The sequence below is a fragment of the uncultured Pseudomonas sp. genome (assembly GCF_913774235.1).
In the GTDB taxonomy this organism is placed as follows: Bacteria; Pseudomonadota; Gammaproteobacteria; order Pseudomonadales; family Pseudomonadaceae; genus Chryseomonas.
Genome location: NZ_CAJYDW010000012.1, coordinates 113,259 through 227,297, shown reverse-complemented (window position 1 = coordinate 227,297; position 114,039 = coordinate 113,259). Strand labels below are relative to the sequence as shown.

Sequence of the window (114,039 nt, the reverse complement as noted above, 5' to 3'; positions counted from 1 at the left end):
ACCCCGGAGGCCTATCAGAAAGGCCTACAGGACAAGCTCATGGGCCAGGTCAACCTGGTGCTACTCGGCCAGAACCAGGCTGCCGAGGGAGCCTCCTTCACCCTGACCACCGGTATTCTCAGCGAGCACCCTATCGCGCAGGGCAGCTCGGCGGCCATGGTCAACGCGGCGCTGGAAGGCTTCGTCCGCGGTGCGGCCATCGAGTTGCCCCGTGGCCAGCGTCTCAATGCAGTCAGCCCGACGGTGCTGCAGGAGTCACTGGGCCACTACGGCGACTTCTTCCGCGGCTTCAAGGCGGTCAGCGGTGACGATGCCGCCCTGGCCTACGAACGCAGCGTCGAAGGCGCCGAAACCGGCAAGACCTATCGGGTCTGGTAAGTCCTTGAGCTCGCGGCGCTGTCTGAGTAACGTGTGCCCACCTCAGCCGGAGTCCTGCGATGTCAGCGCCGCGTTCCATCCTTCCCCTCGCCCTGCTCGGCCTACTTGGCGGCTGCAGCCTGTTCCAGAGCGACGACACGCCCCGCGCGCCGGGTGGCGAGCGGCTGCAGGGCGATCTGCGCTGGAGCGGCGATCAGCTGCTGTTCCGCCCCTGTCGCGAACAGCGCTTCTTCGACGTCACCGATGCCAACAACACCGCCATCCTGCGCGATGCCCACGAACTGGCGGCCGATAGCGGCGCCGCCTCGCTATTCGCCGACCTGCGCGGCCAGGTGAAGTCCGGGGGCCGCGACGGCGCCCAGGGCATCTTCGCCGTCACCGACGTCTACCGCGTGCAATACACCGGCCCCGGCTGCAGCGATCCCAACTTCAAGCGCACCGCGATGAGCGCTGGCGGCCATGGCCCGGACTGGAGCGTCCAGGTCAGCAACCAGGGCATGCTGGTCAGCACCGCCGGTCAGCAGCGCCGTGCCCTGCCCTTCGTCCAGGAAGAATTGCCGGGCGGCATGCGCGCGCTGTCCACCGAGGCCAATGGCGAAAAGGTCGAGCTATGGATCAATCCGCGCCGCTGCGTGGACGGTCGGACCGGGACCGTGCAGTCGCTGCAGGCCAAATTGCGCATCAACGGCGAGACCTGGCAGGGCTGCGCCTTCTATGGGGGCGCGGGCAACCCCGGCTAGCCGGCGGCCTTTCACGCCAATAGCGCGACCCCCTTGGCATCTCCCTCTTTACATTCAGCGGCGTGGGCGCCGACAGGCTAGTCTGGCCGCGCCGCGGCATCACTTGTTGTGTTTCCCCGTCAGTCGTGTCGATCCGCAAGGCGAAGGCACAGGAAGGCTCATCCAGCCAGGGTCCAGGCATGCATCCATCGTCATCGTCACGCAGCGCGCCGCCACGGCGCCGGGGGCTCACCCTCATCCTGCGGCTGTTCCCGGCCCTCTGCCTGTTGCTGCTGGGCCTCATCGGCCTGGGCTGCTACCTGCTGGTGGACAACGCCGTGCGCCAGGACGCCAGCGTCGCGGAGCATACCGAGCGCACCGTCGGCCGCACCTTCACCCGTCTCGACGAGGAAGTGGCACGCAACATCATCGACTACAGCAAGTGGGAAGAAGCCTTTCGGCGACTCCACCTGACCCTGGACCAGGACTGGGCCTTCGCGCAGAACAACCTCGGCCCGGCGCTGTTCAAGGTCTATGGCTACGAAGGGGTGCTGGTGTTCGACGGTCAGGACAGACCTCGCTATCGGCTGCTCGACGGCGAACTCGCCGAACCGACCACACCCTGGCTGGAGGGCAACGTCGCCGGCCTGCTGGCCGCGGCCCGCAGCGCCGATGGCCGTGCCGGCAGTGTCTCCGGCATCCTCAGCGTCGCCGGGGTACCGGCTCTGGTAGCCGCCGCCGCCATCACCCCCGGCGACCAGGCGACCGACCGTGCCGCGGACACGCCGCTGTCGGTGCTGGTCTTCGTCGACCTGCTTAGTCCGGCCAAGCTGGCCGAACTCAGCGCGGCCAACGGTCTGCCGCCCCTGAGCGTGACCACCACGCCTGCCGAAGGCCGCGCCAGCTGGCAGTTACCGGGCTCCGGCTTCCAGCTGACCTGGCGGCCACTACGCCCCGGCCTGTGGCTGATGCAGCAGACCCTGCCGCTGTTCGGCGGTGGTGTGCTGATCCTGGTGCTGGGCCTGGTCTGGCTGCTGCGCCAGGCGCTGGTGTCGGCACGGCAATTGGATGCCCAGTACGATGACCTGCTGGCCAGCCGCAGCGAATTGGCCATCGGCGAACGGCGTTTTCGCGACATTGCCGAGGCCACCTCGGACTGGCTCTGGGAGATCGACGCCGAGCTGCGTCTGGTCTATGTCTCGGAGCGCTTCGCCGAGGTCACCGGCGAAGCCGCCGAACGCTGGCTGGGCCGGCCGCTCGCCGAATTGCTCACCCCCCATGCCGACACCCTCGCCCACTGGCTGGCCGGCCATCACCATGAGCGCAAGCCGCAGCCGCCGCTGATCTGCCACTACCTGGACGGCGCCGGCCGCGAAAGGACCTGTCGCGTAGCCGCTCGCGCGATTCCCGAGGGCGGCTACCGGGGCACCGTCACCGACCTCACCGACGAGATCGAGGCCTTGGCCCAGGTCCAGCACCTGTCCTGGCACGATCCCCTGACCGGCCTGCCCAATCGCCATCGGCTGCACCAGTTCCTGGCGACCCACCTGGAAGGCCCGGAACCCCAACCCCTGGCCCTGCTCAGCCTGGACCTGGATCGCTTCAAGACGGTCAACGACGCCCTGGGCCATGCGGCCGGCGACCAGGTGCTGCAGGAGGCGGCACAGCGCCTGCGTCAGAACGTCACCGCTTGCGACCTGGTGGCGCGTCTGGGCGGCGACGAATTTTGCGTGGTGCTCAGCGGCGATCGTGAGCCTGGCGCCATCGCCGACCTCTGCCGCCGGCTGGTGGAACAGCTGCGCCAGCCGTTCCGGCTCGGCGAACAGCGCGTGTTCATCGGCAGCAGCATCGGTGTCGCCCTCGCCCCGCGCGACACCGGCATCCCCGCCGAGCTGTTGCGCCTGGCCGACATCGCCCTCTACCAGGCCAAGACCTCCGGCCGCGGCACCTGGCGTTTCCACGAGCCGGCCATGAACGAGGAGGTGCTGCTGCGCCGTCAGCTGGAACAGGATCTGCGCCAGGCGCTGCGTGACGATCAGCTCAGCCTCTACTACCAACCCCGGCGGCGACTGGCCGACGGTGCCCTCAGCGGCTTCGAGGCCCTGGTGCGCTGGGAACATCCGACCCAGGGCCTGCTGGAACCCCTGGACTTCCTCGCCCTGGCCGAGGATGCCGGCCTGGCGCAGCGGCTCGGCCAATGGGTGCTGGAAACCGCCTGCCACGACGCCCAGGGCTGGCCGGAACATCTCTCGGTGTCGGTGAACCTGTCGCCCCAGCAATTCCACGCCAACGAAGACCCGGTGCAGAGCGTGGCCGAGGTGCTCTATCGCAGCGGCCTGCTGCCCCGGCGTCTGGAGTTGGAGCTGACCGAACGCACCCTGCTCGATCCCGCGGCGGACATCTCCAACACCCTGGCCGCGCTCAAGGGCCTGGGCGTGCGCCTGTGCCTGGACGATTTCGGTTCCGGGATCTGCTCCCTGGCCTATCTGCGCCGCTACCCGCTGGATGGCATCCGCATCGACCGCAGCCTGATCAGCCGCCACGACCGGGCGCCAGAAGACGGTGCCCTGGTTCGGGCCATGATCGATCTGGGCCGCTCCCTGGGGCTGACGGTCACCCTCAAGGGGGTGGAAGACGCCGACCACCTGAGGCAGTTGCAGCGCCTGCCGGCGGACGAGATCCAGGGTTTCCATTGCGGCCAACCGCTGCCGGCCGACCGCCTGGGGGTCTGGCTGGAGGAATCCGCCCCGGCACCGCTCTAGCGTTCGGCCATCACGTTGCCTTCGCCGCTCGCCCCACGCCGCTGGTTGCGATCATCGCGCGGGGTGACGCCGAAGAAGTTGCGGTAGGCGCTGGAGAAGTGCGGACCCGAGGAAAAGCCGCAGGACAGCCCGATCTGGATGATCGACTTGCTGGTCTGGGTGAGCATCTTGCGCGCCCGGTTCAACCGCAATTCCAGGTAGTACTGGCTGGGCACTCGCGCCAGGTACTGCTTGAAGATCCGCTCCAGTTGCCGGCGCGACACGCAGACGTGCTGGGCGATCTCGTCGGTGGTGAGGGGCTCCTCGATGTTGGCTTCCATCAGCATCACCGCCTGGGTCAGCTTGGGATGGCTCGAGCCCAGGCGATTCTTCAGCGGAATGCGCTGCCGCTCGCTGCCCTCGCGCAGGCGCTCGACGATCAGCTCCTCGGCGATGGCACCGGCCTGCTCGGCGTCGCGGTCACGGCCGATCATGGCCAGCAGCAGATCGAGGATGGCCAGGCCGCCGCAGGCGGTCAGGCGGTCGCGATCCCACTCGTAGAGATGGTGGGTGGCGATGACCTTGGGATGCTGCTCGCTGAATTCCTCCAGCCAGCGCCAGTGCACGGCGGCGCGATGACCGTCGAGCAGACCCAGCTGGGCCAGCACCTGCACGCCTGCGGAAAATCCCCCCATGACCACCCCGGCCCGGGCGCTCTGGCGCAGCGCGGCGGCCAGGGGCGGCGGCAAGGCCCGCGGTGGCTCGTCGGCCAGCACGAACAGGCGGTCCAGCCGTTCCAGCTGGCCTTCCCAGTGGCCACCTGGCAGGCGCGGCTGCAAGTCACTGGCGACCTGCAGGAAACGCACCTCGTAGGGCGTATCGCCCGAATGGCGAGCGGCGAGCTCCAGCGCTTCCTCGACCAGGCCCACGGTCAGCGGACGGACGTCGGGCCAAAGCAGAAAGGCGATGCGGGTGGTCATCTAACGTCTGGCTTCCTGTCGAGAGCGGCGATGGCGGACCGATCCAGGGACCGCGCACCGGAAGACCCTTGTGGGGTGGAGGGCATGGTACGCCGGCGCGTTGCCCCTGTCCCGGCCTTTGCGCCGGTGGCGGATCGACGTGCCCGCCGACCCGCCGGCTGGCGCGATTCTAGACCCAGCCAGGCAGAGGCGGCTTTTACCCTGGCGACAACTCCTTACAGGAGCGGCACACCCAAAAAGAAACCGCCCGCTACCGGGAGGGTAGCGGGCGGCTCGGGGCGCAGCCGGATCAGGCGACGGCCTGGTTCATCTGCTTGTGGGTACCGACCAGGTGCTGGACCACGCCCGGATCGGCCAGGGTGGAGATGTCGCCGAGGGCGTCGTACTCACCCACGGCGATCTTGCGCAGGATCCGCCGCATGATCTTGCCGGAGCGGGTCTTCGGCAGGCCTGGCGCCCATTGGATGACATCGGGCGTGGCGATGGGGCCGATCTCCTTGCGCACCCACTGCTTGAGCTCCTGGCGCAGGGCCTCGCTGCCCTCCTCGCCCTGGTTGAGGGTAACGTAGACGTAGATGCCCTGGCCCTTGAGGTCGTGGGGCATGCCCACCACCGCGGCCTCGGCCACCTTGGGATGGGCCACCAGGGCGCTCTCGATCTCGGCGGTACCCATGCGGTGACCGGAGACGTTGAGCACGTCGTCGACCCGGCCGGTGATCCAGTAGTAGCCGTCCTCGTCGCGGCGGGCGCCGTCGCCGGTGAAGTACATGCCCTTGAAGGTCTTGAAGTAGGTGTCGACGAAGCGGTCGTGGTCGCCATAGATGGAGCGCGACTGGCCCGGCCAGGAATCGAGGATCACCAGGTTGCCTTCCACGGCGCCGTCGAGCAGGTTGCCTTCGTTGTCCACCAGTGCCGGTTGCACACCGAAGAACGGGCGGGTGGCCGAGCCGGGCTTCTGGCCGATGGCGCCGGGTAGCGGACTGATGAGGATGCCGCCGGTCTCGGTCTGCCACCAGGTATCGACGATGGGGCAGCGCTCCTGGCCCACGGTCTTGTAGTACCAGTGCCAGGCCTCGGGGTTGATGGGCTCGCCCACCGAACCGAGCAGGCGCAGGCTGCTGCCGTCGATGCCGCGCATGGCCGCATCGCCCTGGGCCATCATGGCGCGAATGGCGGTGGGCGCGGTGTAGAGGACGTTGACCTGATGCTTGTCCACCACCTGGCCCATGCGGGTGACGTCCGGGTAGTTGGGCACGCCCTCGAACAGCAGCGTGGTAGCGCCGTTGGCCAGGGGGCCGTAGACGATGTAGCTGTGGCCGGTGATCCAGCCAACGTCGGCGGTGCACCAGTAGACCTCGCCGGGACGATAGTCGAAGACCCGCTCGTGGGTCAGGGCGGCGTAGGTCAGGTAGCCACCGGTGGTGTGCAGGATGCCCTTGGGCTTGCCGGTGGAGCCGGAGGTATAGAGGATGAACAGCGGCGCCTCGGCGGACATCTCCTTGGGTTCGCAGTGCTCCGGGGCCACCGAGGTGATGTCCTCGTACCAGACGTCGCGATGGCGATGCCAGGCGATGTCGGCGCCGGTGCGCTTGCAGACGATCACCTTGTGCACGGAATGGGTGGCCGGATTGGTCAGGGCCTCATCGACGTTGGCCTTGAGCGGAATCTTGCGGCCGCCGCGCACGCCTTCGTCGGCGGTGATCACCAGCTTGGACTGGCAGTCGCTGATGCGACCGGCCAGGGATTCGGGGGAGAAGCCGCCGAACACCACCGAATGCACGGCGCCGATACGGGCGCAGGCCAGCATGGCCACTACCGCTTCGGGGATCATCGGCATGTAGATGGTCACCACGTCACCGCGATGGATGTCCTGGCCACGCAGGGCGTTGGCCAGCTGGCAGACCTCGCGATGCAGTTCGCGGTAGGTGATGTGACGGCTGTCGGCGGGATCGTCGCCTTCCCAGATGATGGCGGTCTGGTCGCCGCGGGTTTCCAGGTGACGATCCAGGCAATTGTAGGAGGCGTTCAGGGTGCCGTCGGCGAACCACTGGATATCGACGCGATGGTCGTCGAACGAGGTCTGCTTGACCCGACTGAACGGCTTGATCCAATCCAGGCGCTGGGCCTGCTCGCGCCAGAAGCCATCGGGATTGAGGATGGACTGCTGGTACAGGCGACGATAGGTGACCTCGTCGGTCAGGGTCCGGGAAGCGACTTCCGCGCGGACCGGGTAAAAGGCGGCACTCATGGGACGATCTCCTCGGCGGGAAACTGTTGTTCTTGTTGCTGTCCGTTGTACGGCGCGCACCCGCTTCGGGCCATTCGACCATGGTCGGACGGGACGCCAGGAGCTGACCGGTGGGTCTGCTACCCTGGGCGCCTCATCCTTTCTGCCCGCCGGAGTCTCCATGGCCGATCTCGCCCACTCCCATTGCGTCCCCTGCCGTTCCAACGAGCCCGCGCTGAGCGAGGCCGCCAGCGCCGAGCTGCTCAAGGCGGTCCCCGGCTGGACCCTGGTGGAACGTGAGGGCATTCCGCGCCTGGAGCGGCGCTATGCCTTCGGCAACTTTCTGGAAGCCTTGGACTTCACCAATCGGGTCGGCCGGGAAGCCCAGGACGAAGACCATCATCCGGCTCTGCTCACCGAGTGGGGCGGCGTGACGGTGAGCTGGTGGACCCACAACATCGGCGGGCTGCATCGCAACGATTTCATCATGGCGGCGCGCACCGATGCCGTCGCCCTGGCCGCCCAGGGCTAGTGCCTCAGGCACTGGCCTAGGCCAGTCCTTCGGCGTGCACGAAACACAGCTTGTTGCCTTCCGGATCGCGGCAATAGGCGGCATAGAAGTCCGCGCCGTAGCCAGGGCGCACCCCGGGTGCCCCTTCGTCGCTGCCGCCCAGTTGCAAGGCCCGGTGCCAGGCGGCCTCCACGGCCTGGCGCGACGGCGCGGCGAAGCTCACCTGCACGCCATTGCCCCAGGAAGCGGGCAGGCCGTTGAAGGGAATCTGCACATAGAATTGCGGCCAGGGGCGATCGGGCCGCTGCCAGCCGCAGCCGGGCGGACCGCCGTCGTCCTCGGCGGGCATTCGCACGAAACCGAACTCGCCCAATACCGCGTCGTAGAAATCGATCAGGCGCTCCAGATCGCGCGCGCCCACTTGGATATGGCTGAACATGCAGCGGCCCTCAAGGCTGGGACACCTCCGGACACGTTATCCCAGGGCGACCAGCCTGCCTACCGACTCGACAAGCCCGGTCGCTGGCGGTTAGCTTTGCCGGCTATCCACCCGACGACGAACCCATGAATCTGCGCACTCTTCCCCGCCTGACCAAGATCGGTCTGGTCTTCTTCATCCTCGGCCTGCTGGGCGTGGCCTTCGCCTTCTACGGCCTCTACCAGGGGCCGCGCCCCGCCGATCCCGGCGCGATCCGCAGCCTGCTGTTCGCGGCGGGGCTGCAGTTGACCGGCTACGTGCTGCTCAACCGCAATCGCTTCCGCTTCATGTTCGGCCGGCGCAAGGACTGAGCATGGCCATCGACTGGTCCTGCCGCGCCGCCCAGGCGCTGACCACCGCCGAACTCTATGCCGCCCTGGTGCTGCGCGCCCGGGTCTTCGTGGTGGAGCAGCAATGCATCTATCCGGATGCCGACGGTCTGGATCTGGCCGAAGACGTTTGGCACCTGTTCGGCTGGCAGGACGGCGCCTTGCACGCCTATCTGCGGCTGCTCGGTGCCGTGCGTGACGAGGTGGTGATCGGCCGGGTGATCGTCGCTCCGGAAGGTCGCGGGAGCGGCCTCGGCCATCGGTTGCTGGAGGAGGCCCTGCGCGCCTGTGCCGAGCGTTGGCCGGGGCGTCCGCTGTTTCTCTCAGCCCAGGCCCATCTGCAGGCCTACTATGGCCGTTACGGCTTCACGCACTGTTCGGCGGTGTACGACGAGGATGGCATTCCCCATATCGACATGCGTCGCGCGGCCAGTTAACGCCGCCGCAGGGGTTCGAGCAGCGGCTTGAGGCCGTTGTGGTCGATCTCCTGCATCAGCGCCAGCAGCCGGCCCAATTCGCCCTTGGGGAAACCGCTACGGGCGAACCAGTTGAGATAGTGACCTGGCAGGTCGGCTAGCAGCCGGCCGGCGTACTTGCCATAGGGCATGGTCCAGGTCACCAGGGCTTCCAGATCCGCGGGTTGCATCGTTTGTCTCCTCCGAACGGCGTGGCGATTATGCCATGTCGACTCGGGTTACCCGTCGCCTCGGGGGAGCGCCAGGCGTCCGCCGCGATCCCAGCAACATCAGACCAGCAGAGGATTCATGCATGAACACCGTATCCCGGCCGCTGGCCGCCGTCACCGGCGCCTCCAGCGGCATCGGCTTCGAATTGGCCAAGCAGCTGGCCCGCCATGGCCATGACCTGCTGCTGGTCTCCCGCGGTGATGGCCTCGACGCTGCCGAGCGCGAATTGCGCGCCCTGGGGGTCAAGGTGTGGAGCCATGCTGCCGATCTGCGCACCGCCGTGGGTGTGGAAGAGACCTTTCGCTTTCTGCGTCGCCAGGGCCGACCGCTGGACGTCGTGGTGCTCAATGCCGGCGTCGGCCTGGGCGGCGCCTTCGTTGGCCAGACGCGCCTGGAAGACGAGCTGGCGCTGATCCAGCTCAATGTGATGTCCACCGTGCACCTGGCCAAGCTGGTGCTGCCGGAGATGGTAGCGGCCGGTCGCGGGCGGGTGCTCTTCACCTCCTCCATCTCGGCCACGGCACCCATTCCCTTCGAAGCCGTCTACGGCGCTTCCAAGGCTTTTATCAACTCCTTCGCCTTCGCCGTGCGCAACGAACTCAAGGACAGCGGCGTGACCCTCACGGTGCTCATGCCCGGTCAGACCGATACCAACTTCTTCCAGCGCGCCGGTGAGGACGACACCAGCGTCGGCGCTGGGCCGAAGAACGATCCGGCGCAGGTGGCGGCCCAGGGCTACGCAGCGCTGATGCAGGGGCTGGATCACGTCTATGGGGGTGGCCCGGAGGTGCAGCACGAGGGCGAGGTGCTCAACCGGATCGAGAGCGAGGCCGAGCAGGCTGAACGGCACAGGGCCTGGTCGGAGCCGGGATCGGCGCAGCGCGATCAGTGAAATAATCCAGACGGCCAGGGTGTTCCGTTACTTCGGACATCCTGAGCCCAAAAGTTCTGTTTTTTCATTATTCTTCTTTGGAGCAACCGGTCCGAACAATAACTTCGGCAAAACCAAACCACCTCTCCACTATTGCGACTTTTAAGACGTCATACTTCATACCCAAGAAAATTTCTGCTTCCATCTCATCAAGACATTGAGCGAAGTGCACGGCAGCCTCCATCGGCACGCGATCCCTCTTCGTCACCGCGAATACGGCCATAGCCAAGGCGTTGCAACTTGGGCACAGCCTATGCCGACAGCCCTGGCATAGGGTTCTGGCAAGGAGCCATGGCTACTGCACCAAGCTACGTCTTGATGAACCGATTAACCTGGTTTGCGTCCATCTTAATTGACAAAATAATAACGCCATTGAATCGTCGATACTTGATTCAATAATAAAAACCATTCCAGAAAACCTACCGGCGGGCAGCCTATTCAGGCGCTCTCATCGGAAGAGACATTGCAGCCTCTCCTTTTTTTGAAACAGTACTTTCGAGCACTGCCGTCTTGATCAAGGAGCGAAAGATGTCGTTACGCAGTTTGAAAATAGGAAACCGAGCGTTACTGTGTTTCACCAGCTTCGCTGTACTGCTGATCTGTATCGGCAGCTTCAGCCTGGTGCAGATCGGCAAGCTGCGCGACAGCGAACAGCAGGTCGAGCAGAACATCCTGCCCAGCATCATGCAGGCGGCCTTGCTGGAAACCACCATCCTGCGCATCCGCCTGGAAACCTTGAGATTCATCAGTACCTCGGACCCCGAGCTGAGCCACAAGACCGCGGCGTTGCTCAAGCAGGAGCGCGAGACCTTCGTCCAGGGCGTCAGCGATTACCAGAAGCTGGCCAGCGCCGACAGCGAGCGCCAGGCCTATCAGGAGTTGCTCCAACTCGTCGGACCCTGGCGCAGCGCCCTGGACGAGGTGCTACGGCAATCGGAGAGCAATGGCATGCAGGCGGCCCAGGCGGTGGTGACGCAGAGCTTCCGGCCGCTCAGCGAGCCACTGCTGGCCAAGGTCCAGGCCCTGATCAAGGCCAATCACGAAGAGGCTTCCCAAGTCGGACATGAGGCGACCACGCTCTATCACGAGAGCCTGACCTACGTCATCGCCAGTATGGTCCTGGCCCTGGTGATGACTCTGCTGATCGCCTGGCGCTTCACCCTCAGTCTGGTGACACCGATCCGCCGCAGCATGGCGGTGGCCGAGAGCATCGCCGCGGGTGATCTGCTGGAGTCCTGGCAGGATGATGGACGCGACGAGATCCATCAACTGAGCCTGAGCTTCGAGCGGATGCGCCTGAATCTGGTGCAGACCCTACAACAGATCAGCGATTCCGCCATCCAGCTGTCTTCCGCCGCGACCGAGATGCACGCCGTGACCGAGGACGCCAACCGCGGGCTCAACCAGCAGAACCAGGAGATCGAACAGGCCGCGACCGCAGTCAATCAGATGACCGCCGCAGTGGAAGAAGTGGCGCGCAACGCCGAGAGCACCTCGCACGAGGCTCGCAGTTCGGATGTGGCCTCACGCCAGGGCAAGGCCAGCGTCGAGCAGACCGTGCAGGCCATCGAGGCACTCAACGGCAACGTGGTCGACAGCAGCGACCGCATCCAGCAACTGGCCAATGACGTCGGCAACATCACCAAGGTACTGGAAGTCATCCGCGGGGTGGCCGAACAGACCAACCTGCTGGCCCTCAACGCCGCCATCGAAGCCGCTCGCGCCGGCGATGCCGGCCGCGGTTTCGCCGTGGTAGCCGACGAGGTACGAGCCTTGGCGCAGCGCACCCAGCAGTCGACCCAGGAGATCGAGACCGTCATCGGCCAGGTCCAGCGCGGCAGCAGCGAAGCGGTCAACACCATGAACGCCACCGCCAGCCTGGCCCAGCGCACCCTGGCCCTCGCCCGGGACTCCGACCAGTCGCTGGCGGTCATCACTCGCGCGGTCACCGGCATCACCGAGCGCACCACCCTGATCGCCACCGCCGCCGAAGAACAGGCCCACGTCGCCCGGGAAGTCGACCGTGCCCTGGTGACCATCCGCGATCTCTCGGTGCAGAGCGCCGCCGGCGCCAGCCAGACCGCCACGGCCAGCAGCGAACTCTCGCAACTGGCGGTGCAGATGAATCGGCTGGTGGGCCGCTTCAAGGTCGCCTGACGCAGGCGACAGCGAGCGAAGGTCCTGGCTCCTTCCCGGACCTTCGCTCGGTCGCGCCGCTGAGGGCACTCAATTGATCGGCTTGGCCCCCGGCGCGTCGCACTTGGCGAACTTGCCCTTGGCATCCTTGCACTGCACGGCCTTGGTCTTGGTGGCCTCGCACTTCACGAACTTGCCATGGGCATCCCGACAGGGCGCCGCCTGGACGCTGGCGGAGGCGAAGAGGGTCAGGGTCAACGCGGCGAACAGGGCTTTCAGCATGGCGATCACCTCCAGGGCCGGGATTGGCCAATCGAAGCGTAGCTCGGGGGTGGCAGCTCTGCCATGGGAAGCGAGGCATCCGTGGAAGCGGCTCATGCGTATCGTTTGGGAAATCGCGGCCATGGCGGCCGGCCGATGCGGGCGCTTCTACAGGCAAGGCAAGACTCCATAGGAGCAACTTCCTGATCGCGGCCATGGGCCGCTCCTACAGACGTGCCTCATACCTGCAGGAGCGGCCCATGAAGGCGGTAAGACAGTGGTCCCTGCCCCCTACTCGACCTCATCCACGGTTTCTCGTGAGGAAGAATTACTCCCTGACAGCCGTTCGGTCCAGTTGAACTTCCGATTGTACCGCCCGATCCGCGCCTCACTGCCCCTCACTCGAGACGCCCAGATTCGCCAAAATGCCCATTCGCCAACTGTCGTGAGAAAACCCCATGCGCACCCTGGGCCTGTTGGGCGGTATGAGTTGGGAGAGTTCGGCGCAGTACTATCGCCTGATCAATGAAGAAGTTCGCCGCCGGCTGGGCGGCAGTCATTCGGCGGCCTGTCTGTTGCTGTCGGTGGATTTCGCCGAGATCGCCCGGCTGCAGCATGTAGGTGACTGGGCCACGCTAGGGCAGCAGTTGGGTGAGGCAGGACGGCAATTGGCGGCGGGTGGCGCCGAGGGCCTGGTGCTCTGTACCAACACCATGCACTGCCTGGCCGCGGAGATCGAGACGGCCAGTGGACTGCCGTTGCTGCACATCGCCGATCCCACGGGGGCGGCGATCCGCGCCCAGGGGCTGAAGACCATCGGCCTGTTGGGGACGGCTTTCACCATGGAACAGGCCTTCTACCGGGAGCGACTGGCGCGCCGCTTCGACCTGGAGGTGCTGACGCCCGCCCCCGCGCAGCGCCAGCAGGTGCATCGCATCATCTATGAGGAACTGGTACGCGGCGAGGTCCGGCCGGCCTCGCGAGACGCCTATCGCAAAGTCATCGCCGAGCTGGTCGCCCAGGGCGCCGAAGGCATCGTGCTCGGCTGTACCGAAATCATGCTGCTGGTGGACCAGAGCGACAGTGCGGTGCCGCTGTTCGACACCACCACCCTGCACGCCCTGGCCGCGGTGGACTGGGCGCTCAGCTAGCTCTGCAGCCGCCGCGCGACCTCGGCCAGCAGCGGGCGCGCGTCCAGGGTGCTCTGCTGGCACTCCTCGGCCAACGCCACCAGGTCCGCGCCAACCGGCTCGCTGCACCGGGCCAGCCACTCTTCCAGCAGGATGCCGAAGGCGCGACTCTCGAACCGCTGCAGGCGCGCGGCCTGGCGAGTGTCCTCGGGTAGCAGCGAAGCGCCGCCGAAGTCACCGAGCAGGCAGCGCGCCCCGCCGTCCCAGAGGATGTTGTGGGCATAGAAGTCGCCGTGCACCAGGCCGCGGGCGTGCAGATGCGCCAGAGCACTGGCCATGCCGCCAGCCATTCCCTGCACCGCAGCGGCGCTGAAGCGGGTGTCCTCCGGATAGACGTCGCGGCTGCAGGTGATGAAGCTGGGCGGACCGGCCAGGTTGCCGAAGGCCGGCTCCACCAGTTCCAGCACCAGACCGCTACGCTGTTCGGGATGCTCGGCCAGGTCGCCGAGAGCGCCGATCAGCCAGGGATGGGTGCCGGCGCTGAGGCTGGCGGCGCTTTCGCTTTCCGGGGTACCGTCGCTGGTCATGCTGCCCTTGAACAGCTTGACCGCCACCTCCCGCGGCCCGCTGGGCGATTGCCAGCGCGCCTGGTGGATGATGCCGGAGGCTCCTTCGCCCAGCCGTTCACCTAGAGCCAGATCGCTCCAGGCGATGCGCTGCTGGCGCCCCGCCTCGGCCCGCACCGCGCGCTCACGTGCGGCGCCCAGTGGGTTGTCGCCGTAAGCCAGCCAGGTCAGGCGCGGTAGGTCGAGGATGGCCGGCGGCAGCGCCGTGAAACGATTGGCCGACAGCCGCAGCAGCTCCAGTTGGTGCAGATCGGCCATGGACGCCGGCAGGGCTTGCAGCCGGTTGCCGGCCAGCATCAGCTTCTGCAGGGCGGGCCGCTCACCCAGGGCGGTGGGCACCTCGGCGATGCGATTGTCGGTGAGGATCAGCCAACGCAGTCGCGGCGGCAGGGCCGCGGCGCTCACCCGCTCCAACGCACAGGCCTTGAAGCCGATCATCTCCAGGTTGGGCAGCGTGCCCAGCACCTCGGGCAATTCGCTGAAGGGATTGTTCGAGCAGAACAGGATGCGCAGCCGATGGAGCCGACCGAGGTCGGCAGGCAGGCTGCGCAGCCGGTTGCCCGACAGGTCGAGGATCTCGAGGCTGTCGGCCAGGGCATAGATCTCCTCGGGAAACTCGGTCAGGTCGGCGCGCAGGGTCAGGCGCGTGGCCCCGGCCAGTTCGCCGGCGCGCAGCCGGGCTAGGGTATCCGTCATGGGAAAGCGACTCTCACTGTCTAGGAAGAACCGGGATCAGGCCGGCGATGGCGCGGACGTTAGCACGCCAGGGCGCTAGCCGTGGCCCTCGTGCGCCAGAATGCGCGCCACTGCCTCTTGCAGATCGCCGGCGGTCACCACGGGCGGCGCCAGGGGATTGGCCACCTGGTCGGGACGCCGCTGCAGCAGGGCACCCTTGAATCCGGCAGCCTGGGCGCCGGCGATGTCCCAGGCATGGACGGCGATCAGCCACAGGTCTTCGGCTGATTGACCCAGGCTGGCGGCGGCCTGGCGATAGGTCGCCGTAACCGGCTTGCTGACGCCGGCGTCCTCGGCCGAGAGGATGCCGGCGAAGGCGTCGCTCAAACCGGCGTATTCCAGCTGCGCCTGGGTCGCGGCACGCGCGTTGTTGGAAAAGGCGATGCAGCGCACGCCCTGCGCCCGGGCGAAGTCGAGGCCCGCGCGGACATCGGCATGGGCGGGCAGCCGTTTGAGGGCATCGGCGACGCGCTGCTTGTCGGCGGCGGTGAGCTGTCGCCCGCACCGCGCACCGATCATGTCCAGCGCCGCCTGGCCTTGGGCCTCGAAGGGTGCATGGCGGCCACAAAGCTCGGCGGTCATGGCGTTCTGCAAGGTCTGGGCGAACCATAGCGTGCGGCTCTGGGGGTCACCGAACAGCTCGGTGAACAGGCCATCCAGCGCGGACAGGTCCAGCACGGTCTCGTTGATGTCGAACAGGCAGGTCAGGGTCATGGTCGCTACTCGGCAGAGGATATCCCTTCGACCAGGGCTCGCGATTGACGTGCAGCCGCGCTAAGGTTCCAGACTGGCAAGCGAGACGAAACGGCTAAAGTCTTATGACTTCTCGCCGACACCTTCGTAGAGCCGCCTCTCGTTTGCTGCACTCGCCTGGCTCGGGTGGCAGCAGTTCTTCCAAGATGGGCTTGTTGCTCGCACAAGGCCCATCGATATTTCCGAGATAGCCTGATGGCCGATTCACTGAAGTACGAAGATGACCGCCTCAACGCCCTGCACGCCTTGGAGCTCCTCGACTCGGCGCCGGCGGAGGAATTCGATCGTCTCTGCGAGCTGGTCGCCAGCAGCTTCAACGTGCCGACCGCACTGATCAGCCTGGTGGATCGCGACCGCCAGTGGTTCAAGGCCCGGGTCGGCTTCGAGTTGGCGCAGATGCCGGTGGAAGATGCCTTTTGCGCCCATACCATCCAGAGCGCGACCGGCCGGATGGAGATCAACGATGCCCGCTGCGATGCGCGCTTCAGCCACAATCCGCTGGTGGTGCAGGCCCCGCACGTGCGCTTCTATGCCGGCTCTGCGCTGGTCACCGAGGGGGGCTATGCCATTGGCAGCCTCTGCATCCTCGATAACCAGCCACGCGAGCTGAGCCCGGTGGAACGCAAGCGACTGGACGACTTCGCCGCCCAGGTGATGCGCCTCATCGCTCTGCGCCAGCACGTGCGCCGCCGGGATGCGGTCAGCGGCCTGCCCAACCGCCAGCAGTTCCAGGCCGACATCGCCCGGCTGGCCGAGCTCCAGCCGGGCGAGGACCGCCTGCTGGTACTGGTGGACCCGCTGGATACCCCGTGGAAGGAACAACTCATCCTCGCCCAGGGCATGTGGCCGTTCGAGACCTTCCTGCGCTCCCTGGCACTGCGCCTGTGCGATGCCCTGGGCGAGCGTGGCAAGGTCTATCACGTGGACACCAAGAGATTCGCCTTCCTGCTGCCGGCGGACTGCGACTACCCGCCGCTGCTGGATAGCCTGATCGCCCAGTTGCGCGCCCCGGTGCAGGCCGATCAGATCCCCATCGATCCGCCGGTGAAGGTGGGCGTGGTGCCCTTCACCCTGAATTCCGACGAGGTTCGCGACCTGCTGCGCAAGGGGATGGTGGCCGTGGAGCAGGCAGCCCTGAGTCCGCGCCACTGGGGCGCCTACGAGCGACCACAGGACGAGGCCTTCCAGCGCATCTTCCAGCTGGTCCGGCAAATCCCCGAAGCCCTCGAACGTGGTGACTTCAGCCTGGCCTTCCAGCCGCGCCTGGCGCTGCCCGGGGGTACGCTGCGCAGTGCCGAGGCCCTGCTGCGCTGGACCCATCCGCAGCTCGGCCCCATCGCGCCCGGCGACTTCATCCCGGCGATCGAAAAGACCGCACTGATCCATACCGTCACCCGCTGGGTGATCCGCACCGCCATCACCCAGCTGGCGCGTTGGGGCAGTCGTTATACCGGCCGGCTGTCGCTCAACCTCTCGCCGCGGGACTTCGACGAAGGCGATCTGGTCGAGCTGCTGCGCGATACCTGCCGGCAACAGGGCGTCCTCCCGCAGCGACTGGAGGTGGAAATCACCGAAGACACCTGGTTGCGCCGCAATCCGAGCGCCATAGCCCAGTTGCACGAGTTAGGGGCCCTCGGCGTGGAGATCGCCATCGACGACTTCGGCAGCGGCTACAGTAACTTCGCCTACCTCTATGAACTGCCGATCACCAGCGTCAAGCTCGATCGCTCGTTGCTGCATGACTTGCCTACCGATCCGCGCAAACAGGAAGTGATCAGGGCGCTGCTGACGCTGATCGGCAAGCTGGGCTATCGCCGTGTCGCCGAGGGGATCGAGACCGAAGAGGTCCTGGCCTTCCTGCAGGACGCCGGTTGCGACGAGGTGCAGGGCTATCTGCTGGGCCGCCCCATGGCACTGACGGCCTTCGAAGCCTGGTACGACGCCCGGCGCTGCTCGACGTCATTTGACTGACAAATTCACTTCAGCCTCTACACTGGTTCAGGTCGTAGTATCCCCAGGAGTGAGGACATGAGGGCTTCGAGTACCGAGTTGTTGGATGTCGTCGGTCTGGACACGGGAGATCTGAGCAGCCAAGGCTGTATCGACAAGGTGCTGCATGCCCTGCGCACCCATCTGGACATGGACGTGGCCTTTCTCGCCGAATTCCGCCAGCAGGATCGCGTATTCCGTAACGTCGACGCAGAGCCAGGGGCACCGCTCAAGGCCGGTGACGCCCTGCCACTCAGCCAGGGCTATTGCCAGCAGGTGGTCAAGGGCCACCTGCCCGAATTCATCCCGGACACCCGCGCCCTGGGCGCCACCCGCCTGATTCCGGAGACCCGCAGCGTGCCCATCGGGGCGCACCTGAGCGTGCCCGTGCGCCTGAACGACGGCGAACTGTACGGTACCTTCTGCTGCTTCAAGTACCAGCCCGACCCCACCCTGAGTCCACGTGACCTGGAGCTGGTGCGTACCTTCGCCGAGCTGGTGGCCGATCGGCTCAGCCTGGACGTCTCCAGCCGACGCGGCCAGGTGGAGATGCGCCAGCGCATCCAGGGCGCCGTGGCCGCGCACCAGCCGAGCATCGTCTACCAGCCGATCTACTACCTGGCGGACCTGCGCATCGCCGGCTGGGAGTCGCTGTCGCGCTTCCACTGCCCGCCGCAGCGCAGCCCGGACCTGTGGTTCTCCGAGGCCAGTGCGGTGGGGCTTGGCGACGAACTCGAAGAGAGCGCCATGCGCTATGCCCTGCAAGGGCTGCAGGGCCTGCCGGGCGACAGCTACCTGACCATGAACTGCTCGCCGCAGACCATCCTCGGCGGTCGCCTGCCGGCGCTGCTGGCCGGTACCGCCCCCGAACGGCTGGTACTGGAGATCACCGAGCATGCCGAGGTGGACGACTACGACGCCCTCCACGAGCAGCTGCAGCCGCTGCGCGCCCAAGGCGTACGCCTGGCCATCGACGATGCCGGGGCCGGCTACGCGAGCCTGAGGCACATCCTCAGGCTGCGACCGGACATGATCAAGCTGGACATGAGCCTGGTGCGCGACATCGACCACGACGCCGAACGGCGGGCCCTGGCCTCGGCGATCATCGCCTTCGCCCGGGAGACCGGCAAGGAGGTCATTGCCGAGGGCGTGGAGACCCTGGCCGAGCTGCAGGCCTTGAAGGCCTTGAATGTGGACAAGGTACAGGGCAACCTGCTGAGCAGACCGCTACCCCGCGACGAAGCGCTGCGCCTGCCGCGTCATCGACAGCTCTAAGCGCCCTGAACAGCAGGTGGCGGCCGCACGGTCGGTGACCTTAAAGTTGCCGCTCGTGCGGTCGATATGCCTGGGGTGAGTCCAGCTCCAACCGCCCCGGCCCCGCGCTCGGTCGATCATTGCCTCATGCAGGAGTTACCGGTGCGTTCCATCCTGGTCATCGAAGACAGCCCCATGGTCCTCAAGATCCTGGCGCACCTCTTTCGTCAGCAGCGCGACTTCGAGCCGGTGTTCTGCGCCACCCTGGCCGAAGCCGAGGTGATGCTGGAGACCTCCGCCGGCCTGTTCTTCGCCGCCTTGGTGGACCTCAACCTGCCCGATGCGCCCAATGGCGAGAGCGTCGACCTGGTACTGCGTTACCGATTGCCCTGCATCGTGCTCAGCGGCTCCTATGACGAACGTCGGCGCGACGATCTGCTGACCAAGGGCGTGGTCGACTACGTGCTCAAGGAGAGCCAGTACTCCTACGAATTCGCCTTTCGCCTGCTACGCCGGCTGGAGAGCAATACCGGGGTGAAGATCCTCATCGCCGAGGATTCCGACGCCACCCGCAACTACATCCGCCATGTACTGACGCCCCACCGCTATCAGTTGCTGGACGCCCGCGACGGCAACGAAGCCCTGCGCCTGTTGCAGGAGCAGCCCGACATCGATCTGCTGGTGGTCGACCACAGCATGCCCGGTATCAGCGGCTTCGAACTGGTGCAGACGCTGCGCCAGAAACTGCGGCGCAACGACCTCTGCATCATCGGCCTCTCGGCCGATGAGAAGGGTTCGCTCAGCGCCAAGTTCATCAAGCAGGGCGCGGACGACTTCCTGCGCAAACCCTTCTGTCCCGAAGAGCTCAACTGTCGGGTGGTCTCCACGCTGGAGCGCCGCGATCTGCTGCGGGCCCTGACCCATGCCGCCCAGTACGATTCCCTGACCGGGCTGCGAAATCGCCGCTCCTTCCAGGAGCAGGCGCTGGAATGGTTTCGCCAGGCCGAGCGGGAGGGCCAGTCGCTCAGCGTGGCCATGCTCGATCTGGATCACTTCAAGCGCATCAACGACGAACACGGCCATGCCAGCGGCGACAGCGCCTTGGTGGTGTTCGCCCAGGCCCTGGCACGCACCCTGCCCCAGGATCTCACCGGGCGCCTGGGTGGCGAGGAATTCGCATTGGTCAGCCGCCTGCCACCGGAGCAGTTGGTACAGGCGCTGGACCTGCTGCGTCGCTACTGCCAGGCCCAGGTCTACGCGCCCGGCGCGCCTCCGCTGTCGTTCAGCGCCGGGGTCTTCGCCGGCGTGCCGGACGACCTGGAAGGCTTTCTCCACGAAGCCGACCGCCGTCTCTACCAGGCCAAGCACCAGGGCCGCGGGCGGACCTGCCTGACCCTCGACGCCGGCTGAGTGTCCTCAGAGGTTGGCGTCAAACGCCTACAGTCATATGATGTCATACGATTATCCTCCTGCAGTCGGCGGCCTGCCGTGGTGGACGATCCCAAGCTTGCCCACAATAACAATCAAGGATCCGCCCCATGTCCGACACCCTTCCGGCACGCGCCCGGACGCTGTCCCGTCGCCGTCTGCTGCAACACGGCCTCGTTTGCGGCACCGCACTCGCCCTGCCCGCTCTGGGCCGAGCCGCCGAACCCCTCAGCCAGCGCTACCCCGATCCCCTGATCGAGATCCTCGACGACCGCTTCCTCGACCTGCGCCTCTTCAATGCCAGCGTCGAACGCCTGGCCACCGGCCTGCGTTGGGCCGAGGGCCCGGTCTGGATCGGCGACGGTAACTACCTGCTGATGAGCGACATTCCCAACAATCGCATCGTGCGCTGGGACGAGATCACAGGCCGGCTGGACACCTATCGGGCCCAGGCCAACTTCGCCAATGGCCTGACCCGTGATCGCCAGGGCCGGCTGATCGCCTGCGAAGGCTCCACCACCCATGGCCTGGGACGGCGGATCACCCGCACCGAACACGACGGGCGTATCACGGTGCTGGCCGATGCCTTCGAAGGCAAGCCGTTCAATTCGCCCAACGACGTGGTGGTCAAGGGCGACGGCTCCATCTGGTTCAGCGATCCGCCGTTCCAGGCCAACAGCGACTACGAGGGCCACCGGGTCAAGACCGAGCAACCGGATGGGGTCTATCGCATCGATGGCGAAAGCCTGGCGGTGACGCGGGTGATCGGCGACCTCAACGGCCCCAACGGCCTAGCCTTCTCACCGGACGAGAAGCTGCTCTACGTGGTGGAGGGCCGGGCCAAGCCCAACCGCCTGGTGTGGGCCTATACCGTCAAGGACGATGGCAGCCTGGGCGAACGACGCCGGCATATCGAGGCACTGGAGTACGGTGCCCTGGATGGCATCAAGTGCGACGTGGCGGGCAACCTCTGGTGCGGCTGGGGCAGCAGTGGCGCGCCGGCGGCCAAGCCCGAGGCCCTCGACGGAGTGCGGGTCTTCGATCCGAGTGGCAAGGCCCTGGGCCATATCCATCTGCCGGAGCGCTGCCCGAATCTGTGCTTCGGCGGAGCGGAAGGCAACCGGCTGTTCATGGCCGGCTCCCACTCGCTGTACAGCCTCTACGTCAATATCCGTGGCGCCGGGCTCTAGGTTCGGCAGATGACTCGGGCGAGGCCCTCGTCGAAGGCTTCGCCCCGTCCAGCCGCCCAACCGTCAGTGGGATTCCGGCGGCGAGCGTTCGGCCAGCGCGGCCAGGGAGTCGAGCACGCTGTCCAGGGCATAGGCCGCCTCGAAGCGCGCCAGGTTTTGCGTGAGATCGGCCAAGCTGGTGGTGATTCCCAGCCAGTTGCCCAGGCCGATCTGGCGCGCCGCCTCCGGCAGCGAGCAGCCACCGCCGCGCCGCTCCAGCCAGGCCAGCACCAGCTCGGGCGGGGTCTCGGCTTCCAGGCCGAGGGTGCGCAGCAGGCGCAGCGCCTTGGCCTGCTCGCGCGGTGGAATGCGTAGACTAGGCACAGGGTTGGGCTGGTCGACGACGAGCGTCAACCCGGACCCGGAAGGGACATCGGCCATCTGGACCTCTAGGGACTACACCAGTAGGGACTACACCAGAACCGGGCGGCGCGAGGCCGCTGCATGCCGCCATGGTAGGCCAATAGTCTGGCTAAGTGCCATCCCCTCCTCCGATCCTCGTCCGCTCGGCGCCACCGTTCGGCGAACGCCTGCCAGCGTCAACCTTTGGCACGGCCCAGGCAGCGCTGCCAGCGCTCTTCGACCCGCTGGGCGAACCAGGCGGTGGTGAGGGTACGGGTGATCTTGGGACTCTCCAAGGTAATGCCCGGCAGCACGGCGCGCGGCAGCGTCCGCCCGGCCTTGCGCTCGGCCAGGGCATAGACCTTGGCGTAGAGATCGGTCTCGGCGAATTCCGCCGAGTCGCCCGCTTCCAGGTCATGACGAATGGCGATGTCACTCATACCCAGCGACGGCGCCAGGCGATTCACCGCCCGCTCGGTCTCGCCCATGGCCCGCGAGCCCGGCACCACCAGATCGCCATCCAGCGCCAGCTTGACGCCCGTGGCCCGACTCACCGCGCTCTGGAAGGCGGCATTGCGACTGGCGTACCAACCGGCATTGAAATCGGCGAAGCGGTATAGCGGCGAGGGATAGTCGACGAAATAGCCGAGCAGGTGCGCGGTGCCGAAGTAGAGACCGCCGCGACGGCTGAATACCTCATGGCGGATGGAGCCTTGGCGGTCATAGGGATAGTCGCGGGCGTGGGCCTCGGCGAACTCGATGCTGACCTGCATGGGCCCGCCGGTGCGCACCGGATTGAAGCGGCCGAACAACTGACCGCCCAGCGGCACCATGGCGATGAAGTCTTCGAAGATCAGACTCAGCTCGCGCTCGGTGCGCGCGCCGTCCAGGCGGTCGGCGTAGGTCTTGCCAGTGGGTGACTGGAGACTCAGCGCCGTACGCACCAACAGTTGCGGCACATAGGCCCGGGCGGCGCGGCGGTCGATTTCCTCCCGTGCGATGCGGCCAAGCCCAGGTACCGGCGGGTCGACCCTGAAGGTGGATTCCTGCTCCGCCACCGCCAGCACGGCGCAGAGATTCTCGGTCGAGGGATCGAGGCGCTGGGCGCTGAAGGCGGTCTGGATGTCGGCAGCCCACCCCTGGCGATCCGCCACGCTGGCCGGTAGCAAACGCAGCAGCTCGGCACGGACCTCGGCGGGCGAGCGCTGTGGGCCTGGCGCGGTGGGTGTCAGACTACAACCGGCCAGCAGCAACGCCGCCAGGAGTGCGGGCCAGCGCCAGGCTCGAAGCGACAGAGGATGCGAAAACGGCAAGCGGGCAATGGACGACACGGCGATTCCCAAGAGGACTTCTGGCCGCTTTGACCACGTTCCACAGCAAACGACCGCTCAGCCAAGGTTATAACCAAGAGCTATAAGCTTGTAAGGGATTCATTCAACCACCGGGATCTGACCGGTGGGCACCGGCTGCAAGCCCGACTAAAATAGTCGGACTTTAGTTCGAAGCTACTGGAAAGATGATGCAGCAGACCTCTACCCTCTCCACACCCCGCCTGCCCTGGCCGGCCCTCTGGGCGGCGCTCCTGCTCGCCCTGGGCATACTCTTCGTCGGCCAGACCGTGGGCAGCCGCCAGGCGCTCCTGCTGCTGGTCGGCGGTGCCCTGGGCTTGACGCTCTACCATGCGGCCTTCGGCTTCACCTCGGCCTGGCGGGTATTCATCCGCGATCGTCGCGGCGCTGGCCTGCGCGCCCAGATGGTGATGCTGGCCGTCGCGGTGCTGCTGTTCTTCCCCGCGCTGGGCGCCGGCAGCCTATTCGGTGAGGCGGTGCGGGGCAACGTCTCGCCGCTGTCCACCTCGGTGGTGATCGGCGCCTTCCTGTTCGGCATCGGCATGCAACTGGGCGGCGGCTGCGCCTCCGGCACGCTCTTCACCGTGGGTGGCGGCAACGCCCGAATGCTGGTGACCCTGCTGTTCTTCATCATCGGCTCGGTGGTCGCCACCCATCATCTCGGCTGGTGGTTCGCCCTGCCCAGCCTGCCGCCCACCTCCCTGGTGACCAGCCTGGGCGTGCTGCCCGGCATCCTGGTCAGCCTGGCGGCCTTCGCCCTGATCGCCGGGATCTCGGTGGTACTGGAATGGCGCCGCCATGGCCAGTTGGCAACCGCGGTCCCCACTGAGCACCAGGGCGCGGCGCGCCTGCTGCGCGGTCCCTGGCCGCTGGTGTGGGGCGCCGTGGCCCTGGCGCTGCTCAACTTCGTCACCCTGGCCCTGGCCGGTCGCCCCTGGGGCATCACCTCGGCCTTCGCCCTCTGGGGCGCCAAGGGTGCCGGCCTGCTGGGCCTGGATGTCTCCGGCTGGGCCTTCTGGCAGCAACCGGCCAATGCCAAGGCGCTGGCCGAGCCCTTCTGGTTCGACGTCACCAGCGTGATGAACCTCGGCATCGTACTCGGTGCCCTGGTCGCCGCGGGCCTGGCCGGGCGCTTCGCCCCCAGCCTGCGTATCCCCGCACGCTCGCTGGTGGCAGCGGTCATCGGCGGCCTGCTGCTGGGCTACGGCGCGCGCCTGGCCTACGGCTGCAACATCGGCGCCTACTTCAGCGGCATCGCCTCGGGCAGCCTGCACGGCTGGCTGTGGCTGGTGGCGGCCTTCGCCGGCAACAGCGTCGGCGTCCGGCTGCGCCCCTTCTTCTTTCCAGACGAGCGCCGGGTGGAACGCCTGACCGGCTGCTAGACCGGTAACGGCTGGCGCCCGGCTGGCAGCACTCCCGGACGCTCCTGCATGGTCACCACCCCGTACTGGGGTGCGCCGTGGTAGGTCTTGAGCGCCTGCATGACAAACAGCAAGGCGGCGGTGCCCTGGTATTCGAACAGGCCCTGCAGCGGCCAGATGACCATGAAGGCGAGGAACACCGCCAGGGTGAACTCCAGGTCCCGCGACAGCTTGCGGGCCACCAGGTAGTGGACGGCGAGGCCGATGGGAATGACCAGGATGGACAGGAAGCCGAAGCGGAACACGGTGCCGAAGATGCCGACGTCGGAGAGGAAAAAGTAGTCGCCGAAGATCGGCTTGAAGCCGTCGTTCCACATCAGGCTCAGGCTGCCACTGGGTAGGCCGTTGTACAGCTGCAGGTGATTGATGATCTGGGAGATGGTGTTCTCCCGGACGTTGTCGGTGGGCCCCTCCTGCACCGAGCGCGCATAGAAATCCAGGTTGAAGCCAAGGGTTTCCAGCAGATGCGGATAGAGGATCAGCGGCGAGATGACGATGGCGCCGAACAGCGCCGGCCCGATCAGCCGAGCGCGCAAGGCGAGGATTGTGAACACCATGCAGACCACGATCAGCTGGCGGGTTTGCAGCACCACCACGATGGTGGCAAGGAAGAACAGCGCCAGCACGCCATGCCGCAGCTTGGAGCGCAATTGGCCGTCGATGAAGGACCGGCCGCGGCCGGCGAAGTAGATGCAGATGAAATAGCCGAAGAAGATGGCCACCGCCCCGGTGGAGGCCCGGCCGGGACGGCTCAGGTCTTTCACCTCCTCGCGGAGGTCGGGCAGCATCTTGAAGTAGGACAGCCAGCACAGCAGCGCCGAGAGCAGGCCGACCAAGATGATCAGATTCTCGAATTGGGCGGCGGTCAGCCGCTTGGCCAGGTAAAGCACCAGGAAGGCGCTGAAGCAATAGAGCACCCGCCGCTCTTCGATGATGCCGTAGAACAGCGGTTGCCCCCAGAACAGCTGGGCGAACACCGCCGGCAGGCCGACAAACACCACCGTCGAGAACAGGCAGAAGGCCATCAGCAGGCGATAGTCGCGCTGGGGCCGATGCCAGGTGCTCAGGGTGAAGAGCGCGAAGAAACCCAGGCAGATCGCCAGGTACAGCTCGCCTACGTAGCGAATGCCCACCGGGTTGGTGGGACTCTGCTCGAACACGCCGAACTGCAGGACCATCAGGCCGCCCAGGGCCAGAAAACTCAGTCTATTGATCAGCGAACCCGGCATTCCCGGTCTCCTCGTTGCAACGTCATGGAAAGAAAACTCATAGCTGGCGCCAGTCGCCCCCCACCTTGGCGTAGGTCAGTTGGCGGCCGTCCGCCAGGCTCAGGCGGGCGCGGGTGTACTCCGGCAGATCGACGCGGAAGTCTCGCCCTTGCAGATAGAGGCCAGCGCAGGCGCCCTGCTCGCCGCGGTAGTCCAGCGGTTGGCGCTGCAGCTCATGGATGCTGCGGTGGAACAGCAGGCTGCCGTAGCCCCGTACCGTCATATCGGTGGAAATCAGCGTGCAGCTGACGTCCACCTGGCCACGCACCAGATTGGCCAGCGCTTGGTTCTGCCGGTCGACGGCGCCCCAGCCGGCGTAGGTGGCCAGGTCGTTGCGATAGGTCTGGGCATTCTGCACCGCGGCCACCACCAGCAGACCGGCGAGCAGGGCACGGCCACCGTTGTTGAGCGCGCGGAACGCCAGGACGAGCACCAGCGCGGCCGGGAAGATGAACTTGAGGCGGTCGAAGGAGAACTGGGTGGCGTGCTGCAGCAACAGCAGGTTTTCCAGTAGCGGCACACTGGCGGCGACCAGCAGCAGGACCGTGCTGCGCGGCCAGTTCAGGCGGCGCCGCTGCCACAGCAGTACGCCGCCGGCGATGGCCACGGCGGCGAGGAACAGGCCAAACGACAGGCCGTAGCCGGCGAAGAAATCGGCCAGATGGGCGTTGTTCGGGCTGCGGGCGAGAAAGCGGCGAGCGAAGGCCTTGAGGGTCGGCAGCAGGCCGGCGGCCAGGCTGTAGTGCAACAGGATCAGCACGCCGGCCAGCGCGGTGGCGAAAGCCAGCCGCCAGGCCAGGCGCTGGCCGTCCGGCAACTGCCGGCGCTGCAACCAGAACAGCGCGGCCAGACCACCGCCGAACACATAGCCGGTCCACTCGGTCAGGGCGCCGAAGCAGACCAGGGCGGCCAGCAGCCAGCCGAGGCGCGTCCGCTGGCGGCCTTCCGGCGCTTCGAGATAGTGGAAGAAGGTCAGCAGCCCAGCCAGCAGCAGCACCTGATAGAAACTCTGCACCCAGTACAGCAACCCCTGGGAAAGCAGCGCCTCACGACTGAATACGGCCAGCAGACAACCTAGCGTCGCCGCCGTGGCGGCCAAAGCACGACTGGCCGCGTTGCGCCGCAGAACCAGGTACAGCAGGCGAAACAGCAGCAGTGCCGTCAGGGCACCGAGGGCGGCGTTGAACAGCGCGAGACTGTGCAACGAAGGCGACAGACCCGCCGCCTTCAGCCCCAGGTAGGGCGCGAGAAAGCCGTAGCTGCTGAAGCTGGTATAGACGTAGTCACCCGTGCGGGTGGGGATGGTGGCGCCCCAGGACACCTGCTTGTCGTGGCTGCCACCCAGGGTCACGGTGGGCAGCCACCAGTGCTGGGCGACACCGGATTCGTCCAGCGCCTTGAGACTGAGCACCACGTGGTAACTGGCTTCCAGATTCTGGGCGCCGACGCCGTCGCGGAAATCCGGCAACCGCCAGAGCAGCGCGACCAGTAGCAGCAGGACGACCGCCAGGCCGCCCAGCCAGAAGGGCAACCGCCGGGCCTGGACGCCGGTATGGGTGACGCCGGATAACACGCTCATCGTTCCTGTCTCCTGACAGCCGTGTAGTCGAGAACGCCGTCCAGGGCAGTGAAGGACCAGGGCACCGCCATCCGCGGGCCTGGTACAACCGGTGCAAAACCGCAGGCGCCGGCCAAGGGCCATGCGAGCGGGTAACCGGGCTTCAACCACTGACTACATTCAAGAAGCCGTACAGAGACGTCATCGCCGGGATGACGGGGAACGCGCAGACCCTTGGCCGAGGAGTGCAATCGTCGGTCGTTGGGGACTACGTCATGTCGCGAAGAAGACTGCCTTAGCACCTTGACGCTGCCAAGACGGCAGGCGTCTCGTTCTGCACGGGCAGTCACACTTTTGGCCTTTGCTTTCGCTTAGAGTCGAAGTAGCACCCAGCCGACAAGGCGCAGATCGCCGATCCAGCGCCTGGCGTTTCCAGTCGTGCCCTGTCTGGTGTGCAGATTTCGACCCCGGTTTGCCGACCGCCAATGCCCTCGGGCAGGCGTCGGCCGCGACGGTTGTCCTCACCGTACCCGCCCAAGGCCCGACCCTGCATGGACATGTCGCACCAGGCTCTACCCGCCGCCCCTGCCGCCGCGGACATCGGCTTCGCCCGCTATTGCGCGGCCCTCTGGCGCCATCGCCGCAGCCTGCTCGCTTGGGTGGCGGTCTGCACCCTGGCCGGCATGGCCTACGCCCAGTTCGCCGCGCCGCGCTACCAGGCGGTGGCGACGGTACAGATCGAGTACCAGCGCGGCATCGTGCGGCTGGACGAGGCGGACAACGGCCGTCCCCTGCCACCGCCGGAAGCCATCACCGAGATGCAGTTGCTGACCTCGCGCCGCGTGGTAGGTGAGGTGGTGGATGCCCTGGGGCTGGATCTGAGCGTCACGCCGCGGCGCCTGCCGCTGCTCGGCGACTGGCTGGCTCGCCGTCACGAAGCGGGCAGCACCGACATCGCCACCGCCCGCTTCGGCCTCGGCCACTACGGCTGGGGCGGCGAGCGCCTCAAGATCGCCAGCCTGGCGGTGCCCGACGCCCTCTACGGCCAACGGCTGACCCTGCGGGCGGAGGCGCCGGATCGCTTCGTGCTCAGCGATGCCCAGGGGACGCAGTTGCTAGAGGGCCGCCTGGGCCAACCGGCCAGCGCCGGCGCCCTGCGCCTGGACATCGCCCAGTTGCGCGCCTATCCGGGTACCGAGTTCATCCTGGTCAAGCAACGCCGCGAGGTGGCCGTCCAGGCGCTGCAGGACCGCCTCAACGTCAGCGAGCGCGGCAAGCGCTCCGGTATCCTGTCGATCCAGTTGCAGGACAGCGATCCCGGCCGGGTGCAACGGATCCTGCAAGGCATCGTCGAGGCCTACGTCCGCCAGGACGTGGCCCGCAACGCCGATGAATCCACCCAGCAACTGGCCTTCCTGCGCCATGAGCTGCCGCAGGTGAGCCAGCGCCTGGCCGATGGGCGCCAGGCCCTGGATGCCTACCAGCGCCGCCAGGGCTCCATCGCCATCGGCGAAGAGGCGCGCAGCCTGTTGCGCCAGGCGGTGGACCTCGATGCCCAGCTCTCGGCCCTGGAAGTGGAACGCCTGGGTCTGGCCCTGCGCTTCACCCCCACCCACCCGCTCTATCAGACCCTGCTGGCCCGGCGTCAGGTGCTGAACCAGCAGCGCCAGGTGCTGCAACGCCGGCTCGGCAAGCTGCCGGAAACCCAGCAGGAACTGCTGCGGCGGCAACGCGAGGTAGAGGCGGCGGACAAGCTCTATGCGCTGATGAGCAAGCGCATCCAGGAACTGTCGGTGGTCCGCGCCGGCACGGTGAGCGACGTCCGCATCATCGACGATGCCTATGTGCAGACCGCCCCGGTCTATCCCAAGAAGCCGCTGCTCGTACTCAGCGCCCTGCTCTTCGGCTGCCTGGCCGGTGGCGCCTGGGTCTATCTGCGCGCCAGCCTGGAGCGCGGCATCGAGGACGCCGACGCTCTGGAGCGCCTGGGCCTGCCACTGCTGGCGTCACTGCCGCTGGCCACGCGCCGCGAGCTGGGTGGCTGGCAGACAGCATCCGACTCCAGCTACCAGGAGGCGCTGCGCACCCTGCGTACCAGTCTCGCCTTCACCCGCACCGAGGCCCGCAACGACCTGCTGCTGATCACCAGCGCCAGCCCGGCCGCGGGCAAGTCGACGGTGGCCCTGCAACTGGCCCGGGTGCTGGCGGACGGGGGAACGCGGGTCCTGCTGGTGGACGCCGACCTGCGCCGCGGACGGCTGCATCGGCGCCTGCAACTGCCCCGCCGACCGGGACTGGCCGATGTGCTGGCCGGCCTGGCGACCGCCGAAGAGGCGATCCAGCCGACCGGCCTGCCCGAGCTGGACTGCCTGGTGGGCGGCACCCGGCCGCCCAATCCGGCCGAATTGCTGATGAGCCCGCGCTGCACCGAACTGCTGCGCGAATTGCAGCACCACTACGATCTGATCATCCTCGACACCCCCCCGGTGCTGGCGGTGACCGATGCGGTGCTGCTGGCCGCCCAGGCCAGCACCGCGCTGCTGGTGACCCGTCATGGCTGCAACACCGCCAAGGAGATTGAGGCCACCCAGCGGCAGTTCGCCCACAGCGGCCTGGTACTGCAGGGTGCCGTGCTCAACGCCGTGCCCCCGACCCCCTTCGCCCGCGGCACGCTGGGCGTCCTGACCGGCTGAGCGCAGCGCTGGCCTGACGCCACAGGGGCTCTGCCCGTGATGGCGTCTTGCCACATTTTGTCATCAAAGCTCAACACAGAGTCTCTAGGCTGGCTTGACCTCCCGAACGGATTCGAACAGATGTCGTCCGCTCCCCTGCAAGCCTCCCGCGCTGCCTCGCGTCCCAGCCAGCGCTGCGCCATCGATCTGTGTACCTCCTGGCCGGCGGTCGAGGCCGAGCACACCAACGCCATGGTCATGGACCTGTTCAACGAGAGGCGCGAGATCACCAGCCTCGCGGTGATCGAGCACGACCGGCCGATCGGCCTCATCAATCGCGACATCTTCCTCTCGCAGATGAGCAAGCCGTATCACCGGGAAGTCTACGACCGCAAGAGCTGCATCGCCTTCATGGACAAGGAGCCGCTGGTGGTAGACGCCGGGCTGTCCATCGAGGAACTCACCCGGCGGACCGTCGAGGTGGGCGAGAAGGCCCTGGCCGATGGCTTCATCGTCACCCGCGAGGGACGCTTCGCCGGCCTCGGCCTGGGCGTGCAGCTGATGCGCATCGTCGCCGATCTGCAGGCCGAGAAGAATCGCCAGATCATGTACAGCATCGAGTACGCCAGCGTGATCCAGCGGGCCATGCTGCGTAGCTCCCGCGAGGCCCTGGCGATCATGGAACAGGACGCCACCCTGGTCTGGCAGCCGCGTGACGTGGTCGGTGGCGACTTCTATCACTTCGCCCAGTACCAGGACGGCTGGTTCGGCGCCATCGCCGACTGCACCGGTCACGGCGTGCCGGGTGCCTTCATGACCATGATCGCCTCCGCCTCCCTGACCCAGGCGCTGCAACAGTTGGGGCCGCGCGATCCGTCCGCCCTGCTGGCGGCGATCAATGTCAGCGTCAAGGCCATGCTCGGCCAGTCCGGCGACCTGTCGGAATCCAATGACGGCCTGGACATCGCCTGCTTCTGGGTAGATCGGCGCGACCATCTGCTGACCTATGCCGGCGCGCGCCTGGCACTGCATGTGCTGCCGCCCGACGACGCCACGGTGTTGACCCTGGCGCCGCTGCGCATCGGTCTCGGCTATGCCGACAGCCCTGCCGATCAGAGCTGGCAGGCCACCACCCTGCCCCTGCAACCGGGCAGCCTGCTGTTCGCCACCACCGACGGTCTGGTCGATCAGATCGGCGGCCCGCGCCGGACCTCCTTCGGCAAGCGGCGCGCCCTGACCCGGCTGGTCGACTCGCGCCACCTGCCCACCGCTACGCTCTGCCAGCAGCTGAGCGAGGACCTCGCCACCTGGCAAGGCGATGAGCTACGCCGGGACGACCTCACCTTCCTCTGCATTCGCGTGGCCTCGCTGACATGATGAAATCCTTCGCGCAGGACGGCGCCTTCCTCGAGATCGCCCAGCAGCAACACGTCATCTTCTATCACCTCGGCTACTTCTCCCACGGCATCGTCGCCGCCATGGCCGAGGTGGTGAAGCTGCAACTGGAATTCGAGGGGGTCAGCGGTACCACTAGACGCAAGCTGTTCTCCTCTTTCATCGAATTGTCACAGAACGTCCTGCACTATTCGGCGGATGCCTTGCCCACGGAGCCTCCCGAAGACGCCAAGCTGGGACAGGGCTCGGTCTGTATCACCCGCCAGGACGGCCATTACCAGATGCTCTGTGCCAATCCCATCGCCAGCGACAAGGTGGACGCCCTGCGCGACCGCCTGGAGCCGCTGCGCAGTATGTCGCTGGAGCAGATCAAGCAGGCCTATCGCGAATCCCTGCGCGCCGAGACCCCAGCCGACAGCAAGGGCGCCGGGCTCGGCTTCCTGACCATGGCCCGGGATGCCAGCGCGCCGCTGGAATTCGCCTTCCATCCTTCCACGCAGGACGCGGGCATCACCCTGTTCTGCCTGAAAGCCACCATCTGATCAGGGCCAACCTCGTATGGACACCGTGTTCATCGCTCCCACGCCCACGTCGCCGGAAGTGGATTTTCGCTTCGCCGAAGACGTGCTCTGGCTCAAGGGAGAATCCTTTCCCGAGAATGCCGCCGCCTTCTATCTGCCGGTGATCGAGCGCCTGCGCGCCTATCTGGAGCAACGACAAGGCGCCACCATCCTGGTGCATGTCGCCCTGGCCTATTTCAACAGCTCCAGCACCAAGATGCTGTTCACCCTGTTCGACGCCCTCGACCAGGCAGCCCAGGCCGGCAACGTCGTGGAGCTGCACTGGTATTACGACGCCGAGGACGAGACCATCCAGGAGTTCGGCGAAGAGCTACGGCTGGACTTCGAGGCCCTGGTGTTCGTCGAACACCCCGAGCTGCCGGCATGACCGCCAGCGCCCGACGCTACGACCCGGCTAGCGTCGGGCCCGACCTGTTCGAGCAGGAAGCCGCGGTCCTGCAGGCGGCCCGCGCCCTGTATGCGAACGGCGACAGCTCGGGCGAGAGCTACCGGGCGGCGCTGGGTGAGCTTAGCCTGCACTTCGAGCGGCTGATGCGCGAGACACGGCGGTTGATCGCCCGCAGCGACCGCGCCGAGCGCGAGATGAATGCCCTGAACCAGCAATTGCAGACCCTTACGCAGCAGTTGGAATACCGGGCCAGCCACGACGCCCTCACCGGGGTGTTCAACCGGGGCGCGGTGATCGAGCATGCCGGGCGCCTCCTGCGCCAGTCCGGCGGCGCCATGATCGTGCTGGACATCGATCACTTCAAACGCATCAACGACGAATTCGGCCATCCCGTGGGGGACACGGTCATCCAGGCCATCGCCCGCTGCCTGCAGGAGATCGTCCAGGAGCCGGCTATCGTCGGCCGGGTGGGCGGCGAGGAATTCACCGTGCTGCTGCCGGCCTGCCCTCGCGACGAGGCGCTGGTCGTGGCCGAACGCCTACGCCAGCGCATCGCCACGGACAATGCGGGACCGGCACCGGTGACCGCCAGCTTCGGCCTCAGCCTGAACACCCCGGGCACCGCCTTCGACATCGCCTATAGCCTGGCCGACGCCGCCCTCTACCAGGCCAAGCGCGGCGGCCGCAATCGCGTGATCCTGGCCGACTAGGGGCGCGCTGGACTTTCGGCCCAGCGCGTCTTCGCCGCCTTCCTCAAGCAAAACCGCCGCTGCCCCGGCGAGGGTGCAGCGGCGGCTGGGCAGCTGGCGGTCAGATCAGGACTGTTTCCAGTCCGGATAGCGACGCTTGTCCGCTGCCGGCGGGAAGTACTGGTAGAGCCAGGTCTCGCTCAGGGCGCGGTCCTGGGTGCGGATGAAGGCGCGCATCGCCACCGGCTCGGTGCTGTCGCTGGTGGGATACCAGTCGAAGATGACCCGGTAGCCGCCGATCTCGTCGATCTTCAGCACGTGGAAATCCTGCACCTTGCCGTCCGAAACGGTCACCACCGGCTCGATGCCGGTGCCCTCGGGCAGGAACGACAGACCGCCGCCGTTGAAGTCCAGGGCGAAGCGCCGTGCCCAGACCTTGGGCCAGTGCTCGCCCGGCGCCCAGCCCTCGGGGAAGCCGCCGATGCCGGAACGGGTGGCATAGACCCGTGCCAGCGGCGTGCTCACCGGCGGCAGCGCGCTCCAGTGCAGCTTGTAGCCGTAGTTCAGCGACTTGCCGGCGGTGATGGTCTCCGCCGGAGCCCAGAAGGCCACGATGTTATCCAGCGTCTCGCCGGTGGTGGGGATCTCCAGCAACTGGATGGCGCCCTCGCCCCAGGCGGTGGTGGGCTCGACCCACAGGCTCGGCCGCCGGTCGTAGCGCACCATGACGTCCTGGTAGCTCTCGAACTCGTGATCGGTCTGCACCAAGCCGAAGCCCTTGGGGCTGTCGTCCTTGAAGGCGTTGAACTGCAGCTTGGGCGGATTGTTCAACGGCCGGCAGATCCACTCGCCGTTGCCCTTCCACATGGACAGGCGATCCGAGTCATGGATCTGCGGGTGGTAGGTGGTGCAGGTCTGGCGCTCGTAGGTGCCGCAGCTGAACATGCTGGTCATGGGCGCGATGCCCAGCTGCTTGATGTCGCGGCGAGCGTTGACGTTGGCGTCCACTTCCATCACCACCCGGTCGTTCAGGCAGTCGATGTCGAAGCGATAGGCACCGGTGGCGCTGGGCGAATCCAGCAGCGCATAGACCACGAAGCGGGTGCTGTTCTTGCTCGGGGTGACGAACCAGAACTTGGTGAAGTCAGGGAATTCCTCAGGGCGATCGGCATAGGTGTCGATCGCCAGGCCGCGGGCCGACAGGCCGTACTGGCGGGTCTTGTCCACCGCGCGGAAGTAGCTGGCACCGAGGAAGGAGACGATGTCGTACTGCGCCAGGTGCGGCGCCTTGAACAGCTTGAAGCCGGCGAAGCCCAGGTCGCCCTTGAGCTGGCCCTGGTCGACACCGCTGTTGTTGTAGCTGAACAGTTCGGGACGGAAGTGGACTTCCTTGGCCTGCTTGGTCTTGGGGTCCACCGAGTACATGCGCACCGGGGTCTTGAAGCCCATGCCGACGTGGAAGAACTGGATGTCCAGTTGGCCCTTGAGGTCGTGCCAGAGCGAATGCTGGGCATCGTAGCCGATGGCGTTGAACTGCTGGGGGGTCATGTTCGCCAGGGTGTCGGGCAGCTTCTGGGCGGTCGGCTGGTAGGCCTGGCCGGCCAGGTCCTTGGCGTGCTGCTTGAGCCAGTCGTAATCGAAGGCCTGGCCATCGCCATCGGCCGGATTGGCGAAGGCTTGGAGGGCGAACAGCCCGGTGGAGGGAATGCCGGTATAGGCCGCCAGGGCCAGGGACGCTTTGAGCAGGTGTCTACGCTGCATGGATCAACCTTGGTCACTAAGGATGAAAGATTCGGCCCAGCCGAACCGCCAGAAAGGAAAAAGAATGCACGATACCCGGATAGGTTCGCCATCGCACCGGTGAACTGCAGCCTAGCGCACGCTCTGGCCTGCCAGGAGGGTTACCAAAGCTTTCCGGATCACAGTTCGGGTGGCCGGGCATCCTGGAAAGCGCATCATCGACATCCCTTTGACGCTTCCGTGGAGACCCTCATGGCCAATGCCGCCATCGCCTTCGGGCAACCCAGCCCCATCCTGCGCATCTTCGATGACGAAAAGGCGCACGAATTCTACTGCCACTTCCTCGGTTTCCGCCTGGTCTGGGAGCATCGCTTCGAACCGAGGCTGCCGCTCTACGCCGAAGTCGAACGCCAGGGCCTGCGCCTGCACCTGTCCGGCCACCACGGCGACGCCTGCCCAGGCTCGACGGTCTTCGTGCGGATGACCGGCATCCGCGCCTTCCAGACCGAGCTGCTGGCCAAGAACTACGGCTTTGCCCGTCCGGGTGTCGAGGAATTGCCCTGGGGCCTGGTGATGGAGATCGCCGATCCGTTCGGTAATCGATTGAGGTTCTGTGAGGAGACGCCGAAGGCCTAATGGTGATCGCGGCCATGGGCCGCTCCTACAGGGGATGAGGCTTTTGTAGGAGCGGCCCATGGCCGCGATAGTCCAAGCCAGAGCGGTCGCCAAGGTGCACCGGCATGGCTGCGATCAGCCTATGCAACCGCCATGGCCACGATCCAGGTTCAAGCCAGCACAGGCTCCAACAGGGGCACCGCGCCCTCCTCCACCTGCCACCAGCTCGGCAGCAGCGCCTTGACCTCGGGTTGGGTGAACCTATCGTCGATCAAGTAGAGGCAGCCGCGATCCTGCACGGTGCGGATCACCCGGCCAGCGGCCTGGATGACCTTCTGCAGGCCCGGGTAGAGATAGGCGTAGCGATAGCCGTCGCCGAAGCGCCGTTGCAGGCGCTGGCGCAGCTGCTCGTTGACCGGATTGAGCTGGGGCAGGCCGAGGGTGGCGACGAAGGCGCCGATCAGGCGGTCGCCGGGCAGGTCGATGCCCTCGCCGAAGCTGCCGCCGAGCACGGCGAAACCTATGCCGCGGCCATCGGCCTGGAAGCGCTCGAGAAAGGCCTGGCGGGCGGCTTCGTCCATGCCGCGGGACTGGCGCCACTGGGGCACCTCGGGGGCCCGCTCGGCGAGGGCTTCGGCCACCTGATCGAGATAGTCGAAGCTGCTGAAGAAGGCCAGGTAGTTGCCCGGTCGCTGGCGATAGCGCGCCGCGATCAGGGCCGCGATGGGCGCGCGGGAGGCGGCGCGGTCGGCGTAGCGGGTGGAGAGCCGCACCAGGCGCACCTCCAGCTGCTCGGCGGCGAAGGGCGAGGCGACGTCGACCCAGGCACTGCCGGCCGGCACCCCGAGCAGATCACGGTGGAAATGCGCCGGCGTCAGGGTGGCGGAGAACAGGGTGCAGCTATGGGCCGCCGCCAGCCGCGGACCGACGAAGGGCGCCGGCACCAGGTTGCGCAGATTGAGTTGCGACTGCGTCTTGCCGCGGCCCTTGAGCAGGGTGACGTCGAACAGCGAGTGATCGCCGAAGGTCTCGCCCAGGCGCATGAACTGCAGCAGGTCGAAGAACAGCGTCTGCAGCTCCGGCGCCGGCGGCTGCCCGGATTCGCCGAAATGCTCGGTGAGCAGGCCCACCACCCGTTGCAGGGCGGTGAGGAAGGCGGCGGGCAATTCCGGCTGCACCTGGTAGTCGGCCACCTGCTCCTTGTGCAGTCGACTCCATTCGCGATTGAGCGCCTGCAGGCCCTTGGCGATGGCCGGGGGCGCCACGGCTCGGCCGGCGGCCAGGCGGCGCTGGTCGAGGCTGGCGCTGTACATCCCACGGGCGCGGTCGAGCAGGTTGTGGGCTTCGTCCACCAGCACCCCGACCCGCCACTCCTGGGTCTGGGCCAGGGCGTGGAGCATGGCGCTGCCGTCGAAGTAATAGTTGTAGTCGCCAACCACCACGTCGCTCCAGCGCGCCAGTTCCTGGGCCAGGTAATAAGGGCAGACCTCATGGGCCAGGGCCGTCTCCCGCACCCGCGCCCGGGTCAGCTGCGTGGGTTCGGCCAGGGCGGCGGCACGCGCGGCCGGCAGGCGGTCATAGAAGCCGCGCGCCAGCGGGCAGGACTCGCCATGGCAGGCCAGTTCCGGGTGCTCGCAGGCCTTGTCCCGTGCCACCAGCTCCAGCACCCGTACCGGGGCGGCCAGGGACTCCAGGCCATGCAGGGCCAGGGCACGGCCAGGGGTCTTGGCGGCGAGAAAGAACAATCGATCCAGTTGCTGCCGCGGCATGGCCTTGAGCAGCGGGAACAGGGTGCCCACCGTCTTGCCAATGCCGGTAGGCGCCTGGGCCAAGAGGCAGCAGCCAACGCTGGCGGCCTTGTAGACGGCTTCCGCCAGGGGCCGCTGGCCGTGGCGAAAGTCGGCATGGGGAAAGGCCAGGGTCGCCAGGGCGGTATCCCGGGCGGCGCGATGGGCCAGCTCCTGGCGCGCCCAGGCGAGAAAGCGCGAGCACTGCAATTCGAAGTGCGCGGCCAGGTCGGCTGCCGTCCATTCTTCGGTGAAGACGGTCTCGGTGCCCGTGCCGATGTCGAAATAGACCAGCGCCAGGGTCAGCTCCGACAGCTCGCGGCTCTGGCAAAGCAGATGGCCATAGACCTTGGCCTGGGCCCAGTGCAGGTGGCGGTGATTGCCCGGCTGGCGTTCCAGGCTGCCCCTGTGGGTCTTGATCTCTTCCAGGCGCTGGGCGACGGCGTCGAAACCGTCGGCACGGCCACGCACCTGCAGGTCCTCGAAGTCGCCCTGGAGGCTGACCTCGCGCTCGTAGTCGGGTCCGCGCCGCGCCGCCACCCGCTGATGCCCTTCGATGCCCTCCAGGGCGGTGGGCGACGGGGTGAACCTCAGGTCCAGGTCGCCGGCCTTGGCGGTGAATTCGCAGAGGGCGCGAACGGCGATGCGATAGCTCATGCGGGCGTCGCGGCGGCCTGCCACTGCACATGGCAGACGCTCACCGGAATGTCATGGGCGGCAAAGAAGTCCAGCCAGCGGCGCTGGTTGTCCTGCAAGCGGTCGCCCGGGCCCTTGACCTCGATCATCCGGTAGCGCCCTTCCGCCGGCCAGAATTGGATCAGGTCGGGCAAGCCGGTGCGGTTGTTGTCCGGGTCTTCCAGCAGGCGCTCGAAGCACAGCCGCAGATGCTGCGCCGGCAGGCAGGCCAGGGCCTGGTCGAGCAGTTCGCTGCTCAAGATGCCCCAGGCGACGAAGGGCGAGGCCAGGCCGCGCTTGCCGGCGAAGCGCTCGCGGATCACCGCCGGATAGGAGCCGTCTTCCAGTCGCGCCAGGCAGGCGGCGAAGGCTTCGGCCCGTCGCTCACGAAAGCCCGGCAGGCGCAGGTCGGCCGGCTCGCGCTGATAGGGGTGGAAGAAGGCGCCGGGGATGGCGAGGAAGATGGCGTCCCAGCACAGCAGCCCGAACAGGCTGGTGAGCAGGGTGTTTTCCACATAGTGCACCGGCGCCTCGTCGCGGCCCAGGTGCTCGCGCACCAGCCACTCCACCCGGCGCAGGCCGTCGTTGACCAGTTCGAAATCGAGGCGCTCCACAGTACTGACCGGACGGCGTTTGTTGGGCGGGCCGCCCTGCTTGCGCACCAGCCGCGGCAGGATGCGCGCCACCTGCTGACGCTCGGCGTCATGGGCCGGGGCGGCGGCGATGGCTTCCGCCAGCACCTGGGCGGCGGGCCAGTCCTCCAGGCGTTCGAGCATGCGCAGGGCACGGATGCGCGACTCGGGGTGCGCCGAGGCGGCATAGAGCGCCTGGGCCTGGGCCAGTTCGCCGAGGCGTTCGTGATGCTGTGCCAGTTCGTGGAGCAGCTTGCCGCGGCGCAATTCCAGCCAGGTGTTGGCGAAGCGTTCGGCGGGCAGCAGCGGTAGCAGCTCGGCGGCCGACAGGCCATCGCGCAACGCCTGGCGGCAGCGCTGGATGTGGAGGTAGGCGTCCACCTCGTGGCGCTGGCCGAAGGCACGGGATTCGGCGCTGAAGGCCACCGTCTCGTACTGAAAGATACCCAGGTCGGCCAGCACGAAGTCGGTCCAGTCCTGATGCAGATTGCCGAAGAACAGCAGGCGCAGACGGTCGCAGAGATCCATCAGCGTCAATCGCCAGACACCCTCCGCCACCAGCTCGGGCACCGTCCCGGCCCAGCCGCTGAAGGCCAGGGGCGCGGTCTGCTGGCCCTCCAGATGGGCCAGCCAGTCTTCCTTGCGGCCCGTCTTGGGCAAACGACTGCCGAAACAACCGAGCAGCTCTTCCTTGCGCAGCAGGGCGAAGAGCTCGATCAGGTGCAATTCCGGATCGGCCAGCAGCCAGCCGAGCTCCACCAGCGGACTCGCCGCGGCGCGGGGGCAGCCGATCTCGCCATAGACCAGCTTGCTGGCACGGAACACCTCGCCCTTGCGCATCACCAGGCGCACCAGCAGAGCCCGCGAGGGCTGCGGCAGCTCGGCGAAGGCGGCGATGAAGGCCTGCTCGCGGTCGTCGAGCAGATCGGGATAGCGCAGGGCGACCCAGTCCAGTACCCGCTGGAAGTTGTGCAGATAGTAGAGAGGGTCTTCGAGTGGAGCTTTCATGCGAAGCGGAGGACGAGGTGATCGGCTGGCTATTTATCCAGCCCGATTCGACGTGGGCAAGCCTGATGCGATGCGCGGTCGTCTGCCGGGAAGCGTGGCATTTCTTTCGGTTGAACATCCCGACTTCTAGTCATACGATGACTGACAAAGACCACCATAACGACAAGTCCAGGAGTCTGAGCGTGAAGATCAAACGCATCACCGTCACCCCCATCGCCTTTCGCGATGCCCCGCTGCTCAACGCCAGCGGCATCCACGAACCCTATGCCCTGAGGTCCATCATCGAGGTGGAAGGCGACAACGGCCACATCGGCCTCGGCGAAAGCTACGGCGATGCCCCGGTGCTGGCAGTGCTGAAAGCCATGGAAAGCAGCCTGATCGGCCTCTCCGCCTGGGACCTCAATGGCCTGCGCGCCCGGGTGGTGGAGACCGTCGCCGGCCTCGCCGGTGGCGTGGTGGCTGGTGCCGAACTGGCGCCTGGCTCCCATCCGAGCAAGCAGGTGGCCAACGCCTATTCCGCCTTCGAAGTGGCCTTTCTCGACCTGCAGGCGCGCTCCCTGGGCATTCCCCTGGTCGAATTGCTCGGCGGTGCGGTGCGCCGCGAGGTACCCTTCAGCGCCTATCTGTTCCTCAAGTACGCCGAGCACATCGATGCGCCCTACCCGCCCGATCGCTGGGGCGAAGCCATCAGCCCCGAGCAGGTGGTGGCCCAGGCGGCGCGGATGATCGAGGAGCACGGCTTCCAGAGCATCAAGCTCAAGGCCGGCACCCTGCTCGGTCCGGATCACGAGGCGGCCTGCATCAAGGCGCTACGCCAGGCCTTTCCGGAAGCGCCGCTGCGCATCGATCCCAACGGCAACTGGTCGCTGGAAACGTCCCTGCGCATCGCCGAAGTACTGAAGGACGATCTGCAGTACTACGAAGACCCGACCCCGGGCCTGGACGGCATGGCCGAACTACACCGGCGCACCGGCATTCCCCTGGCCACCAACATGGTGGTCACCGACTTCGACGAATTCCGCCGCAGCGTGGCCCAGAACAGCGTGCAGATCGTGCTCGCCGACCACCACTACTGGGGCGGTCTCAGGGATACCCAGATCCTCGCGCGGATGTGCGACACCTTTGGCCTGGGCGTCTCCATGCACTCCAACTCTCACCTGGGCATCAGCCTCATGGCCATGACTCACGTGGCCGCCGCGGTGCCCAATCTGGCCTATGCCTGCGACACCCACTACCCCTGGCAGGAAGCGGACGAGGAAGTCATCCAGGGCGGCAAGCTGCCGATCAGGAACGGCTGCGTCGCCATTACCGATGCCCCCGGCCTGGGCGTGGAGCTCGATCATGACCAGCTCGCCAAGCTGCATGAACAATTCCTCGCCATCGACATCCGCAGCCGCGACGATGTGCGCCAGATGCGCAAGTACCAGCCGGACTGGGAAACCCGCAAGCCCCGTTTCTAGCCGCCCGGTGCCCCTGACGACCGGCCCCGCACCGGCCGTCGACGGCTCCGCTTCCCACCTTTTCGCCCTGTACAATCGGCGGCGCACCGCCGTGCCAGAACAACGAGAAAAGACCTACAGGGAATCCGGGGAAGATGTTGAACGCACCACGCCTCACCGCACTCATGCTCGGCCTGGGATTGGCCGCCACCGTCACCTTCGCCACGGCGCAGGACGCCGATCCGGCGCGCGCCTACGTCGACGCCCTGCTGGCGAAGATGACCCTGGAGGAGAAGATCGGCCAGCTCAACCTGGTGAGCGTGGGGCCGGACTACCCCAAGGAAGCCATCATGGCGGACATCCGTGCCGGCAAGGTGGGCGCCATGTTCAACACCGTGACCCGCCCCGACATCCGCCAGATGCAGGACCAGGTCGCCAACAGCCGCCTGAAGATCCCGCTGTTCTACGCCTATGACGTCATCCACGGCATGCGCACCATCTTCCCCATCAACCTGGGTCTGGCCAGCACCTGGAATCTCGACGCCATCGCCACCAGCGGGCGGATCTCGGCCCTCGAGGCTGCTGCGGACGGCCTCAACCTGACCTTCTCGCCCACCGTCGACGTGACCCGCGAACCGCGCTGGGGCCGCGCCTCGGAAACCTTCGGCGAGGATACCTGGCTCACCTCCCGCATCGGCGCCACCCTGGTGCGGGCCTACCAGGGCAACGACCTGCGCGCCCCCGACAGCCTGATGGCCAGTATCAAGCACTTCGGCGGCTACGGCGCCGTGGAAGCCGGACGCGACTACAGCAATGTCGACATGAGTCCGCAGCGACTCATGCAGGACTACCTGCCGCCCTATCGCGCTGCCGCCGAGGCCGGTGCCGGGGCGGTGATGGTGGCGCTGAACAGCATCAACGGCGTCCCGGCCACGGCCAATCGCTGGCTGCTGCAGGATCTGCTGCGCAAGGACTGGAACTACAAAGGTCTGCTGATCAGCGACCACGGCGCCATCAACGAGCTGGTGCTGCACGGCGTGGCCAAGGACACCCGCGACGCCGCCGAGCAGGCGCTCAAGGCCGGCGTCGAGCTGAACATGCACGACGACGTCTACGGCAAGCAGCTGCCCGCCCTGCTGGCGGCCGGCAAGGTCACCCAGGCCGAGATCGACCAGGCCGTGCGCGACATGCTGCTGACCAAGTACCGCCTGGGCCTGTTCGAGGATCCCTATCGCCGGCTGCAGGGCCAGGACCCGGCGGACACCAACGCCGAATCCCGCCTGCACCGTACCGAGGCCCGCCAGGTGGCCCGCGAGAGCCTGGTGCTGCTGAAGAACGAGAAGGCCGTGCTGCCGCTGCGCAAGGGCGCCACCCTGGCGGTGGTCGGGCCGCTGGCCGACAGCCAGCGCGACGTCATGGGCAACTGGTCCGCCGCCGGTGTGTCCGCCCAGGCGGTGTCCATCCGCCGCGGTCTGGAGAACGCCGTGGCCGGCCAGGGCAAGGTACTCTATGCCAAGGGCGCCAACCTGCTGGCCGACCGTGATGTGCTGGCCTATCTCAATTCCTACGAACCGGCGGTGGCCGTGGACACTCGCAGCGCCGGCGACATGATCGCCGAGGCGGTGGCCGCCGCGCGTCAGGCTGACGTGGTGGTGGCGGTGGTAGGCGAATCCCAGGGCATGGCCCACGAAGCCTCCAGCCGCGCGCGCATCAGCGTGCCCGACACCCAGCGCGATCTGATCAAGGCGCTCAAGGCCACCGGCAAACCGCTGGTGCTGGTCTTGATGAACGGCCGCCCGCTGGCCCTGGAATGGGAACAGGAGCAGGCCAATGCCCTGCTGGAAGCCTGGTTCCCCGGCACCGAGGGCGGCAATGCCGTGGCCGATGTGCTGTTCGGCGACTACAACCCCTCGGGCAAGCTGACCATGACCTTCCCCCGCGAAGTGGGCCAGGTGCCGCTGTACTACAACCACCTGAGCAGCGGCCGGCCCTTCGATGCGGCCAAGCCGAACAAGTACACCTCGCGCTACTTCGATATCGTCAACGGCCCGCTCTACCCCTTCGGCTACGGCCTGAGCTACACCTCCTTCGACGTCTCGGCGCCGCAGCTGTCCAGCGCCACCCTGAAGAAGGGCGAGACCCTCACCGCCAGGGTCACGGTGAAGAACACCGGCGACCGCGCCGGCGCCACCGTGGTGCAGCTCTATCTGCACGACGTGACCGCCTCCCTGGCCCGTCCGGTCAAGGAGCTCAAGGGTTTCCAGAAGGTGATGCTGCAACCGGGCGAGAGTCGCGAGCTGGACTTCCCCATCACCGAGGCGGACCTGCGCTTCTACAACAACGACCTCAAGCTGGTCTCGGAGCCGGGCGAATTCAAGGTGATGGTCGGCCTGGATTCGGAGCGGGTGCGTGAGGGGAGCTTCACCCTGCTGTAAGGGCCGGGCCCACCGCTTTGCCCCCCTCTCCTTCGGAGAAGATCGGGGTGAAGAACGCCCTGCCCGAGTACCCCAGTGGAAAACGCTGCGCGGTTTTCCACGCTACGGGGCCGACCTTGACGCCCCCTCTCCCCTTGGGAGAGGGCCGGGGTGAGGGAGACCCCATTCAAGGAATCCAAGATGCCGACCCTGACCCTCGCCGCCGCCCAATCCGCCTCGATCGCCGGGGACCTCACCGCCAATCTGCGCATCCATCTGGACTTCATCGCCGCGGCGGCCGAGGCAGGGGTGGATCTGCTGCTGTTTCCCGAGCTGTCCCTGACCGGCTACGAACCCAGCCTAGCCGAGACGCTGACGCTGGACCCGGCCGATGCTCGCCTGCAGCCATTGCGCGACGCCTGCCGCGCAGCGCGACTCACGGCCATCGTCGGTGCTCCCGTGCGCAGCCCCGCCGGCCTGCATATCGGCGCCTTGATCCTGGGCGCCGACGGCAGTTGCCGGGTACACACCAAGCAGTATCTGCATCCGGGCGAGGCACCACCCTTCTCGGCCGGCACCGGCGGCGGCCTGTTGCCGGTGAATGGCCTGAACTGCGCCCTGGCCATCTGCGCCGACAGCAATCACCGCGCCCACGCCGAGGCAGCCCGGGCCCAGGGCGCCGACGTCTACCTGGTCTCGGCAGTGATCGGGCCAACCGGCTATCCCGCCGACAGCGCCCGCCTGGCGGCCCATGCCCGGGAGCTGGGGTTTCCGGTACTCCTGGCCAATCACCATGCCCCGACCGGTGGCTACGCCTGCGTGGGGCGCAGTGCCTTCTGGCTGGCCGACGGCCAATGCCTGGTGGCGGCGCCGGGTGCCGGTGATCTCCTGCTGATCGCCCGTCTGGAGGGCAAGAATTGGCAGGGCGAACAACGCGCCTTGCCACTCTGAACCCTACCAGCACCGAGCGGTACGCGACCTGGCCAGCGGGTCACGGCGCGACCCTTTTTCGCCAACGGTATCCCGTCACCTCTGCGGCTAAAGGTCACACTTTTAACGCCGATAAGTCTCTAACATCCTCGTTTCAGACAATTCCAAAGGATGCTTCTCGCAGCGTGGACGACGCTGTATTTGAAGGAGCGACACCATGGCCCTGGCCACCATCCGGACTCGTTACACCCTGATCTTCCTCGGCTTCATCGGCGCGACCGTACTCGCCACCATCGTCGGCATCCGCCTCTGGGTCACCCCGGACCTGGTCGCCGCGGGCGAGTCCGCGGTGCTGACCCGGGTCAATGAGATAGGGACGCGCATCTATCGCGAACTCAACCAGATCCAGGCGCAACAGCGCGCCATCACCCAGGCCGTACCGCTGCTGGACAGCGCGGGCATCGACAAGGTGCTGCCCGGCCTGGTGGACCAGTACGGCGACGCCAAGGTGTTCGGCGGCGGGATCTGGCCGTTGCCGAACCAGCGCGAGCAGGGTCGCGACAAGTTCAGCACCTTCTACCACCGCGATGCCAGCGGCAAGCTGATCGTCAACACCCACTGGAACTCGCCCGAATCGCTAAACTATTGGGAGCAGCCCTGGTTCCAGGCCGGCCTCAAGGCCCCCGCCGGGCAGTGCGTCTGGGCCGCCGCCTACAAGGACGCCGCCAGCGCCCAGCCGCGCACCAACTGCGCCATGGCCATCCAGCGCGATGGCAAGGCCTTCGGCGTGGCGACCATCGACCTCACCCTGGGTTTCTTCAACCCCCTGGTGGACCAGTTGCGCAAGGAACTCGACGACACCGACATGATGATCGTCGAGGCCGATGGCAAGATCCTCAGCAACCTCACCGAGCTGGGCGATTCGCAGGTCCTGAACAACGTCTCGGCCTACGCCGCCCGTTCGCCCTTCGTCGCCGCCATCCAGCAGAATCTCGGCAAGCTGCGCGGTGATGCCCTGGTCCGGGACGCCTACATCGACGAGCACGGCACCCCGCACACCTTCTTCCTGCAACCGCTGGCCGGTACGCCCTGGCTGTTGGCCACGGCGCTGCCGACCGCCCTGCTGGGCGCTACCAACACCAGCATCCTCAAGACCCTGGCGGCCATCCAGTTACCCCTGGTCCTGCTGCTGGTGGCAATCATGGTGCTGGCCCTGGGCAAGCTGATGGGTCGCCTGGGCATGTTGCAGCGCAACATCGAATCGCTGTCCGCCGGTGATGCCGACCTGACCCGCCGCGTGCCGGTGAATGGCAAGGACGAGGTGGATGCGGTGGCCGGTGCGGTGAACGGCTTCATCGCCTACCTGCAGCGGCTGATCGGCGAGGTCGGCGACGCCACCGATCGCATCGATACCGGCCTCAAGCAACTCCATGGCCAGGCCCAGCAGAACGGCGCCATCCTCGCGCGCCACGCCAGCGAGACCGATCAGGCGGTGACCGCCATCACCGAGATGAGCGCCACCTCCGACTCCGTAGCGCGCAGCGCCGGGGACACCGCATCTCTCACCCAGGCCGCCAATGGCCAGGCCGAGCGTTCCCGCGCCGTGGTGCAGCAGGCGTCCGCCAGTGTGTTCGCCCTGGTCGACCAGGTGGAAGACGCCACCCTCAAGGTGCAGGCCATGCAAAGCGATGCCCAGCGCATCAACGACGTGCTCGGGGTGATCGGCGGGATTGCCGGTCAGACCAACCTGCTGGCGCTCAACGCCGCCATCGAGGCGGCCCGCGCCGGCGAACAGGGTCGCGGCTTCGCGGTGGTGGCCGACGAGGTCCGCGCCCTGGCCGGCCGTACCCAGCAGAGCACCGCCGAGATCAACGAGATGCTCAACCGGTTGCAGCAGGGGGTGAGTTCCGCGGTCGCGGCCATGGAAATGACCAAGGCCAGTTGCCAGAGCACTGCAGAGCGCACCCGCGAGGTCACCGAAGGCCTGGACGAGATGAGCGGTTCGGTGGTGCGCATCAGCGACCTCTCGACCCAGATCGCCGCGGCCGCCGAACAGCAGAGCGTGGTGGCCGGGGAGATCAACCAGAACATGGTCGCCGTGCGCCACATCGTCGAGGACCTGGTCACCAGCGGCAACCGCACCGCCGAGAGTACCGCCGCGGTCCAGTCGTCCAACGAACAGCTGATCGCCGTGGTGCGCCGCTTCCGGGTGAAGTGACCCGAACGCCGCAACATGAAAAAGCCGGGCGTTGCGCCCGGCTTTTTCGTTTATCCCACCAGATGCAGAAAATGCATATGGCGTTCGTACTGGTCGAGGATGTCGCCGATGACGTCCTCCCGCGACCAGCCCATGACGTCGTGGTCCTGGCCGCCCTCGCGCAAATAGACCTGGGCGCGGAAGTACTTGCGCTCTTCGTTTGGCTCGCTGCCCATGACGAAACTGGGCATGGCGTAGGCGTGGGGTCTGACCTGGTAGACGAACTCAGGTTGGTCGGCCGGCCCGACATGCAGCCGCACCCCGCCATCGTCGCGGTCTTCCACGCCGCATTCATAACCCTGCTTGCGCCATTCCTCGGCCACCGCCAGGCAGGCGGGCCTCGCCACCTCGGCAATGAAACGCACCACATGGGCCCGTCGCGGGAACATGGCCAGGCCGCGCAGCCGCCGTTGCCAGCCGCCCGGCGTACGGGTGGTGGGCGGGGTGAGACTCAGCGACTGATGGCGCAGACCGCGCTTGGTGGCGTCCAGCTTGAGCGCCTTGAGCAGTCCGCGCATGCTCAAGAGCAGTGCCAGGGTAAAGGGCAAGGCACTGGCGATGGTGGCGGTCTGCAAGGCCTTGAGGCCATCGGCCAGCAGCAACGCGATGGCCACCAGCCCCATGCTGGCGCCCCAGAATACCCGCTGCCAGACCGGCGTCCGGTCCTGGCCGCCGGAGGCCAGCATGTCCACCACCATGGCACCGGAGTCGGCCGAGGTGACGAAGAACACCACCACCATGACGATGGCGATCAGCGAGATCAGGCTGGCGAAGGGGAAGTGTTCCAGGAAGGCGAACAGCGCCAGGGAGCTGTCCTGGGAGACGGCGGCGGCCAGGTCGGTGATGCCCTCGGTGAGGATCATGTGGATCGCCGTGTTGCCAAATACCGTCATCCACAACAGGGTGAAACCGGCCGGCACCAACAGTACGCCGGAGACGAATTCGCGGATGGTCCGCCCGCGCGAAATGCGCGCGATGAACAGCCCGACGAAGGGCGACCAGGCCAGCCACCAGCCCCAGTAGAACAGCGTCCAGCCGCCGATCCAGTCGGTGGGGCGGTAGGCGTTGAGATTGAGGGTGCGGCTGACGATCTCGCTGAGGTAGCCGCCGGTGTTCTCGACGAAGGTCTGCAGGATCAGCACCGTGGGGCCAAGGATGACCACCGTGAGCATCAGCAGCACCGCCAGCCCCAGGTTGAGCTCCGACAGCCGCCGTACGCCCTTGTCCAGACCCGAGACCACGGAAAGGGTGGCCAGCGCCGTGGTGATGACGATCAGGCCGATCTGCACCGGGGTGGACACCGGCACGCCGAACAGCACGTTGAGACCGGTGTTGATCTGGGAGACGCCGAAGCCCAGGGAGGTGGCCACGCCCAGCACCGTGCCGATGATGGCGAAGACGTCCACGGCATGGCCGATGGGGCCGTAAATGCGCTCGCCGATCAGCGGATAGAGCGCCGACCTCAGGGTCAGCGGCAAGCCATGGCGATAGCTGAAGTAGGCCAGGATCAAGGCGACGATGGCGTAGATCGACCAGGCGTGCAGGCCCCAGTGGAAGAAGGTGATGCGCATGGCCTGGCGCGCGGCATCCACCGTCTGACCGTCGGCATAGGGCGGATTGAGGAAGTGCATCACCGGCTCGGCGACGCCGAAGAACATCAGGCCGATGCCCATGCCGGCGGAGAACAGCATGGCGAACCAGGTGGTGTTGGCGTAGTCCGGCTCGCTGTGGTCCGGGCCGAGCTTGATGTCGCCGTAGCGGCTGATGCCGAGGAACACCACGGTACCGAGGATGATGGCCACGGCGAGGATGTAGAACCAGCTGAGGTTGGTGATGATCCAGCCCTGGATGGCGGCGAACAGCCACTGGGCGTTGGCCTGGAACAGGCTGGCGTAGAGCACCAGCGCCAGCAACAGCAGGGTCGAGGTCCAGAACACGGGGGGACTGAAGGTGGGACGGGCGGCGGATTCTCCCTGGCCGGTCATAAAAAGGGCTCCTGTTGGTGAAGTGCGCACAGGTGGACTGCCCTCGGCCGTGATCGTTTCGCTGGCGACGCCGATTGAACGGCGCCCGTCGTTCTGCGCCAGCCGCCCGGAGCGCTGGCGCTACCCCTGGGGCAGCGCCTTCACGCCAGAGCCACCGGGGGCTGCAGCCAAGTCACGCAGCCAGCGCGCCGGGGCGATGCCGAAGGCCTGGCGGAAATGTCTGGTCATATGACTCTGGTCGTAGAAGCCCGCCGCCACGGCCGCCTGGGCCAGGTCCACACCCAGGCGCACCTGCAGCCGCACCCGGTCGAGTCGGCGCAGGGTCAGGTAGCGGTGCGGGCTGGTACCGAAGTAGGCGCGGAAATCGCGACTCAGGCTCCAGCGGTCGCGTCCGGCACAGCGCGCCAGGTCGTCGAGGGTGACGGGCTGGTCGAGGTGGTCCTCCAGGTATTCGCGGGCCCGCAGGGCGGCGGCGAAGTCGACCCGTCCCCGGCTCGGCCAGGGTGGCGACCAGGCCATAGAGCGCATCGTCGCGTCCGAGGGCATCGGGACGCTCGTCCAGGGCGGCGAACACCGCATCGGTGGCCCGGGCCAGGCGCGGATCCAGGGAGACCCCCTCGCGATGGAAGGGCAAGGGTCGCCCACCGAGGACGTCTTGCACCAGCGCCGGAGGCACATAGAGCATGCGATAGCGGAAGCCGCAGGCAGCGCCCGCGCGGCCGTCGTGGACCTCGTCGGGGTGGAAGACCATGGTCTCGCCCGGCAAGCTGTTGGTGTGGGCGCCACGATAGGAAAAGCTCTGCACCCCGGCCAGGGTACGGCCGATGGCGTAGGTGGCATGACGATGGGGATCGAAGGCATGCCCGCTGAAAAAGGCCTCGATGGATTCCAGCTCGGCGAAGGCTTGGGCATGGCGCACCCAATCCGTGGCGCCGGGTAGCTCGGTCGTGGTGCTCATGGCGACTCCTCAGGCGCTCAGCCTAGCAGACCGCGCCAAGCGTCGTGGAACAACAGCAGGGCACAGCCGACCAGACTCAGCCCCAGCAGCCGATTCACCCAGCGCAACCCGCGCCCCCGTACCAGGTAGCGTCCCAGTCCGGCGCCGAGCAGGGCATAACCGGCCGGCGCGCCGCCTGCCGCCAGCGCCAGGGGTAAGGTGCAGAGGGCGATCTTCGCCCCAGTTATCTGGGCAGCGGGAAACATCACCGTGGCGATGGGCAGCACCGCCAGCCAGCCCTTGGGATTGAGCCCCTGGATCAGCAGACCACGGGCGAAGGTCAAGCGCTCCACCGGCGCGTCCTGCCCCTCCGCAGCCGGCGCTGCGGCGGTGGCGATGCGATAGCCCAGGTACAGACTGTAGCCGCCGCCGAGCAGTGCCAACCAGGGTAGCCACGCCCCCGAGACGACGGCCGCACCGGCATAACCCAACGCCAGGAACATCAGCAGCATGGCGCAGCCTACCCCGGCATAGAAACCCAGGGCGCGCCGCGCCTGGCCGCGCAGGCCGGCATCGAGGCCCAGGGCGTTGACCGGGCCGGGGCTGTACATGACGCTCAAGGCATAGAGAAAGATTTCCACGGGGCACCCACTAGCAGTCGAAAGAGATGCCCAGGCTAGCCAGGCGCCCCCGACCCTGGCTTGTACGTTCGTGGCTATGCCAACTTGAGAGTCATCATATGACTCGGCAGAATCGTGATCCATACAGCTGCCGCGGAGACCGTCCTTGGCCAACGATCGCAGTGCCTCGCCCTGGCGTGGCCGACCCGATGGCAAGCCGCCGACCCTGAAGGATGTGGCCCGCCTGGCCGGGGTCTCGCCGATCACCGTATCGCGCACCCTCAACCAGCCGGAGATCGTTCGTCCGGCCTTGCGCGAGAAGGTCTTTCGCGCGGTGCGCGAGAGCGGCTACCAGCCGGCCATGCTCACCACCGGCGCCGCGCCCCAGGACAGCCGGCTGATCGCCATCCTGGTGCCCACCATCGTCAATTCCATCTTCGCCGACACCGTGCAGGCGCTCATGCAGACCCTGACCGAAGCCGGCCACCAGACCCTGCTGGGCCTGACCGACTATTCCGCCGAACGCGAGGAGCGGTTGCTGGACGCCCTGCTGCGCCGCCGTCCCGACGCCATGGTGCTGACCGGCACCCTGCACACGGCCGCCAGCCGGCTGCGCCTGTCCCAGGCCGGCATCCCCCTGGTGGAGTGCTGGGACCAGGGCGAGCGGCCGCTGGACATGCTGGTGGGCTTTTCCCATGTCGCGGTGGGCCAGGCCGTCGCTCGGGAGCTGCTGGCGCGCGGCTATCGCCACTTCGCCAGCCTGACCCTGGACGATCCCCGCGGACGGCTGCGTCGCGATGCCTTTCGTGAGGAACTGGCCACCCACGGACTGGGCGCGCCAATCGATGTCAGCCTGCCGCCGCCGGCCACCCCGGCACTGGGGCGCCAGGGCCTAGCCCAGTTGCTAGACGTTGGCACCCGCCCCGAGGTGGTGGTCTGCAGCTCCGATACCCTCGCCCACGGGGTGCTGGCCGAAGCCCATGCCCGCGGCCTGCGGGTACCGGAAGAGCTGGCCGTGATGGGCTTCGGCAACCTGGCCAGCGCCGCCCATTTGATCCCGGCGCTGAGTACCGTGGACGTGCGCGGCGCCGCGATGGGCGCCCAGGCCGCGGAGGCCCTGCTCGCCCGACTGGCGGGCGCGGAGACACAGCTGCGACGGAATACCGGCTTCGAACTGGTCATGCGCGAGAGCACGCGCTGACGCTTGAATGATTGCGTAATCAGCTTAGCGTCCTCTTGCAGGTGCCGGCCTCGCCGCCGGTCTTGCCCGCTGAAAAGGACAATAACAATGCGCAATCCCACCGCTTCTTCGCGGCGGACCCACGTCCGCTATCTGGTCCTGGCGATGATTTTCCTGGTCACGGTGTTCAACTACGTCGACCGCGCCACCCTCTCCATCGCCGCACCGGCCATGCGCCACGACCTCGGCTTCGACGCCGTGGCCATGGGCCTGGCCTTCTCGGCCTTCGGCTGGGCCTACACCGCCATGCAGATTCCCGGCGGTATCGTGCTCGATCGCTTCGGCTCGCGGCTGGTGCTGGGCGCCAGCCTGATCCTCTGGTCGGTGCTAACCTTCCTGCAGGGCTACGTCGAATTCTTCTCCTCGGCCCTGCTGGCGCTGTTCGTGCTGCGCTTTTTGATGGGCGTGGCCGAGTCGCCGGCCTTCCCCGCCAACAACCGCCTCACGGTGATGTGGTTCCCACGCCAGGAGCGCGGCCTGGCCACCGCCATCTTCCAGTCGGCGCAGTACTTCGCCCTGGCGGTGTTCACCCCGCTGATGGTGATCCTGCTCAACCAGTTCGGCTGGGAGCACGTGTTCTTCTGGACCGGCGGCGCCGGTATTCTCATCGGCCTGCTGTGGTTCGCCACCGTGCAGGAGCCCCGGCACGACAAGAGGGTCAGCCAGAGCGAACTGGACCACATCGAGGCCGGCGGCGGCCTGCCCGACCTGGGCGACACCAAGGCGCCCTTCAGCTGGCGCACCTTCAAGGCCATCAGCGGCAACCGCATGATGCTCGGCATCTACCTGGGCCAGTTCTGCCTGACCACCATCACCTGGTTCTTCCTCACCTGGTTTCCCACCTACCTGGTCGAGGCCAAGGGCCTGACGATGCTCAAGGTCGGCCTGATCGCCGCCATCCCGCCGGTGGCCGGCTGCCTGGGCGGTGTCATCGGCGGACTCTGGTCGGACGGCATGCTGCGCCGCGGCTACAGCCTCACCGCCGCGCGCAAGACGCCGATCATCGTCGGCCTGCTGCTTTCCAGCAGCATCGTGGTGGCCAACTACACCCAGTCCATCGCCCTGGTCACCCTGGTGATGTCCATCGCCTTCTTCGCCAAGGGCGTGGGCAACCTCGGCTGGTGCATCGTCGGCGATGTTTCACCCAAGCGCGCCATGGGCGTGAGCGGCGCCATCTTCAACTTCTGCGGCAACATCGCCAGCATCGTCACCCCGCTGGCCATCGGCTTGATGATCAACCAGCTCGGCTCCTTCGACGTGGCCCTCACCTACGTCGCCGCCATGGGCCTGCTCGGCGCCTTCTCCTACCTGGTCATCGTCGGCCCGCTCAAGCGCCTGGACCTGGGCGAACTGAACGACGAGCCGCCCGCCGCCACCACCGCCACCCTTGCTTCCACGCGTCCCTGATCCTTACCCCTGGAGATCACTGCCATGAACGATATGTCCTACAGCGCCGACCAGGATCGCATCGCCTGGGTCCGCCTGGCTTCCGTGTTCCTGCCGCTGGCCACCCCCATCAGTGACGCCAAGGTGCTCACCGGCCGGCAGAAGCCGATGACCGAGATCGCCATCCTCTTCGTCGAGATCGAGACCCGCGACGGCCAGCGCGGCCTGGGCTTCAGCTATTCCAAGCGCGCCGGTGGCCCCGGCCAGTTCGCCCATGCCCGGGAAATCGCCCCGGTGCTGCTCGACGAGAATCCCAGCGACATCCAGAAACTCTGGACCAAGCTCTGCTGGGCCGGCGCCTCGGTGGGGCGCAGTGGCCTCGCCACCCAGGCCATCGGCGCCTTCGACGTGGCCCTCTGGGATCTCAAGGCGCGCCGCGCCAACCTCTCCCTGGCGCGGCTGCTCGGCGCCCAGCGCGATTCGGTGCGCTGCTACAACACCTCCGGCGGTTTCCTGCACACGCCACTGGAGCAGTTGCTGGTGAACACGGACCTCTCTCGCGAGAAAGGCATCGGCGGCATCAAGCTCAAGGTCGGCCAGCCCGACTGCGCCCTGGACCTGGAACGCGTCGCCCGCGTGCGTCGCCACCTGGGCGACAGCTTTCCGCTGATGGTCGACGCCAACCAGCAATGGGACCGACCCACCGCCCAGCGGATGTGCCGGCGCTTCGAGGAATTCAACCTGATCTGGATCGAGGAGCCGCTGGACTGTTACGACGCCGAAGGCCACGCCGCCCTGGCCGCCGCCTTCGACACCCCCATCGCCACCGGCGAGATGCTTACCAGCCTTGCCGAGCACCAGGAATTCATCCGTCTGCGCGGTGCTGATTTCCTGATGCCGGATGCACCCCGGGTCGGCGGCATCACACCCTTCCTCAAGGTGGCCGCCCTGGCCGAGCAGGCGGGCGTGATGCTGGCGCCGCACTTCGCCATGGAATTGCACGTGCACCTCGCCGCCACCTATCCCACCGAGCCCTGGGTGGAACACTTCGAATGGCTGGAGCCGCTGTTCAACGAACGCCTGGAAACCCGCGACGGGCGGATGCTGGTGCCGACTCGACCGGGCCTGGGCCTATCGCTAAGCGAGAGGGTCGCCGGCTGGACGGCGCAGGAAGCGGAATTCGGCCGCCGCGGCTGACGTCCGCTCTGCGCCGCGAACTCCGCCGGGGTGTGGCACTCTATCCAGGCCAAGGCCTGGAAGAGAAAACCCATGTTCGGATCGCTGCGCAGTCGCCTGCTGGCCGTGTTGCTGTTGCTCGGCGGCATGGCCGTCGGGGTCGGCTGGCTGATGGTGCTGCTGCTGCGGCAATCGGAAAGCGCCCAGCTTGGCCAGGCCAGGGTGGAAGCCGAGCAGGCCTGCCAGGCCATCGCCAGCAGCTATCGCTTCTACAGCAACGGCTGGTCCGGCCCCACTGCCGGGCTGAACGATCCGACGCTACGCCAGGGACTCACCGGCGTGGCCGCCACCGCCCTGCTGCGCTATCGCGGCATGGCCGGCGGCCTCTGGCAGGAACAGGCCGGCCCCCTGGCCGAGTCCAGTGCCTTCGAACTCTCCAGCGCCGAGCGCCAGCGCCTGGCCAGTCTCATCGCGACGACCCTCGGCGACGCCCGCAGCCTGAGCGATCGCCTCAGCAGCGACGGCACCACTACCCTGCTCGCCGCCTGCCCGCTGCCCGGCCCCATCGCCGATCTCGCCGCCTGGACCCTTACGCGCCTGAGCTTCGCCGAGAGCGAAGGCCAGCGCCAGTTGAAGCTCGGCCTGGGCCTGCTGCTGCTGGCCATGCTGGCGACCACCCTGCTGCTCGGCCGCCTCACCTGGCAGTGGTCGCGCCACGTCGCCCGCGTCGAACGCGATCTCGGCGCCAACGCCAGTCATGATCTGCCCACCCTGGCCCTTACCGGCGAACGGGAGCTGGACCGGGTGCTGGCCGCGCTCAACCAGGCCGGTCAGCGCCTGGCCCAGGCCCGCGACGAGGCCCAGCGGCTGACCACCCAGGTCCATGCCAGCGAAAGACTGGCTGCCCTGGGCCGGGTAGCCGCCGGGGTCGCCCACGAGATCCGCAATCCCCTGGCCGCCATGCGTCTCAAGGCCGAGAACGCCCTGGCCGGCGATGGGGTGCGTCAGCAGCGCGCCCTGGACGCCATTCTCGCGCAGATCGCCCGGCTGGACGTCCTGCTGCGGCGCCTGCTCGACCTCACCCAGCCGCCGCAGCTACAGCCGACCACCGTCGCGCTACCAAACTTCTGTCGCGAAGTGCTGGCCGGTCATGAAGACCAGGCCGCCCAACGCAGCCTCCGTCTGACCGCCCAGGTGGCGGTCGAACAGGGCTTTTTCGATCGCGACGCCCTGGCGCGGGCCCTGGACAACCTGCTGCTCAATGCGCTCCAGGCCGCCCCGGCGGGCAGCGAGATCCGCCTCGCCGTCAGCCGGCGTGGCGATTGGCTGGTGCTGGCGGTGGAGGACGAAGGCCAGGGGCCACCCGCCGAATTGCGCGCCCAGCTGTTCGAACCCTTCGTCACCGGCCGCCCCGAGGGCACCGGCCTGGGCCTGGCCCTGGTCCGCGAGACCGCCCGCGCCCATGGCGGCGAGGCACGCCTGGTCGAGACCTCTCCCCCTACCCGCTTCGAGATCCTGCTGCCATGCCTACCCTGCTGATCATCGACGACGACGCCGGCCTGCGCGACGCCCTGGCGGAAACCGCTGCGGATCAGGGTTATCGCGTGCTGCAAGCCGACCAGGGCGAGACCGGGCTGCGGCTGTTGCAGCAAGAGGCCGTCGATGCCGTGCTGCTCGATCTGCGCATGCCGGGGCTCGATGGGCTGGAGGTGCTGGCGCGCATCCGCGCCCTCCCCGAGCCGCCGCCGGTCACGGTACTCACCGCCTTCGCCAGCGCCGGCAACACCATCGAGGCCATGCGCCTGGGCGCCTTCGACCACCTCACCAAGCCCATCGGCCGCGAGGAATTGATCCGGGTGCTGGCCGGCATGACCGCCCAGCGCGGGCCGGCCAATGCCCCGGCGGCAACGGCGGACGGTCACACCCTGGTCGGCGGCAGCGATGCCCTGCGCCAGGTGCAGAAGACCATCGGCCGCCTGGTGGACAGCGAGGCTACGGTACTGGTCACCGGCGAGACCGGCACCGGCAAGGAACTGGTGGCCCGTGCCATCCACGAACACGGCAAGAGACAGGGCGCGCCTTTCGTCGCGGTCAACTGCGCCGCCATCCCACCGGATCTCTTGGAAAGCGAACTCTTCGGCCATGTCCGCGGCGCCTTCAGCGGGGCGACCGCCAATCGCCTAGGCGCCTTTCGCGAAGCTCAGGGCGGCACCCTCTTCCTCGACGAGATCGGCGACATGCCGCTGCCCATGCAGGCCAAGATCCTGCGTGCCTTGCAGGAGCGCGAGGTAACCCCGGTAGGCGGCGCCCCGGTGCGGCTGGACGTACGCCTGGTGGCCGCCACCCACCGCGACCTGGCCCAACGCGTCGCCAGCGGCGATTTCCGCGAAGACCTCTTCTACCGGCTGCACGTGGTGCCCATCCACCTGCCCGCCCTGCGCGAAAGACGTGCCGACATCCTGCCCCTGGCCGAGCACTTCCTCGCCCCCAGCGGCCGGGTGTTGGCCGACGATGCCGCGGCCCTGCTCTTGCGCCACCCTTGGCCAGGCAACGTACGGGAATTGCGGAATGCCATCCAGCGCGCCGCTACCCTGGCCCAGGGCGAGCGCATCGTCGCCGCCGACCTGGCCTTCCTGCAGGGCGAGACCGCGGATGAGTTAGCCATCGATGCCAACTGGCCGGAGGAAACCCTGGCCGAAGCCACCGCTCGCCTGGAGCGGTTGTTGATCGAACGGGCACTGCAACGCAGTGGCGGCAACCGCGCCGAGGCGGCCCGGCGGCTGGGGATTCATCGCCAGCTGCTCTATACCAAGCTGAGCCGCCTGGGCCTGGGTGTCGGTGAAGAAGACAGCCAGGCCTAGGCTGTCCGCTTTACCGACAGCGGTGTCCGCCAGCCGGACGCAACGGCCGCTCAGCACCGCTCATAAAAACCACAAGCCATTGATTTAAAAGGAAATAATAAGTTGGCACAGGCCCTGCAATATCCTCATCGTCAACCACCGCAGGAGTCATCCATGCCTACCAAGACCCAAACCCTCGTGATCGGGACCTTCGCCCTGCTGTCCGTCAGCGGCCTCGTCCTGGCACAGACCGCACCCGCCGGCAGCACCGCCACCACTACCGCTGCCAGCGCCCAGATCCCCACCCAGCAGGGCCAGCTCAAGCAGTTCCTGCTCAATCCCCGCGGCGATATCGACGGCCTGATCCTGGCCGACGGCACCGAGGTCAACACCCCGCCGCACCTGTCCGAGCAACTGGCCGCCACCTTCAAGCCGGGTGACAGCATCAACGTCGCCGGCCTGCGCGCCGCCAGCCTGCCGCTGGTCCAGGCGGTGTCCCTGACCAACGTCCAGACCGGCAAGACGGTTACCGACGAAGGCCCCGACCGTGTGGGCGGCCCCCGTCCGCCGGCTCCCCCGGCCCCTGGCAGCGAACGCGACGGCGACAGCCTCCAAGGCCAGATCGTCCAGCTGCTGCACGGCCCCCGTGGCGACGTGAACGGCGCCCTGCTGCAGGACGGCACCGCGCTGCGCCTGCCGCCCCATGAAGCCCTGCGCCTGCAGGCCCTGCTCAAGCCCGGCGCCAACGTAGCTGCCCGCGGCGAGCTGGTGGCCAATGCCCAGGGCCGCGCCTTCCGGGTCAGCGCCCTCGGCGCCGACGCCAACTCGCTGCAGACCCTGGACACCCCGCCGCCCCCGCGTGGTCCCGGTCGTCTGCCGCCGCCCCCGCCCCCCGGCGTCCAGCCGGTCGCTCCGGGCGTGCAGCCGCCGGCGCCGCCCGCCCCGCCGGCCGGCTGATCAGGCCAGCAGCCGCTGGGTCGCCTCGGCGATCCGGCGGCAGGCTTCCTCCAACACCTCGTGCGAGGTGGCGTAGGAAACCCGGAAGTAAGGCGCCAGGCCAAAGGCCGAGCCTGGCACCACCGCTACCCCGCCCTCGTCCATGAGGTAGCGGGCAAAGGCCGTATCGCTGTCGATCAGCTCCCCGCCCGGCGTCCGCCGACCCAATACCCCCGCGCAACTGGCGTAGACATAGAAGGCTCCCTCGGGCCGCCGCGCCGACAGACCCGGCACCGCGTTCAACGCGTCCACCACCAGATCCCGCCGCTCGCGGAACAGCTCGCAACGCTCGCGTACGATGTCCTGTGGCCCATCCAGGGCGGCGATGGCCGCGGCCTGGCTGACCGAGCAGGGGCAGGAGGTCACCTGACTCTGCACACTGGCCATGGCCTGGATCAGCGCCTTGGGCCCACCGGCATAGCCCAGGCGCCAACCGGTCATGGCATAGGCCTTGGAGACGCCGTTGATGGTCAGGGTCCGCTCGCGCAGCCGCGGCTCCAGGGTCGCCGGGGTGACGAAGCGGAAGCCGTCGTAGAGGATGTGCTCGTACATGTCGTCCACCATCAGCCAGACCTGCGGATGGCGTAGCAGCACCTCCAGCAGCGGGCGATAGTGGGCCTCGCCATAGGCCGCCCCCGAGGGATTGGACGGCGAGTTGAGCATCACCCAGCGGGTGCGCGGGGTGATGGCTGCCTCCAGGGCCTCGGCGGTCAGGCGGAAGCCATCCTCCTCACGGCACGGCAGCACCACCGGCATGCCGCCGAGGATGGTGACGATGTCGGCGTAGGTCACCCAGAAGGGCGCCGGGATGATCACCTCGTCGCCCGCGTCCAGGGTCGCCATCATGGCGTTGAAGATCACCTGCTTGGCACCGGCCGAAGCGGTCACTTCATCCTGGGCGAACACCAGGTCGTTCTCCCGGGCGAACTTGCGGCGGATGGCCTCCTTGAGCGCCGGGCTGCCGTCGAGCACCGTGTACTTGGTCTGGCCGGCGCGGATGGCCTGGATCGCCGCCTCCTTGATGTGCTCCGGGGTATCGAAGTCCGGCTCGCCCGCACCCAGCACCAGCAGATCGACGCCCTGGCGGCGCAGGGCGTTGGCGCGCTCGGTGATCGTGAGGATCTCGGAGACACCCACGGAGGCGAGGCAGTGGGCGAGGTGCAGGGTCGAATCGGCGGCCATGACAGGGCTCCAGGCAGGACGAAGAGAGGTGCCGGAAGCGTCCGGCAGGGATCGTCTCGCACTATCGAACCGCGGCCGGCCGCCTTCAAACGCTATAAAGGACTCACATCATTCCGCCGAGGCATGGTCTGTCGTCAGGCCGAGCGCTAGAGTGGCCACCATGTCCAACGCCCCCTCCCCCCTCACTGCCTACCGCCGGGCCCTGGCCCAGGGCGACCGCCTGCCCGATGCCGCCCAGGAGGCTGCCGCCCTGCGCTTGGAGGCCTGTCACGCGGCGCTGCTGGCGGGTCGACCGGCCCGCGGCCTCTACCTCTGGGGCCCGGTCGGCCGCGGCAAGACCTGGCTGCTGGATCTGTTCCACGCCAGCCTACCGGTACCCGCGCGCCGCCAGCATTTCAATCACTTCATGCGCTGGGTGCACCAGCGCCAGTTCCAGCTCGCCGGCACCCGCGATCCCCTGCGGGTGCTGGCCCGGGAACTGGCCGCCGAGGTGCGGGTGCTGTGCTTCGATGAACTCTTCGTCAGCGACATCGGCGACGCCATCCTGGTGGGCGGCCTGCTGCGCGCGCTGCTCGACCAGGGCCTGGTGCTGGTGGTCACCTCCAACCAGCCGCCGGAGCAGCTCTATGCCGGCGGCTTCAACCGCGAACGCCTGCTGCCGGCCATCGCCGCACTGCAGGCGCAGCTGGACGTGCTGGAGGTGGACGGCGGCCAGGATCATCGCCTGCACGAGGGCGAGCCCGAGCCGCGCTATTGGGTGGACGACCCGGCAGCCCTCGCCGCGACCTTCGCCCGACTCAGCGCTGGGCAATCCGTCACCAGCGTCCCCGTGCTGCTCGGCGGGCGCTCATTGCCGGTGACGAAGCGCGCAGCCGGCGCCCTCTGGCTAGACTTCGCCACCCTCTGCCAGGGCACCTGGGCGACCACCGACTACATCGACCTCTGCACCCGCTTCCCCGTCCTGCTGCTGGACGGCGTGCCCTGCCTGTCGGGTGATCCCCGCGAAGGGCGCATCGCCCGGGGCACCGAAGACGGCGTGGAACGGGTGGTCGCGGGCGACCGTGAACTGCCGCGCCTGGCGCCCCAGGATGACGCCGTGCGCCGCTTCATCGCCCTGGTCGATGAAGCCTACGACCGCCGCCGCCCGCTCTACCTGAACGCCGCCGTGCCGCTGGAGCGGCTGTACACCAGCGGCTTTCTGGAATTCCCCTTCCGCCGCACCCTGAGTCGACTGCGGGAGATGCAACAGGCGCGCTACTGAGCGTCACGCTTCCCGGAGCGCTTGAGCACATAGCGCGGCCGGCGCTTGGTCTCGATGTAGATGCGGCCGATGTATTCGCCCAGTACCCCGATGCCGATCAGTTGCACGCCGCCGAAGAAGAGGATGGCGGTCATCAGCGAGGGATAGCCGGGTACCGGATTGCCGAATACCAGCTTGCGGAACACCATGACCCCGGCATAGGCCAGGGACAGCAGGGCGACGCCGCCACCGAGATAGGTCCACAGCCTGAGCGGCACGGTGCTGAAGGAAGTGAAGCCTTCCAAGGCCAGATTCCACAGCTTCCAGCCATTGAACTTGCTGCTCCCGGCGCTGCGCGGGGCGCGCTCGTATTCCACCACCCGGGTGTCGAAGCCGACCCAGGAGAGGATGCCCTTCATGAACAGGTTGCGCTCCGGCAGCTCGCGGATGGCATCCACCACCTCGCGACTCATCAGCCGGAAATCGCCAACGTTTTCCTCGATGGGCGTCTGGGCGATACGGTTGTGCAGGCGATAGAAGCCCTCGGCGGTCAGCCGCTTGAGCGGACTGTCGCTGCGTCGGTCGACGCGCTTGGCCAGCACCACGTCGGCGCCCTGCCGCCACTGTTCGAGCAGCCGCGGGATGACGTCCAGCGGGTCCTGCAGGTCGACGTCCAGGGGCACCACCACCTCGCCGCTGGCGTGCTCGATACCGGCGAACAACGCGGCCTCCTTGCCGAAGTTGCGTGACAGCTGCAACACCACCACCCGCGGGTCTTGCCGGCGCAGGCGTTCCAGCACCTGGGCACTGCCGTCGCGACTGCCATCGTCGACGAACAGCAGCTCCAGATCGTGGCGGGCCAGCTCGGGATGGTCGCAGACCGCCTGGTGGAAGAGCCCTATGGCCTGCTCTTCATTGAACACCGGTACCACCAGGGACAGCTTCACGGTATCGCTCATCGGAATACCCACAGGGACGACAGCAGATAACTGAACACCGGTACCAGCGCCGTGGCGATCAGCAGCGCCCCGAGCGCCGGCAGGCCACAGGCGAGTAGTCCGGTGAGCAACAGGTTGTTGAGGCCGAAGCCGGCCAGCGCCACCAGCAGGAAGCGCCAGGGCGAACCGGCACGGGCGAAGGTGAGGTGCCGGTGACCAAGGTAAGACACACAGAAGGCCACCAGGAAGGCCCCCAGATTGGCGCCATAGGCCGGCCAGCCCAAGAGTCCCAGCAACAGGGTGGCGACGGCCATGTGCACCCCGGTGGCCACCGCCCCGACCAGGGCGAACCGCAGGGGCCTGGCCGCGGACTTGGCCAGGGAACCGGATGAAGACACGCTAGACCTCTGGGCAGCGGCAATCGACGGGCGCACGTTACCGCGCAGACACCGAAACATCCTGTTGCATCCGTTGCAATTCCGTCATCTGGCGACGAACGGTCTGGCGCGCCCAGCCACGCGTCCCCCGGTTACGGCGACGGTGGACGCCGCCTGGGCCTGGGCCCCGTGGTAAGGTGGACCATCTCCTTCGTTCACGAGGCTCGGTCATGACTCCGCGCATCGAACCCTTCTTCGACGCCACCACGTCCACCTTCACCTATGTGATCTACGAGGCGCCCGGCAGCCGCTGCGCCATCGTCGACTCGGTGCTGGACTACGATCCGCATTCGGGTCGTACCGCTACCCTGTCGGCGGATCGCGTCGCCCGCTTCGTCCGCGACCAGGGGCTGACCGTGGACTGGCTGCTGGAAACCCATGCCCATGCCGATCACCTTTCCGCCGCGCCTTATCTGCGTCGGCAACTGGGTGGCCGCATCGCCATCGGCGAAGGTATCCGCCGGGTCCAGGGCGCCTTCAAGGACGTCTTCAACCTGGAGCCGGAATTCCGCCTCGACGGCTCCCAGTTCGATCACCTGTTCCAGCCCGACGAGGTCTTCCACATCGGTGCCCTGACCGCCCGCGCCCTGCACGTGCCCGGCCACACCCCGGCCGACATGGCCTACCAGGTGGAAGAAGACCACGTCTTCGTCGGCGATACCCTGTTCATGCCCGATGTCGGCTCGGCGCGCTGCGACTTCCCTGGCGGTAGTGCCCGCGACCTGTATCGCTCGATCCGCCGGCTGCTGGCGCTACCGGAGGCCACGCGGCTCTATCTGTGCCACGACTATCCACCCGCGGGTCGCGAACCGCGCTACGAAACCACGGTGGCCGAAGAACGGGCGCTGAACGTCCATGTCCGCGACGGGGTGGACGAAGACGCCTTCGTCGCCCTGCGCACCCGCCGCGACGCCACCCTGGCCATGCCCACGCTGATCCTGCCGGCCATCCAGGTGAACATCCGCGCCGGCACCCTGCCGCCGGCCGAAGCCAATGGTCGGCGCTATCTGAAGATTCCCATCGACGGCTTCTAAGTTCTATACGTAAAGTGCCTGCGCTCGGTGATGCTTCGTTGAAAAACGCCTGGATCGCCAGCCCGGTCGCAATGCTCATTTACCCTTCGTAAACTCCGCTTCCTCAGCGCTTTTCGCCTCGCCTGACCTTCGCTCGGCGACTTTTCGTAAAGAACTTCGCCCGCCACCCGTCGTACAAGGTGAAAGCCACAAGAATTGGACGCAGCGGTGCCGCTGCGTCCAGGTTTCGTCGGCCGCGCTAGGCATTACGCATCGTCCAGCCCAGCGGCCAGGTTGGACCGCCCTTCGGACAAATCTAGATACAGGTCTGGCAGTGGCGGATGGCCAGCGACCACCCATCCCATCGCCGGGAAACCTCGCCGCGCCCGCCCCTCAATACCAGGGCAGGCAATGAGTTCTGCACTACATTCCCACAAGAGGTAGAGCGACCATGACCAACAAGCATTCGAATTCTAATCCCGGCAACTTCGCCAATGACCGTGAGAAGGCTTCCGAAGCCGGGCGCAAGGGCGGCCAGAACAGTGGCGGCAATTTCGCCAATGATCGCGAAAAGGCTGCCGAAGCCGGACGCAAGGGCGGTAGTCGCTAGACGCTTCTCCCCCTGGTAGCGGAGCTACGTCCGGGTGGACCTGGCTCCTCGAGTCCACGAGCAAGAGGAATTCACCATGAGTACCGACAATTCCAATCCCGGCAACTTTGCCAACGACCGTGAAAAGGCTTCCGAGGCCGGCCGCAAGGGCGGTGAGAACAGCGGCGGTAACTTCGCCAACGATCCCGAGCGTGCCGCTGAAGCCGGTAGCAAGGGTGGCCAGAACAGCGGCGGCAACTTCGCCAACGACCGCGAAAAGGCTTCCGAGGCCGGCCGCAAGGGCGGCCAGAACAGTGGCGGCAACTTCGCCAATGATCGCGAAAAGGCTTCCGAGGCCGGCCGCAAGGGCGGCAGCCATTAACCGCCTGGTTCCCCCTGCATGAAGCGAAGGGCAGGATCATCCTGCCCTTCTTGCGTTTCCCGCTCCGCTAGTCGTCCCCGGTTTCGGGTATCACCGAGATTTGCCCATTCTTTTCCAACACCGCGAAACGGATCTGCTCCAGCCGTTCCAGCCCCTGACTCTGCCGCGCCGCCTCGAGGATGTCTTCCTCGGTCAGGCGCGCCTTGCGCAACCGCTGCGTCAGCGGCTTGCCGTACTCCACCACGATCAGCGGTACCCCATCGAGAAAGCGCCCCACCTGTGGCGAGCGCCGCTTGAACAGCGAGAGCAGGATATCGATCAGCACCAGGGTGGCGATCACCACGAAGGCATTGATCACCGAGAAGTCATCCCCCAACAGGGCCTGCTGGGTGGCTTCGCCGATCACCAGCAGCAGGACGAAATCGAAGGTGGTGATCTCCGCCAGGGCACGCCGCCCGGTGATGCGAAAGAGCACCAGCAGGAAGACGTAGATGGCCGCAGCGCGCAATACCGATTCCATGGCGAGTCCTCAGGGGTAGATGAAGGTCGACAGCGCCAACGGCGGCTGGTCGGGGCGCAGGATGCGCCAGTCGACCGTACCCAGCGCGTCCGGGCGCAGGGCCAGGTGCAGGCGACTCGCTCCCGTCCCCGGCACCAGGTCGAGCCAGAGCACGCCGTCGCTGCTGGTCATGCGCTGGGGCTGCGGATAGAGGGCTTCCACCGTCCAGTCCGCCACCAGGCGTTCGTCCAGGCCGATGCGGGTGCTGCCGGGCGCCAGCTCCAGGGTGAGGGTCGCCGGGGCACCGCGGCGCTGGAAGGGTTCGTAGGTCACCTTGAGCTGGCCGTCGGGGCTGACGCGTGTCGCCTGGGCCCAGGGTCCGCCGCTGGCGAACAACCCGGCCAGGGCCAGCGCCACGAACAGGCCCAACAGCACCCAGCCCAGGCGTTCACAACGCCAGATCCAGCGTTGCAACCTCAGGTCCTGGTGAATCGGAAGGGTTTCTTGCGTGCGCGGCGCCATGGCGGCTGCTCCCCTGCTGACAAGGCTTGGAGCCTGACCGGGAGTCACCGGTTCGACCGCTTCGCCCCATCCTGGGGCATACTGCGCGCCCCTTCTTGCCTGGAGTCCCGTCGATGCCCGTCTGGTGGCTGCTCGTCCTGCCCTTCGTCGCCGGTGCCTGCCTGCCGCTGCAGGCCGGCATCAATGGTCAATTGGCCCGGCACCTCGGCAGCGTCTTCGCCGCGGCGTCCATTTCCTTCATGGTCGGCCTGCTCGCCCTGCTGGGCCTGACCCTCTGGCAGCGCGGCGTGCCCACCCTGGATGCCCTGCGTGAACTGCACTGGTGGCACTGGTGCGGCGGCCTGCTGGGCATGTTCTTCATCGCCATGGCCGCCTTCGCCGGGCCACGCATTGGCGCAACCCTGTTCATGGCCCTGGTCATCGCCGGCCAACTGGCCATGTCGCTGAGCCTGGATCACTTCGGCTGGGCCGGCTTTCGCCAGGACCCGGTCACCCTCGGCAAGCTGGCCGGCGTGCTGCTGATCGGTGCTGGCGTCTGGTGCATCGCCCGGGCTTGAGTTCAGTAGAGATCGCGACGGTAGCGATCTTCCTCCAGCAATCGCTGGACTTCGTCCTCACCGAGCAGCGCCTGCAGGGTGGCGTGCACCCCGCGACCGAGTCCCTGCAGACTGCCGCAGACCATGATCATCGCGCCTTCTGCCAGCCAGTCGTGCAGCAGACCGACCTGCTCACGCAAGCGATCCTGCACGTAGCCCTCGCCCTCGCGGGAGAACACCCGGTCCAGCCGCGCCAGCGCGCCCTGGGCCTGCCAGGCGTCCAGCTCCGCCCCATAGAAATCGTCATACGCCGCCGTGCGTTCGCCGAACAGCAGCCAGTTGCGTCGGTAGCCCGCCGCGATGCGTGCCGCCAGCAGCGGCCGGACACCGGCAAGCCCCGTCCCGGCCGCGATCAGGATGAGCGGCCGCCCATCCAGCGGTGGTCTGAAGCCGGGGTGTGCGCGCAACCGCGCCGGCACCTGGTCGCCCGCTTGCGGCGCCGTGGTCAGCCAACCGGAGGCAATGCCCAGACGCCCGTCGGCCTTGCGCTCCTGACGCACCAGCAGCCGCAGCGTACCCTCCTCCGGCAGCGAAGCGATGGAGTACTGGCGCAGGGCGAGAGGTAAGAGCGTCGCGAGCAGCGCCCGAGCGTCCAGACCGAGCAACGGCGCCTGGTCATCGGGCAGCCAGCGCCTTTCCAGGGCGCTAGCCAGGGTCATGGCTGCTCCGTCGCTCTCGACCGGCGTCGTGGCGTCCAGACCCAGCGACCGTAACCAGGCAGCGACTCGCGCGGTACTCTGCCGCGGCGCGACTTCAAGAATGTCACCCGGTGCCCAGTGGCTGCCTGGTGGCGGCCTGAGTCGTAACTCGAACGCTGGTCCGCCAGGGCTGCCGGCGTTGAGGCATTGTCGGTCTTCCAGCTGCCAGGGCTGCAAAGGTCGTTCGATCGGAGCCCCGACCGCCACGCCGCTCAGGGCCTGTAGTCGATCCTGCCAGAGGGCCAGCGCCTGCGGGCAACCGTTATCCACCTCCACCCTGGCGAACAACGACCGGGCGCCTTGCGCGTCCAGCCAGACATCCAGCCGCTGGGCGAAGGCGCAGTAGCGCTCATAGCGCCGGTCGCCTAGGGCCAGCATCCCGTAGCTGAGCGTCGGCAGGGGTGTCGTGACAGCCAGCACTCGCCGCTCGAAGCCACGCGCCGCATCCGGTGCCTCGCCATCGCCGTGGGTGGCGACGATGAACAGGGCTCGCGTGGCTCGCTGCAGGCGTTCGACAGCCAGGCGACCGAGTGGGACGACCTCGGCGGCCAGTCCCGCCGCCTGCAACTGGCTCGCCGCCTGCCAGGCCAAGGCCTCACCCTGGCCACTCTGGCTGGCGTAGCCGATCAGCCAGTCGGCGCCGCCGTCCGCAGCCGGTGCCAGAGCGGCGCGCACCCGTCGCACCTGGCGCTTGTTGCGCCGCCGATCCAGATAGAGCCAGAGCCCGGTGACCAGGAACAGCGGCATGGCCAGGCTGGCGAGCAGCATGAGCAACCGCCCGGCCAATCCGAAGTATTCGCCCGAATGCAGGGCGTAGACGCTGAGCAAGAGACGCGCCCCCAACGGCTGCTCCCGGTAGCGGCGGTGATCGAGCACCCGTCCCTGGCCGTCGAAAACCAGGCGATCGAGGGCGCGGACATGCTCGGCGCCCTCGGGCAGGTACCAAAGCGTCGGATGGCTGACCTTACGTCCCGGGCTGGGTAACAGCAGGCCATAGCCTTCGACCGATCCCCCGGTTTCTTGCTGGAAGCTCTGCCAAAGGGCGTATAGGTCGACGTCCCCACGGGTCACCACGCCCTGGAGGACAGGCTCGGGCGCCGCCCCCAAGAACCGCTCGCTGGCCTCGCGGTACCAGCCGTAGGACCAGTAGAGGCCGGTCAGCGCCGCCAGCAGATAGAGCAGCAGGCACCAGGTGCCGACCACGGCATGCAGGTCCCAATGGAAACTGCGCCCGCGCCGCGCCCAATCCAGCGCCAGCCAGGCACGCCAGCGGCGCACCTGGCGCGGCCAGCGCAGATAGAGGCCGGACAGGCAGAGCACCAGCAGGATCAGGGTGGCCGCGCCGGTCAGGGCTCGCCCAGCCGGCCCCAGCGCCAGGGCGCGATGCAGCTCCAAGACGACATCGAAGAAACCCTGGCCACGCGGAGATTCGAGGACGGCGCCACTGTAGCGATCGAACAGTCGCACCTCCCCTCGCCCCTGGCCACCCAGCGGCGCCAGGCCGACCATGCCGTAGACCTCCCCCGCCTGGCTGGAGACGAAGGTCAGCTCCTGCCCCGGCGGTACCAGGCGCTGGCGCAACTCCGGCAGCGTCAGCGGGCGCTGATCCAGTGCGACGCCTGCCGGACGGGGATTGAGCAGTTGCAGCAACTCCAGCTGGAAGCTGTAGAGCGCTCCCGTCACTCCCAGGACCGCCAGCACCAGGCCCGCCGCCAGCCCAAGCAGGCTGTGCAGCTGGAACAGACTCCCGCGGATCAGGGCTGGGCCCACAGCCGCAGCAGGTTGTGATAGACGCCGGTCAGTTGCAGACAGGCCTCGTGGCCCTGCCCCAGCTCGGCCGCGGCGCGCTGGATGCCCTGGTCGAGTTCGAACAGCTGGCTGCGCTGGCCCGCGTCCCGTACCAGGCTCTGGACCCAGAAGAAGGAGCAAAGCCTGGCACCGCGGGTGACCGGCAGCACCCGGTGCAGGCTGCTGGCCGGATAGAGGATCAGATCGCCCGCCGCCAGCTTGACGCTGTGGGCACCGTAGGTGTCTTCCACCACCAGCTCGCCGCCGTCGTATTCATCCGGCTCGCAAAAGAACAGCGTGGCCGACAGATCGGTGCGCAGGTAGCCGTCGCCGTCCGGCAGGGCACGCAGGGCGTTGTCCACGTGCAGGCCGAAGGACTGGCCGCCGCGGTAGAGATTGAACAGCGGCGGAAACACCCGCGCTGGCAGCGCGGCGGCGACGAACAGCGGATGCCGCGCCAGGGCCTGCTGGATCAGCTCGCCCACCGCGCGCGCCGCCGGCTCGTCCGCCGGCAACTGCAGATTGTCCTTGGCCATGGCCGACTGGAAGCCGGCGGTATGCTTGCCATCGGCCCAGGCCGCAGCCTCGAGTCGCTCCCGGCAATCCCTCACCTGCTCGGGCGTCAGCACGCCCGGAACGCTGATCATCATCGGTGGTGTTCTCCTCAAAGCCGAAAGCCCTGCGGCGGCAGGGCTTCGGAATGACGCGTACGACCTTAGAAGCTGTAGGTCGCGGTCAGGATGGCGGCGCGGGCATCGCCGTATTCGATGAAGGAAGACGAGGCGACGGCGGTCGAGGTGGCAGCCGTCCCCAGCGAGGAACGCACGCGTTCCACATATTCCTTGTCGAAGATATTGTTGACGTTGAGCTGCAGGTCCAGATTGCGATTCACGCGATAGCCCAGCATCGCATTGTGCAGCCAGTACTCGTCGAGCTTGATCCCGTCGTTGCTCGAGGTGAGGTTACGCTCGCTGACATAGCGCGTGCCATAACCCACCCGCCAGCCAGCCGGTAGATCGTAGGTGGTCCAGAGGTTGAACGAGCGCGGCGGTGTGTTCGCCAGCGCCTGACCTTCGCGGGCTCGCCCCGCCGGGGTATCGGCCGCCTTGAGCGTCTCGCTGTCGAGGAAGGTGAAGTTGGCGTAGACGTTCCACTGCTGGGTGATGCGACCGGTCGCGCCAAGCTCGATCCCCTGCACCCGCTGCTTACCCGCCAGGGAGACGCTGTTGTCGGCCAGGGTTTCGCGGGCGTTGCTCTTCTCCACGCGGAATAGGGCGCCGTCGAGTTCCAGGCGCTTGTCGAGGAATTCCCACTTGGTGCCGAGCTCCCAGGTCTTGTTCTTCTCCGGCTCCAGGTCCTGGTTGGTTGCGCTCAGTCCCGCACCCGTGGTGGTCAGGTTTTCCGCCGAGGGGTTGAAGGAGGTGCCATAGGCGACGTAGATCCGCCCATTGGGCGCCGGCTTGAACACCATGCCGGCGCGACCGCTCAGCTTGCCGTCGTCGGAACTCAGGTGGGTCTTGGCGCCGCGCACGCCATTGCTGACCGGCGTGGTGTCGCTGTCGCCGTCGAACCAGTCGTAGCGCAGGCCCAGGTTCACGTCCCAGTAATCGTTCAGGGCGATGGTGTCGAAGGCGTAGACGGCCTTGTCGACCAGGGTATTGCTGGTCAGCGCGGTGGTCTGCTGGTTGGTGGGACCGTCATAGCGGCCGGGCGGATTGCTCAGCGAATAGCCGCCGGCCGGGAACACGAGATTGTCGGTGTAGGTATCGCGGTCATAGTCCTCGCGGGAGAATTCCGCTCCCAGGACGAAGGAATGCCCCAGGCCGATGGTATCGAAATTACCGGTCAGGTTGGTCTGGTTGGTCCACATCTCGGAGGTGATATCGCGCCCGTAGCCCTGGGGCCCACCCGGCAGGTAGCGACCGCCACCTAGGAGTCTGAGCTGGGGCGCCGAAATCACGGTGTCCCGCTGGATACGGCTGTAACGCGTCAGGTTCTGCAGGCTCAGGTTGTCGTTGAAGCGGTGCTCCAGCTCCACGGTGAAGACATTGTTGTTGATGTCCTCGTGGTCGACGTTCTGGTAACCGAAGTAGTCCTCGTGATCGACGCCGGCCAGGCGCTTGCCATTGAACACCGGCACCCCGTAGTCGGGCAGATTGTTGTCCGTCTGGTGGAAGTAGCTGAGGGTCAGGCGGGTGTCGTCCGACAGCCCCAGCGCCAGTGAGGGCGCGATGCCCCAACGCTCGCGATCGACCTTATCGCGGCCGGGTACGTCGTTCTCGTGGGTCATCAGGTTCAGGCGGAAGGCGCTATCGGTCCCTACACCCTGCAGCGGCTGGTTGGTGTCCAGGGTCAGGCGACGATAGTTGTCGGTGCCCAGGCCGGCGCCGATGCGGGTGAACTGGCGCTCCTGGGGCTTCTTGCTGATCAGGTTGATGGAGCCACCGGTGGTACCGGCACCGCCGAACACCGAGTTGGGGCCCTTGATGACCTCCACCGATTCCAGGTTGAAGGTGTCGGTGCGGTTGTTCTGGGTGCTGTCGCGCAGGCCATCGATCTGGATGTTCGAGTTGGCGCTGAAGCCACGGATGTTGATGCTGTCGCCGGAGCCACCACCGCCCTCACCGGCGTTGAAGGTGATGCCGGAGACGTTGGACAGCACCGATCTCAGACTCAGGGCCTGCTGGTCCTGGATGACCTGCGCCGGAACCACGGTGACGGTCTGCGGGGTGTCCAGCAAGGGCGCGGTGTACTTGCGCGAGGCGGATTGTTCAGCCTTGAAACCTTCCTGCTGCGTCTGACCCTCGATGGTCAGACTCTCCAGCTTGGTCACCGGCTCCTTCGCCTCCTGGGCCAGCGCCCCCAGAGACAAGGACGCCACTGCGACACTGAAGGTAGAAACCAGCAAACGGCGCTGGGACAGCGAGGAAAGTTCCTTGGACATGATGGCGAGCCGCCTCCTTTTGTGAATGCGGCGCGATTCTATTTGCTAACGATTATCAAATCCATAGCGAATGTAAATTATTCTTAATAATCCTGACACAAACGGACAGAGCCCCATTTGACAGCCATGAAAAAGCCCGCGCCTCCAGCGGAGACGCGGGCTCGATTACCGCCGCAAGCCGTTACAGGTAGAAGGACTTCAGCGGCGGGAAGCCGTTGAATTCCACCGCACTGTAGCTGGTGGTGTAGGCACCGGTGGACAGCCAGTAGAGGCGATCACCGCTGGCCAGGTTCAGCGGCAGGCCGTACTTGTACTGCTCGTACATGATGTCGGCGCTGTCGCAGGTCGGGCCGGCAATCACCACCTCTTCCATCTCGCCCTTCTTCTCGGTCCAGATGGGGAACTTGATGGATTCGTCCATGGTTTCGATCAGGCCGGAGAACTTGCCGACGTCGGTGTAGACCCAGCGCTCCACCGAGGTACGCGACTTGCGCGCCACCAGCACCACTTCGCTGACCAGGATGCCAGCGTTGGCGATCAGCGAACGGCCCGGCTCCAGGATGATTTCTGGCAGCTCGTCACCGAAGTCTTCCTTGAGGAAGCGAATGATCTCCTCGGCGTAGGTCTCCAGGCTGTTGGTGCGCTGGATGTAGTTGGCCGGGAAGCCACCGCCCATGTTGATCATCTTCAGGGTGATGCCGTCTTCTTCCTTGAGACGCTGGAAGATCACCTTGACCTTGGCGATGGCGGCGTCCCAGACATCGATGTCACGCTGCTGGCTGCCGACGTGGAAGGAGATGCCATAGGGATCCAGACCCAGCTGCTTGGCCAGGATCAACAGGTCCAGAGCCATGTCCGGGTTGCAGCCGAACTTGCGCGACAGCGGCCAGTCGGCGGAATCGGAACCCTCGGTGAGGATACGCACATAGACCTTGGCGCCCGGGGCGGCCTTGGCGATGTTGCGCAGGTCGGCCTCGGAGTCGGTGGCGAACAGACGGATACCCTTCTCGTAGAAGTAGCGGACGTCACGGGCCTTCTTGATGGTGTTGCCGTAGCTGATGCGCTCCGGACCAACCCCGGCGGACATCACCTTGTCCAGCTCGTAGCGCGAGGCGATGTCGAAGTTCGAGCCCTTGTCGCGCAGCAACTCGGTGATCTCGATGGCCGGGTTGGCCTTGACCGCGTAGTAGATCTTGGCGAAGGGGAAGTTGTTCACCAGGTCGTCATAGGCCCGCGAAATGGTGGCGGTATCGATGACGACGAAGGGGGTTTCCTGCTGGTCGGCGAAGGCCTTCATCTTCTGGAAGGTTTCACGAGAATAGTAATCTTCGACCTTGATGGACATGCGTCGGACTCCCGATGGGCAGAACAAATTGAAGGAGGGGGTGTTCTGAACGCCTAATCCGTTTCCCCACTTTGGTTCGCCTACTTCCCAAGGCACATCGCCGAAAGCAAAAAGGTCAACGCGTACTGGCGTTGACCTCGCTGTCTCGTCGTCGGTACTTGAGCCGGATGGATCGTTTCCAGCATGGACGTTCGGGCGCGAACTTTAGGGCCAGACGCCCTGAAGATCAATGTTAAATCCATGATCTTTACCGAACGGTGACGCCTGCGGACTCAGCCCCCTCCTGCAACGGACCGAGGCAGGCGACGAGATGTTCCGATGGCGCGATGACAGGGGGTTTCCAACAGGGAATCAGGATGCTGGATAGCGTCATCCTTGGGCTTTGACGGTGGAATTGTGCTATCGCGGCCATGGGCCGCTCCTACAACAGGTCCGCCCCTGTAGGAGTGGCCGCATCGGCGGACCGCCATGGCCGCGATCAGTCCCCTGGCACCGTAGCGTGGAAAACGGCGCAGCCTTTTCCCCTGAGGCTTTCGGTGCCGGGGGCGCCCTCACCCCAACCCTCTCCCAGAGGGAGAGGGGGTCATCCGAGCGATGCTAGGCCGCCTTCGATCCTGATTCCTCGCCGTAGGTTGGGTGGAGCGCAGCGAAGCCCAACAGCCCCAGCGCCTTAGCGGAACGGCGGCTCGTCGAAGCTGCGCAGCTTGCGCGAATGCAGCGAATCGAGCTGGGTGCGCAACTGGTCCAGAGCAGCGATGCCGATGGCCAGGTGCTGGCTCACCGCGCGGGCATAGAAGGCGTTGGCCGAGCCCGGCAGCTTGATCTCGCTGTGCAAGGGCTTGTCGGAGACGCACAGCAGGGTGCCGTAGGGTACCCGCAGGCGATAGCCCTGGGCGGCGATGGTGCCGCTTTCCATGTCCACCGCCACGGCGCGGGCCAGGTTGATCAGCGGGCGTTCCTGGGCCCAGCGCAGTTCCCAGTTGCGGTCGTCGTAGGTCAGCACGGTACCGGTGCGCAGGCGGCGCTTGAGCGCCTCGCCGCGTTCGCCGGTGACGCTGGCGGCGGCGTCCTGCAGCGCCACCTGTACCTCGGCCAGGGCCGGGATGGGGATGTGCGGCGGCACCACGCGGTCGAGGATGCCGTCGCGCCTCATGTAGGCGTGGGCCAGCACGTAGTCGCCGATGGTCTGCGACTGCCGCAGGCCGCCGCAGTGGCCGATCATCAGCCAGCAGTGCGGGCGCAGCACCGCCAGATGGTCGGTGATGTTCTTGGCGTTGGACGGCCCCACGCCGATGTTGACCAGGGTGACGCCGTGGCCATCGCTGGCGATCAGGTGATAGGCCGGCATCTGGAAGCGGTGCCAGGCGATGGCGGCGATGACCGCCTGGGCCTCGGTCGGGTCCATATCGCGTTCGATGACCACGTTGCCCGGCAACACCAGGCGCACGAAGCGCGGATCGCTGCGCAGTTGCTCCAGGCCGTGCTGGATGAACTGGTCGACGTAGCGATGGTAGTTGGTCAGCAGGATCCAGGGCTGCACGTGGCGCCAGTCGCTGCCGGTGTAGTGGACGATGCGCCGCAGCGAGAAATCGGTGCGGGCGGCGTCGAACAGGGCCAGCGGCAGCGGATCGATGCGCTCCCAGTCGTAGTGGCCGTCGGCGATGTCGTCGTGGGCGGCGGAGAGATCGGTGCTGGGGAAGACCCGCGCCAGCTCGGCGGCGGTCACGCCGCTGCCGGCCAGTTCGTCACCCTGCTCCACCACATAGGGATAGGGAATGTCCTGCCGGCTGCGACCGACCTCGACCTGGACGTCGTAGTCATGCATCAGGGGTTGGAGCTGCTCCAGCAGATAACCGCGGAAGGCCGCCGGATGGGTCACGGTGGCGACGTAGGTGCCGGGCAACTGGATCTTGGCATAGGCGCGGGTGGTGGCCGGCGGCACGCCCGGGGCGCGATAGCGAATGCGAATCTCGGGATAGCGGAACAGCTCGCGCTCGGCCGCGCTCGGCTCGACACGATCCTTGAGATAGCGCTTGAGGGCGGCACCCAGGGCCTGGGTGGCCTCGTCGTGCAGCGCCGCGAGGCGGTCGACCGCCTCGCTGGCCGTGGCCACGGTGGTGAAATCCTCGGATACGGAGGTCATGCGGGTTTCCTTGTCATGTCACTGGCTATAGCTGACACCCTAACACCCCTGCGTGACAACGACTTACGCCATCAAAGGGGCTTTTCTCCCTGGGCATGCTGCTCCCACAGCTGGCGATAGTGACCCTCGGGTCGTTGCAGCAGTTCTTCGTGGCTGCCCTCTTCCACCTTGCGACCGTCGCGCAGCACCAGGATACGGTCGGCGTGGCGGATGGTGGACAGCCGGTGCGCCACCACGATCAGGGTGACCTGGCCGCGCAATTCGTCCAGCGCCTGCTGCAGCCGCGCCTCGGTGGCGCTGTCGATGCTGGCGGTGGCCTCGTCCAGCAGCAGCACCTTGGGCTCGCGCAGCAGCGCCCGGGCCAGGGCCAGCAACTGCCGTTCGCCGGTGGACAGGGTGAAGCCCCGCTCGCCCAAGAGGGTATCCAGGCCTTCGGGCAACCGTGCCACCAGGTCGTCCAGGTGAGCGGCGGCCAGGGCCTCGCGCAGCCGCGCATCCGCTACCTGGCTACCCAGCAACAGATTGTCCCTCAGGCTGCTGGAGCGGATGAAGGGCTCCTGGGGCACGCTGGCCAGGGCCGCGCCCAGCACCTCCGGGGTCAGGCTGCCCAGTTCGCGCCCATCCAGACAGAGGTGACCGCCGGTGACAGGTTGCAGCCCGGCGAGCAGGTCGAGCAGGGTCGACTTGCCGCTGCCAGTGGGGCCGACGATGCCGAGGAAGGTACCCGGAGGGATGTCCAGGTCGATACCGTGCAGGGTGTCATGACCGGCACCCGCATGACGGAAGCGCACGCCGTCGAGGTGGAAGTGCGCGGTCGCGATGGGTCGGTCGTCTTCGCCGCTCAGCGCCGGCTTTTCTTCCAAGAGATGCAGCAAGCGGGTGCCGGCTACGGTGGCCTGCTGGAACAGGTTGAATCTCTGGGTGATGTCCATCAGCGGCTCGGTCACTCGGCCCAGGTAGGTGACGAAGGCATAGAGCACGCCGATCTGGGCGCCGCCCTCCAGGTGCCCCAGGCCATAGACCAGCAGCAGCACCGCCAGCACCGCCACGCTGACCAGGTCCAGCGCCGAACGCAGCAGCAGCCCGGAGACGCGGATGGTGCGCATGCGGGCGCCGTACTGGGCCTGGTTGAGCCGCTGGAAATCCTGGCGGAAGCGCTCGGTCTGGTTGAAGGCCTGCAACAGGCCCATGCCGCCGATGGCCTCGCCCAGCCGGGCGCTCTGTTCGGCGCGCAGCATCCGCACCTCCATGGCCGCGGCGCCGCTGTATCTCTGATAGGCCCAGACGATCAGCATGGCCGCCGGAATCAGCAGCACGGCAATGGCCATCAGCCGCACGTCGAGCAGCGCCATGGCTACCAGGATGCCGATCAGCAGCACGATGTTGCCCACCATGTTGCCGAGAAAGGCCACATAGAGTTCGCGCAGGGCATCGGTGTCGTTGGTGACCCGCGCCACCAGCTCGCCGGTGGCGGTGCGGTCGTGGAAGCTCTGCGGCAGGCTCAGCACGTGGCGGAACAGCCGGCGTCGCTGTAACAGCACCACGTCCATGGCGATCTCGGCGAATCTCAGCGACTGCAGGTAGCGACCGTAGGCGGCCAGGCCCTGGGAGACCACATAGGCCGCCACCAGGCCCACCAGCGGCCAGAGCCGCAGGTCGTGGGGCACCAGGTAGTTGTCCAGGTAGTGCTTGGTCAGCCAGGGTCCCAGAACATCGAACAGGGTCGCCATTACCAGGATCGCCAGGGTACCGGCCAGCTTGCGCGGCTTGGCCAGTACCGGCTTGAGCAGCAGCGAGAGCACGCGCGTCCTGGTCATTGGCTGGCCTCCTCCGCCTGCTGCAGCGTCCAGAGTCTGGCATAGAGCCCACCGGCGGCGAGCAGCTCAGCATGCCGGCCCCGCTCCACCAGGCTGCCCTGGTCGAGCACGATGATCTCGTCGGCCTGCTGCACCGCGGAGAGCCGGTGGCTGACAATCAGGGTGGTGCGCCCCTGCAGCCCGGCCAGCGTCTTCAGCAAGCGGGCTTCGGTGGCGGTATCCACCGCCGAGAGGGTGTCGTCCAGCAGCAGGATGGGCGCCGGCGAGAGCAGCGCCCGGGCTAGGGCCACCCGCTGGCGCTGGCCACCGGAGAGGGTCAGGCCACGTTCGCCCACCGGCGTATCCAGCCCTTGCGGCAAGGCTGCCAGGTCGGTGCCGAAGGCGGCGGCGTCCAGGGCTTCACGGATTTCGCCGGCGGTGGCGTCGGGCCGGCTGAGGGCGACGTTCTCACCCAGGGTGCGGGCGAACAGGAAGGGATCCTGGGGCACATAGGCGAACTGGGCGCGCAGGTCGCCCAGTCGATACTCCTCCAGCGGCACCCCGCCCAGGCGGATGCAGCCCTGCTCCAGCGGGAATTGGCGCAGCAGCAGGCGCAGCAGGGTGCTCTTGCCGCTGCCGGTGGCGCCAACGATGCCCAGGGTATCGCCGGCTGGCAGGTCGATGACGATGTCCTGCAAGGCCGGCTGGCGCGCCTGGGGATAGGTGAAGGCGGGGATATAGACCGAGAGATCGGCCTGGTCCGGCGGCGTCTGGGTGCCCTCGTCGCGGATGCGCTCGGTGACGGCGAACACCTCTTCCAGCCGCCGTGCCCCGGCTTCACCGCGCTGCAGCAGGTTAAAGCACCAGCCGATGGCGAACATCGGCCAGATCAGTTGCACCAGATAGAGGCTGAAGCTGGTCAACTGGCCAAGGGTGATGTGGCCGTCGAGATAGCGCCAGCTGCCCATGACCAGGGTCAGCAGGGTCGCCAGGCTCAAGGCGACGAAGATGATCGGCTCGTAGCGCGCCTCGGTGCGCTGCACCTGGAAGTCGGCCTTGGCCACGCTGCGGGCGCGTTCGTCGAAGTCGTCCAACTCGGCTTCGATCAGCGCATGCTGGCGCAGCATGCGCAGGCCGCTCAGCGCCTCCTGGGTACGGTCGTTGAGGGCGGAAAACCCGGCCAGCGCCAGGCCGAATCTCTGCTGCACCCGGCGCGCCACGCGGTAGAAGCCCCAGGCCATGAAGGGAAAGGGCAACAGCGCCAGGGCCGCCAGGGGCGCGTCGATGCCGATGAACATGGCCAGCAGCACCAGCAACAGGGTCAGCATGCCATCGAAACTGGCGAGCACCCCTTCGCCGGCGGCGGTCTCCACGGCATCGATGTCCTGGGTGGCGCGGGCCAGCAGGTCGCCGGTCCGGCTGGACTGGAAGAAGCCGGGATCGAGGCGCGCCAGTTTGGCGAAGAAGGCATCGCGCAGTTCCACGCCGACCTGGTAGGAGGTGCCGAACAGCCGCACGCGCCACTGGTATCTGAGCACATAGAGACCGACGCCAACCACCAGGATCAGGGCGACGCGCCAGAGCAGGCCGGTCTGATCCAGCTCGCCGGCGCGCAGGGCATCGATGGCCTTGCCGATCCACCAGGGCAGGGTCAGGTTGAGCAGGCCAACGCCCAGCAGGCAGAGGATGGCGGTCCCGTAGGCACGCCGTTGGCGGAGGAAGAAATCACGCAACAACCGCCACAACGCCATAGAACCGCCTTTCCCGAGCAAAGGTGCAGTATATCGGCTACCCAACCGGCCGCGGAGTTCCTTCGTCCCGCGCCGGGTCCCATGTCAACGGGTGGCGCGGGGCGCAAGGTCGTTGTAGGGTGCCACTCCCTGCGGCGCCCGGCCGCTGCGCCCCCTTTTCCTTTGCTAGGCTGACGTCCATGACCCTCGAACCCCAACGTCCCGTCGTCCTCTGCCTGTCCGGCCACGATCCGAGTGGCGGCGCCGGCCTGCAGGCCGACATCGAAGCCCTGCTCGCCCAGGGTTGCCACGCCGCCCCGGCGGTCACTGCCCTGACCGTGCAGGACACCGTCGACGTTCAGGACTTCCGGGTGCTGGATCGCGAGTGGGTACTGGCCCAGGCGCGGGCGATCATCACCGACCTGCCGGTGGCGGCGGTCAAGCTGGGCATGCTCGGCTCGGTGGAGATGGTCGAGACGGTGCTGGAGATCATGGAGGCCCTGCCCGGCGTACCCCTGGTCTGTGACCCGGTGCTGCGTGCCGGCGGCGGTGGCGCCCTGGGCAAGGACGAGGTCGGCTACGCCATCCGCGAGCGGCTGCTGCCGCGCGCCACCATCGCCACCCCCAACCTGCCCGAGGCGCGCATCCTCGCCGAGTTGCCCGAGGGCACCCCGGAGCAGTGCGCCGAGCGCCTGCTGCCCTTTTGCGCCCATCTGCTGATCACCGGCGGGCATGGCGAAGAATACGAGGTGCACAACCGCCTCTATGACCGCGAGGGCCGCTGCGAGACCCACGTCTGCCAGCGCCTGCCCGGCAGCTACCACGGCTCCGGCTGCACCCTGGCGAGCACCCTGGCCGGCCGCCTGGCCCTGGGCGAAGCCCTGCCCAGCGCGGTGCGCAGCGCCCTGGACTACACCTGGCGCACCCTGAGAGACGCCGAACGTCCCGGCCGCGGCCAGTACGTACCGCGCCGCCTGCCGCTGGATTTCTGCTCATGAGTCCATTGCGCGGTCTTTACGCCATCACCGACAGCGCCCTGCTCGCCGAGGGTCGGCTGCTCCCTTATGTGGAGGCAGCCCTGCAAGGCGGTGCCCGCCTGGTGCAGTACCGCGACAAGTCGACGGACACCAACCGCCGCCACGACGAAGCCGCGGCCCTGGCCGACCTCTGCCGCCAGCACGGCGCCCAGCTGATCATCAATGACGATTTGGCCCTGGCCCGCGCCCTGGGCGTCGGCCTGCACCTGGGTCAGGAAGACGGTTCCCTGGCCACGGCCCGTGCCGAACTGGGCGCGCACGCGGTCATTGGCGGTACCTGCCACGCCAGCCTGGAGCTGGCCGAGGTCGCGACCCAGGCCGGCGTCAGCTACCTGGCCTTCGGCCGCTTCTTCGCCTCCAGCACCAAGCCGAATGCGCCACCGGCACCCCTGGAATTGCTCGACCAGGCCCGCAGCCGCTTCGCCCTACCCGTCTGCGCCATCGGCGGCGTCACCCTGGACAATGCCCCTTACCTACTCGACCACGGCGTCGACCTGATCGCCGTCGTCCACAGTCTATTTTCCGCAGCCGATGCGAGCGAAGTGGAGCGCCGTGCGCGCGCCTTCGCCCAGCTGTTCGCGGCCTGATCCCGTTCAAGGAGACCCCTATGTCCCGCTCCGCGCAACTCTTCGACCAAGCCCAGCGCCACATCCCCGGTGGCGTCAACTCGCCGGTCCGGGCCTTCAAGAGCGTCGGCGGCACGCCGCTGTTCTTCAAGCACGCCCAGGGCGCCTACATCGTCGACGAGGATGACAAGAGCTACGTCGACTATGTCGGCTCCTGGGGTCCGATGATCCTCGGCCACAGCCATCCGGACGTGCTCGACGCCGTGCGCCGGCAGCTGGAACATGGCCTCTCCTATGGCGCGCCGACCGCCCTGGAAACCACCATGGCCGACCTCATCTGCGAGCTCGTGCCGTCCATGGACATGGTGCGCATGGTCAGCTCCGGCACCGAGGCCACCATGAGCGCCATCCGCCTGGCGCGTGGTTATACCGGGCGCGACACCATCATCAAGTTCGAGGGCTGCTACCACGGCCACTCCGACAGCCTGCTGGTCAAGGCCGGCTCCGGCGCCCTGACCTTGGGCGTGCCCAGCTCCCCCGGCGTGCCGGCGGCCTTCGCCCAGCACACCCTGACCCTGGCCTACAACGACCTGGCCGAGGTGGAAGAAACCCTGGCGAAGGTCGGCGACCAGATCGCCTGCATCATCGTCGAGCCGGTGGCCGGCAACATGAACTGCGTGCCGCCCGCCCCCGGTTTCCTCGAAGGCCTGCGCAGCCTCTGCGATCGTTATGGCGTGGTGCTGATCTTCGACGAGGTCATGACCGGCTTCCGCGTAGCCCTGGGCGGCGCCCAGGCGCACTACGGCATCCGTCCGGACCTCACCACCTTCGGCAAAATCGTCGGCGGCGGCATGCCGGTGGGCTGCTTCGGTGGCAAGCGCGAGATCATGGAAAAGATCGCCCCGCTCGGCCCGGTCTACCAGGCCGGCACCCTCTCGGGCAATCCGCTGGCCATGGCCGCGGGTCTCACCACCCTGCAACTGATCCGCCGCCCCGGCTTCCACGCCGAACTGACCGACTACACCACGCGGATGCTGCAGGGCCTGCAGGATCGTGCCGATGCGGCCGGTGTGCCCTTCGTTACCACCCAGGCGGGCGGCATGTTCGGTCTCTACTTCAGCGGCGCCGAAGACATCGTCACCTTCAGTGACGTCATGGCCAGCGACAGCGAGAGATTCAAGCGCTTCTTCCACCTGATGCTGGAGGGCGGCGTATACCTCGCACCCAGCGCCTTCGAAGCCGGCTTCACCTCCATCGCCCATGGCGACGAGGAACTGCGCATCACCCTGGATGCCGCCGAGCGTGCCTTCGCCACCTTCAAGGACTAGGTACCATCCGTCTCGGTTGCGGAACCTCTCTGCCCTGCCGGCCTCCCAGTTAGTTGAGAGGTCGGCGTCACAGATGAAAAAGTTCCACCGTTACGCGTAAAGGTTTTGAAAGCGTGCGGCGGCTTGACCCATAATGAGACGTCGGCGCGTTTCGCCGGCCGGGTTCCTAGAACCTGCCTCGATTGTGGAGGCGCTTCATGCACCGCGCTGGTCGTATCCTCTGCGCAGCCTTGTTCTTGCTGCCCCTGGCCTCCTGGGCCGGTGGCAACTCCCTGCTCGTCCCCAGCACCAGCCGATGCAATCTGAATCTGGCCAACGAAGCCTTGGCGCAGGCGATCGCCCGTTGCCAGCAGATCGCCCACGACGGCGACGCCCAGGCGCAGTACGAGCTCGGTGACTTCTATTACGAAGGCAAGCAGACGCCCAAGGATCTCAACCAGGCGCGCCAGTGGTTCGAACAAGCCTCGCTCAAGGGCAATGCCGATGCGCAGAATCGGCTCGGCAACATGTTCTTCCGCGGCGAAGGCGTACCGCCCAACAACATCCAGGCCTATATCGTGCTGAAGATGGCCGCCATCAACGGCAATGACGAAGCCATGGACACCGCCGACCTGGTCAGCGCCCAGATGCGCCGCGACGAATTGGAGATGGCCACCCAGGTGCTGGGCCAGATCTTCCGCGACTACCTGCAGGACATGCAGACCGCCGGCAATCTCAACCCCTTCCAGCCGCCGCAGAACTGACCGCGAGCCCGGCAGAGCCTATTTAAAGTCTCGCGAGCTAGAGACAAACAAGGCCTGGGCGGCCCCGCGAAATAGCTGAAGAAGCGGATCGGACCCGCGCTCGGGTTACAAGCAGTAAATGAGTATTGCGACGGGGCCGCCCAGGCGGGGCTGGCGACCCAGGCCATTTTCAACGCTGTTTGGCCAACGCGCAGCAGACGTTGGACAGCTCCTCAGGGCTTGTCGGGTATGGGCATGGGAAACGGCATGACATTGGTGCCGCCCTTGGCCTCGCTGATCTTGGGCTGGCCCAGGCGCTCCACCTCGTCGATGCGGATGATCGAATGCATCGGCACGAAGCTGCGCACCACCCCTTCGAATTGCGCCTTGAGCTTCTCTTCGCTCGGATCCACCACCACCTGGGTGCGCTCGCCGAATACCAGTTCCTCGATCTCCAGGAAGCCCCAGAGATCGCTCTGGAAGATTTGCTTGGCGTAGATCTCGAAGACCTGGCCCTGGTTGACGAAGATGACCTTGTAGATGGCCGGCTTGCTGGTGGATGAGCTCATGGATGGGTGCAGGATTCACTGATGAAAAGGGCGGCGAGCATAGCATGGGCCGGGAAGCAGGACAGCGGGCCGTTCAGTCTTCGGATGGGGGCTCCAGCATGGCCTGCTGCGCCACCAGGGCCGTCACCCAGTCGATGAACACCCGCAACTTGGCGCTGACATGTCGGTTGGGCGGAAAGGCCAGGTACAGCGGCATGGGTGCCAGGTGCCAGTCCGCGAACAGGGCAACCAACTCGCCTCGGGCCACCGCTTCCGCCGCCAAATAGCGCGGCAGGCAGACCACCCCGAGCCCGGCCTGCCCCGCCGCCAGACTGGCGTTGCCATCGTCCACCTGCAGACTATGACGCCCCTGCAACTCCAACCGCTCGCCGCTACGCTGCAGGGCATAGGGGAAGGTCTTGCCCGAGCCCCAGAGAAAGCGCACCAGCCTATGCGGCGGCTCGGCCAGCGCCTGGGGATGATCCGGCGAGCCATGGCTGGCGAGATAGGCCGGTGCGGCGTAGCAGCCCAACTGCAGCGCGCCCAGGGGCCGAGCCACTAGGTACTGCTCACGGATGCTCCCGCCGCGGATCACGCAATCGACGTTGTCGCCGAGCAGGTCCACCTGGCGATCGCTGACGCCCAGGTCCAGCTGGATGTCCGGATAGCGTACGAGGAACTCCGGCAGCGCCGGAATCAGGATGAGACGCGCGAAGGGGCTGGGCACGTCGACCCGCAGGCGGCCACGCGGAGTACGGGTCGCCATCGACAGCCCCGTCTCGGCATCGTCCAGCGCCGCCAGCACACCCAGGCAACGCTCGTAGTAGACCGCACCGTCGGCGGTGACCTGCACCTGCCGGGTGGTGCGATTGAGCAGGCGCACCTGCAACCGCGCCTCCAGTTGCTGTACCTGTTGGGTGACGCGGGTCCTGCTGCTGCCGAGGGTCTCGGCCGCGCGGGTGAAACTGCCGGCTTCCACCACCCGGACGAAGGTCTGCATCGCGCCGAACAGATCCATGCCGATTCCTCAACAGGGGATTGTTTGGATTATACAAACAATGCTGACCGCCCTGCCTGGTTTATCCCCTGGTGGGCGACGCCTAAGGTGGCTCTATCGATCCCCACCGGAGCCCCACCATGACTCGCGACGTCGTCTTTCCCGCCAACCGCCATGCCCTTTACGAGCAGCACCGCTATTCGCCGGCCATCCGCTCCAATGGCTTTCTATTCGTCTCCGGCCAGGTAGGCAGCCGCCTCGACGGCTCGCCGGAAGCGGAGCTGGAGGATCAGGTCCGCCTGGCCTTCGCCAATCTCGATGCCATCCTCGTCGCCGCTGGCACCACCTTCGCCGACGTGGTGGACGTCACCCTGTTCATGGTCGATGCCGAGGCCAGCTTCGAACGCATCTGGCCGGTGCTACTGGAGTATTGGGGCACGGCGCCCTATCCCACGGTGACCGCGGTCGGCGTCACCTGGCTGGCCGGCTTCCGCTTCGAGATCAAGGTCATCGCCCGGCTGCCGGAAGACAGCGTTGGGACCTAAGCCGAGTGCCTTCCGGGCGGCTCTTCCCCGCCTGGAAGGCCATCACTATAATGCGCGGTCCACTCGCCACCGACTCCTCGCCGCGCATGTCCAAGAAGCTCTATATCGAAACCCATGGCTGCCAGATGAACGAATACGATTCGTCGCGCATGGTCGACCTGCTCGGCGAGCGCGAGCCCCTGGAAGTCACCCAGAATCCGGCCGAGGCCGACGTCATCCTGCTCAACACCTGCTCGATCCGCGAGAAGGCGCAGGAAAAGGTGTTTTCCCAGCTCGGGCGCTGGCGCGAACTCAAGCTGGAGAAGCCCGACCTGGTGATCGGCGTCGGCGGCTGCGTGGCCAGCCAGGAAGGCGCCGCCATCCGTGACCGCGCACCCTATGTCGACGTGGTCTTCGGTCCCCAGACCCTGCATCGCCTGCCGGAGATGATCGACGCCGCGCGCACTACCCGGGCGCCCCAGGTGGACATTTCCTTCCCCGAGATCGAGAAGTTCGACCGCCTGCCCGAGCCGCGCATCGACGGCCCCAGCGCCTTCGTCTCCATCATGGAAGGCTGCAGCAAGTACTGCACCTTCTGCGTGGTGCCCTACACCCGTGGCGAGGAAGTCAGCCGGCCACTGGACGACGTCCTGGTCGAGATCATCCACCTCGCCGAGCACGGCGTGCGCGAGGTGACCCTGCTGGGCCAGAACGTCAACGGCTATCGCGGCGCCACCGGTGACGGTCGCATCGCCGACTTCGCCGAGCTGCTCTACGTGGTGGCGGCGGTGGATGGCATCGACCGCATCCGCTACACCACCTCGCACCCGCTGGAATTCTCCGACGCCCTGATCCAGGCCCACGCCGAGATCCCGGAGCTGGTGAAATTCGTCCACCTGCCGGTGCAGGCCGGCTCGGATCGCATCCTGGCCGCCATGAAGCGCAACCACACGGCGCTGGAATACAAGTCGCGCATCCGCAAGCTAAAGGCGGCGGTGCCCGACATCTGCATCAGCTCCGACTTCATCGTCGGCTTCCCCGGCGAGACCGAGAAGGACTTCGAGCAGACCATGAAGCTGATCGAGGACGTCGGTTTCGACTTCTCCTTCTCCTTCATCTACAGCGCCCGGCCCGGCACCCCGGCGGCGGACCTGGTCGACGACACCCCCGACGAGATCAAGAAGCAGCGTCTGCAGATCCTGCAGACGCGTATCCACCAGCAGGGCTTCGAGATCAGCCGGCGCATGGCCGGCAGCGTCCAGACCATCCTGGTCAGCGACTTCTCCAAGCGCGACCCAGGCATGCTGCAGGGCCGCACCGAAAACAACCGCATCGTCAACTTCCGCTGCAGCGACGCCAGCCTGATCGGCCAATTCGTCCAAGTACACATTGACGAAGCCCTGCCGCATTCCCTGCGCGGCACCTTGCTGAGCCCCGTCGCCAACGGCGCCCGCCCACCCGTCGCCGTCGCGCTGGCCTGATGGATGGTCGCACGCGCCCTTTGCCAAGGGCGCGACGCGAGTTACTCTCCAGTCAAGCAACGTCAAGTTTTCGTAAAGCCATCCAAAGGGTCCCCTAGCTCACCTTGAATACCCCCCAGACGCTCCAGCACTTCACCCTCGAACCCTTCGATGCCGACCGTTTCGCCAACCTGTGCGGCCAGCTCGATGAAAATCTGCGTCAGATCGAAGGCCGTCTCGGCATCGAGATCCGCAACCGCGGCAACCAGTTCGAACTGGTCGGCGACCCCGAGCGCACTCGCGCCGCCCAGAACCTCCTGCAGCGCCTCTATCGCGAGACCGCCAGCGGTACGGGCGTGGCCCCGGAACTGGTGCACCTCTATCTGCAGGAATCCGGCCTGGAAGCCCTGCAGCAAGAGCACCGTGGCGGCGATACCAGCGTGGCCCTGCGCACCAAGAAGGGCATGATCCGGCCGCGTGGTGCCAACCAGCAGCGCTACGTCAAATCGATCCTCGACCACGACATCAACTTCGGCATAGGCCCGGCCGGTACCGGCAAGACCTACCTCGCCGTGGCCTGCGCCGTGGACGCCCTGGAGCGCGAGCAGATCCGCCGTATCCTACTGGTGCGTCCGGCGGTGGAAGCCGGCGAGAAGCTCGGTTTCCTGCCCGGTGACCTGGCGCAGAAGATCGACCCCTACCTGCGCCCGCTGTACGACGCCCTCTATGAAATGCTCGGTTTCGAGCAGGTAGCCAAGCTCATCGAGCGCCAGGTCATCGAGGTCGCCCCCCTGGCCTACATGCGCGGCCGCACCCTCAACAATAGCTTCATCATTCTCGACGAAAGTCAGAACACCACCCTCGAGCAGATGAAGATGTTCCTCACCCGTATCGGTTTCGGCTCCACCGCCGTGATCACCGGTGACGTCACCCAGGTCGACCTGCCGCGCGGCACCAAGTCGGGCCTCAAGCACGTCATCGAAGTTCTGCGCGACGTACCCGGCATCGGCTTCACCCACTTCGAGTCCAAGGACGTGGTGCGCCACCCGCTGGTGCAGCGTATCGTCGAGGCCTACGATCGCTTCGAGGCGCTGCAGGCCCAGCCGCGTAGCAACGGAGAGGATCGCCATGGCGATTGAATTGGACGTCCAGGTCGCCAGCGAGGCGGCCGACCTCCCCGAGGAGCCGGACTTACGCCGCTGGTGCGAACTGGCCCTGCGCGCCCGCCAGGGTGATTCGGAACTCACCATCCGCCTGGTGGACGAAGACGAAGGCCGCGAGCTGAACCGCACCTGGCGGCACAAGGACTACGCCACCAACGTGCTGTCCTTCCCGGCCGACGTGCCGGACGAATTTCTCGATATCCCCCTGCTCGGCGATCTGGTGATCTGCGCCCCCGTGGTGGCCCGCGAGGCCGCCGAGCAAGGCAAGCCTGCCGCCGCGCACTGGGCGCACCTGGTCATCCACGGCTGTCTGCACCTGCTCGGCTACGATCATCTGGAAGATGACGAAGCCGAGGAGATGGAAGAACTGGAACGCCAATTGCTCGCAGAACTGGGCTACCCCGATCCCTACGGTGAATGACACACACATGAACGAAGATCGATCAGGCACTGGGCATCGTTCCTGGCTGGAACGCATCGTCCAGGCCTTTGCCCATGAACCCAAGAGCCGCCAGGAACTGCTGGAACTGCTGCGCGAAGCCCACGAGAACAAGGTGCTCGACAGCGAGGCGCTGTCCATCGTCGAGGGCGCCATCTCGGTGGCCGACCTGCAGGTGCGCGACATCATGGTGCCGCGCTCGCAGATCATCAGCATCCGCGCCCACCAGACCCCGGCGGAATTCCTGCCGGCGGTGATCGAGGCCGCCCACTCCCGCTATCCGGTGATCGGCGACGGCCCCGACGACGTCCTCGGCCTGCTGCTGGCCAAGGACCTGTTGCCGCTGCTGTTGGACCAGGAGCGGACCTTCGACCTCAAGGCGGTGCTGCGTCCGGCCACCTTCGTCCCCGAATCCAAGCGCCTCAATGTGCTGCTGCGGGAATTCCGCTCCACCCACAGCCACATGGCCATCGTGGTGGACGAGTACGGCGGCGTGGCCGGCCTGGTGACCATCGAGGACGTGCTGGAGCAGATCGTCGGTGAGATCGAGGACGAACACGACGTGGAGGAAGAGAGCTTCATCAAGTCGTTGCCCAATGGCGACTTCGTGGTCAAGGCACTCACCCCCATCGAGACCCTCAACGAAACCCTCGACACCCGTTTCGCCGACCCCGAGGCCGATACCGCGGGCGGCCTGGTGATGAATCGCCTGGGCCACCTGCCCAAGCGCAACGAAGAAACGGTGATCGACGACTTCCGCTTCCGCGTGCTCAACGCCGACGGCCGCCGCATTCACCTGCTGCGAGTCACCCCGGTCAATCGCTAGGGTTTTTACCCCCTCTCCCCTCCGGGAGAGGCCTGGGGTGAGGGCCAAGCGCTCTGTCTATCAATCGCGGCCATGGGCCGCTCCTACGGGGTATCCGGCTTCTGTAGGAGCGGCCGCATCGGCGGACCGCCATGGCCGCGATCAGCTCTACCCTCGCCCTCCCCTAGCCAGCTATGACCCAGCTCACTCTCCCGCACACGCCTTTGGCACTCCCTCGCGGCGACGAGTAAGCTTGCGCAGCCTCGATCGGACCAAGGATTTTCGATGCGCTGGATCTCTCAACCTGGCTGGAAGGGCAACCTTCTGGCGCTGTTCGCCGGTGCCCTCACGCCCCTGGCGCTGGCCCCCTTCAATATCTGGCCGCTGGCGCTGCTGTCCGCCGGTCTCTTCTACCTCGGCCTCAAGGGCCTGAACGCCTGGCGCGCCTTCCTGCGCGGCTGGTGCTACGGCTTCGGCGCCTTCCTCGCCGGCACCAGCTGGATCTACGTCAGCATTCACACCTACGGCGCCGCCTCGACGCCCCTGGCGCTGTTTCTCACCCTGGGCTTCAGCGCCGGCATCGCGCTGTTCTTCGCCCTGCCCGCCTGGCTCTGGGCCCTGTGCCTGAGGCGCAACCAGGCGCCGCTGGGCGATGCGCTGACCTTCGCCGGTCTCTGGTTCGCCCTGGAACTGTTCCGCAGCTGGGCGCTGACCGGCTTCCCCTGGCTGTTCCTCGGCTACAGCCAGCTGACCGGTCCGCTGCAGGGCCTCGCGCCCCTGGGCGGTGTCTGGCTGATCTCCGCGGTGCTGGCCCTCACCGCCGCGCTGCTGGTCAATGCGCCACGGCTGATCCTGCGCCCGCTGGCCCTGGTCGCGGCCCTGGTACTGGTCGCCCTGCCCTGGGTGGCCGGTGATGTCTTCAAGGGTCAGGTCTGGACGCACCCGGCCGGTGCACCGCTCAAGGTCGCCGGGGTCCAGGGCAACATCGCCCAGGAGCTCAAGTGGAATCCCGACCACGCCCGCGCCACCCTGGCGCTCTATCGCGACCGCACCGCCGAGCAGACCGACGCCGACCTGGTGGTCTGGCCGGAAAACGCCATCCCCGTACTACGTGAATACGTCACCGACTTCCTTGCCGCCGAAGGTGCCCAGGTGGCCGCCCATGGCGGAGCCCTGGTGACCGGACTGCCCGACCGCCAACGCGATGCCAATGGCGAGTCGCGCTACTTCAACAGCATCACCGCGGTCGGCAACGGCTCGGGCACCTACTACAAGCAGAAGCTGGTGCCCTTCGGCGAGTACGTGCCGCTGCAGGAGTACCTGCGCGGCCTGATCGGTTTCTTCGATCTGCCCATGTCCGACTTCGTCCGCGGCCCCGAGCACCAGCAGCCGCTGCTGGTGAAGGGCTATCGCGTGGCGCCCTACATCTGCTACGAGGTGGTCTATCCGGAATTCGTCGCCGACCTGGCGGCCCAGAGTCAGCTGCTGCTCACCATCAGCAACGACACCTGGTTCGGCAAGTCCATCGGTCCCAAGCAGCACCTGCAGATGGCGCAGATGCGTGCCCTGGAAAGCGGCCGCTGGCTGGTCAGGGTCACCAACGATGGCATCACCGCCCTGGTCGACCCCTTCGGTCGGATCAGTCAGCAGATCCCGGCCTACCAGGTCGGCGTACTGCAGGGCAGCGTGGTGCCCATGGACGGCCTGACCCCCTACCTGCACTACCGCCTCTGGCCGCTGGGGATCTTCTCCGCCCTGGTGCTGCTCTGGGGTCTGCTGCTGCGTCGGCAGGATCGTCCCGAAGAGGCGCCGCTGGTGGTCACCCAGAGCTAGGCGAGCATTAGCGATAGGCCAGCGGATAGAGCAACAGCCCGGACGCCTCGTTGAGCAACTGGGCGGTCTGTTCGACCGCCTTGGCTTCCGGTAGCCAGCCGCCGAAAGGCCGGCCATTGGGGATGCCGATGAAGCCCATGGGCGCGGCGACCACGGCGAAGCCCTGGCGCTCGAAGCACCAGCGCGAACGAGCCATGTGATAGGCCTGGGTCACCAGCACCACCCGCTTCACCCCCGCCTCGCGCAGCAGCGGCGCACTCAGGGTGGCATTCTCCCAGGTGGTGCGGCTGGCGCCTTCCTGCCAGCGCACCGGCACGCCCAGGTCGCGCTCCATCACCTCGGTCATCAGCGCCGCCTCGCTCAGCGGGCGGTCATAGGGCGAGCCACCGGTGATCAGTACTGGCAGGCCGCTGGCCTTGGCCAGCCGGGCCGCATAGCGCAGCCGCTCTACCGCCAGGTGACTGGCCGCGTCGCCGGCCCAGCCCGGATCGTCCACCTCGCGTCCGGCACCCAGCACCACGATGGCGTCGGCCTGCTGCGCCAGAGTCGCCCAGCGCGCTTCGGGCAGGGCGGCATCGCGCTCGAGCAGGCGACCGCCGAACTCCACCGCCACCGGCAACGTGCTGACCCAGAGCCCCAGCAGGCCAAGGCAGAAACAGGCCAGTCCCAGGCGCGGATGCCGACGGCGCAACCACCAGCCGCAGAGCAGGAGCAGGAGCAAGCCGCCCGGTGGCAGCAGCAGTTGCTTGAAGAAGTAGCGCAGCCCCATGGTCTCTCCGATCGGAGCGACCCCCAGGTCGCGTCGGCGCTCAGTGTAGGGGAGCGCCGGTCAGCACAGAAGGTTTCTCGAGCAGGGCACGTGCGCTCTGGCACTGGGCACAGTAGGCCCGCAGCCCAGGCAACAGATCAGGGCCGCCTCCGTGGCTTGGTGGCGCGCCAGCCAGCGTTTGACCAGGGCATACTCGGCCGCGCTCAGTCCCTGCAGCTCGACTTCCCCATTGGCGGTGTCATAGAGACGCTCCTGGGTCGCGGCTTCATCCAGGGCCAGGGCCAGCCGCCGCTGCAGGCGTACGTCGACGGGCAGCTGTTCGGACTCGCGTCGAAACTTTCCCATGATGGCGATCATCCTCCCGGAGGATTGAACAGACGTCTGAACAGCCTAGTACGGCCCTTCCAAACCTGCCTCACCCAGAGTGCGAAACAAGCGGCGGACCGGGACATTTCCCCGCGCTCGGGGGGTCATGTATGCTTGGCGGCTTGATCAAACGCCTCTGCAGCCCTCGACACGCCCATGCACGAACACTATCAGCCCCGCGAAATAGAAGCCGCCGCCCAGTCATTCTGGGACCAGAATCTGTCCTTCAAGGCCACCATGCGCCCGGGTCAGGAGAAGTTCTACTGCCTGTCGATGTTCCCCTACCCCAGCGGCAAGCTGCACATGGGGCACGTGCGCAATTACACCATCGGCGACGTCATCGCCCGCTACCAGCGGATGCTGGGCAAGAACGTGCTGCAGCCCATGGGCTGGGACGCCTTCGGCATGCCGGCCGAGAACGCCGCCATGAAGAACGGCGTGGCCCCGGCCAAGTGGACCTACGAGAACATCGCCTACATGAAGTCCCAGCTGCAGAGCCTGGGCCTGGCGATCGACTGGTCGCGCGAGGTCACCACCTGCAAGCCCGACTACTATCGCTGGGAGCAGTGGCTGTTCACCCAGCTGTTCGAGAAGGGCATCATCTACCGCAAGAACGGCACGGTGAACTGGGACCCGGTGGACCAGACCGTACTGGCCAACGAGCAGGTCATCGACGGCCGCGGCTGGCGCAGTGGCGCGCTGATCGAGAAGCGCGAGATCCCCATGTACTACTTCCGCATCACCGACTATGCGGAAGAGCTGCTGAATTCCCTCGACCAGTTACCCGGCTGGCCCGAGCAGGTCAAGACCATGCAGCGCAACTGGATCGGCAAGTCCCGCGGCATGGAGGTGCAGTTCCCCTATGACCAGGACAGCATTGGCGCCGAAGGCACCCTGAAGGTCTTCACCACCCGCCCCGACACCCTGCTCGGCGCCACCTACGTCGCCGTGGCCGCCGAACACCCGCTGGCCACCCAGGCCGCCCAGGGCAATGCCGAGCTGCAAGCCTTCATCGACGAGTGCAAGCGCGGTGGCGTCGCCGAAGCCGACATCGCCACCCAGGAGAAGAAGGGCCTGGACACCGGCCTGTTCGTCCGCCATCCGCTGACCGATGCCCGCCTGCCGGTGTGGGTCGCCAACTACGTGCTGATGCACTACGGCGACGGCGCGGTCATGGCCGTGCCCGGTCACGACGAGCGCGATTTCGAATTCGCCAACAAGTACCACCTGCCTATCGTCCAGGTGGTGGATACCGCCGAGGCCACTCAGGTGCTGGCCAACCCGGACGCCTACAGCCCCGAGGAATACGAGCGCTACCAGTTCGACCCGGTGCAGTGGAAGGACTGGTACGGCAGCAAGGAAGGCTTCCTGATCAATTCCGGCGCTTACGACAACCTCAGCTACGACGCCGCCTTCGATGCCATCGGCGCCGATCTGCAGGCCAAGGGCCTGGGCCAGCCGCGTACCCAGTTCCGCCTGCGCGACTGGGGCATCAGCCGCCAGCGCTACTGGGGCTGCCCGATCCCCATCATCCACGGTGACGACGGCATCGACATCCCGGTGCCGGCCGACCTGCTGCCGGTGGTGCTGCCCGAGGACGTGGTGCCCGACGGCGCCGGCTCGCCCCTGGCGCGCATGCCGGAATTCTACGAGACCGTCGATCCGCGCAACGGCCAGCCGGCGCGTCGCGAGACCGACACCATGGACACCTTCGTCGAGAGTTCCTGGTACTTCGCCCGCTACGCCTCGCCGAATTTCACCGGTGGCATGCTGGACAAGGAGGAAGCCAACTACTGGCTGCCCGTCGACCAGTACATCGGCGGCATCGAGCACGCCATCCTGCACCTGCTCTACTCGCGCTTCTTCCACAAGCTGATGCGTGACCAGGGCCTGATCGACTCCGACGAGCCCTTCGAGAACCTGCTGACCCAGGGCATGGTGGTGGCCGAGACCTACTACCGGACCAACCCCAACGGCAGCAAGGACTGGTTCAACCCGGCCGATGTCGAGGTGGAGCGCGATGCCAAGGCCAAGGTCATAGGCGCACGCCTGAAGAGCGACGGCCAGCCGGTGGAAATCGGCGGCGTCGAGAAGATGTCCAAGTCGAAGAACAACGGCGTCGACCCCCAGGCGATGATCGACCAGTACGGCGCCGACACCTGCAGGCTGTTCATGATGTTCGCCTCGCCGCCGGACATGAGCCTGGAGTGGTCCGACTCCGGCGTCGAGGGCGCCAGCCGCTTCCTGCGCCGCGTCTGGCGTCTGGCCCAGGCCCACGTCACCCGTGGCCTGCCGAGCGCCGCTGCCCTCGGTGAGCTGTCCCCGGCTCAGAAGGAGGTGCGCCGCGCCATCCATCTGGCGATCCGCCAGGCCAGCCAGGATATCGGCCAGCACCACAAGTTCAACACCGCCATCGCCGCCGTCATGACCCTGATGAACGTGCTGGAGAAGGCCGCCCAGGACAGCGACACCGATCGCCGTCTGCTGCAGGAAGGCCTGGAGGCCGTCACCCTGCTGCTGGCGCCCATCACCCCGCACATCGCCCATGGGCTGTGGCAGCAACTGGGCCATGCCGAGGCGGTCATCGACGCCCGCTGGCCGCAGGTGGACGAGAGTGCCCTGGTGCAGGACAGCCTGCAGATCGTCATCCAGGTGAACGGCAAGCTGCGTGGCCAGATCGAAGTGCCGGCCGACGCCAGCCGCGAGGCCATCGAGGCCGCCGCCCGCGCCAACGAGAACGTGGCACGCTTCACCGAGGGTCTGACCATCCGCAAGGTCGTCGTGGTCCCGGGTAAACTGGTCAACATCGTCGCCAACTAAGACACGCGAACGGAGCAGACAACAGATGAAGAAACGGATTCTCCCCGGCCTTGCGGTCATCGGCCTGGCGACCTTGCTGACCGCCTGCGGCTTCCAGCTGCGCGGTACCGGCGAAACGCGCCTGAGCCTCACCGAGCTGAACCTGACGGCGCGCGACGCCTATGGCCAGACGGTCAAGGAAGTACGCGACATGCTCGAGGATGCCCACGTACGGGTCTCCTCCGGCGCGCCCTACACCCTGGACCTGGGCGGCGAGGCCCAGAGCGAGCGTACCGCCAGCTACACCAGCGGCGCACGCAGTGCCGAGGTCGAGCTGACCACCCGCCAGCCCTATACCATCGTCGGCAAGAACCAGGCCGTGTTGGTCAGCGACTACCTGGAAACCCAGCGCTACTACGTGACCGACCAGAACAACATCGTCGGTTCCGAACAGCAGAAGGACCAGCTGCGCCGCGAGATGCGTCGCGAACTGGTCCAGCAACTGGCCGCGCGCCTGCAGGCCCTGACGCCCGAGCGTCTGGACAAGCTGCAACGCGACGCCGACGCCCGCGCTGCCGCCCAGGCCGAAGCCGAGCGCCGAGCCCGCGAATCCGCGCCGCCGCAGCAGTCGCCCATCGACATCCCCACCCCCGCGCGCTAAGCGCCGCGCCCGGAGCCGCCAGGCTCCGGGCTGCCGTCACGGCCCATCATGAAACTCAACGCCAACCAGCTGGGCAAACAGCTCCAGGGCTCCCTGGCCGCCGTCTATGCCGTCAGCGGTGACGAACCCCTGCTCTGCCAGGAAGCCAGCGACGCCATCCGCGGTGCCGCCCGTGCCCAGGGCTTCGACGAACGCGAGGTCTTCGACGTCGACGCCAGTTTCGACTGGGGTCGCCTCTACGAGGCCGGTGCCAGCCTGTCGCTGTTCGCCCAGAAACGCATCCTCGAACTGCGCCTGCCCACCGGCAAGCCGGGCGACAAGGGCTCCGCCGCCCTGCTCGACTACCTGGCCCGCCCCGCCGAGGACACCCTGCTGCTCATCAGCCTGCCGCGCCTCGATGCCGCCGCCCAGAAGACCAAATGGGCCAAGGCCCTGCTGGAGCACGACCAGGCGCAATTCGTGCAGATCTGGCCGGTGGAACTGGCGCAGTTGCCCCAGTGGATCAACCAGCGTCTGTCGCGCCTGGGGCTGGCCGCCACCCCCGAGGCCGTCGACCTGATCGCCGAACGGGTGGAGGGCAACCTGCTGGCCGCCGCCCAAGAGATCGAGAAGCTGCGTCTGCTCACCGAAGGTGCCCAGGTGGATGCCGAGACCGTGCGCGCCTCGGTGGCCGACAGCGCCCGCTACGATGTCTTCGGTCTGCTGGACGCCGCCCTCGCCGGTGACGCGGCCCACGCCCTGCGCATCCTCGAGGGCCTGCGCGGCGAAGGCGTGGAAGCTGCCGTGGTGCTCTGGGCCCTGGCCCGGGAAATACGACTGCTGGCCAACCTGGCGCAATTGCAGGAAAGCGGCACGCCGCTGGAGCGCGCCTTCACCCAGGTCAAACCGCCGGTGTGGGACAAGCGTCGCCCCCTGGTGACCCGCGCCCTGCAGCGCCAGGGCGCCCGCCGCCTGGAAACCTTGCTGCGCGACGCCCAGGTGGCCGACGAACAGATCAAGGGCCAGGCGCCGGGGGATGTCTGGCTGACCCTGGCCAGTCTCGCCCTGCAGCTCGCCGGCAAGCGCCTGGCCCTGGGCAAGCCCTAGCACCTCTTGTAATAGGCGGCCCTTGCACTAGACTGGCGTGCCCCCATTTAGGGGGAGTATCCATCCCACCGGAGCACGCACGCATGGCCAAGAAATACAGCCGCGGCCCGAACAAGGCCAAGGTCCTCGTCTGCGATCCCCGCTATCGCTCACGCCAGGAAAAGCCCGCCAAGGGCAAAGGCAGCTACCGCCGCGAAGCCTTCTCGTTCAACGACGAGAAGGCTTCGGTCTTTCTGGCGGCCTGAAAGGCGGTTACCAGACGCGAGGACGTGGAGCGTGCTAAGGTGACGGCTCCTGCCTAGACGTCCGGTGGAGATAGATGCAACTCGGGAAATCCCGCGGATTCAAGACTGGCGGCCTGCTCGCCGGTACCCTGGTCACCCTGCTGACCGCCGCCCTGGCCGCCTGCGCCCAGAACCAGTCCACGCCGACTGCGGTGCCCTCCTCTCCTGCTTCGCCTGCCCCTGCATCCGCCACGACGACGCCAGCCATGGCCGCCGAAGCCATGCCGCAACCGGACGAAAGCTTCGAACAATGGCGTAGCCGTTTCCGTGCCCTGGCGCTGAGCCGCGGTATCTCGGCCGCCACCTTCGACCAGGCCTTCGTCGGCGTCGAACCGGATCCAGCGGTGATCGCCGCCGATCGCAGCCAGCCGGAGTTCACCAAGCCGGTGTGGGAATACCTGAACACCGCCGTCTCGCCGCTGCGGGTGCGCAATGGCAAGAACCTGATCATCCAGCAGGCCGGCCTGCTGGCCGCCCTGGAAGCGCGTTACGGCATCGAGCCCGCCCGGCTGGTGGCCTTCTGGGGCATGGAAAGCAACTACGGCAACAACATGGGCAACAAGGGGGTGATCCGCTCCCTGGCCACCCTGGCCTATGAAGGGCGCCGCCCCGACTTCGCCCAGGACCAGCTCATCGCCGCCCTCGGCATCCTGCAGCATGGCGACGTCACCGCTGATCGCATGATCGGCTCCTGGGCCGGTGCCATGGGCCAGACCCAATTCATCCCCACTACCTACGACCAGTACGCGGTGGACTTCGACGGCGACGGTCGCCGCGACATCTGGGGCTCCACCGCCGACGCCCTGGCCTCCACCGCCAACTACCTCAAGGCCTCCGGTTGGCAGGACGGCAAACCCTGGGGCTACGAGGTGCGGGTGCCGGCCAATTTCGACTACAGCCTGGCCGACATGAGCGTGCGCAAGACCCTGGCCGAATGGACGGCGCTGGGCATCCAGGGGCTCGACCTGCCGCAGCCGGCAGCCCAACCGAGCGACAGCGCCTCGCTACTGCTGCCGGCCGGGTATCGCGGCCCCGCCTTCCTGGTCTTCAACAACTTCCGCACCATCCTCAAGTACAACAACTCGACCTCCTACGCCTTGGGCGTGGCGCTGCTCTCGGAGCGCTATCGCGACGCCGGGCAGATCGCCGCCAGCTGGCCCACCGACGACCTGCCGTTAAGTCGCAGCGAGCGCGTCGAACTGCAACAACGCCTAGCGGCCCTCGGCCTGGATCCGGGCAGTGCCGACGGCATCATCGGCGCCAACACCCGCAAGGCCATCCGCGCCTACCAGCAATCCCAGGGCTGGCCCGCCGACGGCTATCCCAATCATCAGTTGCTGGAAAAACTGCGCAGCTGATACCCCGTCCCGACGATCCTCAGCGTGCACGAGTCGGCATTCTGAGGATCGCCATCCAGGTGCAATGAGCAAACTACGACCGCCAAGGTCGAACGCGAGTCGCGTCGCCCGGGGTACTCGAAACGCCCGGGCTCCATTCAAGCCAAGGAACCCGAGATGAGTATTGCCGCCAACGCAGGACGCCTCCCCGACGAGAACACCCTGACCCATCTGCCGCGCCTGGTGGCGCGCTACTACAGCGACCGTCCCGACCCCAGCGATCCGGGTCAGCATGTGGCCTTCGGCACCTCCGGGCACCGCGGCTCCTCGCTCAAGGGCAGCTTCAACGAGTGGCACATCCTCGCCATCACCCAGGCCATCTGCGAATACCGTAAGGCCCAGGGTGTCGACGGCCCGCTGTTCATGGGCATGGACACCCATGCGCTGTCCGAGCCGGCCTTCATCTCCGCCCTGGAAGTCCTCGCCGCCAATGGCGTGGAGGTACGCATCGACGCCGGTTGCGCCGAGACCCACGGCGAGCCGGGCTACACGCCCACCCCGGCCCTGTCCAACGCCATCCTCGAATACAACGCTGGGCGCCGCTCGGGCCTGGCCGACGGCATCGTCATCACCCCGTCGCACAACCCGCCGGCCGATGGTGGCTTCAAGTACAACCCCACCAATGGCGGCCCGGCCGACACCAATGTCACCAAATGGATTCAGGACCGCGCCAACGCCCTGCTGGTGGCCGGCCTGGAAGGCGTCAAGCGGATGGATTACCGCCAGGCGCTCAAGGCGTCCACCACCCAGACATTCGACTTCATCGACAGCTACGTCGGTGGCCTGGGCCAGGTCATCGATCTGGAGGCCATCCGCGGCTCCGGCCTGACCTTCGGCGTCGATCCCCTGGGCGGCGCCGGGGTGCACTACTGGCCGCGCATCGCCGAGCGCTATGGCCTGCCGCTGGAAGTACTGTCGACCCGCGTCGACCAGACCTTCCGTTTCATGCGCCTGGACTGGGACGGCAAGATCCGCATGGATTGCAGCTCGCCCCACGCCATGGCCGGCCTGATCGAGAACAAGGACAGATTCGACGTCTCCTTCGCCTGCGACACCGACCATGACCGCCACGGCATCGTCGCCCGCTCCGTGGGCCTGCTCAATCCCAACCACTACCTGGCGGTGGCCATCGAATACCTCTTCACCCATCGCCCGCAGTGGAGCCAGCAGGCCGGCATCGGCAAGACCCTGGTGTCCTCCTCGATGATCGACCGCGTGGCCCAGGGCATCGGCCGCCAGGTGATTGAAGTGCCAGTAGGCTTCAAGTGGTTCGTCGACGGCCTGCTGGACGGCAGCCTGGGCTTTGGTGGCGAGGAATCCGCCGGGGCCTCCTTCCTGCGCAAGGCCGGCGGCGCCTGGTCCACCGACAAGGACGGCCTCATCCTCGGCCTGCTGGCCGCGGAAATCACCGCCGTGACCGACAAGGACCCGGGCGAGCGCTACCAGGCCCTGACCGAGCGCTTCGGCGCCCCGGTGTACCAGCGCATCGACGCCGCCGCCGACCGCGAGCAGAAGGCGCGGCTGAGCAAGCTGTCCGCTGCCCAGGTCACCGCCAAGGAGCTGGCCGGCCAGCCGATCACCGCCATCCTCACCGAGGCCCCCGGCAACGGCGCCGCCATCGGTGGCCTCAAGGTGGTCACCGAGAACGGCTGGTTCGCCGCCCGTCCCTCCGGTACCGAGGACGTCTACAAGATCTACGCCGAGAGCTTCGAGGGCGAAGCCCACCTGGGGCGCATCCAGGAAGAGGCCAAGGCGCTAGTGGATGGCGTACTGCGCGGGTAACGGCGCTCATCCCCCCCTCTCCCGAAGGGAGGGGGGGCTAGAAGCGGAGCGGAGTGGGGCTAGAGATTCCGCCTCCAACATGAAAAAGGGCAGCCACTAGGCTGCCCTTTTTCATGACGACGCCAGGATCAGTTTATCTTGGTGCCGTGCGCCTGCTGGTCGGCGTGGTACGAAGAGCGCACCAGGGGACCAGAAGCGACGTTCTTGAAGCCCATCTTGGCGCCTTCCTCGGCATACCAGGCGAAGGTATCCGGGTGGACGAAGCGCTGCACCGGCAGGTGGTTGCGCGAGGGCTGCAGGTACTGGCCGAGAGTCAGCATGTCGATCTCGTGCTCGCGCATGCGCTGCATGACCTCGATGACCTCCTCGTCGGTCTCGCCCAGGCCCAGCATCAGGCCGGACTTGGTCGGTACGTGGGGTACGCGCTTCTTGAAGTTCTGCAGCAGGTCCAGCGACCACTCGAAGTCCGAACCCGGGCGCGCGGCCTTGTACAGGCGCGGGACGGTCTCCAGGTTGTGGTTGAACACATCCGGCGGCTCCTGCTCGGTAATGGCCAGGGCCACGTCCATGCGCCCGCGGTAGTCCGGCACCAGGGTCTCCAGCTGGATGCCCGGGGACAGCTTGCGGATCTCGCGCAGGCAGTCGACGAAGTGCTGGGCACCGCCGTCGCGCAGGTCGTCGCGGTCCACCGAGGTGATCACCACGTATTTGAGGCCGAGGTCGGCGATGGCCACTGCCAGATTCTTCGGCTCGTCCACGTCCAGCGGCTTCGGCCGGCCATGGCCGACGTCGCAGAAGGGGCAGCGACGGGTGCAGATATCACCCATGATCATGAAGGTGGCTGTGCCGCCGGAGAAGCACTCGCCCAGGTTCGGGCAGGAGGCCTCTTCGCAGACACTGTGCAGCTTGTGCTTGCGCAGCAGTTGCTTGATGCGCTCGACCTCGGGGGTGACCGGGATGCGCACGCGGATCCAGTCAGGCTTGCGCGGCAGCTCTTCGGTGGGAATGATCTTCACCGGGATGCGCGCGACCTTCTCGGCCCCCCGCAGCTTGACGCCGGCTTCCACCTTGCTGGGGCGGGCGGGCGGGGTGAGGGTCTGGACGCTGTCTTGTACTGTCGTGGTCATGTCAATCCGATTCCAGGGTGATCGGTTCGGGGTAGCCCAGGCGGACGCTCAGGTGACGCACCAGAGCCTCGCGGACCTCGTCGAAAGCTAGTGGCCCGGTCACCAGATCGCGTAGCTGGGTCATGGCCAGGCCGGCATAACCGCAGGGGTTGATCCGGCGGAACGGCGCCAGATCCATGTCAACGTTGAGCGCCAGGCCGTGGAACGACCGGCCATTACGAATGCGCAGCCCGAGGGAGGCGATCTTGGCCCCCTCCACGTAGACGCCCGGCGCATCGGCCCTGGCCTCCGCGCGCACATCCCAGTCGGCGAGCAGGGCGATCAGGCTGTCTTCCATGGCGCTGACCAATTCTCGCACGCCCAGGCCCTTGCGGCGAACGTCCAGCAACACATAGGCGATGAGCTGACCCGGCCCATGGTAGGTGACCTGGCCACCGCGATCGACCTGCACCACCGGAATGTCCCCCACGGCGAGCAGGTGCTCGGGCTTGCCGGCCTGGCCCTGGGTGAAGACCGCCGGATGCTGCAGCAACCAGAGTTCGTCGGGCGTCTGAGCATCGCGCTCGTCGGTGAAGCGGCGCATGGCTTCGAGGGTCGCCTCGTAGGGTCTCAGGCCCCAGCGGCGCACGCCCAGGCTCACCGGGGCGGGAGTCGTCATCAGATCACCATGTGCACGCGGCCCGTGGCGCGCAGATCCTGGTGAATGGCCTGCAGCTGATCCACGCCGGTGGCGGTGATGAGCACCTGCACGGACAGGAAGCGGCCGTTGCGGCTGTCGCGGGTCACCAGGGTGCCGCGATCCAGATCCGGGGCGTGGCGCTGCACGGTATCGAGCACCAGTTCGGCGAAATCGGCACCGGCATCGCCGATCACCTTGATGGGATAGCGCGGGCAGGGAAATTCGATCTTGGGAGGTTGAACGTCTTCGGTCATGCGGACTTCCAGGCCGACCGCTGTCGGCAGGGGGTGAAAGGCCCGCGAGTGCGGGCCTTTCCGGGACAACGGATCAGTTGAACAATCCGTAGAAGAACAGGCGAATGCTATCCCACAGGCGACGGAAGAGGCCACCCTCCTCGACCGGCTGCAGGGCAACCAGGTCGGCGGTGTGCACCACCTTGTCATCCAGCTTCACCTCGACCTTGCCGATCACCTGGCCCTGGGCGATGGGCGCGATCAGCTGCGGGTTGAGCACCATCTCGGCATGCAGCTTCTTGGCCTGGCCACGCGGCAGGGTCATGGTCAGGTCATTGGCCAGACCGGCCTGGACTTCCCTGGCGTCACCTTTCCACACCGGCGCCTTGGCCAGCTCGGTGCCCTTCTTGTAGAAGGATTGGGTTTCGAAGAAGCGGAAGCCGTAGGTCAGCAGCTTCTGGGTCTCGGCGGCGCGTGCCTGCTCGCTGTTGGTACCGAATACCACGGCCACCAGGCGCATGCCGTCGCGCACGGCGGAAGCCACCAGGCAGTAGCCGGCTTCGTCGGTGTGGCCGGTCTTCAGGCCGTCGACGGTCTTGTCGCGCCACAGCAGCAGGTTGCGGTTGGGCTGCTTGATGTTGTTCCAGAAGAATTCCTTCTGGGAGTAGATGGCGTAGTGCTGGGCATCGGCGTTGATGATGGCGCGCGCCAGGATGGCCATGTCATGGGCCGAGGAATAGTGATTCGGGTCCGGCAGGCCGGTGGCGTCCATGAAGTGGGTGTTCTGCATGCCCAGCTTCTGCGCGGTGGTGTTCATCATGTCGGCGAAGGCGTCTTCGCTGCCGGCGATGTGCTCGGCCAAGGCGACGCTGGCATCGTTGCCGGACTGGATGATGATGCCGTGCAGCAGGTCACCGACCGACACCTGGGTGCCGACCTTGATGAACATCCGCGATCCGCCGGTACGCCAGGCGTGCTCGCTGACGGTGACCATGTCGGATTCCTTGATGCGACCCCGGTTGATTTCCAGGGTGGCGATGTAGGCGGTCATCAGCTTAGTCAGGCTGGCCGGCGGCAGGCGCTGGTCGGAGTTGGATTCGGTGAGCACGGCGCCGCTGTTGGCGTCCATGAGAATCCAGGCCTTGGCAGCCAGCTGGGGCGCCGCCGGAATCATTGTCTCGGCCGCCCAGACGGCCGGGACACAGGCGATCGTTACTAGGAAGAGCAGGCGTCGAGCGAGTTTTGCGATTGTCATCCGAATCTCTGAAAGGTTGGGGTATGGCAGGAGCAGCGGACCCAGACCGCACGACCCACGGCGATCCGCGCGGGGCGGATCACCATGGCAGGGGCCGGCGACTGGGCGTCATGAAGCATCCTTGCTTCAATCCGGTTGCACGAGAGACGCCTGACCCAGCCGGGCCACGCGTACGCTGTTCTGGAGCTGGGCGACTTCAGCCGGCTGGACCGGTCCGAGACGGACCCGATGCAAGGTCTGCTGGTTGCGCACCGTCGAGCTGATGAACACCGGGGCACCGGTCAGGTCGCTGAGCTTGTCCTTGAGCAATTCCGCAGCGTCCGGATTGGCGAAGGCCGCCACCTGCAGATAGAGCCCAGCGGCTGGGGCAGAAACGTTTTTTTTTGCGTCGACGGCAGCCGGCGTCACCGGTTCGGCGTGCTGGTTGACCGGCGGGGTATAGGTCTCGATGGCGCCGAAGGTCTGCACCTCGGTGGTCTTCTGGGCCACCGGCGCCTGGCGCGGCTGGGCCAGCACCATGGGCACCGCCTGGCCACGCTGGGCCCAGTACTGCTGCGGATCTATGCCCTCGACGCTGACGCGGGCGGTGCCGATCTCGGCATAGCCGAGTTTCTTGGCGGCGGCGAAGGACAGGTCGATGACCCGGTCGGAATAGAAGGGACCGCGGTCGTTGACGCGCAGGATGACGCTACGGCCATTGTCCAGGTTGGTGACCCGCACGTAGCTGGGCAGCGGCAGCGTCTTGTGCGCCGCGGTCATGCCATAGAGGTCGTAGGTCTCGCCGTTGGCGGTAGCCTGGCCGTGGAACTTGGTGCCGTACCAGGACGCAGTGCCGGTCACGCGATAGTTGCGCGCGTCGGTCAGCGGGAAATAGGTCTTGCCCAGCACGGTGTAGGGATTGTTCTTCAACGGCCCGTTGTAGGGCATGGGCACGGCGTCGGGGATCTTGCTGACGTCCACGTCCCACCAGGGCGCGCCGTCGCGATGGGGACGCAGGTAGCCGCCCGGTCCGGCAACCCCCTTGCTGGTCGGCTTGGGAGCCTGACTGGAGCAGCTTACCAGCAGCAGGCCGAGCCCCAGGCAGCCGGCCAGGCGTGCCAGGGTAGTCAGACGCATCACGGCTTGGCGCCCTCGGCGGCATGCCGCTCAGCGATGGCATTGGCCAGATCGGTCACCGCCATGGCGTACATGACGCTGCGGTTGTAACGGGTAATGGCGTAAAAATTGGGCAGGCCCATCCAGTACTCCGGTCCCTTGTCTCCGTCGAGGCGGAACGAGGTTACACGCAAATCGTCGCGCAGGGCAGGGTCCTGGGCGTTCCAGCCCAGGGCGCGCAGCTCGGCGACGCTCTTGACCGGCTCTATCCCGGGCACCACGCCCTCCTCCACCCGATTGCCACTGACCTGGGCGCGGATGGCAGTGGGACCGCCGCCGGACCAGCCGTGGCGCTTGAAGTAGTTGGCCACGCTGCCGATGGCGTCGGTGGGATCGGACCAGATGTTGATGTGGCCGTCGCCGTCGAAGTCCACCGCATAGGCGCGGAAGCTGCCGGGCATGAATTGCGGCAGCCCCATGGCCCCGGCGTAGGAACCGGTCAGGCTGAGGGGATCGACCTGCTGCTCCCGGGCCAGCAACAGGAATTCACGCAGCTGGCTGCGGAAGAAGGGTGCACGGGGCGGATAATCGAAGGCCAGGGTTGAAAGCGCATCCAGCACCCGGTAGTTGCCGGTGTTGCGTCCGTAAAAGGTTTCCACGCCGATGATGGCGACGATGAACTGGGCCGGCACGCCGAATTCGCGCTCGGCGCGCGTCAGGGCTTCCTCGTGGGCCTTCCAGAACTCCACGCCCTGGGCGATGCGGCGATCGGTAATGAAGATAGGACGGTATTCGCTCCACGGCTTGACCCGTTCGGCTGGGCGCGAGATGGCGTCGAGGATGGCCTGCTTGCGCTCGACCTCGCCGAACAGCGCCTGCAGCTGTTCCGGGGCGAAGCCATAGCTCTGACTCATCTCGGCGATGAAGTCGCGCGCCAGCGGTGCCGTGTCGTAGTCTCCCGCGACGACGCCGGTCGTCACGCCCATCGCACCCGCCAAGCCGAAGCCCTGCAGGCAGCGACGCATCCATCCCATTATCGGCATCTAACCCTTCTTCATTACCTGTTAAACCTGGGCGATCCACTTGCGATGCGTGTGGATCGACATCAAAACTCCGAACCCGGTGAGCAAGGTGACCACCGAGGTACCGCCATAACTGATGAACGGCAGCGGCACGCCCACGACGGGCAAGAGGCCGCTGACCATGCCGATGTTGACGAAGACATAGACAAAGAAGGTCATGGTGACGCCGCCGGCGAGCAACTTGCCGAACAACGTCTGGGCCTGCACCGTGATGGTGAGGCCGCGACCGATGAGCAGCAGATAGAGCACCAGCAGCAGGCAGACGCCGACCATGCCGAACTCTTCGCCGAGGACGGCAATGATAAAGTCCGTGTGACTTTCCGGCAAAAAATCCAGATGAGACTGGGTGCCCAGCAGCCAACCCTTGCCGAACACCCCGCCCGAGCCGATGGCGGCCTTGGACTGGATGATGTTCCAGCCGGCGCCCAGGGGGTCCATTTCCGGATCGAGGAAGGTCAGGATGCGACGCTTCTGGTAGTCGTGCAGCACGAAGAACCACATGGCCACCGCCATGGGCACAGCGGCGCTCACCGCACCGATCAGCCAGCGCCACTGCAGACCGCCGACGAACAGCACGAAGCCGCCCGAGGCCAGCACCAGCATGGCAGTGCCCAGGTCGGGCTGGTCGAGGATCAGCACGAAGGGCACCACCACCAGCGACAGGCTGATCAGGCTGTGCTTGAAGTTCGGCGGCAGGCTGCGCTTGGACAGGTACCAGGCCATCATCATGGGCATCAAGAGCTTCATGAATTCCGACGGCTGGAAGCGGATTACCCCAGGGATGTTGATCCAGCGGGTGGCACCCATGGCGTTGTGGCCCATGACGTCCACCACCACCAGCAGTGCCACCCCGACCACATAGCCCAGGGGCACCCAGCGCGCCATGAAACGCGGTTCGAGCTGGGCGACGATGGCCATGGCCACCAGGCCGAGACCGAAGGAGCTGGCCTGCTTGAACAGCAGGTCGAGGTTGCGCCCGCCCGCCGAATAGAGCACGAAAAGCCCCGTCGCGCCCAGCATGAGCAGCAGGATCAGCAAGGGGCCATCGATATGCAGGCGCTGCAGCAGGGTAGCGCGCCGCTTCATCACATCCCCTTCGGGGATGGTGCGATCGAAGTTGGGAGCGAGACTCATGGCTGCACCTTGGTCGCGGAAGCGGTGGCACCAGCGGTGCCGGGCTTGGCATATTCGGCCTTGAGATGCCCCTGCTCGTCCAGCAACCACGCATCGAGCACCTGGCGCACCACCGGGGCGGCCACGCCGCTACCGGATTCGCCGTTCTCGACCATCACCGCCACGGCGATCTGCGGATTGTCCGCGGGGGCGAAGGCAACGAACAGGGCATGGTCACGGTGCCGCTCCTTGAGCGCCGCCGAGTTGTACTTCTCGTTCTGACGAATGGCGACCACCTGGGCGGTACCGCTCTTGCCGGCGATGCGGTACTGGGCGCCGACATTGATCTTGTGCGCGGTACCGCGCGGATTCTGCACCACCATTTCCATGCCGTGGATGGCGCGATCCCAGTAGCTGTCGTCGCGAAGCTGGATGTCAGGCATGGGATTGCTGTCCACTGGAGGCTGGCCGTCCAGGGTTCTCGCCAGGTGCGGACGAATCCACTTGCCATGATTGGCGATCAGGGAGGTGACCTGGGCCAGTTGCAGCGGAGTCACCTGCATGTAGCCCTGGCCGATGCCGAGGATCAGCGTCTCGCCGGGAAACCAGGCCTGGCGGCGGGTAGCGCGCTTCCACTGGCGCGAAGGCATGAGGCCCGGTGCTTCCTCGAACATGTCCAAGGAAACCTTCTGCCCGAGACCGAACTTGCCCATGTACTCGGCAAGGCGATCGATGCCGATCTTGTGGGCAAGATCGTAGAAGTAGGTGTCGTTGGATCTCATCAGGGCCATGTCCAGATCCACGTAGCCATCGCCGCCGTGGTTCCAGTTGCGGTACTTGTGATCGTAGTTGGGCAACTCGTAGTAGCCCGGATCGAATACCCGCGCCTGGGGCGTGGTCGCGCCGCTGTCGAGGCCGGCGATGGCCACCGCCGGCTTGATGGTCGAGCCCGGCGGATAGAGGCCGCGCAGCACCCGGTTGTAGAGCGGGCGATCAATGGAGTCGCGCAGCTCGGAATATTCCTTGAAGCTGATCCCGGTGACGAAGGGATTGGGGTCATAGCTCGGCTGGCTGACCATCGCCAGCACCTCGCCGGTCTTGGGCTGGATGGCGACGATGGCGCCGCGGCGCCCACCCAGGGCCGCTTCGGCGGCGGCCTGCAGCCGCGAGTCGATGGTCAGGACGATGTCCTTGCCCGGCTTGGGGTCGGTGCGATTGAGCACCCGCAGGACCCGGCCGCGGGCGTTGGTCTCGACTTCTTCATAGCCCACCTCGCCATGCAGCTCGGGCTCGTAGAAGCGCTCCACGCCGGTCTTGCCGATGTGGTGGGTGCCGCTGTAGTTGACGGGGTCCAGGCGCTTGAGCTCCTGCTCGTTGATCCGCCCGACATAGCCCACCGAATGGGCGAAGTGCTCGCCCATGGGATAGTGCCGCACCAGTTGCGCCGTCACCTCGACCCCGGGCAGGCGGAACTGGTTGACGGCGATCTTGGCGATCTGCTCCTCGGTCAGCTCGAACAGCACCGGCACCGGCTCGAAGGGGCGCCGGCCCTGCTTCATGCGCTTCTCGAACAGCTCACGGTCTTCCTCGGTCAGACCCAGGACCTGCACCAGGGTATCGAGGGTCTGCCGCCAGTTGTCGGCCCGCTCGCGGGTGATGGTCAGACTGAAACTGGGACGGTTGTCGGCAACGATGATGCCGTTGCGGTCGTAGATCAGGCCGCGGGTGGGCGGGATCGGCTGGACATGGACCCGATTGTTTTCCGACAGGGTCGAGTGGTAGTCGTGCTGGATGACCTGCAGGTAGTACATGCGCGCCACCAGTACGCAGGCGAGCACGAGAAAGAGCACCGCCCCAACGATCACGCGGGCGCGGACGAGCTGGGCGTCTTTCTCGTGGTCCTTGAGGCGTATGGGTTGCGACATCGCAGGTATGGACTACTTGTGATACGGATGGCCGGCCAGTACGGTCCAGGCGCGATAGAGCTGCTCACCGACGAGGATGCGCACCAGGGGATGCGGCAGGGTCAAGGGCGAGAGCGACCAGCGCTGTTCGCTGCGTGCCTGCACCTCGGGAGCGAGGCCCTCGGGACCGCCGACCATGAGGTTGACGGTGCGGGCTTCCAGGCGCCACTGCTGGAGTGTTTCAGCCAGTTGCTCGGTGCTCCAGGGCTTGCCGGTGACCTCCAGGGTCACCACACGCTCCCCCGGCTGCACCTTGGCCAGCATGGCCTCACCCTCCTGGCGGATCAGCCGGGCGACGTCGGCGTTCTTGCCGCGGGTCTGCAGCGGGATCTCGACGAGTTCCAGCGGCAGCTCCGGCGGCAGGCGCTTGACGTACTCGTGCCAGCCCTCCTCGACCCAGCGCGGCATGCGCGAGCCGACGGCGATGAGACGCAGGCGCACGGGCGTTATTCGCCGTGGGCGGCGCGGCTCTGCTCGGCACCGCGCCAGAGGCGCTCGAGGTCATAGAACTCGCGGGTGGTCGGCAGCATGACATGGACGACCACGTCGCCCAGGTCCAGCAGGGCCCATTCGCCGCCTTCCAGGCCTTCACTGCCCAGCGGGCGCACGCCCTGCCCCTTGACCCTTTCCAGCACGTTGTCGGCCAGCGACTTGACGTGGCGGCTGGAGGTGCCGCTGGCGATGACCATGATGTCGGTCACGCTGGTCTTCTCGCGCACGTCCAGGGAGACGATGTCCTGGGCCTTCATGTCTTCCAGGGCGGCGATGGCCACCTGGACGAGTTGTTCGCTTTGCATGGTGTAGCTCTTACCTCGGTTCGGAGGACGCCGGATAGAGTCCGTGCGTCCGGATGTAGTCAAGCACGGCATCGGGCACCAGGAAGCGGATGGACTTCCCGGTGGCCAGGAGGCCGCGGATCTGGGTAGCGGACACCGCGAGCGGGTTCTGCCAGATGAAGGTGATCTGCCCGCCCGGCCCCTTGAGGGCCTGGGGATCGGGCTGACTGCGCGCCGCCAGGAAATCTCGCAGTTCCTGACAGGGCTCGCTGTCGGCATCGGGCCGTTGCAGGACCAGGATGTGACACAACTCCAGCAACTCGCGCCAGCGATGCCAGGTCGGCAAGCCGCAAAAGGCGTCCCAACCGAGCATGAGCAGGAGCTGCACCTCATCGCCGAGTTCGGCGCGCAGGCTTTCCAGGGTCTCTATGGTATAGGAGTGGCGCGTCCGGCGCAGTTCCCGGTCATCGACCACCAGCGGCGCGCTGTCCGCCACCGCCAGCCGCACCATCGCCAGCCGATCCTCGGCCGCGACGCTGGGCGCCTCGCGGTGCGGCGGCCGAGCGCTGGGAATCAGCCGCAGTTCGTCCAGCGCCAGGGCCTCGGCCACCTCCAACGCCGCGCGCAGGTGGCCGATGTGCACGGGATCGAAGGTACCGCCGAACAAGCCGATGCGGGTGGGCAGGCTGCTCATCAGCTACGGACGTGACCGTCGCCGAAGACCACGTATTTCTCGCTGGTCAACCCTTCCAGGCCTACCGGCCCGCGGGCATGCAGCTTGTCGGTGGAGATACCGATCTCGGCGCCCAGGCCGTATTCGAAGCCGTCGGCGAAGCGGGTCGAGGCATTGACCATCACCGACGCCGAGTCGACCTCGGTGAGGAAGCGTCGGGCATCGCTGAAGTTCTCGGTGACGATGGCATCGGTGTGCTGCGAGCCATAGGCGTTGATGTGCTCGATGGCTGCATCGAGGCCGTCCACCACCCGAATGGACAGGATCGGCGCGTTGTACTCGGTACGCCAATCCTCTTCGGTGGCGAGCAGGACGTCAGTGCCGAGCAGTGCCCGGGTCCGTTCGCAACCGCGCAATTCCACCTGCTTATCGCGGTAGATGGCGGCCAGCGGCGGCAGCACCCGCTGGGCGATGGCGGCATGCACCAGCAGCGTTTCCATGGTATTGCAGGGTGCGTAGCGCTGGGTCTTGGCGTTGTCGGCGATGCGGATGGCCTTGTCGAGGTCGGCAGCACGGTCGATGTAGACGTGGCAGATGCCGTCCAGGTGCTTGATCACCGGTACCCGGGCATCGCGGCTGATGCGCTCGATCAGGCTCTTGCCACCACGCGGCACGATGACGTCAACGTATTCCGGCATGGTGATGAGTGCGCCGACCGCGGCCCGGTCGGTGGTCTCCACCACCTGGACCAGTTCGGCCGGCAGGTCGGCTTCGGCGAGGCCGGCCTGGATGCAGGCGGCGATGGCCTGGTTGGAATGGATAGCCTCGGAGCCGCCGCGCAGGATGGTGGCGTTGCCGGACTTCAGACAGAGGCTGGCGGCATCGATGGTCACGTTGGGCCGCGACTCGTAGATGATGCCAATGACGCCCAGCGGCACACGCATCTTGCCCAGCTGGATGCCCGAGGGCACGTATCTCATGTCACGGATCTCGCCGATGGGATCGGGCAGCGTCGCGACCTGGCGCAGGCCTTCGATCATGTCGTCGATGCGCTTGGGCGTCAGCGCCAGGCGATCGAGCATCGCCGGCTCCAGGCCGTTAGCCCGGGCAGCGCTCAGGTCCTGCTCGTTGGCGGCGCTCAACTCGGCGCGACGGGCGTCCAGGGCGGCGGCGGCGGCCAGCAGAGCACGGTTCTTCTGGGCGGTGCTGGCCCGGGCGGCAACCCGCGACGCGGCACGCGCTGCCTGGCCAAGACGGGTCATGTAGGCGGAGACGGACTCGGTCATGGTCGGCAGCCTGCGAAAGACGATGGGAAAGCTGTGCAGTATAGCGTCGCCACGCCCCGGGCGGCCAGCGCCGAAGGCCCTGGGGATATGGTATTGCGATTTCGATTCGGTTGACTCGCCACGGCCTGTCGGGAATCATCCGCGGCTGGATTTGCCGTTCAGCTTGCGTTCAGCTATTCACCAGTAGCCGGAACCGTTCCAGCCCTGCGTCGACCGGGTGCTGCAGCGACGCCCCAAAGCCTGTTAAACGTCTCGCGAGCTAGAGACAAACCAGGCGAAAATGGTTGAGGAAGCGGATCGGACCCGCGCTCGGGTTTACGAGTGGTAAATGAGCATTCCGAAGCCATTTTCAACGCAGTTTGGCCGACGCGCAGCAGACTTTGAACAGGCTCTAACAGCCTTCACGGAAAGAACCATGCCCAAGCACCTCACCCTGTCCCTCGGTTTGCTCGCCCTGCTGATCCATGCCGAAGCCACCTGGGCAGCCGCTGCCGATACGACGCCGACCGCCGCTGCCGTGCAGGCCCTGGAAGCCCAACTGAAGAAGACGCCCCAGGACCCGGATGCCCTGGGCAAGCTGGGTAGCGCCCGCCTGGCACAGAAGCGCTATGCCGATGCCGAGCAGCTGCTCACCCAGGCCGTCCAGAAAGGCGGCAAGACCTGGCAGCCAGCCCTGGACGAGGCCCGCTACCACCATCTGCTGGAACGCGCCCATGCCGCCGAGGCCAAGCGCAACCTGGACCAGGCGCGCGACTTCAGCGTCGAGGCCATTCGCCTCAAGCCCGAGGCGGTCGAGGCGCAGCTGTTCCTCGCCGGCATCCAGAGTCAGCAGCGCCAATGGGAGCTGGCCGAGGCCACCTATCGCCAGGTGCTGATGCGCGAGCCGGCCAATGTCGACGCCTACTATGGCCGCATCGCCGCGCTCAACGAGCTGGGTCGCACCGAAGAGGCCATGCAGCTGACCAAGAACCTGCAGCCGAGCGCCCAGACCCAGGTCAAGGGCCTGGATCGCCTGCGCGCCGGCCAGGCCATGCAGGAAGCCGAGGCCGCCGAAGCCCGCGGCGACCTGCAAGGTGCCTCGCGCCTGCTGGAGCAGGCACGCAAGGAATCGCCGGACGACCCCTGGCTGCGCCTCGCCCAGGCCCGTCTGGAGGTTCGCCAGGGCCGGCCGCGCGCCGCGCGCGACCTGGTGGACAGCCTGGTCAAGGATGGCGCCCAGCGCCCCGAGGTGCTCTACGCCAGCGCCCTGCTGTCCAACGAGCTGGGGGAGTACCAGCGGGCCATGCAGACCCTGATGCGCATTCCCCAGGCGCAGCGTTCGCCTGACATGAACGCCCTGGCCGCGCGCATCACCTTCAACGAGCAACTGGCCGAAACCGTGGCCCTGGCCAAGCAGGGGCGTCGCGAAGAGGCGCGCAGCCTGATGAAGCGCCTGGAAGCCCGCGCCGGTCGCAATCCCGACCTGATCGGCGATCTGGCCGAGGCCTTCGCCACCGCCGGCGATCCCGAACACGGCCTGGAACTGCTCAAGCCGCTGATCAGTGGCGACACCCGCCCGGCTCCGGCCATGCAGCTGCACTACGCCAGCATCCAGCTGCAGCTGAACCAGGACCAGACCGTGGGCAACGTGCTGCGTGACCTGCAGGGCGTGGTCCTCGACAGCGGCGAGAAGCAGCAGTACGACGACCTGCTCGCCCGCTACCGCATCCGCCAGGCCGACCGCCTCACCGATCAGGGCAAGCTGGCCGCCGCCTACGACACCCTGGCCCCGGCACTCAAGGCCCGGCCCGACGACAAGGCCGCCCAGGCCGCCCTGGCGCGCATGTACCTGGCCAGCGGCGACACCCAGAAGGCCCGCCAGCTCTACCGCGACGTCCTCAGCGACCAGCCCAAGGACGCCGAACTCTATCTGGGCGCCGCCGAGATCGCCGCCAAGTCCCAGGACAGCGTCACCGCGCGCCAGTACCTGGACCAGGCGGTCAAGCTCGGTCAGAGCGACCCGCTGGTGCTGCGTCGCGCCGCCCTGCTCTACCGCGACATCGGTATGGCCGGTACCGCCACCAGCCTGCTGGAGCAGGTGGTGCAGGTGGAGCGCAAGGATCGCGAGTCCGCCGCCCGTGCCGCCGGTGCCAGCGACAACCCCTTCGCCGCCCTGCCCGGCCAGACGCGCAGCGCTGATGCCCTGGCCGCCGTCCCGGCCGCCGTCGGCGGCAATGCCGGTAGCGCCGACTATGCCTGGACCGATCCGCTGCAGGCGCAGAAGGCTGCCGACAACCCCTTCAACGACCTGTCCGTGGTGCCCACCAGCAGCCTGTCGAGCAGCCTGGCCACCGAGCAGATCCTCGGCCAACTGCAGCGCGAGCGCAGCATCCGCATCACCCAGGGCCTGAACGTGCGCAGCTACGACCCCAGTGGCAGTTCGCGCCAGACCACCGTCAGCGCGCCGCTGGAGATCTCCTTCCCGGCCGGCGACCAGCGCCTCGCCGTGCGCGTCACCCCGACCCGCATCAATGACAGCAGCAGCGACGGCAGCCAGAAGGAAAACGGCGTGGCGGCGTCCCTCGCCGTGGAAAATGCCGGTCGCGGGCTCAAGGGCGACATCGGCGTTTCGCCGGTGGGCCTGAGATACAGCACCGTGGTCGGCGGTGCGACCCTGGAGCGCCCGCTGAGCAGCCTCAGCGAGAACCTGCTCTACGCCCTGAGCGTGTCGCGCCGCTCGGTGACCGATTCGCTGGCCTCCTACGGCGGCATCCGCGATCCACGCACCGGCCAGGAGTGGGGTGGCGTCACCGCCAACGGCGGCCTGGCCCGCCTGCGTTATGACGATGGCCGCTATGGCTCCTACATCTACGGCGCGGCCCATCGCCTGACCGGCCACGACGTCAAGGACAACGACCGCTTCGAGATCGGCACCGGCGTCTACTACTACCTGCGCAATGGCCCGGACAGCCTCTTCACCGTGGGCCTCTCGGCCACGGCGATCGGCTACGACAACAACCAGAACCATCTGACCTACGGTCACGGCGGCTACTTCAGTCCGCAGCGCTACTTCGCCATCGGCGTACCCCTGGTGTGGGCGCAGCGTGGCGACCTCTGGGCCTACCAGGTACAGGGCATGCTGGGCGTCCAGACCATTCGCCAGGACGCGGCGGATCGCTATCCCGACGACGCCGCCTTGCAGGCCGCGGCAGAAGCCGCTGGCGAAGGCCAGTACGGCAGCAAGAGCAAGACTGGGGTGGCCTATAGCCTCTCGGCCAATGGCGAGTACCGTCTCAGCGGCCAGTTCGCCCTGGGCGGTCGCCTGGGCCTGGACAACGCCCAGGACGAGCGCGACGTCAACGGCAACCTCTACCTGCGCTACTTCTTCGAAGAGCAGGAAGGCCGACCGCAACTCTCGCGCCCGCAACCCTACCGGTCGCGGAACGAAGAGTAAGGACGAAGGCCCGCGCGAGCGGGCCTTTTTTTTGCCCCCAGGCACCGCGTCTATCGCCCCCGAAACGACCGCCCATCCTCGCGTTCGTCGCCACTGCAACCGCCGCCGCGGCAAACCGCGCCTTTCGTCCGAACCGCGGCCGTGGTGACGTTGACGACCCCGCTATGCCCGCCAACCATTCCTATCGAAACGGCTGAACGAGGCGCTGTTCCGTTCGCTCCGCTTCGATGCCCGTATAAGCATATTTCATTGGTAGGTCACGAACCCCGCGTGACAGTATTCGCAAAAAATGACACCTAGTGGCTTTTAGCCATTAATTTGACGCCAAACAGCTGCCCAGCCCCCTCGACCTTCCGGAATCAGCCATGGTCCGTTCTCTGGATATTGCCAATCTGTTTCGCTCCTTCGGCGGTGATCCGCAGCGCTACCAGGAGTTCGAGGCGCCGGAAGCTCAGTTGCATGAGACGGTCCCGCCGGCTGTCCCTCTGCCGCAGCTGGCCCCACGCGCACCGGTCATCGCGATTGCCGAGCTGGCCACTCAGCCTGAGCCGGGCGAATTACCACCGCTGTCGCGGGAGCTGGCGCAGTTGCACAGCAGCCGCCAGGCCAGCCAGGCCGTCGCCGCCCTGGATCAGGCCCTGCATCGCACCCTGCCAGCGCTGACCGGTCCGGTGCTGGCGCTGACCTCGGCCCGGGGCGGAACCGGCAAGACGGTCATCGCGGCCGGCTTGGCCCAGGCGCTGAGCCGCAGCGGCCAGCCGGTGCTGCTGGTGGAGCTGGACAGTCAGAACGTGCTGTCTTCGCTGTTGCTGCAGGAGGCCTCGTCCACCACCGGCTCGAGCAAGGCGCCGCTCTCCATCTGCCTGGCGGTGGACGACCGCCTGCGCCTGGTGCCCTTCGGCACCCCCGACGACCTCGACCTGCAGGCCCTGGAGCAGGCGCTGACGACCGACGGCCAGTGGCTGAGCCGGCGCCTGCAGGCGCTCGAGGTGCCGGCCGACACCCTGGTGATCCTCGACTGCCCCACGGGCTCGACGCCCCTGAGTCGTCAGGC

Annotated in this window: 96 protein-coding genes and 2 pseudogenes (2 of these 98 running past the window's edge); 53 read left to right on the top strand and 45 right to left on the bottom strand. The window is 66.9% G+C overall.

Features of this window, described 5'->3' with window-relative positions; genetic code table 11:
* From QZ471_RS10565 to QZ471_RS10555, 3 genes are all read left to right on the top strand, one after another.
* Positions 1-378 carry the 3' portion of a short chain dehydrogenase gene (locus tag QZ471_RS10565; RefSeq protein WP_295463430.1) on the top strand. It extends 222 nt beyond the left edge of the window, so the window shows 378 of its 600 coding nt (coding positions 223-600); its start codon lies off the left edge, out of view; its stop codon occupies positions 376-378.
* Between the two features lie 59 nt (positions 379-437).
* Complete coding sequence (locus QZ471_RS10560; protein WP_295463428.1) at positions 438-1,118, top strand: hypothetical protein; 681 nt, start codon at positions 438-440, stop codon at positions 1,116-1,118.
* A 179-nt stretch (positions 1,119-1,297) separates the two neighbouring features.
* A complete protein-coding gene (locus tag QZ471_RS10555; RefSeq protein WP_295463426.1) occupies positions 1,298-3,859 on the top strand; it encodes an EAL domain-containing protein in 2,562 nt (853 codons plus the stop codon).
* On the opposite strand, the gene QZ471_RS10550 is transcribed toward QZ471_RS10555, so the two are convergent.
* Positions 3,856-4,818: a GlxA family transcriptional regulator gene (locus QZ471_RS10550; RefSeq protein ID WP_295463424.1), complete on the bottom strand. Its 963-nt coding sequence runs from the start codon at positions 4,816-4,818 to the stop codon at positions 3,856-3,858. The two genes, QZ471_RS10555 and QZ471_RS10550, sit on opposite strands and share 4 nt — an antisense overlap.
* A gap of 289 nt (positions 4,819-5,107) precedes the next feature.
* Positions 5,108-7,066: an acetate--CoA ligase gene (gene acs, locus QZ471_RS10545; RefSeq protein WP_295463422.1), complete on the bottom strand. Its 1,959-nt coding sequence runs from the start codon at positions 7,064-7,066 to the stop codon at positions 5,108-5,110.
* A gap of 160 nt (positions 7,067-7,226) precedes the next feature.
* On the opposite strand from acs, the gene QZ471_RS10540 reads away from it, so the two are divergent.
* Complete coding sequence (locus QZ471_RS10540) at positions 7,227-7,577, top strand: 4a-hydroxytetrahydrobiopterin dehydratase (protein WP_295463420.1); 351 nt, start codon at positions 7,227-7,229, stop codon at positions 7,575-7,577.
* Between the two features lie 16 nt (positions 7,578-7,593).
* On the opposite strand, the gene QZ471_RS10535 is transcribed toward QZ471_RS10540, so the two are convergent.
* Complete coding sequence (locus QZ471_RS10535) at positions 7,594-7,995, bottom strand: VOC family protein (protein ID WP_295463418.1); 402 nt, start codon at positions 7,993-7,995, stop codon at positions 7,594-7,596.
* Positions 7,996-8,120: 125 nt separating this feature from the next.
* On the opposite strand from QZ471_RS10535, the gene QZ471_RS10530 reads away from it, so the two are divergent.
* Positions 8,121-8,345 (top strand): hypothetical protein, encoded by a 225-nt coding sequence (locus QZ471_RS10530; RefSeq protein WP_295463416.1) that lies wholly within the window; start codon positions 8,121-8,123, stop codon positions 8,343-8,345.
* A gap of 2 nt (positions 8,346-8,347) precedes the next feature.
* Complete coding sequence (locus QZ471_RS10525) at positions 8,348-8,800, top strand: GNAT family N-acetyltransferase (RefSeq protein WP_295463414.1); 453 nt, start codon at positions 8,348-8,350, stop codon at positions 8,798-8,800.
* Here the strand turns inward: QZ471_RS10525 and QZ471_RS10520 are convergent.
* A complete protein-coding gene (locus QZ471_RS10520; protein ID WP_295463412.1) occupies positions 8,797-9,009 on the bottom strand; it encodes a DUF3820 family protein in 213 nt (70 codons plus the stop codon). The genes QZ471_RS10525 and QZ471_RS10520 overlap by 4 nt on opposite strands.
* A gap of 122 nt (positions 9,010-9,131) precedes the next feature.
* Here QZ471_RS10520 and QZ471_RS10515 point away from each other — a divergent pair, with 122 nt between their 5' ends.
* Positions 9,132-9,941, top strand: coding sequence for an SDR family NAD(P)-dependent oxidoreductase (locus QZ471_RS10515; RefSeq protein WP_295463410.1), 810 nt, complete (start codon positions 9,132-9,134; stop codon positions 9,939-9,941).
* A 567-nt stretch (positions 9,942-10,508) separates the two neighbouring features.
* Positions 10,509-12,137: a methyl-accepting chemotaxis protein gene (locus QZ471_RS10510; protein ID WP_295463408.1), complete on the top strand. Its 1,629-nt coding sequence runs from the start codon at positions 10,509-10,511 to the stop codon at positions 12,135-12,137.
* 69 nt (positions 12,138-12,206) lie between these two features.
* On the opposite strand, the gene QZ471_RS10505 is transcribed toward QZ471_RS10510, so the two are convergent.
* Positions 12,207-12,398 (bottom strand): hypothetical protein, encoded by a 192-nt coding sequence (locus QZ471_RS10505; RefSeq protein WP_295463406.1) that lies wholly within the window; start codon positions 12,396-12,398, stop codon positions 12,207-12,209.
* 437 nt (positions 12,399-12,835) lie between these two features.
* Between QZ471_RS10505 and QZ471_RS10500 the strand changes: the two genes are divergently transcribed.
* Positions 12,836-13,528 carry an aspartate/glutamate racemase family protein gene (locus tag QZ471_RS10500; RefSeq protein WP_295463405.1) on the top strand — a complete coding sequence of 231 codons (693 nt, stop codon included), beginning with the start codon at positions 12,836-12,838 and terminating at the stop codon, positions 13,526-13,528.
* Here the strand turns inward: QZ471_RS10500 and QZ471_RS10495 are convergent.
* Both QZ471_RS10495 and QZ471_RS10490 read right to left on the bottom strand, forming a co-directional pair.
* A complete protein-coding gene (locus QZ471_RS10495) occupies positions 13,525-14,829 on the bottom strand; it encodes a leucine-rich repeat-containing protein kinase family protein (RefSeq protein WP_295463403.1) in 1,305 nt (434 codons plus the stop codon). The genes QZ471_RS10500 and QZ471_RS10495 overlap by 4 nt on opposite strands.
* A 75-nt stretch (positions 14,830-14,904) precedes the next feature.
* Positions 14,905-15,582 carry a haloacid dehalogenase type II gene (locus tag QZ471_RS10490; protein WP_295463401.1) on the bottom strand — a complete coding sequence of 226 codons (678 nt, stop codon included), beginning with the start codon at positions 15,580-15,582 and terminating at the stop codon, positions 14,905-14,907.
* A gap of 234 nt (positions 15,583-15,816) precedes the next feature.
* Here QZ471_RS10490 and QZ471_RS10485 point away from each other — a divergent pair, with 234 nt between their 5' ends.
* The 4 genes from QZ471_RS10485 to QZ471_RS10470 all read left to right on the top strand — a co-directional run bounded on the left by QZ471_RS10485 (position 15,817) and on the right by QZ471_RS10470 (position 21,482).
* Positions 15,817-17,592 carry an EAL domain-containing protein gene (locus tag QZ471_RS10485; protein ID WP_295463399.1) on the top strand — a complete coding sequence of 592 codons (1,776 nt, stop codon included), beginning with the start codon at positions 15,817-15,819 and terminating at the stop codon, positions 17,590-17,592.
* A gap of 57 nt (positions 17,593-17,649) precedes the next feature.
* Positions 17,650-18,885 (top strand): EAL domain-containing protein, encoded by a 1,236-nt coding sequence (locus QZ471_RS10480; RefSeq protein ID WP_295463397.1) that lies wholly within the window; start codon positions 17,650-17,652, stop codon positions 18,883-18,885.
* 141 nt (positions 18,886-19,026) lie between these two features.
* Positions 19,027-20,274, top strand: coding sequence for a diguanylate cyclase (locus tag QZ471_RS10475; protein WP_295463395.1), 1,248 nt, complete (start codon positions 19,027-19,029; stop codon positions 20,272-20,274).
* A 128-nt stretch (positions 20,275-20,402) separates the two neighbouring features.
* The gene (locus tag QZ471_RS10470) at positions 20,403-21,482 is read left to right on the top strand and encodes an SMP-30/gluconolactonase/LRE family protein (RefSeq protein WP_295463393.1); all 1,080 of its coding nucleotides are present in this window, start codon (positions 20,403-20,405) and stop codon (positions 21,480-21,482) included.
* A gap of 63 nt (positions 21,483-21,545) precedes the next feature.
* On the opposite strand, the gene QZ471_RS10465 is transcribed toward QZ471_RS10470, so the two are convergent.
* The gene (locus QZ471_RS10465) at positions 21,546-21,902 is read right to left on the bottom strand and encodes a hypothetical protein (protein WP_295463391.1); all 357 of its coding nucleotides are present in this window, start codon (positions 21,900-21,902) and stop codon (positions 21,546-21,548) included.
* Positions 21,903-22,060: 158 nt separating this feature from the next.
* Positions 22,061-23,125 (bottom strand): DUF1615 domain-containing protein, encoded by a 1,065-nt coding sequence (locus QZ471_RS10460; protein WP_295464685.1) that lies wholly within the window; start codon positions 23,123-23,125, stop codon positions 22,061-22,063.
* 257 nt (positions 23,126-23,382) lie between these two features.
* On the opposite strand from QZ471_RS10460, the gene QZ471_RS10455 reads away from it, so the two are divergent.
* Entirely contained in the window at positions 23,383-24,594 is a 1,212-nt protein-coding gene (locus QZ471_RS10455) for a YeeE/YedE family protein (protein WP_295463389.1), read from the top strand.
* Here QZ471_RS10455 and QZ471_RS10450 read toward each other — a convergent pair.
* Complete coding sequence (locus QZ471_RS10450) at positions 24,591-25,862, bottom strand: hypothetical protein (RefSeq protein ID WP_295463387.1); 1,272 nt, start codon at positions 25,860-25,862, stop codon at positions 24,591-24,593. The genes QZ471_RS10455 and QZ471_RS10450 overlap by 4 nt on opposite strands.
* Before the next feature lie 37 nt (positions 25,863-25,899).
* Complete coding sequence (locus QZ471_RS10445; protein WP_295463386.1) at positions 25,900-27,480, bottom strand: hypothetical protein; 1,581 nt, start codon at positions 27,478-27,480, stop codon at positions 25,900-25,902.
* Positions 27,481-28,010: 530 nt separating this feature from the next.
* Between QZ471_RS10445 and QZ471_RS10440 the strand changes: the two genes are divergently transcribed.
* The 5 genes from QZ471_RS10440 to QZ471_RS10420 all read left to right on the top strand — a co-directional run bounded on the left by QZ471_RS10440 (position 28,011) and on the right by QZ471_RS10420 (position 33,205).
* Positions 28,011-30,152 (top strand): polysaccharide biosynthesis tyrosine autokinase, encoded by a 2,142-nt coding sequence (locus QZ471_RS10440; RefSeq protein ID WP_295463384.1) that lies wholly within the window; start codon positions 28,011-28,013, stop codon positions 30,150-30,152.
* A 120-nt stretch (positions 30,153-30,272) separates the two neighbouring features.
* Complete coding sequence (locus QZ471_RS10435; protein WP_295463382.1) at positions 30,273-31,508, top strand: SpoIIE family protein phosphatase; 1,236 nt, start codon at positions 30,273-30,275, stop codon at positions 31,506-31,508.
* Complete coding sequence (locus QZ471_RS10430) at positions 31,505-32,068, top strand: SiaB family protein kinase (RefSeq protein ID WP_295463380.1); 564 nt, start codon at positions 31,505-31,507, stop codon at positions 32,066-32,068. The genes QZ471_RS10435 and QZ471_RS10430 overlap by 4 nt, the downstream gene beginning before the upstream one ends.
* Before the next feature lie 16 nt (positions 32,069-32,084).
* Positions 32,085-32,474 (top strand): DUF1987 domain-containing protein, encoded by a 390-nt coding sequence (locus QZ471_RS10425; RefSeq protein ID WP_295463378.1) that lies wholly within the window; start codon positions 32,085-32,087, stop codon positions 32,472-32,474.
* Positions 32,471-33,205, top strand: a complete 735-nt coding sequence (locus tag QZ471_RS10420) for a GGDEF domain-containing protein (protein ID WP_295463376.1) — start codon at positions 32,471-32,473, stop codon at positions 33,203-33,205. Before QZ471_RS10425 ends, QZ471_RS10420 begins: the two co-directional genes overlap by 4 nt.
* 105 nt (positions 33,206-33,310) lie before the next feature.
* Here the strand turns inward: QZ471_RS10420 and QZ471_RS10415 are convergent, their stop codons facing one another.
* Positions 33,311-34,945 (bottom strand): glucan biosynthesis protein D, encoded by a 1,635-nt coding sequence (locus QZ471_RS10415; protein ID WP_295463374.1) that lies wholly within the window; start codon positions 34,943-34,945, stop codon positions 33,311-33,313.
* 231 nt (positions 34,946-35,176) lie between these two features.
* Here QZ471_RS10415 and QZ471_RS10410 point away from each other — a divergent pair, with 231 nt between their 5' ends.
* Positions 35,177-35,560: a glyoxalase superfamily protein gene (locus QZ471_RS10410; RefSeq protein WP_295463372.1), complete on the top strand. Its 384-nt coding sequence runs from the start codon at positions 35,177-35,179 to the stop codon at positions 35,558-35,560.
* Between the two features lie 149 nt (positions 35,561-35,709).
* Here QZ471_RS10410 and QZ471_RS10405 read toward each other — a convergent pair whose 3' ends face one another.
* Together QZ471_RS10405 and QZ471_RS10400 are read right to left on the bottom strand one after the other, a co-directional pair.
* Positions 35,710-37,983, bottom strand: a complete 2,274-nt coding sequence (locus tag QZ471_RS10405) for an ATP-dependent DNA helicase (protein ID WP_295463370.1) — start codon at positions 37,981-37,983, stop codon at positions 35,710-35,712.
* On the bottom strand, positions 37,980-39,641 hold the full coding sequence (locus tag QZ471_RS10400) for a VRR-NUC domain-containing protein (protein WP_295463368.1): 1,662 nt from the start codon (positions 39,639-39,641) through the stop codon (positions 37,980-37,982). The genes QZ471_RS10405 and QZ471_RS10400 overlap by 4 nt, the downstream gene beginning before the upstream one ends.
* 182 nt (positions 39,642-39,823) lie before the next feature.
* On the opposite strand from QZ471_RS10400, the gene QZ471_RS10395 reads away from it, so the two are divergent.
* The 4 genes from QZ471_RS10395 (at position 39,824) to QZ471_RS10380 (ending at position 46,642) form a co-directional block, all read left to right on the top strand.
* Positions 39,824-41,101 carry a glucarate dehydratase family protein gene (locus tag QZ471_RS10395; protein WP_295463366.1) on the top strand — a complete coding sequence of 426 codons (1,278 nt, stop codon included), beginning with the start codon at positions 39,824-39,826 and terminating at the stop codon, positions 41,099-41,101.
* Positions 41,102-41,235: 134 nt separating this feature from the next.
* Positions 41,236-43,515: a beta-glucosidase BglX gene (gene bglX / locus QZ471_RS10390; protein WP_295463365.1), complete on the top strand. Its 2,280-nt coding sequence runs from the start codon at positions 41,236-41,238 to the stop codon at positions 43,513-43,515.
* A 180-nt stretch (positions 43,516-43,695) separates the two neighbouring features.
* A complete protein-coding gene (locus QZ471_RS10385; protein ID WP_295463363.1) occupies positions 43,696-44,445 on the top strand; it encodes a carbon-nitrogen hydrolase family protein in 750 nt (249 codons plus the stop codon).
* Between the two features lie 196 nt (positions 44,446-44,641).
* Positions 44,642-46,642: a methyl-accepting chemotaxis protein gene (locus QZ471_RS10380; protein ID WP_295463361.1), complete on the top strand. Its 2,001-nt coding sequence runs from the start codon at positions 44,642-44,644 to the stop codon at positions 46,640-46,642.
* Positions 46,643-46,692: 50 nt separating this feature from the next.
* Here the strand turns inward: QZ471_RS10380 and betT are convergent, their stop codons facing one another.
* From betT to QZ471_RS10365, 3 genes and pseudogenes are all read right to left on the bottom strand, one after another.
* Entirely contained in the window at positions 46,693-48,666 is a 1,974-nt protein-coding gene (gene betT, locus QZ471_RS10375; RefSeq protein ID WP_295463358.1) for a choline BCCT transporter BetT, read from the bottom strand.
* A 120-nt stretch (positions 48,667-48,786) separates the two neighbouring features.
* A pseudogene (locus QZ471_RS10370) lies at positions 48,787-49,624 on the bottom strand (AraC family transcriptional regulator).
* Between the two features lie 17 nt (positions 49,625-49,641).
* Positions 49,642-50,244, bottom strand: coding sequence for a LysE family transporter (locus tag QZ471_RS10365; protein ID WP_295463356.1), 603 nt, complete (start codon positions 50,242-50,244; stop codon positions 49,642-49,644).
* 145 nt (positions 50,245-50,389) lie between these two features.
* Between QZ471_RS10365 and QZ471_RS10360 the strand changes: the two genes are divergently transcribed.
* The 6 genes from QZ471_RS10360 to QZ471_RS10335 all read left to right on the top strand — a co-directional run bounded on the left by QZ471_RS10360 (position 50,390) and on the right by QZ471_RS10335 (position 57,822).
* A complete protein-coding gene (locus QZ471_RS10360; RefSeq protein ID WP_295463354.1) occupies positions 50,390-51,424 on the top strand; it encodes a LacI family DNA-binding transcriptional regulator in 1,035 nt (344 codons plus the stop codon).
* Positions 51,425-51,511: 87 nt separating this feature from the next.
* A complete protein-coding gene (locus tag QZ471_RS10355) occupies positions 51,512-52,870 on the top strand; it encodes an MFS transporter (RefSeq protein ID WP_295463352.1) in 1,359 nt (452 codons plus the stop codon).
* Positions 52,871-52,894: 24 nt separating this feature from the next.
* Positions 52,895-54,046: a mandelate racemase/muconate lactonizing enzyme family protein gene (locus QZ471_RS10350; protein ID WP_295463350.1), complete on the top strand. Its 1,152-nt coding sequence runs from the start codon at positions 52,895-52,897 to the stop codon at positions 54,044-54,046.
* Positions 54,047-54,118: 72 nt separating this feature from the next.
* Positions 54,119-55,564 (top strand): HAMP domain-containing sensor histidine kinase, encoded by a 1,446-nt coding sequence (locus QZ471_RS10345; protein WP_295463348.1) that lies wholly within the window; start codon positions 54,119-54,121, stop codon positions 55,562-55,564.
* Positions 55,549-56,886, top strand: a complete 1,338-nt coding sequence (locus QZ471_RS10340; protein ID WP_295463346.1) for a sigma-54 dependent transcriptional regulator — start codon at positions 55,549-55,551, stop codon at positions 56,884-56,886. The genes QZ471_RS10345 and QZ471_RS10340 overlap by 16 nt, the downstream gene beginning before the upstream one ends.
* 153 nt (positions 56,887-57,039) lie before the next feature.
* A complete protein-coding gene (locus QZ471_RS10335) occupies positions 57,040-57,822 on the top strand; it encodes a hypothetical protein (RefSeq protein WP_295463344.1) in 783 nt (260 codons plus the stop codon).
* Here QZ471_RS10335 and QZ471_RS10330 read toward each other — a convergent pair whose 3' ends face one another.
* The gene (locus QZ471_RS10330) at positions 57,823-59,043 is read right to left on the bottom strand and encodes a pyridoxal phosphate-dependent aminotransferase (RefSeq protein ID WP_295463342.1); all 1,221 of its coding nucleotides are present in this window, start codon (positions 59,041-59,043) and stop codon (positions 57,823-57,825) included. It lies immediately after the preceding gene.
* A 160-nt stretch (positions 59,044-59,203) separates the two neighbouring features.
* Here QZ471_RS10330 and zapE point away from each other — a divergent pair, with 160 nt between their 5' ends.
* The gene (gene zapE, locus QZ471_RS10325) at positions 59,204-60,304 is read left to right on the top strand and encodes a cell division protein ZapE (protein WP_295463340.1); all 1,101 of its coding nucleotides are present in this window, start codon (positions 59,204-59,206) and stop codon (positions 60,302-60,304) included.
* Here the strand turns inward: zapE and QZ471_RS10320 are convergent.
* A complete protein-coding gene (locus tag QZ471_RS10320) occupies positions 60,298-61,230 on the bottom strand; it encodes a glycosyltransferase family 2 protein (RefSeq protein ID WP_295464683.1) in 933 nt (310 codons plus the stop codon). The genes zapE and QZ471_RS10320 overlap by 7 nt on opposite strands.
* 8 nt (positions 61,231-61,238) lie before the next feature.
* Positions 61,239-61,619, bottom strand: a complete 381-nt coding sequence (locus QZ471_RS10315; RefSeq protein ID WP_295463338.1) for a GtrA family protein — start codon at positions 61,617-61,619, stop codon at positions 61,239-61,241.
* 209 nt (positions 61,620-61,828) lie between these two features.
* On the opposite strand from QZ471_RS10315, the gene QZ471_RS10310 reads away from it, so the two are divergent.
* From QZ471_RS10310 to QZ471_RS10300, 3 genes and pseudogenes are all read left to right on the top strand, one after another.
* Positions 61,829-62,692 (top strand): MBL fold metallo-hydrolase, encoded by an 864-nt coding sequence (locus QZ471_RS10310; protein WP_295463336.1) that lies wholly within the window; start codon positions 61,829-61,831, stop codon positions 62,690-62,692.
* Between the two features lie 454 nt (positions 62,693-63,146).
* A pseudogene (locus tag QZ471_RS10305) lies at positions 63,147-63,281 on the top strand (general stress protein); the annotation flags it as partial.
* A gap of 76 nt (positions 63,282-63,357) precedes the next feature.
* The gene (locus tag QZ471_RS10300; protein WP_295463334.1) at positions 63,358-63,642 is read left to right on the top strand and encodes a general stress protein; all 285 of its coding nucleotides are present in this window, start codon (positions 63,358-63,360) and stop codon (positions 63,640-63,642) included.
* Positions 63,643-63,709: 67 nt separating this feature from the next.
* Here the strand turns inward: QZ471_RS10300 and QZ471_RS10295 are convergent, their stop codons facing one another.
* Together QZ471_RS10295 and QZ471_RS10290 are read right to left on the bottom strand one after the other, a co-directional pair.
* Complete coding sequence (locus tag QZ471_RS10295; protein WP_295463332.1) at positions 63,710-64,162, bottom strand: YetF domain-containing protein; 453 nt, start codon at positions 64,160-64,162, stop codon at positions 63,710-63,712.
* 9 nt (positions 64,163-64,171) lie between these two features.
* Positions 64,172-64,615, bottom strand: coding sequence for a hypothetical protein (locus QZ471_RS10290; RefSeq protein ID WP_295463330.1), 444 nt, complete (start codon positions 64,613-64,615; stop codon positions 64,172-64,174).
* 161 nt (positions 64,616-64,776) lie between these two features.
* On the opposite strand from QZ471_RS10290, the gene QZ471_RS10285 reads away from it, so the two are divergent.
* Positions 64,777-65,220, top strand: coding sequence for a DMT family transporter (locus QZ471_RS10285; protein ID WP_295463328.1), 444 nt, complete (start codon positions 64,777-64,779; stop codon positions 65,218-65,220).
* Positions 65,221-65,222: 2 nt separating this feature from the next.
* Here QZ471_RS10285 and QZ471_RS10280 read toward each other — a convergent pair whose 3' ends face one another.
* The 7 genes from QZ471_RS10280 to QZ471_RS10250 all read right to left on the bottom strand — a co-directional run bounded on the left by QZ471_RS10280 (position 65,223) and on the right by QZ471_RS10250 (position 77,724).
* Positions 65,223-67,712 (bottom strand): sulfite reductase flavoprotein subunit alpha, encoded by a 2,490-nt coding sequence (locus tag QZ471_RS10280; RefSeq protein ID WP_295464681.1) that lies wholly within the window; start codon positions 67,710-67,712, stop codon positions 65,223-65,225.
* Positions 67,712-68,395, bottom strand: a complete 684-nt coding sequence (locus QZ471_RS10275; protein ID WP_295463326.1) for a Fe2+-dependent dioxygenase — start codon at positions 68,393-68,395, stop codon at positions 67,712-67,714. The genes QZ471_RS10280 and QZ471_RS10275 overlap by 1 nt, the downstream gene beginning before the upstream one ends.
* Positions 68,396-68,460: 65 nt before the next feature.
* Positions 68,461-70,689, bottom strand: a complete 2,229-nt coding sequence (locus QZ471_RS10270) for a TonB-dependent siderophore receptor (RefSeq protein WP_295463324.1) — start codon at positions 70,687-70,689, stop codon at positions 68,461-68,463.
* A 181-nt stretch (positions 70,690-70,870) separates the two neighbouring features.
* Positions 70,871-72,034, bottom strand: coding sequence for a type III PLP-dependent enzyme (locus tag QZ471_RS10265; RefSeq protein WP_295463322.1), 1,164 nt, complete (start codon positions 72,032-72,034; stop codon positions 70,871-70,873).
* A gap of 670 nt (positions 72,035-72,704) precedes the next feature.
* Positions 72,705-74,177, bottom strand: coding sequence for an AMP nucleosidase (amn, locus tag QZ471_RS10260; RefSeq protein WP_295463320.1), 1,473 nt, complete (start codon positions 74,175-74,177; stop codon positions 72,705-72,707).
* Positions 74,178-74,248: 71 nt separating this feature from the next.
* Positions 74,249-75,994 (bottom strand): ABC transporter transmembrane domain-containing protein, encoded by a 1,746-nt coding sequence (locus QZ471_RS10255; protein WP_295463318.1) that lies wholly within the window; start codon positions 75,992-75,994, stop codon positions 74,249-74,251.
* A complete protein-coding gene (locus QZ471_RS10250) occupies positions 75,991-77,724 on the bottom strand; it encodes an ABC transporter transmembrane domain-containing protein (protein ID WP_295463316.1) in 1,734 nt (577 codons plus the stop codon). Before QZ471_RS10250 ends, QZ471_RS10255 begins: the two co-directional genes overlap by 4 nt.
* 179 nt (positions 77,725-77,903) lie before the next feature.
* Here QZ471_RS10250 and QZ471_RS10245 point away from each other — a divergent pair, with 179 nt between their 5' ends.
* The 4 genes from QZ471_RS10245 (at position 77,904) to QZ471_RS10230 (ending at position 81,377) form a co-directional block, all read left to right on the top strand.
* Complete coding sequence (locus tag QZ471_RS10245; protein ID WP_295463314.1) at positions 77,904-78,701, top strand: hydroxymethylpyrimidine/phosphomethylpyrimidine kinase; 798 nt, start codon at positions 77,904-77,906, stop codon at positions 78,699-78,701.
* The gene (gene thiE, locus QZ471_RS10240; RefSeq protein WP_058767790.1) at positions 78,698-79,327 is read left to right on the top strand and encodes a thiamine phosphate synthase; all 630 of its coding nucleotides are present in this window, start codon (positions 78,698-78,700) and stop codon (positions 79,325-79,327) included. Before QZ471_RS10245 ends, thiE begins: the two co-directional genes overlap by 4 nt.
* A 20-nt stretch (positions 79,328-79,347) precedes the next feature.
* The gene (gene hemL, locus QZ471_RS10235) at positions 79,348-80,634 is read left to right on the top strand and encodes a glutamate-1-semialdehyde 2,1-aminomutase (RefSeq protein WP_295463312.1); all 1,287 of its coding nucleotides are present in this window, start codon (positions 79,348-79,350) and stop codon (positions 80,632-80,634) included.
* 197 nt (positions 80,635-80,831) lie between these two features.
* Positions 80,832-81,377 (top strand): tetratricopeptide repeat protein, encoded by a 546-nt coding sequence (locus QZ471_RS10230; protein WP_059229840.1) that lies wholly within the window; start codon positions 80,832-80,834, stop codon positions 81,375-81,377.
* Positions 81,378-81,589: 212 nt separating this feature from the next.
* Here QZ471_RS10230 and QZ471_RS10225 read toward each other — a convergent pair whose 3' ends face one another.
* Together QZ471_RS10225 and QZ471_RS10220 are read right to left on the bottom strand one after the other, a co-directional pair.
* Positions 81,590-81,925 (bottom strand): DUF1820 family protein, encoded by a 336-nt coding sequence (locus tag QZ471_RS10225; RefSeq protein ID WP_295463309.1) that lies wholly within the window; start codon positions 81,923-81,925, stop codon positions 81,590-81,592.
* A 73-nt stretch (positions 81,926-81,998) separates the two neighbouring features.
* Positions 81,999-82,922, bottom strand: a complete 924-nt coding sequence (locus QZ471_RS10220; protein ID WP_295463307.1) for a LysR family transcriptional regulator — start codon at positions 82,920-82,922, stop codon at positions 81,999-82,001.
* A gap of 119 nt (positions 82,923-83,041) precedes the next feature.
* On the opposite strand from QZ471_RS10220, the gene QZ471_RS10215 reads away from it, so the two are divergent.
* The 6 genes from QZ471_RS10215 (at position 83,042) to lnt (ending at position 89,125) form a co-directional block, all read left to right on the top strand.
* Entirely contained in the window at positions 83,042-83,446 is a 405-nt protein-coding gene (locus QZ471_RS10215; RefSeq protein WP_295463305.1) for a RidA family protein, read from the top strand.
* 86 nt (positions 83,447-83,532) lie between these two features.
* Complete coding sequence (gene miaB / locus QZ471_RS10210) at positions 83,533-84,906, top strand: tRNA (N6-isopentenyl adenosine(37)-C2)-methylthiotransferase MiaB (protein WP_295464679.1); 1,374 nt, start codon at positions 83,533-83,535, stop codon at positions 84,904-84,906.
* 104 nt (positions 84,907-85,010) lie between these two features.
* The gene (locus QZ471_RS10205) at positions 85,011-86,024 is read left to right on the top strand and encodes a PhoH family protein (RefSeq protein ID WP_295463303.1); all 1,014 of its coding nucleotides are present in this window, start codon (positions 85,011-85,013) and stop codon (positions 86,022-86,024) included.
* Complete coding sequence (gene ybeY, locus QZ471_RS10200) at positions 86,014-86,469, top strand: rRNA maturation RNase YbeY (RefSeq protein WP_286733077.1); 456 nt, start codon at positions 86,014-86,016, stop codon at positions 86,467-86,469. The genes QZ471_RS10205 and ybeY overlap by 11 nt, the downstream gene beginning before the upstream one ends.
* A 7-nt stretch (positions 86,470-86,476) precedes the next feature.
* On the top strand, positions 86,477-87,313 hold the full coding sequence (locus QZ471_RS10195; RefSeq protein ID WP_295463300.1) for a transporter associated domain-containing protein: 837 nt from the start codon (positions 86,477-86,479) through the stop codon (positions 87,311-87,313).
* 264 nt (positions 87,314-87,577) lie between these two features.
* The gene (gene lnt / locus QZ471_RS10190; protein WP_295463298.1) at positions 87,578-89,125 is read left to right on the top strand and encodes an apolipoprotein N-acyltransferase; all 1,548 of its coding nucleotides are present in this window, start codon (positions 87,578-87,580) and stop codon (positions 89,123-89,125) included.
* A 7-nt stretch (positions 89,126-89,132) separates the two neighbouring features.
* Here lnt and QZ471_RS10185 read toward each other — a convergent pair whose 3' ends face one another.
* A complete protein-coding gene (locus QZ471_RS10185; protein ID WP_295463296.1) occupies positions 89,133-89,894 on the bottom strand; it encodes a YdcF family protein in 762 nt (253 codons plus the stop codon).
* Positions 89,895-89,954: 60 nt separating this feature from the next.
* Positions 89,955-90,239, bottom strand: a complete 285-nt coding sequence (locus QZ471_RS10180; RefSeq protein WP_295463294.1) for a hypothetical protein — start codon at positions 90,237-90,239, stop codon at positions 89,955-89,957.
* A 177-nt stretch (positions 90,240-90,416) separates the two neighbouring features.
* On the opposite strand from QZ471_RS10180, the gene leuS reads away from it, so the two are divergent.
* The 6 genes from leuS to pgm all read left to right on the top strand — a co-directional run bounded on the left by leuS (position 90,417) and on the right by pgm (position 98,269).
* Positions 90,417-93,080, top strand: coding sequence for a leucine--tRNA ligase (gene leuS, locus QZ471_RS10175; RefSeq protein WP_295463292.1), 2,664 nt, complete (start codon positions 90,417-90,419; stop codon positions 93,078-93,080).
* A gap of 25 nt (positions 93,081-93,105) precedes the next feature.
* Entirely contained in the window at positions 93,106-93,720 is a 615-nt protein-coding gene (lptE, locus tag QZ471_RS10170; RefSeq protein WP_295463290.1) for an LPS assembly lipoprotein LptE, read from the top strand.
* A 48-nt stretch (positions 93,721-93,768) separates the two neighbouring features.
* Positions 93,769-94,806, top strand: coding sequence for a DNA polymerase III subunit delta (gene holA / locus QZ471_RS10165; RefSeq protein WP_295463288.1), 1,038 nt, complete (start codon positions 93,769-93,771; stop codon positions 94,804-94,806).
* Between the two features lie 83 nt (positions 94,807-94,889).
* Positions 94,890-95,051 (top strand): alternative ribosome rescue factor ArfA, encoded by a 162-nt coding sequence (arfA, locus tag QZ471_RS10160; protein ID WP_295463286.1) that lies wholly within the window; start codon positions 94,890-94,892, stop codon positions 95,049-95,051.
* A 74-nt stretch (positions 95,052-95,125) separates the two neighbouring features.
* The gene (locus tag QZ471_RS10155; RefSeq protein WP_295463285.1) at positions 95,126-96,448 is read left to right on the top strand and encodes a lytic murein transglycosylase; all 1,323 of its coding nucleotides are present in this window, start codon (positions 95,126-95,128) and stop codon (positions 96,446-96,448) included.
* A gap of 156 nt (positions 96,449-96,604) precedes the next feature.
* Complete coding sequence (pgm, locus tag QZ471_RS10150) at positions 96,605-98,269, top strand: phosphoglucomutase (alpha-D-glucose-1,6-bisphosphate-dependent) (RefSeq protein WP_295463283.1); 1,665 nt, start codon at positions 96,605-96,607, stop codon at positions 98,267-98,269.
* A gap of 128 nt (positions 98,270-98,397) precedes the next feature.
* Here pgm and lipA read toward each other — a convergent pair whose 3' ends face one another.
* The 12 genes from lipA to QZ471_RS10090 all read right to left on the bottom strand — a co-directional run bounded on the left by lipA (position 98,398) and on the right by QZ471_RS10090 (position 109,552).
* Positions 98,398-99,396 (bottom strand): lipoyl synthase, encoded by a 999-nt coding sequence (lipA, locus tag QZ471_RS10145; RefSeq protein WP_295463281.1) that lies wholly within the window; start codon positions 99,394-99,396, stop codon positions 98,398-98,400.
* A 1-nt stretch (position 99,397) separates the two neighbouring features.
* Positions 99,398-100,054: a lipoyl(octanoyl) transferase LipB gene (gene lipB / locus QZ471_RS10140; protein WP_295463279.1), complete on the bottom strand. Its 657-nt coding sequence runs from the start codon at positions 100,052-100,054 to the stop codon at positions 99,398-99,400.
* Positions 100,054-100,329, bottom strand: coding sequence for a DUF493 domain-containing protein (locus QZ471_RS10135; protein WP_058762176.1), 276 nt, complete (start codon positions 100,327-100,329; stop codon positions 100,054-100,056). The genes lipB and QZ471_RS10135 overlap by 1 nt, the downstream gene beginning before the upstream one ends.
* 73 nt (positions 100,330-100,402) lie before the next feature.
* On the bottom strand, positions 100,403-101,563 hold the full coding sequence (locus QZ471_RS10130) for a D-alanyl-D-alanine carboxypeptidase family protein (protein WP_059229859.1): 1,161 nt from the start codon (positions 101,561-101,563) through the stop codon (positions 100,403-100,405).
* Between the two features lie 126 nt (positions 101,564-101,689).
* Positions 101,690-102,679, bottom strand: coding sequence for a septal ring lytic transglycosylase RlpA family protein (locus tag QZ471_RS10125; RefSeq protein WP_295464677.1), 990 nt, complete (start codon positions 102,677-102,679; stop codon positions 101,690-101,692).
* A complete protein-coding gene (mltB, locus tag QZ471_RS10120) occupies positions 102,679-103,683 on the bottom strand; it encodes a lytic murein transglycosylase B (RefSeq protein ID WP_295464675.1) in 1,005 nt (334 codons plus the stop codon). The genes QZ471_RS10125 and mltB overlap by 1 nt, the downstream gene beginning before the upstream one ends.
* Before the next feature lie 39 nt (positions 103,684-103,722).
* Positions 103,723-104,826, bottom strand: coding sequence for a rod shape-determining protein RodA (gene rodA / locus QZ471_RS10115; RefSeq protein WP_295464673.1), 1,104 nt, complete (start codon positions 104,824-104,826; stop codon positions 103,723-103,725).
* A gap of 44 nt (positions 104,827-104,870) precedes the next feature.
* The gene (gene mrdA / locus QZ471_RS10110; RefSeq protein ID WP_295463275.1) at positions 104,871-106,778 is read right to left on the bottom strand and encodes a penicillin-binding protein 2; all 1,908 of its coding nucleotides are present in this window, start codon (positions 106,776-106,778) and stop codon (positions 104,871-104,873) included.
* 12 nt (positions 106,779-106,790) lie between these two features.
* Complete coding sequence (rlmH, locus tag QZ471_RS10105) at positions 106,791-107,258, bottom strand: 23S rRNA (pseudouridine(1915)-N(3))-methyltransferase RlmH (protein WP_007159668.1); 468 nt, start codon at positions 107,256-107,258, stop codon at positions 106,791-106,793.
* A gap of 5 nt (positions 107,259-107,263) precedes the next feature.
* Positions 107,264-107,614, bottom strand: coding sequence for a ribosome silencing factor (rsfS, locus tag QZ471_RS10100; RefSeq protein WP_295463267.1), 351 nt, complete (start codon positions 107,612-107,614; stop codon positions 107,264-107,266).
* 10 nt (positions 107,615-107,624) lie between these two features.
* Positions 107,625-108,287, bottom strand: a complete 663-nt coding sequence (gene nadD / locus QZ471_RS10095; protein ID WP_059229864.1) for a nicotinate-nucleotide adenylyltransferase — start codon at positions 108,285-108,287, stop codon at positions 107,625-107,627.
* Positions 108,287-109,552 carry a glutamate-5-semialdehyde dehydrogenase gene (locus QZ471_RS10090; RefSeq protein WP_295463264.1) on the bottom strand — a complete coding sequence of 422 codons (1,266 nt, stop codon included), beginning with the start codon at positions 109,550-109,552 and terminating at the stop codon, positions 108,287-108,289. The genes nadD and QZ471_RS10090 overlap by 1 nt, the downstream gene beginning before the upstream one ends.
* Positions 109,553-109,967: 415 nt before the next feature.
* On the opposite strand from QZ471_RS10090, the gene QZ471_RS10085 reads away from it, so the two are divergent.
* Both QZ471_RS10085 and QZ471_RS10080 read left to right on the top strand, forming a co-directional pair.
* Entirely contained in the window at positions 109,968-112,985 is a 3,018-nt protein-coding gene (locus QZ471_RS10085) for a cellulose biosynthesis protein BcsC (protein ID WP_295463262.1), read from the top strand.
* Positions 112,986-113,350: 365 nt separating this feature from the next.
* On the top strand, positions 113,351-114,039 hold the 5' portion of the coding sequence (locus QZ471_RS10080; RefSeq protein WP_295463260.1) for a cellulose synthase operon protein YhjQ/BcsQ. 358 nt of this gene lie beyond the right edge of the window; only the first 689 of its 1,047 coding nucleotides appear in the window; the start codon lies at positions 113,351-113,353; the stop codon falls past the right edge of the window.

What these genes read in the sequence shown, in the direction of transcription:
- QZ471_RS10560 (WP_295463428.1), top strand. Translation starts at nt 438, where the DNA reads ATGTCAGCGCCGCGTTCCATCCTTCCCCTCGCCCTGCTCGGCCTACTT.
- QZ471_RS10555 (WP_295463426.1), top strand. Translation starts at nt 1,298, where the DNA reads ATGCATCCATCGTCATCGTCACGCAGCGCGCCGCCACGGCGCCGGGGG.
- QZ471_RS10550 (WP_295463424.1), bottom strand. Translation starts at nt 4,818, where the DNA reads ATGACCACCCGCATCGCCTTTCTGCTTTGGCCCGACGTCCGTCCGCTG.
- acs (WP_295463422.1), bottom strand. Translation starts at nt 7,066, where the DNA reads ATGAGTGCCGCCTTTTACCCGGTCCGCGCGGAAGTCGCTTCCCGGACC.
- QZ471_RS10540 (WP_295463420.1), top strand. Translation starts at nt 7,227, where the DNA reads ATGGCCGATCTCGCCCACTCCCATTGCGTCCCCTGCCGTTCCAACGAG.
- QZ471_RS10535 (WP_295463418.1), bottom strand. Translation starts at nt 7,995, where the DNA reads ATGTTCAGCCATATCCAAGTGGGCGCGCGCGATCTGGAGCGCCTGATC.
- QZ471_RS10530 (WP_295463416.1), top strand. Translation starts at nt 8,121, where the DNA reads ATGAATCTGCGCACTCTTCCCCGCCTGACCAAGATCGGTCTGGTCTTC.
- QZ471_RS10525 (WP_295463414.1), top strand. Translation starts at nt 8,348, where the DNA reads ATGGCCATCGACTGGTCCTGCCGCGCCGCCCAGGCGCTGACCACCGCC.
- QZ471_RS10520 (WP_295463412.1), bottom strand. Translation starts at nt 9,009, where the DNA reads ATGCAACCCGCGGATCTGGAAGCCCTGGTGACCTGGACCATGCCCTAT.
- QZ471_RS10515 (WP_295463410.1), top strand. Translation starts at nt 9,132, where the DNA reads ATGAACACCGTATCCCGGCCGCTGGCCGCCGTCACCGGCGCCTCCAGC.
- QZ471_RS10510 (WP_295463408.1), top strand. Translation starts at nt 10,509, where the DNA reads ATGTCGTTACGCAGTTTGAAAATAGGAAACCGAGCGTTACTGTGTTTC.
- QZ471_RS10505 (WP_295463406.1), bottom strand. Translation starts at nt 12,398, where the DNA reads ATGCTGAAAGCCCTGTTCGCCGCGTTGACCCTGACCCTCTTCGCCTCC.
- QZ471_RS10500 (WP_295463405.1), top strand. Translation starts at nt 12,836, where the DNA reads ATGCGCACCCTGGGCCTGTTGGGCGGTATGAGTTGGGAGAGTTCGGCG.
- QZ471_RS10495 (WP_295463403.1), bottom strand. Translation starts at nt 14,829, where the DNA reads ATGACGGATACCCTAGCCCGGCTGCGCGCCGGCGAACTGGCCGGGGCC.
- QZ471_RS10490 (WP_295463401.1), bottom strand. Translation starts at nt 15,582, where the DNA reads ATGACCCTGACCTGCCTGTTCGACATCAACGAGACCGTGCTGGACCTG.
- QZ471_RS10485 (WP_295463399.1), top strand. Translation starts at nt 15,817, where the DNA reads ATGGCCGATTCACTGAAGTACGAAGATGACCGCCTCAACGCCCTGCAC.
- QZ471_RS10480 (WP_295463397.1), top strand. Translation starts at nt 17,650, where the DNA reads ATGAGGGCTTCGAGTACCGAGTTGTTGGATGTCGTCGGTCTGGACACG.
- QZ471_RS10470 (WP_295463393.1), top strand. Translation starts at nt 20,403, where the DNA reads ATGTCCGACACCCTTCCGGCACGCGCCCGGACGCTGTCCCGTCGCCGT.
- QZ471_RS10465 (WP_295463391.1), bottom strand. Translation starts at nt 21,902, where the DNA reads ATGGCCGATGTCCCTTCCGGGTCCGGGTTGACGCTCGTCGTCGACCAG.
- QZ471_RS10455 (WP_295463389.1), top strand. Translation starts at nt 23,383, where the DNA reads ATGCAGCAGACCTCTACCCTCTCCACACCCCGCCTGCCCTGGCCGGCC.
- QZ471_RS10450 (WP_295463387.1), bottom strand. Translation starts at nt 25,862, where the DNA reads ATGCCGGGTTCGCTGATCAATAGACTGAGTTTTCTGGCCCTGGGCGGC.
- QZ471_RS10445 (WP_295463386.1), bottom strand. Translation starts at nt 27,480, where the DNA reads ATGAGCGTGTTATCCGGCGTCACCCATACCGGCGTCCAGGCCCGGCGG.
- QZ471_RS10440 (WP_295463384.1), top strand. Translation starts at nt 28,011, where the DNA reads ATGGACATGTCGCACCAGGCTCTACCCGCCGCCCCTGCCGCCGCGGAC.
- QZ471_RS10435 (WP_295463382.1), top strand. Translation starts at nt 30,273, where the DNA reads ATGTCGTCCGCTCCCCTGCAAGCCTCCCGCGCTGCCTCGCGTCCCAGC.
- QZ471_RS10430 (WP_295463380.1), top strand. Translation starts at nt 31,505, where the DNA reads ATGATGAAATCCTTCGCGCAGGACGGCGCCTTCCTCGAGATCGCCCAG.
- QZ471_RS10425 (WP_295463378.1), top strand. Translation starts at nt 32,085, where the DNA reads ATGGACACCGTGTTCATCGCTCCCACGCCCACGTCGCCGGAAGTGGAT.
- QZ471_RS10420 (WP_295463376.1), top strand. Translation starts at nt 32,471, where the DNA reads ATGACCGCCAGCGCCCGACGCTACGACCCGGCTAGCGTCGGGCCCGAC.
- QZ471_RS10415 (WP_295463374.1), bottom strand. Translation starts at nt 34,945, where the DNA reads ATGCAGCGTAGACACCTGCTCAAAGCGTCCCTGGCCCTGGCGGCCTAT.
- QZ471_RS10410 (WP_295463372.1), top strand. Translation starts at nt 35,177, where the DNA reads ATGGCCAATGCCGCCATCGCCTTCGGGCAACCCAGCCCCATCCTGCGC.
- QZ471_RS10405 (WP_295463370.1), bottom strand. Translation starts at nt 37,983, where the DNA reads ATGAGCTATCGCATCGCCGTTCGCGCCCTCTGCGAATTCACCGCCAAG.
- QZ471_RS10400 (WP_295463368.1), bottom strand. Translation starts at nt 39,641, where the DNA reads ATGAAAGCTCCACTCGAAGACCCTCTCTACTATCTGCACAACTTCCAG.
- bglX (WP_295463365.1), top strand. Translation starts at nt 41,236, where the DNA reads ATGTTGAACGCACCACGCCTCACCGCACTCATGCTCGGCCTGGGATTG.
- QZ471_RS10385 (WP_295463363.1), top strand. Translation starts at nt 43,696, where the DNA reads ATGCCGACCCTGACCCTCGCCGCCGCCCAATCCGCCTCGATCGCCGGG.
- QZ471_RS10380 (WP_295463361.1), top strand. Translation starts at nt 44,642, where the DNA reads ATGGCCCTGGCCACCATCCGGACTCGTTACACCCTGATCTTCCTCGGC.
- betT (WP_295463358.1), bottom strand. Translation starts at nt 48,666, where the DNA reads ATGACCGGCCAGGGAGAATCCGCCGCCCGTCCCACCTTCAGTCCCCCC.
- QZ471_RS10355 (WP_295463352.1), top strand. Translation starts at nt 51,512, where the DNA reads ATGCGCAATCCCACCGCTTCTTCGCGGCGGACCCACGTCCGCTATCTG.
- QZ471_RS10350 (WP_295463350.1), top strand. Translation starts at nt 52,895, where the DNA reads ATGAACGATATGTCCTACAGCGCCGACCAGGATCGCATCGCCTGGGTC.
- QZ471_RS10345 (WP_295463348.1), top strand. Translation starts at nt 54,119, where the DNA reads ATGTTCGGATCGCTGCGCAGTCGCCTGCTGGCCGTGTTGCTGTTGCTC.
- QZ471_RS10340 (WP_295463346.1), top strand. Translation starts at nt 55,549, where the DNA reads ATGCCTACCCTGCTGATCATCGACGACGACGCCGGCCTGCGCGACGCC.
- QZ471_RS10335 (WP_295463344.1), top strand. Translation starts at nt 57,040, where the DNA reads ATGCCTACCAAGACCCAAACCCTCGTGATCGGGACCTTCGCCCTGCTG.
- QZ471_RS10330 (WP_295463342.1), bottom strand. Translation starts at nt 59,043, where the DNA reads ATGGCCGCCGATTCGACCCTGCACCTCGCCCACTGCCTCGCCTCCGTG.
- zapE (WP_295463340.1), top strand. Translation starts at nt 59,204, where the DNA reads ATGTCCAACGCCCCCTCCCCCCTCACTGCCTACCGCCGGGCCCTGGCC.
- QZ471_RS10310 (WP_295463336.1), top strand. Translation starts at nt 61,829, where the DNA reads ATGACTCCGCGCATCGAACCCTTCTTCGACGCCACCACGTCCACCTTC.
- QZ471_RS10300 (WP_295463334.1), top strand. Translation starts at nt 63,358, where the DNA reads ATGAGTACCGACAATTCCAATCCCGGCAACTTTGCCAACGACCGTGAA.
- QZ471_RS10295 (WP_295463332.1), bottom strand. Translation starts at nt 64,162, where the DNA reads ATGGAATCGGTATTGCGCGCTGCGGCCATCTACGTCTTCCTGCTGGTG.
- QZ471_RS10285 (WP_295463328.1), top strand. Translation starts at nt 64,777, where the DNA reads ATGCCCGTCTGGTGGCTGCTCGTCCTGCCCTTCGTCGCCGGTGCCTGC.
- QZ471_RS10275 (WP_295463326.1), bottom strand. Translation starts at nt 68,395, where the DNA reads ATGATGATCAGCGTTCCGGGCGTGCTGACGCCCGAGCAGGTGAGGGAT.
- QZ471_RS10270 (WP_295463324.1), bottom strand. Translation starts at nt 70,689, where the DNA reads ATGTCCAAGGAACTTTCCTCGCTGTCCCAGCGCCGTTTGCTGGTTTCT.
- QZ471_RS10265 (WP_295463322.1), bottom strand. Translation starts at nt 72,034, where the DNA reads ATGTCCATCAAGGTCGAAGATTACTATTCTCGTGAAACCTTCCAGAAG.
- amn (WP_295463320.1), bottom strand. Translation starts at nt 74,177, where the DNA reads ATGACCTCCGTATCCGAGGATTTCACCACCGTGGCCACGGCCAGCGAG.
- QZ471_RS10255 (WP_295463318.1), bottom strand. Translation starts at nt 75,994, where the DNA reads ATGACCAGGACGCGCGTGCTCTCGCTGCTGCTCAAGCCGGTACTGGCC.
- QZ471_RS10250 (WP_295463316.1), bottom strand. Translation starts at nt 77,724, where the DNA reads ATGGCGTTGTGGCGGTTGTTGCGTGATTTCTTCCTCCGCCAACGGCGT.
- QZ471_RS10245 (WP_295463314.1), top strand. Translation starts at nt 77,904, where the DNA reads ATGACCCTCGAACCCCAACGTCCCGTCGTCCTCTGCCTGTCCGGCCAC.
- thiE (WP_058767790.1), top strand. Translation starts at nt 78,698, where the DNA reads ATGAGTCCATTGCGCGGTCTTTACGCCATCACCGACAGCGCCCTGCTC.
- hemL (WP_295463312.1), top strand. Translation starts at nt 79,348, where the DNA reads ATGTCCCGCTCCGCGCAACTCTTCGACCAAGCCCAGCGCCACATCCCC.
- QZ471_RS10230 (WP_059229840.1), top strand. Translation starts at nt 80,832, where the DNA reads ATGCACCGCGCTGGTCGTATCCTCTGCGCAGCCTTGTTCTTGCTGCCC.
- QZ471_RS10225 (WP_295463309.1), bottom strand. Translation starts at nt 81,925, where the DNA reads ATGAGCTCATCCACCAGCAAGCCGGCCATCTACAAGGTCATCTTCGTC.
- QZ471_RS10220 (WP_295463307.1), bottom strand. Translation starts at nt 82,922, where the DNA reads ATGGATCTGTTCGGCGCGATGCAGACCTTCGTCCGGGTGGTGGAAGCC.
- QZ471_RS10215 (WP_295463305.1), top strand. Translation starts at nt 83,042, where the DNA reads ATGACTCGCGACGTCGTCTTTCCCGCCAACCGCCATGCCCTTTACGAG.
- miaB (WP_295464679.1), top strand. Translation starts at nt 83,533, where the DNA reads ATGTCCAAGAAGCTCTATATCGAAACCCATGGCTGCCAGATGAACGAA.
- ybeY (WP_286733077.1), top strand. Translation starts at nt 86,014, where the DNA reads ATGGCGATTGAATTGGACGTCCAGGTCGCCAGCGAGGCGGCCGACCTC.
- QZ471_RS10195 (WP_295463300.1), top strand. Translation starts at nt 86,477, where the DNA reads ATGAACGAAGATCGATCAGGCACTGGGCATCGTTCCTGGCTGGAACGC.
- lnt (WP_295463298.1), top strand. Translation starts at nt 87,578, where the DNA reads ATGCGCTGGATCTCTCAACCTGGCTGGAAGGGCAACCTTCTGGCGCTG.
- QZ471_RS10185 (WP_295463296.1), bottom strand. Translation starts at nt 89,894, where the DNA reads ATGGGGCTGCGCTACTTCTTCAAGCAACTGCTGCTGCCACCGGGCGGC.
- QZ471_RS10180 (WP_295463294.1), bottom strand. Translation starts at nt 90,239, where the DNA reads ATGGGAAAGTTTCGACGCGAGTCCGAACAGCTGCCCGTCGACGTACGC.
- leuS (WP_295463292.1), top strand. Translation starts at nt 90,417, where the DNA reads ATGCACGAACACTATCAGCCCCGCGAAATAGAAGCCGCCGCCCAGTCA.
- lptE (WP_295463290.1), top strand. Translation starts at nt 93,106, where the DNA reads ATGAAGAAACGGATTCTCCCCGGCCTTGCGGTCATCGGCCTGGCGACC.
- holA (WP_295463288.1), top strand. Translation starts at nt 93,769, where the DNA reads ATGAAACTCAACGCCAACCAGCTGGGCAAACAGCTCCAGGGCTCCCTG.
- arfA (WP_295463286.1), top strand. Translation starts at nt 94,890, where the DNA reads ATGGCCAAGAAATACAGCCGCGGCCCGAACAAGGCCAAGGTCCTCGTC.
- QZ471_RS10155 (WP_295463285.1), top strand. Translation starts at nt 95,126, where the DNA reads ATGCAACTCGGGAAATCCCGCGGATTCAAGACTGGCGGCCTGCTCGCC.
- pgm (WP_295463283.1), top strand. Translation starts at nt 96,605, where the DNA reads ATGAGTATTGCCGCCAACGCAGGACGCCTCCCCGACGAGAACACCCTG.
- lipA (WP_295463281.1), bottom strand. Translation starts at nt 99,396, where the DNA reads ATGACCACGACAGTACAAGACAGCGTCCAGACCCTCACCCCGCCCGCC.
- lipB (WP_295463279.1), bottom strand. Translation starts at nt 100,054, where the DNA reads ATGACGACTCCCGCCCCGGTGAGCCTGGGCGTGCGCCGCTGGGGCCTG.
- QZ471_RS10135 (WP_058762176.1), bottom strand. Translation starts at nt 100,329, where the DNA reads ATGACCGAAGACGTTCAACCTCCCAAGATCGAATTTCCCTGCCCGCGC.
- QZ471_RS10130 (WP_059229859.1), bottom strand. Translation starts at nt 101,563, where the DNA reads ATGACAATCGCAAAACTCGCTCGACGCCTGCTCTTCCTAGTAACGATC.
- QZ471_RS10125 (WP_295464677.1), bottom strand. Translation starts at nt 102,679, where the DNA reads ATGCGTCTGACTACCCTGGCACGCCTGGCCGGCTGCCTGGGGCTCGGC.
- mltB (WP_295464675.1), bottom strand. Translation starts at nt 103,683, where the DNA reads ATGCGTCGCTGCCTGCAGGGCTTCGGCTTGGCGGGTGCGATGGGCGTG.
- rodA (WP_295464673.1), bottom strand. Translation starts at nt 104,826, where the DNA reads ATGAAGCGGCGCGCTACCCTGCTGCAGCGCCTGCATATCGATGGCCCC.
- mrdA (WP_295463275.1), bottom strand. Translation starts at nt 106,778, where the DNA reads ATGTCGCAACCCATACGCCTCAAGGACCACGAGAAAGACGCCCAGCTC.
- rsfS (WP_295463267.1), bottom strand. Translation starts at nt 107,614, where the DNA reads ATGCAAAGCGAACAACTCGTCCAGGTGGCCATCGCCGCCCTGGAAGAC.
- nadD (WP_059229864.1), bottom strand. Translation starts at nt 108,287, where the DNA reads ATGAGCAGCCTGCCCACCCGCATCGGCTTGTTCGGCGGTACCTTCGAT.
- QZ471_RS10090 (WP_295463264.1), bottom strand. Translation starts at nt 109,552, where the DNA reads ATGACCGAGTCCGTCTCCGCCTACATGACCCGTCTTGGCCAGGCAGCG.
- QZ471_RS10085 (WP_295463262.1), top strand. Translation starts at nt 109,968, where the DNA reads ATGCCCAAGCACCTCACCCTGTCCCTCGGTTTGCTCGCCCTGCTGATC.